Genomic DNA, 115,343 nt, shown 5'->3' with positions numbered 1-115,343 from the left:
GAGTATCACATTCAAGCCGGCTCTCACGGTATTGTTTCGGTGGGCACAACAGGTGAGTCTACAACTTTAAGCATTGATGAAAATGTCAAAGTAATTCAAAAGACCGTTGAATTTGCAGATGGTCGCATTCCTGTTATTGCAGGTACAGGCTCAAATGCGACCAGTGAAGCAATTACAATGACCAAACTATTGGCAAACAGCGGTGTAGCCGGTTGTTTGAGCGTTGTGCCTTATTACAATAAGCCAACCCAAGAAGGAATGTATTTACACTATAAGGCGATTGCTGAGAGTACAGATCTTCCACAAATCCTTTACAATGTGCCGGGTCGCACAGGGAGTGATTTAAAACCTGAAACCATCGGTCGTTTAGCGAAAATTGAAAACATCGTAGCAGTAAAAGAAGCCACCGGAGATTTAAGTCGTTTACCGTTAATCAAACAATTAGCTGGCGATGATTTTATTTTCTTAAGTGGTGATGATGCAACAGGCTTTGAATCAATGAAGCAAGGCGGTCAAGGTGTGATTTCCGTAACAAATAATGTTGCTGCGGCAGATATGGCGAAAATGTGTGAGTTAGCCTTAGCAGGTAAATTTGATGAAGCAGAAGAAATCAATAACCGCTTAATGGCTTTGCACCGTGATTTATTCGTAGAATCTAACCCGATTCCGGTAAAATGGGCTACTTATAAATTAGGTTTAATTAGCGAGCCAAACTTACGCTTACCATTAACTACCTTATCTGAATCAGCACAACCTACAGTATTAAAAGCGTTACAACAAGCGGGCTTAATTTAATTATTTTTTGCAAATATATTAAAACCAGTTAATTTGATTAACTGGTTTTTTTATTTTGATAAATAGTATATTCTAAAATATAAAAACACCAACTTCCTTGATTTAGATAAATTTTTATCCTGCTTGCTTAATTATTCTCCATATAAAAAACTATTTTTTCTGCTTTTGATAGTTATATCAAAAAATGAATAAAAAGCCATTGTTTTCCCTATTTATAGAGCTAGTATAGCCCTGTTTTTTAACTTTATAAAAGGAGATTATATTATGGCTACGCCATCTCAACGTTTTTCTCTCACTTGGGTACTTAATTTATTTGGTACTGCGGTGGGAGCAGGTGTTCTATTTTTGCCTATCAATGCAGGTATGGGAGGGTTTTACCCATTAGTTGTAATGACATTATTAGTTGGTCCTATGACTTATTTAGCTCATCGTGGCTTAACTCGTTTTGTGCTTTCTTCAAAACATAAAGGAAGTGATATTACTGCCGTTGTGCGAGAGCATTTTGGTGAACAAGCAGGTAAATTGATTACACTGCTTTATTTTTTTGCTATTTTTCCAATTTTACTGATTTATGGTGTTGGAATTACAAATACCGTTAGTTCTTTTATGGAAAATCAGCTCCACATAATGCCACCGTCTAGAGCAGTATTATCCTTTATTTTAATTGCTGCTATGATTGGGGTTATGCTACTTAACGAAGAAGTAATGCTAAAAATTACAACTTGGTTAGTATATCCTTTAGTGCTAATTTTATTTGGTTTATCTATTTATCTTATTCCACAATGGAATACTGCGGCGTTACAACAAATGCCAACCACCAGCGATTTCTTAACTACACTTTGGCTAACCATTCCGGTTTTAGTGTTTGCCTTCAACCATTCACCAGCGATTTCCTCATTTGCACTCTCTCAACAAAAACATTACCAAGATGAGCATAAAACAGAAACTGAAGCAGCTAAAGTGCTACGCTCTACAGCATTTATCTTAGTATTATTTGTAATGTTTTTTGTGTTTAGCTGTGTACTTACGCTAACACCAGCAGAATTAGCCGAAGCAAAAGTGCAGAACATCTCGATTTTGTCTTACTTAGCAAATAAATTCGATAATCCGATTATTTCCTATTTCGGACCATTAGTGGCGTTTTTGGCGATTGGTAGCTCATTCTTCGGGCATTATTTAGGAGCTCGTGAGGGATTAGAAGGTTTAGTGAATCAAATGCGTGAAGAACCGATTGAACCGAACAAATTCCGCAAAATTACCGCTGTTACGTTCTTAGTCATTTTATGGATTGTAGCAACTATTAACCCAAGTATCTTAGGTTTTATTGAGAGCTTAGGTGGTCCAATTATTGCGATGATTTTATTCATTATGCCGGTGTATGCAGTTTACAAAGTGCCAGCCCTTGCTCGCTTTAAAAATGAATTTGGACAGATTTTTGTATTCGTTATGGGCTGTATTGCGATTTCAGCCATTGTGTACGGATTACTCTAATCCGAGTAAAATACACTTTTGATTTTATTGTGGATGCGTATTTATGATTAGCGTATTTGATATGTTTAAAGTGGGAATTGGACCTTCCAGTTCCCACACTGTTGGACCAATGAAAGCGGCAAAAGAATTTGTTGATGAATTACAAAGTCGCAAATTTTTGGCAAAAATTGACCGCTTGAAGGTTGATGTTTATGGTTCGCTATCCTTAACAGGGCGTGGACATAATACCGATATCGCCATTATTATGGGGCTAATGGGTTATTTGCCACATAATGTGGATATTGAGCGTATTGATAACACCATTGAAAGTTTAAAACAAAATAAGCAACTGGTGGTTGCAGAAAGCAGTGATGAACCTAAGCAGATTCGATTTGATTTTTTTGAGGATATGCCATTTCATAATGATTTCTTACCGCTACACGAAAATGGCGTGAAGTTCACGGCTTTAAGTGGCGAAGAAATCTTATTTGAAAATACCTATTACTCAATTGGTGGCGGATTTATTGTTGATGAGGCAAATTTTGAAAAGGTCAAGGAGAGTGATGTCTCTGTGCCTTTTCCTTATCGTAATGCGGCTGATTTGCTACGTCATTGTAAAGAGAATGGATTACCTATTTCCTCACTTGTGTGGAAAAATGAGTTAGCATTACGCTCAAAAGAAGAAATTTCTGATTATCTCGCAATGATTTGGCAGACAATGGAAGCCTGTATTGAACGGGGTGTACATACAGAAGGATTGCTACCCGGTCCACTTAAAGTAGCTCGCCGAGCTTGTTCATTACGCAGGATGTTAGAGGCTAACAGTAAGTTTAATACAGATCCTATGCAAATTATCGACTGGGTCAATATGTTTGCCCTTGCCGTTAATGAGGAAAATGCAGCAGGCGGACGAGTAGTAACAGCTCCAACTAATGGTGCTTGCGGTATTGTGCCAGCGGTGTTAGCTTATTACCAAAAATTTATCGCCCAACTTAACCAAGAAACGATTGAGCGTTATTTACTCACAACCAGTGTGATAGGTTCACTTTACAAAATGAATGCTTCGATTTCTGGGGCAGAAGTAGGTTGTCAAGGTGAGGTAGGTGTCGCTTGTTCAATGGCTGCAGCAGGTTTAACAGAAATTATGGGCGGTAGTGCAGAACAAGTTTGTATGGCAGCAGAAATTGCGATGGAACATAATCTCGGTTTAACTTGTGATCCTGTTGGTGGACAAGTACAAGTACCTTGTATTGAGCGAAATGCGATAGCTTCGGTCAAAGCGATTAATGCAAGTCGAATGGCATTACGCCGTACCTCTTCGCCACAAGTGAGTTTAGATAAAGTGATCGAAACGATGTATGAAACAGGTCGGGATATGAACGCAAAATACCGTGAAACTTCAACAGGCGGTCTAGCGATTAAAGTCTTACCCTGTGATTAAATAAGCAAAGGCTATCTTTTAACAAGATAGCCTTTTAGTTTAACTAAATATTAATGACGGAAATGTCTCATTCCTGTTAATACCATCGCCATACCGTGTTCGTTTGCCGCATCAATTACTTCTTGATCACGCATTGAACCGCCTGGGTGGATAACACAAGTAATACCGACTTTCGCTGCTGCATCAATACCGTCACGGAATGGGAAGAAAGCATCAGATGCCATCACGCAACCAGCCACTTGTAAGCCTTCATCTTCTGCTTTAATGCCCGCAATTTTCGCCGAATAGACACGGCTCATTTGCCCTGCACCAATGCCGATAGTCTGACCATCTTTCGCATACACAATCGCATTTGATTTCACATATTTCGCCACTTTCCAGCAGAACAGTAAATCTTTCAATTCCGCTTCTGTTGGTTTGCGTTCAGACACCACTTGTAAATCTTCGATTGAAACTGAACCTTGATCCGCATCTTGTACCAATAAGCCGCCGTTCACACGTTTGTAGTCCAAACGTTTTTCAGCTTGGCTGAATTCACCGCACTCTAACACACGCACATTTTTCTTTTTCGCCAATGCTTCTTTTGCCGCTTCAGAAATCGTTGGAGCGATAATTACTTCCACAAATTGACGGTCTGCAATCGTTTGTGCCGTTTCGCCGTCTAGCTCACGGTTAAAGGCGATAATGCCGCCGAAAGCAGAGGTTGGGTCGGTTTGGTAAGCACGGTTGTAGGCTTCTAAAATATCTTTGCCTAACGCCACGCCACAAGGGTTAGCGTGTTTTACAATCACACAAGCTGGCTCTGCGAACTCTTTTACGCACTCAAGGGCAGCATCGGTGTCGGCAATATTGTTGTAAGACAATGCTTTGCCTTGAAGCTGTTTTGCGGTAGAAACTGAAGCTTCTTTCACTTCATTTTCTACGTAGAAAGCCGCATTTTGGTGAGCATTTTCACCGTAACGCATAGTTTGTTTACGCACAAAATTCAAGTTTAATGTACGTGGGAATTGACCGCAAATTTGGGTTAAATCTTCTTCCTCAGCCCCTTGATATGGAGGTACTTTTTGCCCGAAGTAGTTAGCGATCATTGAATCGTATTGTGCAGTATGCTCAAAGGCTTTGATTGCCAAGTTGAAACGGGTTTCTAAGGTTAAACCGTTTTGGTTTTGATCCATTTCTGCAAGAATTGCATCAAAATCGTTATTATTCACCACGATAGCCACATCTTTATGGTTTTTCGCCGCAGAACGCACCATTGTTGGACCGCCGATGTCGATATTTTCCACCGCATCTTCCAAAGTACAATTCGGTTTTGCCACCGTTGCCGCAAACGGATACAGATTTACCACCACCATATCAATACGCTCAATGCCGTGTTGGTTCATAATTTCATCATCAGTACCACGGCGACCTAAAATCCCACCGTGTACTTTCGGGTGAAGGGTTTTTACACGACCGTCCATCATTTCAGGGAAGCCTGTGTAGTCAGATACTTCCGTTACAGCTAAGCCGGCTTCTGCTAATAATTTTGCCGTACCACCTGTAGAAAGTAATTTTACACCACGAGCGGCAAGCCCTTGTGCAAATTCGACAATGCCTTTTTTATCAGACACACTTAATAACGCTTGTTGAATCGCCATTTTTTCTAAGTTCCTTAAAATGAGTGTTAAAATGTGAAATAAACGGCGGATATTATAAAGCAAACGTTTGCTTTTTTCATCTGCAAGCGGTCGAATTTGCAAAGTTTTTTGCGAAAATAACCGCTTGCAGTGAGCCTCAAACAGCGTAGAATGTGTGAAAAAACGGAGGAATTATGATTAAACACAATCTTGATAATTTTGAGTTTGCGTATATTGATGAAAGTGGGGTAAAAGCCGGCACATTGCGTTACCGCTACATCAAAGAAAATGTGATTGATGCCTACACCACAAGGGTTGATGAAGTCTTTCAAGGCAAGGGAATTGCCGGTGAGCTTTATAATGCCTTAATAGCTTTTGCCCAAGAAAAAGCATTAAAAATCAAGCCGAGCTGCAGCTATATTGATGTCAAAATGCAGCGAAGCCATCGAGATTTAATTGCTTAATGAAGATACAAGCGGTCGTAAAATATGAAAAATTTACGACCGCTTGTATTTACCCCCAATGGAAGGTGATCTTTAGCCCGATACTATCCGCAAAAGATTGAATTGATTTACGGCGTTGAGCCGTTGATGAATGTGTATAGAGATAAATACCGTCTTCAAGTTTTGTTGTATATGCCATACCATTTGGTCGGTAGCAAGGCTCTGAACCAACACAATGTGTTAATGTCGGTTTTCCTTTTCTGATGTAGTTTTCGACCAGCTCTCGATAATGAGAATTTAATAGATGCTTGAAGAAGTTTTTTTGATTATCTCTAAAATTTCTCCCCGAAATTTTAGTACCATCAGTAAGTTCAATCCAACAATATGAGGCTTCTTCTGATAATTGCTCCTCGTTGTTCAATTCACTCTCAAAAATATTGATATGAGCCACTTCTTCCATAATCTCTTGTACAATATCAAATACATTTTTTGCTTTGATTTTACTGGTTTTGTCAATATAAGAGGTGTTTCCGATAGTGCCATTTTCAAGAATTAAATCGGTATTCTTAAATTCATTGATGAGTATTTTTTCAAGATAATCAGTTTGTGATTTATCTAAATGTCCATCTTCTCGACCAAAGAAAATAATTTTATTCCACCAAGTTTTGGTATCATCTTTAATATGCTTGGCGATACGATCATAAATCTTACCTGAAGCTTGTCCGATATATCGTTTATTTTCGCCCAATAAAATATAAATGCCTGCTTTATTTGCCTCTTCTAAATGCTTGAGAGCATTAAAATCTGTACGGTCTGCAATCACAAAGAATGCAGGTTCTTTCGTGTAAACCGTAATATTATCTCGCCCTCTATCGGTAACAATAACAGTATGAGTAACCATAAATATAGTCTTCCTTATTCATTAAACAACGCCATATAAAATCGATTTTCAAAGGTGTTCAGTGGAGCTCGTTTGGTTTTACTTTCCAGCTCGCCTGTGGAATAACCACTAATAAATTGCACGAAGGCAATTCGCTCACCGCGTGCATTTTTCATAAAGCCGGCAAGGTTATAAACACCCTTTAATGCCCCTGTTTTGGCAATCAGATTTTTCGCCAGCGGTTCGGTGGAAATTGAACCTCTACCTGAAATAGTGCCATCTACGCCTGCAATCGGGAAGGTTTCAAATAAGCGTAATGTTTCTTCATTTTGTGCAATATATTCAAGAGTGTCTAGCATTGTATTCGCACTTATTTGATTATGGCGGGAAAGCCCTGAACCATCGGCAACAACACTATTTTTAAAATCAATATTGGCTTTTGATTTTAACAGTTGGCGAATTACATAACTACCTAACTGAAAAGAAGCAGGACGGTTATGTTGTTTATTGGCAACGGTTCTAAACAAGGCATCAGCAATTTGGTTATCCGATTTTTTCATCATTTTTTTAAGTAATACAGTCAATGGCTCTGAATAGTGTTCGGCTAATACTGTGCCTGCTTGTGGCGTTAAAGGCTCTTTTAGCTGTCCGTTAAACTCAATGCCTAGACTTTTCAAATGTTTATTGATGATATTTGCCCCATAGTTGGTAGGAGCTTGCACTGAGAAACTTAACCCAAACGGTTTGGATTGGCGAGCCATACAGCCTTTAATTTGATAGCGATTGTTATCGTGAACCACCACATCAAGTTGGCAAAAAGGGGCTTCTTTGCTATCTACAACATAAGCAGCACTGAATACCTGTACAGGATAGGCAGAAGGCACATCCACTTTGGCAAATTCGCCTATTGGTTGATCGGCATTTAGCGTAACATAAAAGCAGTTTCTATCAATATTAATCGCTGCCGGTGGGGCGTTAAAGCACATTGTTAAATCATTCCAAATCCAGCCGGAAGCTTTGTCGTGGCTGGCAAAAACGGACGTATCTAAAATTAAATCCCCTTCAATTTTGTTGATACCTTGTTGCTTTAATTTGCTAATTAATTGATAAATTTGACCGCTTGTGAGCTCCGGATCACCGGTAAAACGGGCAATTAAGTTACCTTTTAACACGCCGTTTTCAACCGTGCCATTCGTTAAAAGAGCGGTTTGAAAGCGAAATTCATCACTTAAGGTTAATTTTGCTGCTAATGCCGTAAACACTTTCTGAGTGCTTGCCGGTAGCATAAAAACATCACTTTGATGCTGAGTGATAATCTGATTAGTGTCTAAGTTTTTAGCAATAAAACTCACTGAAGTGCCAGCTGGCAAGGTTTGAATGAGTTCTTCAGCATTAATTTCTGCTTGTACAAGGCTTGGAATAAGTAATGTGGATAAGATAAATTTCTGAAAAAAAGTGCGAGTGGCGTTTTTAAAAATCATAATAAAAGGGGAGTTGAAATTTTTAGTTAGAAATTGAATAATAGCCCTTTCAATTTCATTCGTAAACCGATAATTTTTAGTAAGGAAACAGACTTAATGAAACAAATTCCTATGACTGTGCGTGGTGCAGAGCAACTGCGTGAAGAATTGGATTTTTTGAAAAATGTGCGTCGCCCGCAGATTATTGATGCCATTGCCGAAGCCCGAGAACACGGCGATTTAAAAGAGAATGCGGAATATCACGCCGCTCGTGAGCAGCAAGGTTTCTGCGAAGGTCGTATTCAAGAAATTGAGGGTAAATTAGGTAACGCTCAAATTATTGATGTAACAAAAATGACCAATAATGGCAAAGTGATTTTTGGTGCAACAGTGCAATTAGTTAATGCAGAAACAGATGAAGAAGTTACCTACCGCATTGTAGGTGATGATGAAGCGAACATCAAAGAGGGCTTAATTTCTGTTAATTCACCGATTGCTCGTGGCTTAGTTGGCAAAGAAGTTGATGATTCTGTGAGTATTACCACGCCTGGCGGTAAAGTGGAATTTGACATTGTCGGCGTAGAGTATATTTAATCTTGTAGGGGCTAATTGCAATTAGCCCCTACGTTTTTCAATTAGCCCCTAGTTAAAATCATACAATTTCACTCGGCACGAAGAAATAAGCAATTTCACGTTTTGCCGATTCTTCCGAATCAGAACCGTGAACGGAATTTTCACGGTAGCTTAATGCAAATTTATCACGGATTGTGCCTTTTTCACGTTTTGTTGGATCAGTCGCCCCCATTAACGCTCGGTAGTGCTGAACGGCATTTTCGCCTTCTAATACGGCAACCACTATCGGCTCGCTCGTCATAAATGCCACTAACGGCTCGAAAAATTCTTTGCCTTGATGTTCTGCATAGAACCCACCTGCTTGTTCTGCGGTTAAATGCAACATTTTCAGTGCTTTGACTTTTAGTCCGCCTTTTTCAATTTCAGCCAACACTTGCCCTATTAAATTACGACGTGTGGCATCCGGTTTAATAATAGAAAGAGTTTGTTGAATCATACTGTTCTCCTATTTTACCTGCATACCAGGCTGTACACCGCTGTCTGCATCTAACAAGAATAAATTTGCACCGCCTGTGCCGGCTGATAAGATCATTCCCTCAGACAATCCAAACGACATTTTACGAGGTGCGAGGTTTGCAATCACGATCACAAAACGTCCGATTAACTCTTCCGGGTTTGGATAAGCCGCTTTAATGCCTGAGAATACTTGGCGTTTGTGGTCGCCTAAGTCTAGCTCAAAACGCAACATTTTGTCTGATTTTGGCACAGCTTCGCAGTGTAAGACTTTAGCCGCACGTAAATCTAATTTTGCAAAATCATCAATGGTGATTTCTGGAGCAATCGGCTCGATTGCAGAATTTTTTTGGTTTTCCACCGCTTGTTTTCCTTTTTTCTCTTCTGATTTTTTCGTTTCTTTTTGAGCATCTGCAAATAACGCTTTGGTTTCGTCAATGACCGCATCAATCTGTTTTTTCTCAAGACGTGAGAAGAGTGATTTAAACGGTGCAACGGTGTGCCCTAATAATGGGGTAGCGATGTTATCCCACGTTAATGTGGTTTGTAAAAACGCCTCTGAACGAGCTGCCAGTTGCGGTAGTACCGGTTTTAAGTAGCTCATTAAAATGCGGAATAATTCAATACCCATTGAGCAAACCGCTTGTAATTCCGCATCTTTGCCTTCTTCTTTTGCGATCACCCAAGGAGCTTTGTCGTCAATATATTTATTCGCTTTATCGGTTAACTCCATAATTACACGAATTGCCTTGTTAAATTCACGGCTTTCATAGTAATTGGCAATGGTTTCCGCCTGTGCGATGAAATCATTGAATAGGGCTTCATCGTCCAATTTATCCGCTAATTTGCCTTCAAAACGTTTGGTGATAAAGCCGGCATTACGAGAGGCAAGGTTCACTAATTTATTAACGATATCGCTATTTACACGTTGTACGAAATCATCAAGGCTGAAGTCTAAATCTTCAATGCGGTCGTTTAATTTAGCCGCATAGTAATAACGTAAACATTCAGGGTCGATATGTTTCAAATAGGTGCTGGCTTGAATGAATGTACCACGAGATTTCGACATCTTCGCTCCGTCTACCGTTACATAACCGTGAGCAAAAACATTAGTAGGCTTGCGATAGCCGCTACCTTCTAACATCGCCGGCCAGAACAGACTGTGGAAATAGACAATATCTTTTCCGATAAAGTGATAAAGCTCGGTTTGCGAATCTTTTTGCCAAAATTCATCGAAATTGATGCCTTGACGGTCGCATAAATTTTTAAACGATGCCATATAGCCGATAGGGGCATCAAGCCACACATAGAAGAATTTGCCCGGTGCATCGGGAATTTCAAAGCCGAAATAAGGGGCATCACGGCTGATGTCCCATTGCTGCAAGCCACTTTCAAACCACTCTTGCATTTTGTTGGCAATTTCAGATTGTAGCGAGCCGGAGCGTGTCCACTCTTTTAACATTCCCTCAAAACTTGGTAAATCAAAGAAGAAATGCTCAGATTCTTTCACCACAGGTGTTGAGCCGGAAACTGCCGAACGTGGATTAATCAAATCCATCGGGCTATAAGTAGAGGCACACACTTCGCAGTTATCGCCATATTGATCTTCCGCTTTACATTTCGGGCAAGTACCTTTCACAAAACGATCTGGCAGGAACATATTTTTTTCAGGGTCGAAAAGCTGAGAAATCACTTTGCTTTTGATAAAACCATTCGCACGCAATTTTTTATAGATTTCACTCGTGATTTCACGGTTTTCTTCGCTGTGGGTTGAGTGATAATTATCAAAGCTGATATTAAAGCCTTCAAAATCGGCAATATGATCGGCTTTGGCTTTTTCGATAAGTTGCTCAGGGGTAATGCCTAATTTATTGGCGTTAAGCATAATTGGCGTGCCGTGTGCATCATCGGCACACACAAAATGCACCTCGTTGCCACGCATACGTTGAAAACGCACCCAAATATCCGCTTGAATATGCTCAAGCATATGACCTAAATGAATTGCACCGTTAGCGTAAGGCAAGGCACAAGTAACAAGCATTTTTCGTTTTTGGTTAGACATTCTTTTTCTCGTTAATTTTCTGTAAAAATTTGCCGCATATTTTAGCCCAAAACCGTGAAATTTACTAGCTCGCTTGAATTTATTAGGGCTTTACGCCAACAAGCGGTAGAATAATCATTAAATTTTGCAAATAATTGGGGATAATCGATGCGACAAGTTCAGCTTTATCGCTACCGCTTACCGATTCAAACAGGCGTGGTATTACGCAAACAGACTTTAACCGAGCGGGAAGGTTTAATCGTCAAACTCCAGCAAAACGAGCAAATCGGCTGGGGGGAAATTGCACCACTTCCGACTTTTAGTGAAGAATCGTTAGAACAAGCGGAACATCAAGCCAAAGCGTGGCTGAAAGCGTGGCAAATCGGGCAAGAAACAGAATTGGGTTCCTTATTTCCCTCCGTTGCCTTTGGATTAAGTTGTGCGTTGGCAGAATTAAATGGCGAATTAGGCGAGCAGGGCAATTACCAATCTGCCGTTTTATGCTATGGTGATTTTGCGAAATTTCAGCCTACGGTTAGGCTCGGTAAATTAAAAATCGGCGTAAATCCTGAAAGCGAGGGCGAACAAGCGGATCTATTGTTAAGTACTTTCCCAAATTTACAACTCAGGCTTGATGCCAACCGCCTATGGAGTTTAGAACAAGCGGTTAAATTTGCCGAAAAAATTGCAAATGCTAAGAAGCCAAGAATCCAATTTATCGAAGAACCCTGCCAAACTCCGGAACTCTCCCGACAATTTGCCAAGCAAACCCACATTGCGATCGCGTGGGATGAAACGGTGCGAGAGCCGAATTTTTTGGTAAAAAAAGAGCAAAATTTGACCGCTATTGTGCTAAAACCGACTCTTATTGGCTCAATCGAAAAATGTAAAAGCTTGATTGAACAAGCTCATAATTTAGGAATTACTGTGGTTATCAGCTCCAGCCTTGAAAGCAGTTTAGGGCTAACCCAACTTGCTCGTGTTGCTTTTCAATACACGCCAAATAGTACGCCGGGGTTAGATACGTTGAATTTAATGCAACATCAATTATTGCGAGAATGGCAGGGATCTGCGTTGCCGTTGGTGGACGAACAGAGCCAATTTGTGTGGGAAGTTGTGCTATAATTGAGATTAATTTTTAAAAGAATATAGCTCCCCTCTTTAGCAAAGAGGGGGAGGGGGAGATTTGGCAGAAGTAATAAACGGAGAAAATAGCTTTTGAAATTATCAATATTGTTGATTTTTGCATTATTTGTTTATTCTCTTCGCTAATCTCTCCTGCCAAATCTCCCCTAGCCCCTCACGGCTCAAAGAGGGAACGTGTCCAAATGTAAATTATAAAGAAAAGAGAAACTATGCGTTTAGATAAATTCATTGCCGAAAACACCGGCTTAACCCGTTCCCAAGCAGCGAAAGTATTGAAAATCGGTGAAGTGACCGTTAATGGTAAAATTGAAAAAAGCGGAGCGGCTAAAATCAGCCAAGACGATGAAATTTGCTACCAAGGTGAGCCTCTTAAATGGGTGGAAGAGGGGCAATATTTTATGCTCTATAAGCCGCAAGGCTATATTTGTTCACACGATGACGGAGAATATCCAACCGTGTTCCAATTTTTTGACTATCCGCTGATGACTAAACTACATACGGCAGGGCGGTTAGATGTTGATACCACAGGGCTGGTGCTATTAACCGATGACGGCAAATGGTCGCACCGTATTACCTCGCCAAAGCACCATTGCGAAAAAACTTATTTGGTAACGTTGGCAGATCCTGTCGAAGATTTTTATGCTGAAAAACTTGCGGAGGGTATTTTACTGCGTGGCGAAAAAGATCCGACTTTACCGGCTCAGCTTGAAATCTTAGATGATTACAATGTGAATCTGACCATCAGCGAGGGGCGTTACCACCAAGTCAAGCGAATGTTTGCAGCCTTAGGCAATAAAGTGGAAGCCTTGCACCGTTGGCGAATTGGCGATGTGGTGTTAGACGAAACCTTAGCCGAAGGCGAATTCCGCCCGCTCACACAAGCCGAAATTGAGAGTTTCTAATGGAAAATAAAAGACCTGCCGCCAGTTTTTTTATCATTTTGGGAATGATGGCGATGATGCCACCTTTGGCGATTGATATGTACTTGCCATCGTTTTTGGATATCGCCAAAGATTTAGCCGTCTCGCAAGAAAAGGTGCAAACCACCTTAGCCTTATTTACATTAGGTTTCGGCTGCGGGCAGCTTTTCTGGGGGCCGATAGCAGATAGTTTCGGAAGAAAGGTCATTATTTTAATCGGGCTGATTGGTTCGGCAATCGCTGCCTATTTCCTCACGCAAGTGGAAAATATCAACACTTTCTATATATTGCGTTTAATTCAAGGATTATGTGCCTCTGCCCCTGCGGTGGTGCTTGGGGCATTGGTGCGGGATCTGTTCGAGAAAAATCAATTTGCCCGTTTAATGTCGATCATTATGATTATTTCAATGCTCGCTCCGCTGCTTGCCCCAATTATTGGCGGTTATGTGGCGAAATATTTCCACTGGCATTCGATTTTTTATGTGTTGATGGCAATGGGGCTGCTTTGCGTGGCGTTAATCAGCTGGAAAATCCCCGAAACCTTGCCCAAAGAAAAACGTTTACCGCTGAGTTTTGGCAAAAGCCTGAAAAACTTCTCTGAACTTTTATTGCATAAGCCTACCTTAGGTTATGTATTAATTGGCGGTTTAACTTTTGCCGGTATTTTCTGTTTTCTTACCTCAGGCTCGATTGTTTACATCGGCATTTACGGCATTTCGCAGGAATATTTTGGCTACTTCTTCGGCTTAAATATGGTGGTAATGGTGATTATGACCGCCATCAACAGCAAAATGGTGGTTAAAGTCGGCTCGGAAAGAATGCTGCAAATTGCCTTAGCCTTACAAGTGCTAGCTGGAATTTGGCTAGCCTTAACTGCGATGTTTGAACTTGGTTTCTGGGCGATGGCATTAGGCGTACCGTTTTATATCGGAATGCTTTCCACCATCGGCAGCAATGCCTCCGCCGCCATTTTAGACCGCTACCCACAAATGGCAGGCACCGCAAACGGCGTTGCCGGTACGGCACGATTTGGCATTGCCTCGCTTGTCGGGGCAGGGCTTTCCCATATTGCAATTACCAGCGAAGCCCCAATGTTGTATGCAATGGCGTTATGTACGATTACGGCTGGAATAGTTTATTATTTACTATGCTATCAGAAACATTAGTAATGTTTCGTAGGGCGGGTTTTAACCCACCAACGCAATCCCATAACAAGCGGTTATTTTTAAACGGAATTTTGCAAAAAGGAATTGGGCATTATTTCCTAAACAACGAAATCGACTCCAAATGCCCTGTATGAGGGAACATATCAATCATCGCCACTTTTTCTAGGCGATAGCCAAATTGCAATAGCTTTTCTGCATCACGCACGAGCGTTGCCGGGTTGCAAGAAACATAAACAATTCGCTCAGGGTTGAGAGCAGCAAGGTGGTCTAAACAAAATAACGCTCCGTTGCGAGCCGGGTCGAGCAGGACTTTATCAAAAGGGACTTTCGCCCAAGGCTTATCGGCAAAAGGCTCATCTAAGTTAGTTTGGTAAAATTCCACGTTTTTTAGACCGCTTGCAGCCGCATTTAAGCGAGCTTGTTCCACCATTGGCTCAACGCCTTCAATGCCGACCACCGATTTTACGGTTTTGGCAATCGGAAGAGTAAAATTCCCCATTCCGCAGAATAAGTCTAGCACCCGGTCATTGTCAGTCAGCTCAAGCCACTCAAGGGCTTTTTCTACCATTTTTTCATTTAACTTGCCGTTTACTTGAATAAAATCTCGAATGGAAAATTGCAGTTTTAAGCCTTGAATTTCATAATAAGGCAGCTCGCCGCACAGGTGTTCGAGCTGATTTTCTTCACACATTAGAAACACAGACAGGGCATTTTGTGCAGCAAACTGAAGTAAATTTTCACGATCTTGTGCCGATAATGACCCTAAATGGCGTAAAAATAGGGCAGTTGTGTTATCTGCTTGCACTAACTCAATATGCCCTAGTTTTTTCTTATTCTGCCAATTTGCTACAAGATTTTGTAATTTAGGTAAAAGATTAGAAAGTGGTTCTACTAACACTTCGCATTGTGCAAGCGGTATGATTTGGTTGGAATTTTGCAAACGAAAGCCCATCACTAATTGCTGATTTTGAATGGCAATGCTGAGTTTGGCTCGGCGGCGGTAGGCTTTATCATTGCCGACAATCATCGGTTGGAAAGCAATTTCTTCACGTTGCAATTTTTGCAGACGTTGAAATAGGGCGTTTTGTTTCGCCTCACGTTGTAATTCAAGCGAAATATGTTGCATTTGGCAACCGCCGCATTTGCCGTAAAGTTCACAGCTCGGCATTGTACGATTTGCCGATTTTTTCAAAATTTTGACCGCTTGTCCGCGTCCGTATTGGCGTTTTTCTTCAATCGTTTTAAATTCTACCTGCTCATCGGGTAAAGCGTTTTCAATAAACCAAGTTTTGCCGTTAATTTTGGCGATGCCTAAGCCTTGATAATCCAATGATTGAATTTGCACAATTTGGCGAGCGGTCGGTTTTTGCGGTTTTTTTGCAGATTTTTCAGAGTAAAAAATAGCCATTAGTATAATATACAGAATAAAAAATGGGTGTATTATATAAGAAAAGCATTTTGTGGAAAATGGAGGCAATATGATTTCAGCGGTTTGGACTGAACGTTACTTGGTAGATAAAAATCGAGAGCAAGATCATCGCTCACCCTTTCAGCGTGATAGAGCAAGACTTCTGCACTCCGAAGCCTTTCGCTGCTTACAAGCGAAAACGCAAATTCACGCCGTAGGGGAGGACGATTTTTACCGTACCCGCTTAACCCATTCATTGGAAGTGGCTCAAATCGGCAGTAGCTTGCGTGAAAAATTATTAGACGATAAAGCAGGCTTTCAAGCGGTCTGTTCTGATTCAAAATTTGCAAAAAATGAAGAAAATTTGACCGCTTTATTACCTTCTCGTAGCCTGATTGAATCGCTCTGTTTTGCACACGATCTCGGACATCCACCTTTCGGACACGGTGGCGAGATGGCATTAAATTACAAAATGCGTGAATTTGGCGGTTTTGAAGGGAATGCTCAATCATTTCGCATTATGACCCAGCTCGAACCTTACACCGAAAAGGCAGGAATGAATTTAACTCGTCGCACCTTGCTTGGTGTGATGAAATATCCGTCATTATTATCCGTAAGTTTCCCCCTTGAGCCGGCAGAAATAGAGAATACTCACCACATCAATCTGCACTATTTCCCTCAAAGTAAAGGCATTTTTGATGATGATGAGCACTTTTTCGATTGGGTTTTAGTTCCTTTAAGTGAAAAAGATAAGCAACAATTCTGCTCGGTTGAGCAAAATAAAGATCCTAAAAAGCCGAACAAAACCCGCTATAAGTCTCTTGATTGTAGCATTATGGAACTGGCAGACGATATTGCCTACGGCGTTCACGATTTGGAGGACGCGATTGTTGGAGGAATGGTTACGCCACAATCTTGGCAAAATGCGGAAAAATTACTGAAAGAAAGTGGATCAGATTGGATAAAAGAGCGTTTGTCTGAAATGAGTAAAAATTTATTTTCACAACATCGTTATGAACGTAAAGATGTGATTGGGGCTTTAGTCAATCACTTTATTACCAACGTGCGTTGGAAAGAACTCCCTGAATTTGATGAGCCGTTGCTACGTTACAACGCCTACTTGCCTGATAATGTTGCTTGCGTGCTGAAAATTCTGAAAGATTTTGTGTATCAATATGTCATTTGTGATGCTAAAACCCAGCGAGTAGAACGCAAAGGGCAACGCATTTTAATGGAGTTATTTGATATTTTAAGTAGCGATCCGATGCGATTATTACCGAATAATGTACGTGAACGTTGGAAAAATTCGGAAGAAAATAAACGAGCAAGGGTAATCTGCGACTATTTAGCCGGTATGTCAGACGGGCAGGCATTCAAACTTTTTAAAAATTTTTAACATTTTTTTAAAATTAAATGAACTAACTGAAATTCGCTTAGTCATAAAATATAGTTGAGTAATAAGCTCAACTTTTGACCAAAGAATAGGAGATTCTTATGAAAAACTTAAATAAAGCATTATTAATTCTTACAACATTTGCTTCTGCAACTGCATTTGCTCAAGCGGTAGCTGTACCTGAGGAAATTTATCAACCACAAGGCGAATTAATTAAATCAGAGCTTCAAGGTAAGAATGAATTTGAGGTTGAATACCACGTTAAAGGAACAGATGTGCGTGGTTTAGCAGAAAAAGCTATTGAACACGCTAAAAGCAAAGGTTTTGATTTAGTTAAATCAGAAATTAAAGATAAAGATGCCGATTTAAAATTCAAACGTAATCAGCAAGAATTGGATGTTGATATTGAATTGGAAGGCAAAGATCGCATCGAATATAAAGCAGAGCTAGATTTAGATAATAAATAATTTGTAAAATCTAAAATAAAAACGACCGCTTGTGTGTTTTAACCGCACAAGCGGTTTTTTTGTTGAGCTTTTTTGCAAAAATAGTAAAGCATAGCAGGAGTAGAATTTGCTAAAATAGCCACCTAGAAAAATAAGTAAATCGTCTTTAGAGGAAAAGAATGTTTTTAGTCGGTCAGCGTTGGCTAAGTGAATCGGAAAATAATTTAGGCTTAGGTATTGTGAAAGCGGTGGATCATCGCACTGTTACCATTAATTTCCCCGCAGCGGAAGAAGAGCGAGTGTATGCTATTTCTGTTGCCCCTTTAACCCGTGTGCAGTTTCAAGCAGGCGATAGAATTAATAGCCTTGAAGGTTGGCAGCTTGATATTGTAGATGTAGTTGAAAATCAAGGTGTTGCGATTTATTTGGGGAAAAGGGTCGATAATGGAGAAGAGGCTGTTTTGCCTGAAATGCAACTCGATCACAAAATTAGCTTTAGCAAGCCGCAGGATAGACTTTTCTCGGCACAAATTGATCGTAGTGATCGATTTGCGTTACGTTTTCGTGCGTTAGAGCATCAACAAGCTCAGTATCAATCGCCTTTGAGAGGCTTGCGTGGTATTCGAGCCAGCCTAATTCCCCATCAATTACACATTGCTAAAGAAGTTGGTCAGCGTTTATCGCCTCGTGTTTTACTTGCTGATGAAGTGGGTTTAGGAAAAACCATTGAAGCGGGAATGATTTTACAACAGCAGCTTTTTAGTGGCAGAGTAGAGCGTGTGCTGGTGCTCGTGCCGGAAAGCCTGCAACACCAATGGCTGGTGGAAATGCTCCGCCGTTTTAATCTGAAATTTTCGCTATTTGATGAAGAGCGTTGTAGTGATTTTGATAAGGAAGATGAAAACGGTGAGAATGCCAGCGAGAATCCATTTGAAAGTGAATCTTTAGTGATTACTTCACTGAACTGGTTGGAAACCGCACCACAGCGAGCAAAACAGGTGCTTGATGCCGGGTGGGATTTGATGATTGTTGATGAAGCTCATCATTTAGAATGGTCGGAAGAACAACCTTCAGTGGGTTATCAATTTGTCGAAAATTTAGCGAAAAGTATTCCTTCGGTCTTACTTTTAACCGCAACGCCTGAGCAACTCGGGCAAGAGAGCCATTTTGCTCGCCTAGCTCTGCTCGATTCCGATCGTTTTTATGATTACAACAGCTTTGTGGCGGAGCAAACGCAATATCAGCCCGTTGCGGATGCGGTGGCGACATTATTAAATGATAAGCCTCTCACAAATGACGAGCAGAATACCATTGCAGAATTGCTAAGCGAGCAGGATACCGAGCCGATGTTCCGAGCGATCAATAGCAAAAAATCGGACGAAAATGACCGCTTGCAAGCCAGACAAGAGTTGATTAGTGAGCTGATTGACCGACACGGAACAAGCCGCGTATTGTTTAGAAATACCCGTCAAGGCGTGAAAGGTTTCCCTCATCGTGAATATCACCAAATCAGCTTGGAAATGCCGAAACAATACCAAAATGCGTTAAAAGTGATGGCTATGATGGGGAGTGTGAGCCAAACGGATTTACTTTATCCGGAATACTTGTTCCAGCGAATGAACCCAAATGCTAAATGGGCGGATTTTGACCCTCGTATTGAGTGGCTAATTACCTTCTTGAAAAATCATCGTGAAGAAAAAGTGTTGGTTATCTGTAAACAAGCGGATACGGCGATTGCGTTAGAGCAAGTTCTGCGTGAGCGTGAGGCGATCCGCTCGGCGGTATTCCACGAGAAAATGTCGATTGTTGAGCGTGATAAAGCAGCGGCTTATTTTGCGCAACAAGAAGAAGGTGCTCAAGTACTGATTAGCTCAAGCATTGGTTCAGAAGGGCGTAACTTCCAATTTGCTAAAGATTTGGTACTGTTTAGCCTGCCGGATAATCCTGATTTACTCGAACAAAGTATTGGGCGTTTAGATCGTATCGGGCAGAAAAACGATATCCAAATTTATGTGCCGTGCTTTAATTTGTCAGCTCAGCAAATGTTGGCACAGTGGTATCACAAAGGCTTAAATGCGTTTGAAGAAACCTGTCCGATGGGAACGGCAATTTTCCGTGAATTTAATGAAGAATTACAAGTTTTCTTGAAAAAACCTGAATTTTCAGAGCAATTTGATGACTTTTTAGCGAAAACACATAAACGCCAGCAACAATTGAAAACAGAATTAGAAAAAGGGCGAGATAGATTATTAGAACTCAATTCTAATGGTGGAGAAACAGCTCAACAGATTGCAGTAGATATCGCTAAAGAAGATAATAATCCGCACCTCGTAAATTTTGCCCTGAATTTATTTGATGTGATTGGCGTGGAGCAAGAAGATTTAGGCGAGCAGAGCATTGTGATTAGCCCAACAGGGCATATGTTAGTACCAGATTTTCCGGGGCTGTCGGAAGAGGGGACAACCATTACCTTTGATCGTGAATTAGCCCTAATGCGTGAAGATGTGGAGTTTCTCACTTGGGATCACCCTATGATCCGCAACGGCATTGATTTAATTACTTCTGGCGATATGGGGAAATCAGCAGTTTCATTGTTGGTGAATAATAAATTACCTGCCGGTACATTATTACTTGAAGCCATTTATATTGTGGAAACACAAGCCCCAAAAGGCTTAAATTTAACGCGTTTCTTGCCACCAACACCAATTCGCATTTTAGTGGATAACAAAGGTAATAACATTGCTCCACAGGTTTCCTTTGCAGGGCTTGAACGCCAGTTAAAACCTGTGAATAAGCAGATGGCAAATAAAATTGCGAAAATGGCACGGGCAGATATTGAGAAACTGATTAAAGCAAGTGAAAAAGCCGTGCTACCTCAAGTGCAAGAAGTGATTGAAACCGCCACATTTGAGGCAAATAGTAAATTAAAAGCAGAATTACACCGCTTGGAATCCCTCAAAATGGTAAATAAAAATATTCGAGCCGATGAAGTTGAGGCATTAGAGCAACAACTCAACGAAACATTAGCACAAATCGCCCTTGCAAATTACCGTTTGGATTGCTTGCGTGTGATTGTGAGTAATAAAGAGTAGCTTAAAAATATGGCATTAATTGAATATAACCCACCGCTTGAGCCTTTTTTGAACGAGGTTTATCGGGATAATCATATTTTAGTTTTAAACAAACCAAGTGGTTTGCTTTCTGTACCGGGTAGCCAACCTGAATATTATGATAGTGCGATGACCCGAGTGCAGAAAAAATATGGTTTTACCGAACCGGCTCATCGCCTTGATATGGCAACAAGCGGTATTATTTTGTTTGCTCTGAGCAAAGCAGCGGAAAAGGAATTGAAACGTCAATTTCGTGATCGTGAGCCGAAAAAGCACTATATTGCGTTACTTTGGGGAAAATTAGGCGAGAAAGTGGGCGATAAAGGCGAAATGAATTTTCCGTTAATTTGTGATTGGGAAAATCGTCCCCGTCAAAAAATTTGTTATGAGCGAGGTAAAAAAGCGATTACCCATTATGAAATTTTGGCTCATAACGCCAATAATACCACTCGTGTAAAACTCACGCCGATTACAGGGCGTTCGCACCAATTGCGGGTGCATAGTTTGGCACTGGGGCATCCGATTATCGGCGATAAATTTTATGCTAATCCACTAGCGAAAAGCCTCTCGCCTCGCTTATGTTTACACGCTGAATCGCTGACCATTACTCACCCGATTACGGGGGAGCCGATGACCTTTACCGCCAAGCCGGATTTTTAACTATTTCAGCAAGCTACGGTAATATTGCCAATCAAAATATTGCCCTGGGTCAATTTTGCGTTCCGGGGCAATATTGCTATGGCCGGTAATCCGCTCATCAGTAATCTGTGGATAGTTTTTCTGAATAGCTTGTGTGAGCTTTGCTAAAGTACGGTATTGTGCTTTGGTAAAGGGTTGATTATTACTCCCTTCTAGTTCAATACCAATCGAGTATTCATTACATTTTTCCCGCCCCTCAAAGCAAGACACTCCGGCGTGCCACGCCATATCATTAAAATTGACATATTGAGTAATTTCGCCTTTACGATTAATTAAACAATGGGCAGATACTCGAAGATCTTTAATTTCTTCAAAATAAGGGTGAAGAGTTGGGTCAAGTTTGCCTTGAAAAAAAAGATCGATAAAATTCCCACCAAATTCTTCGGGGGGAAGGCTAATATAGTGAATAACCAATAATGAAATATCATTTTCACTCGGGCGTTGGCTAAAATGGGGAGAGGGAACTTGTTTTTGATGAACTAAACAGCCGTTCTGAATTTTCAATTTTTGCATAGTTTAAATAGGGTAAATACGGTAAAATTACGTCTAACTATATTTTACAAGAAAAGAGAAAATTATGCTCAGTTATCGCCACAGTTTCCACGCAGGCAACCACGCAGATGTGTTAAAACATATCGTTCAACTTTTGATTTTACGTTCATTAAAAGAGAAAGAGAAAGGCTTTTTTTATCTTGATACTCACTCGGGTGTTGGGCGTTACAGTTTGCTGAGCTTTGAATCCGAAAAAACAGGGGAATATTTAGAAGGTATTGCCCGCCTGTGGGAACGTAATGATTTGCCTGAAGAAATCGCTTTATACATTGATGAACTGAAGAAAATTAATCGTGGCGGAAAACTCAAATATTACGCAGGTTCGCCACTTTTAGCGGTTCAGCAGCTGCGTGAGCAAGATCGAGCGATTTTAACCGAGCTACACCCGAACGATTTCCCACTTCTTCGCCAAGAATTTGCCAAAATGAAAAATGTGCAAACTAAGCGTGAAAATGGTTTTCAGCAGTTAAAATCAGCATTACCGCCGAAAGAACGCAGAGGCTTTGTGCTAATCGATCCACCGTATGAATTAAAAGAGGATTATGAATTGGTGGTAAAAGCGATTGAAGAAGGCTATAAACGTTTTGCGACAGGCGTGTATGCAATTTGGTATCCGGTGGTGTTACGCCAACACACTAAACGCATTGTGCGTGGTTTGCAGGAAACCGGAATCCGTAAAATTTTGCAAATTGAACTTGCGGTTCGTCCTGACAGTGATCAACGAGGTATGACCGCAAGTGGAATGATTGTAATCAACCCACCTTGGCAGCTTGAACAACAGATGAAAAATATTCTGCCTTATTTAACCGAAGTGCTTGTGCCGGAAGGAACAGGCTCTTGGACGGTAGAATGGATTACGCCTGAGTAATTTATACAAAGTAAAATTTTTGAGAAAAATAACCGCTTGTCAGAACAGGAAAAAACGATGCAACAATATAAACACGACTTTATCGAATTTGCCCTCAGCCGCAATGTTTTAAAATTTGGCGAATTTACCCTAAAATCAGGCAGAATCAGCCCTTATTTCTTCAATGCAGGGCTTTTCAACACTGGGCGTGATTTAGCCAAATTAGGGGAATATTACGCACAAGCAATTCAAGCTTCAAACATCGAGTATGATGTGCTATTTGGTCCTGCCTACAAAGGCATTCCGATTGCAACTACTGTGGCAGTTGCCCTTGCTAATCAATTCGATGTGGATAAGCCTTGCTGCTTTAACCGCAAAGAGGTGAAAGATCACGGTGAAGGTGGTAACTTAATCGGTTCACCGCTGAAAGGTAAAATTTTATTGGTGGATGATGTGATTACCGCAGGTACAGCAATTCGCGAATCAATGGAAATTATCAACGCCAACAATGCCGAATTAGCCGGTGTGTTAATTGCGTTAAACCGTAAAGAAAAAGGCAAAGGCGAGCTTTCAGCGATTCAAGAAGTTGAACGTGATTATGACTGCCAAGTGTTCTCGATTGTAGATTTTGATGATTTGGTTGCCTTTATTGAAAAATCGCCACAATATGCCCCTTATTTGCCGAAGATGTGTGAATATCGTGAAAAATATGGTGTGTAAATTTTTGCGAAAATAAGACCGCTTGTATCATTATATTATGAATAATTTTCATATTTGGCTGAGATTTTTTCAGCGAAAAAATGGATAAATTCATTGTGAGTAGATCACAATTGGCTTAGGATATTACTCAATATTAATGAGTTTGGAGAAACACAATGACGGACAAAAAATTACCTTTTCACGCAGATACTGTGGGTTCATATTTACGTTCAGAGGCTTGGAAAAAAGCTCACGCAGACTATAAAGAAGGCAAAATTTCACTTGAAGAGCGTGATGAAATTGTAGACACAGAAGTAAAAAAATTAGTGCAAGCTCAGTTAGATGCAGGCATTCAAGTGGTTACAGATGGTGAGTATCATCGTTCTTGGTGGCATATCGACTTCTTGGAAAATCTAAATGGTATTGAGGGCTATGTGCCGGAAAAAGCCTATGCGTTTAAAGGCGTTGAGGTTCGTCCTTACAATACTCGTTGTTGTGGCAAAGTGTCGTGGAATCCAAACCACCCGTTTATTGAACATTTCAAAAAATTTAATGCCATTGTAGATGGGCGTGCGGTAGCGAAATTTACTATTCCAAGCCCGAACCAGTTGATGTATCCGGTTCAATGGGATCACGGTATTTATCCAAATCGTGAAGCATTTGCGAAAGATGTGCAACAAGCCTATAAAGAAGCGATTAAAGCTTTTTATGATGCAGGTTGTCGCTATTTACAAATTGATGATGTGTATTGGGGATCGCTGTGTAACAACTTTGAGCAACCTACTTTTGAAGCGGATAAAGCTCAAGCGGTTGCCAATATTCAAGCGATTTTAGCCGATAAACCAGAGGATATGACTATCACCACACACGTTTGTCGTGGTAACTATAAATCATCTTATTTATTAACCGGGGCTTATGATCCAATCGCTGATGGTTTATTTGCTCAAACCAACTATGATGGTTATTTCTTAGAATATGATGATGAGCGTTCAGGCGGTTTTGAGCCGTTAAAACATTTCGCTAACAATAAAGGGCGTGTGGTGTTAGGCTTAATCAGCTCGAAATTCCCTGAATTAGAAGATAAAGAAGCTATCAAAGCTCGCATTGCCGAAGCTGCACAATATGTGCCGTTAGAGCAACTTTGCCTAAGTCCACAATGTGGTTTTGCTTCGACAGAGGAAGGCAATATTATGTCTGAAGCTCAGCAATGGGCAAAAGTTCGCTTTGTGGAGGAAATCGCCAAAGAAGTTTGGGGAGAGGATTAATCTCCCCAATATATAAAATTACCTGCTTGCTATTTTATTGGGTGAGCGGGTAATTTTTCGGCAATCCACATCTTAATTAATGCTTGTCTAGGTACACCTAAATGACGAGCTTGTTTATCTAATGCTTCAACCATCCAATGAGGAAAATCTACATTCACTCGTTTTATCATTCCCGGTCGTTGGGCGGTGGAAAGATCAAAATATTGAAGAACGTCCTCTTTTCCTTCATCAAAAATACGTTCTAGTTCTTCTGCACTAATGGTGTTTTTCATAGCAAGATATTTCCTTTTTGCGTGAGCGTCTAACAGAAATTAGACGAATAGTGTCATTTCTCATAGTGAAAAATGCACTCCAATGTTTACCATTTAATTTTCCGATAGTTAAGTAGCGAAGTTCTATATCTGAACGAGATACAAGAGTTACTCTTTGATCATCTTCCCAAAGTAACTTAGCTTGCTCAAAATCAATACCGTGTTTGTTAAGATTGCTAATACTTTTATTGGGGTCATACTCAAATAAAAGTGGCTCTGTATATTTTAATTCGATATACATAGTATTCCTTTTTTATACCTTTTACAATATGGAGTACTAGCATAAATAAAATGGAGATGCGGTTCAAAATGGAAAAGTGATTTTTTCGACAGAGATCGAGAAAATCACTTTTAATCATTGACATAGTCTAATTGGAGGAGTCGCTACTTAATACGCTCAAAACCTTGTTCAAGATCGGCAATTAAATCTTCTACGGCTTCTAAACCAACGTGAATACGAATTAATGTGCCAGTTAGTTTCCGCTCAATAGCCGGGCGAATTCGAGCGATTTCTTCAGGCTGGTTGGCAAGAATGAGGGACTCAAACCCACCCCAAGAGTAAGCCATCGAAAATAATTCAAAATGTTCTAAGAAATTGGCTAATTTTTCTTGTGAGAGCTTTTCGCAAAGTTCAAATGAAAATAGACCGCTTGATCCTAAAAAATCTCGTTTGAAAAACTCGTTACCCGGACAACTTTCAAGAGCAGGGTGGTAAACCGCTTTCACTTCAGGGCGTTGTGCTAACCAATTTGCAATTTCAATACTGCTTTTCTCGTGCTGGCTCAAGCGAATGCCTAAGGTACGTAAGCCGCGAGCGGTGGTGTAGGCAGAATCGGCATCAACCATTTGTCCCATTAAGTAAGAACCTTCACGTAATTGATCCCAGCAGCGAGCGTTAGAAACCGCTGTACCGATCATCACATCAGAGTGTCCGACTAAATATTTCGTACCGGCTTGAATAGAAATATCAATGCCGTGTTCAAGTGCAGGGAAAAGTACACCGGCAGACCAAGTGTTATCAATCATAATCACGATTTCAGGGTTCACTTCACGAGCTACTTTCACCAAAGTTGGGATATCAGGCACTTCCATTGTAAGCGAACTTGGCGACTCTAAAAAAAGCACCTTAGTGTTAGGTTGAACAAGGGCTTTCAAGTCTTCTCCAATCATAGGGTCGTAATAGGTAGTGGAAATTCCCATTCGTTTTAACAGCACATCGCAGAATTCTTGAGTTGGCTCATAAGCTGCTCCTGTCATTAAAACGTGATCGCCCTGTTCCACAAAGGCTAAGATGGAATTTGTTACCGCTGCGGCTCCGCAAGGGTAGAGGTAGCAACCCGCCCCACCTTCTAATTCACACATTGCTTCCTGGAGTGAAAAATGGGTCAGTGTGCCACGTCGTCCATAAAATAAAGCTCCTTTATAACGGTTTTGGGTAGCATATTTTTTTTCTTCCAATGATCCAAAAACTAAGGATGAAGCACGCTGGATAACAGGATTAACCGCCCCTTGTGTGTAGCGTTTTTTACGCCCTGTATGAACAAGTTTAGTGGATAGATTTTTATAGTTAGACATTCTTTTCTCCTAATAAATAAACAAGCGGTAAGATTTTACAAATTTTTTGCAAAATCTTACCGCTTGTAATCCGTATTAACGGAAAATAAAACTGTTTTTTTGTCGGCTGCGTTTAAATTGACTGATTAACACAATCACAGCAAAAATCAGATAAACTGCAAAGGTGAAGATTAACCATTGTGCCATAGAAAAACCAAACATTTCCCATTGGCTTTGACTACAATTTACAGGACCGGGTGCGAAAACATCCGGTAACCATTTATCAAGCGGCAATGTTTGCGGAAAATCGACCTTAAACTCGCATTGATTCCAAGGCGACGGATTAACTTGATAATCGTGATGTTTAAGTGCCAACATTAAGCCTTTAAAGGCACTCCCCAGCCATATTAGAATCGCTAACCATCGTAGAACGGTGTATCGATTACCAAGAAAACCTAATACACCTGCAAATAAAATACCAAATAAAGCGACACGTTCATAAATGCACATTACGCAAGGCACTAAGCCCATTCCGTGTTGAAAGTATAGAGCGATACCTTCTAGCACAATACAACTTAATACCAGAAAAAACCACGCACCACGAGAGAGTGATAGATTTTTAAAATAATGGAGCATAATGATTCCTCATATTTATGAAACGCTTCCATTCTACCTTATTTGGTATAGCTTATCTATATTAGATTAACGTGTAATAATCCAGCCCCAATTCAACATCACTTCAGTCATTGATGGCAGTAAAAATTCCAATGCCAAGAAGCCAACAATTGAAAGTACAATGGTATAAGGCAGAGCCATATATACCATTCTGCCGTAAGAGAGTTTGATTAACGGAGCAAACGAAGAAGTTAATAAGAATAAGAACGCTGCTTGCCCGTTTGGTGTTGCTACAGACGGTAAATTTGTACCGGTATTGATGGCAACTGAAATTAAGTCAAACTGTTCACGATTAATCACACCGGAGGTGAGAGCCGCTTTTGCTTCATTAATATATACTGTACCGACAAACACGTTATCTGAAATCATTGATAATAAACCGTTGAAGATGTAGAACAACGCAAGTTGTGAGTGCTCTTCAGCTGATAAAACGAAGCTGATAATCGGCTCGAATAATTTTAAGTCGATAATCACTGCTACAACGGAGAAAAATACAATTAACAATGCAGTAAACGGCATTGATTCTTGGAATGCTTTACCTAAAGCGTGTTCGTCGGTAATGCCACAGAATGCCGTACAAATAATGATAATAGTTAAACCGATGATGCCTACATCAGCAAGGTGTAATGCTAAACCAATAATCAACCAAACACCGGCAATGGCTTGTACGATCATTTTTAGCTTATCTTGCTTAGTCATTTTTTGCTCTTTTAATTGATTATAACGAGCAAGCACAACCCAAACACGGCGAGGTAATCTATCTCCATAACCGAATAATTTGTACTTTTCAACAATAAAACACGTTACAACACCGCAAATTAACACGGGTAAGCTAACAGGTAGAACACGTAATAAAAACTCAATAAATCCCCATTCAGCTTGTGAAGCAATAATTAAGTTTTGCGGCTCGCCCACCATTGTCATAACACCACCTAGAGCAGAACCGACACCGGCGTGCATTAATAAACTTCTTAAAAAACCACGAAATTGTTCTAAAATTTCTTTACGAGTGAGAATTTTCTCATCATTGGTAATATCGGTTGAGTCTTCAAAACTATTGCCCGATGCAACTTTATGGTATACCCCATAGAAACCTGTTCCTACGCTGATAATCACTGCGATTACGGTTAGAGCATCAAGGAAGGCAGATAAGAAAGCAGCACTTAAACAGAAAGCTAGAGAGAGAATTTTTTTTGAGTGGATAGCAATAAGCAATTTGGTAAAAATATACAGCAGAAGTTGCTTCATAAAATAGATACCCGCTACCATAAACATCAGAAGTAAAATAACATCAAAATTTGCCATAATTTCGTGTTTAATGTGGTGAGGGCTAGTCATACCGATAACTACAGCCTCAATGGCAAGTAATCCACCTGGTTGCAAAGGGTAACATTTTAACGCCATTGCCAAGGTAAAAATAAATTCTGCAACCAGACACCAACCTGCCACGAAAGGACTAATGAAGAAATAAATGAGAGGGTTAATAATTAGAAATGCTAAAATACAGAGTTTGTACCACTCAGGGCTTTTCCCTAAGAAACTCTTAAAAAGAGCGTCAATGTTACTCATAAGAACCTCCAAAAGTGAAATAATATTGCAATTGTAATATAGTTTAGATTAAAGGATAATAGGATAACTCATTTTTTATTTACAATAATTGATCATAAATAAAAACAGTGTATTTAAACATAATATTTTGGGGGAGCTAATGGAAAACACTAGCATTTTGAAAGCACAGAGCCCGGCAGCATTAGCGGAAGAATATATTGTAAAAAGTATTTGGAATAATCATTTTCCTCCGGGATCTGACCTTCCTGCTGAACGTGAATTGGCTGAACGTATTGGGGTAACAAGAACTACACTAAGAGAAGTATTACAACGCTTAGCTCGTGAAGGCTGGTTGAGCATTCAGCACGGCAAACCCACCAGAGTAAATTATATCTGGGAAACCGCAGGTCCGAATATTATTGGCACTATTATTAAGTTAGATAAAAACTATCTGCCTGTCGTGATTTCAAATGTCGTTTCATTACGAACCCGTATGGCAGAAGCCTATATTCCCGAAGCGGTTAAACTTGCACCCGAAGAAAGTGCAAAACTCTTTGATGGTTTAGATAATTTGGAAAATACTGCGGTAGCTTATGCAGAATTTGATTATAAATTGTTCAGGCAGTTTACCTTTTTAGCGAATAAACCTGTTTATGCCTTGATTTTAAACAGTTTCAAATCTATGTATCATCAAGTGGCGAAAATATTTTTTAATGACCCGAACAACCGTCAATTAACCTTAAATTTTTACCGCTCGCTACTAGCAGCCTGTATTGCAAAAGATAGCGAAAAAGCGACCGCTTGTATGGCGAAAAGCCGCCAATCAAGCGGTGAAATTTGGAAGAAATTATCCGCAAATATTCCCGAAAATTTCGGCGAACTTTAACAGCGAACTTTAACAGAAGGCAACGCTTTGAACGAAATTATTTTTAGTTTAGAACCTCAAGACAACGCACGTCTGCAATCCCTTTGCGGTGCATTTGACGAGCATTTAGCTCTTATTGAAAAAAGTTTTAATTTAGTTATTTCCCGTCAAGGATTTAACTTTACTATTCAATCCGTAGACGAAAATCATTATTCTGCAAGTCTTATTCAAAATAGTGTAAAGCTCATCAAACAGCTCTACAACGAAACTGCTCCAATTAAAGGCAAGATCAAAGAGCTAGACTTAGAAGAGGTGCATATTGCCATTCAAGAAAGCCGAATGTTGCTGCAGAACCAGTGGCAGGCTAGCACACAAGGCGAGATAGCAATCAAAACCAAACGTGGGGTAATTAAGCCTCGAGGAGAGCATCAACAAGCTTACCTTCGCAATATTTTAAGCCACGATATCAGCTTTGGTATTGGACCGGCAGGTACAGGAAAAACCTTTTTAGCGGTAGCAGCTGCGGTGGAATCTTTAGAACGCCAAGAAATCCGCCGTATTTTGCTGACCCGCCCGGCGGTTGAAGCTGGGGAGAAGCTAGGTTTTTTACCCGGTGATTTAGGACAGAAAATCGAACCTTATTTACGTCCATTATATGACGCTCTTTTTGAAATGCTTGGTTTTGAAAAAGCTCAAAAATTGATGGAAAGAGGTGTGATTGAAATTGCTCCGCTTGCTTATATGCGTGGGCGAACGCTAAATGATGCCTTTATCATTTTAGATGAAAGCCAAAACACCACCACCGAACAGATGAAAATGTTCTTAACCCGTATTGGCTTTAATTCTAAAGCAGTAATTACGGGTGATGTTACCCAAGTGGATTTGCCCCGTAGCCAAAAATCAGGCTTAAAGCACGCAATGGAAGTGCTAAAAGATGTACCTGATCTCAGCTTTAACTTCTTTGACAGCAAAGATATTGTCCGCCATCCGGTGGTTGCGAAAATTGTTCAAGCCTATGATGTTTGGGAAGCCGTTGATGAAGAAAGACGAGAGCAACGTAAGTTGGAAAAACTCGCCCTAGAGCAAGAAAAAATTCTGGCACAAGCGGAATTATTATAATGAAAGCGGTCAAATTTGTGATATTTTTTGCAAATTTGACCGCTTGTATTTTGTGCTATTCCTATATCGGAACTGAAGTGGAATTACCAGCTTCCACCGGCACCACCACCGCCTGATGAGCCACCACCGAAGCTATCGCCACTGCCGAAACTACCGCCAAAGCCGCCGGAGTCTCTGCCAAACCCACCACCTAGACCGCCGCCGAAGCCACCACCAAATCCACCTGAGTGTCTGCCGAAACCGCCACTTCTGCGTTGGCTTTCCCTTAACACTTTCCCTAATTGATCCATTGAACTTGGGCTAATGTAGGTATTATCGCGTGGGCGGAATATGAGGAGGATCACCATTCCTGCAAAGAGGAAAAAGAGTAATCCGTCAATATCATCAAATGCTTCTTGAGCTTCTTCGCCATAACTTGCATAAGGGGCATATTCGCCGTTAATGGCTGCCATAATAGCTGATAATCCACGAGCAATCCCTGCTGCATATTGATCTTGTTTGAAGAATGGGGTGATGTCATTTCGAATGATGCTTGATGCAATGGCATCCGGCAATGCTCCTTCTAACCCTCGCCCAGTTGCAATAAAGAGTTTGCGATCATTTTTGGCGATCAGTAATAAAACCCCGTTGTTTTCGTTGTTTTTGCTACGCCCAATACCCCATTTGTTAAATAGGGTGTGAGCATAGGTAGAAATCGCTTCGCCTTCCGTACTAGGTACAATTACGACGGCAATTTGCGAGCTTGTTTTAGCACGGTTAGCAATTAACGCATCTTCTAAGGTTCGCCATTCTTGTTGGCTTAGCGTGTTTTTAGTGTAGTCCGTGATGTAATAAAACGGCTTTGGCGGCTCGGGATAAGTTACCGCTACTGCATTTACACTAAATATTGCCAGTAGAACGAATAACAAGCGGTCAAAAAAGTGAGAAATTTTGCAAATAGATTTCATCATTTTATTACCACCTCATTAGACAACTCGTTTTGATCATTTTCTTGATAAGGGAAATAGTGGGCTAATGGCTCTTCCACAATTTTAATGGCATCACAAATTGCTTGAGTATAATTACCGTTTTGGCAATCAATACACATTGTTTGATAGATTTTTTGCCAAAAATCATCGCCTACTTTTTGATGAATACCTTCATCGCCAATTACAGCAACATAGTGAGGTTTAAATGAGAGATAAATCAACACGCCGTTACGTTGTGCGGTTTCTCGCATTTTGAGTTCATCAAATAGTTGATTTGCACGCACCATAGCCGCATTTTGCATTTCCTCGATCTTGGCTTTTCGCTCTACTACCACACGCAATTCCGCAGAAGTACGCTGCTCTAAATGGGCGATAGCTTGTTCGATAAGTTTAGTATCAATAGGTAATTGATTAGAAAGAAAAGAAAATAATCCCATTTGATCCCCTTAAAAATAAAGCAATAAGCACCGAATTTGAAAGAGCTTATTGCTTTAAAATATAGATAATTTAATACAACTTAGTTAAAGTTTACTTGTGGTGCTTTATCCGAGCCTGCTTCAGATTTGAACTGTGGTTTTGCTTTAAAGCCCATAATCATTGCTGCTAATTTAGTTGGGAATTCACGCACTTGCTTGTTGTATTCTTTCACTTTTTCGTTGAAGTTATTGCGTTCAACGTTAATGCGGTTTTCTGTACCTTCTAACTGTGCTTGTAAGTTTAAAAACGCATCGTGTGCTTTTAACTCAGGGTATTTCTCAACTGAAACCAATAAGCGTGAAAGGGCAGAGTTTACACCTTGTTGGGCTTCTTGGAATTTCGCCATTTGCTCTTCGGTTGCATTGCTTGGGTCAATGGTTACGGCAGTTGCTTTCGCACGAGCTTCAATCACAGAAGTTAAGGTTTCTTTCTCAAAGTTAGCTTGACCTTTTACGGTGTTTACTAGGTTTGGAATTAAATCCGCACGGCGTTGATACGCAGATTCTACATTACCCCACACGGAATTGATGTCTTCTTCCGCACGCATTAAATCGTTATATTTTGTTAATGAATAACCGCCAACAGCAAGAACAGCGATCAATAAAATCCAAAAAATCTTTTTCATTATTAGGTCCTATAAATAAAAGAGAGTGAAAAATTACGTTTATTGTATAGGTAAAATGCCGATATAGCTAGATTACTTACAAATTTTTGCATACCATATTAAAAGACAGAGAATTATTTACAAATTTTAATGGTAAAGCCAAATGCTTAAAGGAATTTTAGCCTCACTTTCGGCAAATTTATTGTTTGGAATCGTTTATTATTTTGCGGTTTTACTTCGCCCGTTAGATGGCGAGGCGATGTTTGGCTTTCGGATAGTTGTTGTTATTCCATTTATCCTGCTCGCCATTATATTGTTTAAGCAACATAAGCATTTTTATGGGCTTTTGCAAAAAATTCGTGAAAATCCACCGCTTGTAGCGATTATTTTACTGCTTGCGTTTAATACAGGTGTACAACTTTGGTTATTTTTATGGGCTCCTAATCACGGGCAGGCGTTGCAAGTTTCGATTGGTTATCTTTTGTTACCGATTGTGGCAGTCGCACTCGGTAAAATTGTGTTTAAGGAGCAGTTCACTCCGTTAAAATGGTTTTCGCTGGGTTTTGCAATGATTGGCGTTGGTAGCAGTTTGATTGTTTCAGGCTCAATTTCTTGGGCAACTTGGGTAGCTGGGTTGGGCTATCCGATTTATATTACTCTTCGCCGCTATTTTCAAATCAATAACTTAGCCACATTTTTTGTGGAATTATTGCTGGTGCTTCCTTTTGCATTGTATTACCTCAGTCAAGTAGAAATGAGCCAAGTTGTAATTGAAAACCCAAATATCTATTTTTACCTCGCCTTACTTGGTTTAGTGAGTGGTAGTGCTTTTATTCTTTACATCGCCTCCAGTAATTTACTGCCAATTAATGTATTGGGATTACTAGGCTATGTTGAACCGCTGGTAATGTTACTGATTTCATTTGCTATCGGAGAAACGCTGGATTCCAGCTCCTATATTTTAATGGTCTGCTTGCTGGTTTCGATTGGATTATTGAGTTGGGATAGTTTTCGTGAAAGAAAGTGAATTTCTATTACGTAAAAGTAAAAACGGAGCATTAGCTCCGTTTTTTGTTCGTAAATTATTCCGCTTTTTGTTTGATTGTAGCGTAAACCACACCTGTTACTACTGAACCAATTGCGATTGCAGCTAAATACATTAATGGTTGTGATACAAATGGAATGACGAATAAACCACCGTGAGGGGCTTGTAAGGTAATGCCTAAAGCCATTGAAATCGCACCTGCGGTTGCACCACCTAAGATTGAGCTTAGGATTACACGAATAGGATCTGCTGCTACGAAAGGTAATGCACCTTCTGAAATAAAGCATAAACCTAGCACAAATGAGGCTTTACCCGCATCACGTTGGTTGGTGTTGAACTTGTTGCGAGCAATTAAAGTGGCAATAGCCATACCAATTGGTGGCACCATACCTGCTGCCATTACCGCTGCCATTGGCATATATTGTTGTGAAGCAATTAAGCCAACGCCGAAGGTATAAGCCGCTTTATTCACCGGACCACCCATATCGGTACACATCATAGTGCCTAGTACAATACCTAAAATGATTGCATTGGTTTGCCCCATTGTGTTTAACCATTCTACTAATGCGTCCATTAATGCTTTCACCGGTGGATTAATGAAGTAAATCATTAATAATCCAACAATGGCTGAACCTAATAGCGGTAAAATTAAAATTGGTTTAAGTGAAGTTAAACTTGGTGGAAGTTGGATTGCACTGTTTAAGAATTTCACTGTATAGCCGGCAAGGAAACCTGCTACGATACCGCCTAAAATCCCAGCTCCGGCTGTGGTTGCCAGCATACCGCCAATTAAACCTACCGCTAAACCCGGGCGGTCAGCAATAGAGAAGGCTACATAGCCTGCGAATACGGCAATCATTAAGTGGAATGCCGCACCGCCGCCGATGTCCATTAATGCTTTCGGTAATCCGCCTGCGATGGTTTCATCTTTAAATGCTTCAATACCAAACATAAATGAGATAGCAATTAACAAACCACCTGCGACAACAAGCGGTAACATATGCGAAACGCCTGTCATTAAGTGTTTGTACAAGCCTTTTTTCTCGCCTGTTGCAGCTTCTGCATTATCGGCTTTTGCTACACCACCTTCGTAAACTTTAGCTTGTGCAAAGGCTTTTTCAAACTCTTGGGCGGTTTTCTTTAAAGCTAAACCTGTTGATGTGCGATACATCGGTTTACCTTTGAATTTCTCTAAATCCACATCAATATCAGCGGCAACGAAAACCAAGTCAGCAGCGGCAATTTCTTCCGCAGAAATCGGGTTGCCTGCACCCACTTGTCCACGAGTTTCAACTTTCACATTCCAGCCTTGAGCTTTCGCATAGTTTTCAATCGCTTCGGCAGACATAAAGGTATGAGCCACACCTGTTGGGCAAGCAGTAACGGCAACGATGTTCTTCACGCCTGAAGTAGAAATTGTTGGTGTAGTAGGGGCATTTGCAAAAATTTGTGCATTTTCGACCGCTTGTTTAAGGCTGGTTTCAGGTTGAGCAAAGGCTTGCTCTAAATCTAAAATTGCTCCTTTCTTACCTGCTGCTTCTGCGGTGATATTATTATCAAATAACACGACAAAATCAGCTTGGTTGGCAGGTACAACATTGTAGCCTTGCTGTTTAGCGGCTGTGCTTAATACTTCATTCACTAAGAAACGGCGAGCGTTACCAAGTGTTTGAGGGAAGACAAAAGAAATATTCATTTGGAGTTCCTATATGTAAATAAAATTCGTTGTAGGACGCACGAAGTACGTCCCTATATTTTATAATTCTGTAATTTTTACTTGTTCTGCAAGTGCATCAATCACTTTACGATCTTCCACGCCCACGTTGCTTTGAGCAACTGCATTTGCAGAAGTTGCCGAAGCAAATTTAAGGATTTGGCTTTTATTCCAATCTTGAGAAAAACCGTAAATCAAACCAGCTACCATTGAATCGCCTGCACCTACGGTACTCACCACATTTTCACAACGAGGTGGTTGAGCTTGTAACACGCCTTCATTATTGAGCCAGAGCGAACCTTTTTCACCCATTGAAATAATGACATTTTCAATACCTTGACTGCGTAACTGTTGGGCTGCTTCAATAATCTCTTCGGTTGAATTTAATGAGCGACCCACTAATACTTCAAGCTCTCGGCGGTTTGGTTTGATTAGCCAAGGGTGAGCGGTTAAACCAGAGGTTAGAGCCGCATTACTTGTATCTAACACCACTTTTAACCCTTGCTGATGTAAAGATTCCAACCACTCGGCAAATTGCTCTGGGCTTACGCCACGAGGGAGAGAGCCACAAACTACGATTAAGTCAAATTTATCTTTCCATTGGGAAGATTGTGCGACAAAGTTTTCCCAGTTTTGAGCTGAAATTTCAAAGCCTAAGAAGTTAAGATCGGTTACATCTGCTTCGGTTTCAGTAATTTTTACGTTGATGCGGGTTTTACCCTGAATACGATAAAATTCGTCATTTAAACCATTCTGTTTAAACGCATTAACGAAATCGCCTTGATTTTCTTCGCCTAAAAAACCTGTTACAGCAAGGTTTGTGCCTAAATCCGCAAGCACTTTTGCCACATTAATACCTTTACCGGCAGGGTATAAGCCTAAAGTTTCAACGGTATTTACTTCGCCAATTTCAATGCGTTTTAGTCGTCCGACTAAGTCAAAGGCAGGGTTTAGAGTTACAGTTGCAATACGCATAATTTTTCCTTATTCGCCTAAACCTGCTTCAATTGCTGCACCGATGGCAGTAAGAGCCGCTTCAGCATCATCGCCTGTTGCCACAAAACGCAGCGTTGTGCCTTTAGTTACACCTAAGGCAACAATTTTCATTAGGCTTTTAGCACTGACAAGCGGTGAATTTTTATCAACATTTTGCACTTCAATTTTTGCATTGAATTTTTTCACTTCGTTTACTAATACGGCACTTGGACGAGCGTGTAAGCCGTGTTCGTTTTTAATCACGAATGTCGCTTCTTTTTGGTTTTCTACAGGAGCAGATACAGTAGCTGCTTCAGCTTGAACCGGTGTAGAAACAGAAGCACTTTCAATCGTATCTTCAATTTCCGGCACAAAAGAAACACTTTCGCCTAAACCTTCGGTAATTGCTTTTTGTAATGCTTCAATCGCTTGTTGTGCATCATCACCTTCAGCTACAAAACGTAAACGGTGTCCTTTACTTGCTCCTAAAGCAACCACTTTCATCGCACTTTTTGCACTTGCCGGTGGTGTGCTACGGTCTAAGTTTTCAACCGTGATTTTTGATGTGAATGGTTTAACTGTTTGCACTAGAAGTGCTGCCGGGCGAGCGTGTAAGCCGTTGTCGTTACGAATGGTAAATGTACCAATAACTTGGTTACTTGCAGAAGCTTGGGTGTTTAATTCTGCTGTTTCGCCTTTTAATAAAGCGATAATTTGAGCGGCATTCGCATTAGCAAATTGAGTACGAACGTCTGCTTTTAATAATTGAGCTAATAGAGATTGTAAGCTGCTATCTGTTTGAGCAACGGTAACTAGCGTTTGACCTTGTGTATTACGAGCAACAGCTAAACCGTTGGCTTGGTTGCCTTTGGCTGAATCTGTAATAAATAGATTGTTACCTAAATTTAAAGCATTATTTGCAATAACATCACTCATAAATACTTGGGAAACATAGCCTTTTTCTTGTAGTTTTGCTGCGTTAATTGCAGAGAGAGTAATGAGGCTTGAAGATTCAACGTTTAAGGAGACAAGCTCTTCACAAAGAGTAGGGAGATTTTTCTTACCGCTTAAAACCGCAATAAATTCATCAAGATTTTGTGTTTTTGCAAGTTGGTTTGCGGCGTCTTCATCACTTAAAACGGTAGTAAGTTGGCGAAGTAAGGTTAGATGCTCATCTGATTTTGCTGCAATACCGATAACGACATAAGCCTTATTGCCTTCTCCCCATTCAACACCTTCTGGTAATTGGATAATTTGCACGCCTGTTTCTTTTACTAAATCACGGGTATCTAATGTGCCGTGTGGAATGGCAATGCCATTACCTAAAAAAGTTGAGGTTTGGGTTTCACGGGCAAGCATTCCGCTTTCATAGCCTTCAGCGACATTGCCATTTGCGACTAATTCAGCTGCAACAAGGCGGATAACCTCTTCTTTGCTATTTGCCGAGCCATTTAAACGGATGTTTTTTGCCGATAAATTAAGCATTTTAACTCCTTATTTTAAGGTTGATTTTTAAACTATAAATTTGAGCGTTAGTTTACTCTATTTTTGCTAAACCGTTATAGCTAAATAAAATTAAAATTTATGAAAATGTGATCTAGCTCACAAATTTGGTGGTTAATTCTTTATTCACGAACTAAATCGATTTAGTCATAAAAATTATTTTGTGATTTGCATCAAAAAACAGAATAAATCTACTTCTTTTATTTTTATTTAGTGGTAGAGTAGAACTACTAAAATATGAGTATTAAACGTTTAAGCAAGGAGTGCCTATGCAAGATTATACTTACTCCGACAGAGATTTAACATTTATCGATCAACTATCTCTCGGTTATTGTAAAGATCCTTTTTCCTATTTAGGCATTCATTCTATTGATAACGGTATTGTCATCAGAGCTTTCCTCCCTTCCGCTACTTCTTGTCGAGTTATTGATTTAAAAGGAAAACCTGTGTCGTCGATGTTAAAAATTGATGATAGAGGTTTTTTTATTGCCGAAATCATTGGTAAAAAAATTGATTTTTCTTACCGCTTGTTAGTGGAATATGAGGGAGAAACTTTAGATATTGAAGATCCTTACCGTTTCAAAACTCACATTCAAGAGCTGGATAATTGGTTATTTGCCGAAGGTAAACAGCTTCGTCCTTATGAAAAATTAGGGGCTCATTTAGTTACTCAAAATGAAGTTGGTGGCGTGCATTTTAGTATTTGGGCACCTAATGCTTTGCGTGTTTCGGTTGTGGGCGATTTTAATCATTGGAATGGATTAGTCCATTCAATGCGTTTTCACCCGGATTCAGGAATATGGGATATTTTTTTGCCGAACGTTAAAAAGGGAGCGTGCTATAAATTTGAAGTGTTGGATAGCAACGGCGTGTTACGTTTAAAATCTGACCCTTACGCTTTTGCCTCTCAGTTCCGTCCGGATACGGCATCAATTGTGTCGGGTTTACCAAGCATCGTGCCGTTAGAGAAAACGTGTCGTGCGGCAAACGCTGAAAACAAACCGATTTCCATTTATGAAGTGCATTTAGGTTCTTGGCGGCGAAATATTGAAAATAACTATTGGCTAAGCTACGAAGAGTTAGCTGATGAACTTATTCCTTATGTCAAAGATATGGGCTTTACCCATATTGAACTCCTTCCGATTTCCGAATTCCCGTTTGATGGCTCTTGGGGTTATCAAACTACAGGGATTTATTCACCAACCAGTCGTTTTGGCAGCCCTGAAGGCTTACGTTATTTTATTCAAAAAGCACACGATAAAGGCATTGGCGTGATTTTAGACTGGGTGGTGGGGCATTTCCCGGTTGATGAACACGGTTTGGTCTATTTTGATGGCACACATCTTTATGAACACGCTGATCCGAAAGAGGGCTATCACAAAGATTGGAATACCTTGATTTTTAATTACGGCAGAAATGAAGTGAATAATTATCTGTCGGGTAATGCGTTGTATTGGATCGAACGTTTCGGCATTGATGCGTTACGGGTGGATGCTGTAGCTTCAATGATTTACCGTGATTATTCCCGCTCAGACGGAGAGTGGATTCCAAACAAATACGGCGGACGTGAAAATTTAGAAGCGATTGATTTCTTACGCCACACTAACAATATTTTACGCAATGAAAGTCAAGGTGGTGCGGCGATTGCGGAAGAATCCACCTCATTTGCCGGCGTTTCGCACCCAACGGAACACGGAGGCTTGGGCTTTAATTACAAGTGGAATATGGGCTGGATGAACGACACTTTACGCTATATGCAAAAAGATCCGATTTATCGCCGTTATCACCACAATTTAATGACCTTTGGGATGACTTACCAATATAGTGAGAAATTTGTACTGCCGCTTTCCCACGATGAAGTGGTACATGGCAAAGGCTCGCTATTAAATAAAATGCCAGGCGATTGCTGGCAAAAATTTGCGAATTTGCGGGCTTATTACGGCTATATGTGGGGCTATCCGGGCAAAAAATTACTCTTTATGGGCAATGAATTTGGGCAAGGCAAAGAGTGGAATTTTGAAGAGAGTTTGGATTGGTATCTGCTCGGCGAAGATGGCGGTGAATGGCATAAAGGTGTACTAGGTTGGGTGAAAGCCTTGAACCGTTTATACACCGAAACACCGGCACTTTTCGAGCAAGATTATGACCCAGCAGGTTTTGAATGGCTTGTGGTGGACGATCACGATAATTCTGTATTTGCCTTTGAGCGTAAAGCAAAAAATGGTGAGAGCGTGATTGTGGTAAGTAATTTCACTCCTGTAGTGCGTAAAGATTACCGCATCGGTGTGAACGAAGCCGGCGAATATCAAGAAATATTAAACTCTGATTTAGCTTGCTATTGTGGAAGTAATGTAAGTAATGAGGATAAATTTGCGACTGAAGAAGTAGAATCACACGGCAGAAGTCATTCTATTAATATTACATTACCACCGTTATCAACTATTTTTATTACAAAAACGAAAAAGCAAAAAGCTGTGCAGAAAAAAGTAACTAAAAAAGCAAAGTAGTAAATATAAATGAAGTTTTTTAGAGGTAAACCATTCCCTCTTGGCAGTTCGCTCTGCATACAAGCGGGTAAATTTGGCACAAATTTTGCAATTTTTTCACAAAATGCGACCGCTATTGAATTGTGCCTTTTTGATGAAAGTAATCAAGAAACCCGCATTCCAATGAGTGCAAGTGAACATACTTGGCATATTTTTGTTGAAGGTGTAAAAGCCGGCACTAAATATGGTTATCGAGTTAAGGGAGAACAAAACGAGCAAGCAGGCTTGCTGTTTAATGCAAATAAGTTGTTGATCGACCCTTATACCAAAGCCATTGAGGGAATGCCTGATCTGAGCAGTGAAGAGGCTGTAAAGTGGTATGCTTGGAATGATGAGCGAGATAATGGACAGATTGCCCCAAAATCTGTAGTAGTTGATGAACACTTTGATTGGGAAGGGGATAGTCAGCTTTTCACCCCTTGGACAGAAACCATTATTTATGAAGTGCACGTTAAAGGGTTCAGTCAGTTAAATCCTGCTATACCACAAGAAATTAGAGGAACTTTTGCAGGATTAGCTCATAAAAATTCCATTGAGTATTTGAAAAAACTGGGTATCACAGCGGTAGAATTATTACCAATTACTTACCATATTGATGAACCTCATTTACAAAAGCAAGGCTTAGTAAATTATTGGGGATACAATGTTTTAGGTAATTTTGCGGTTGATCCGAAATTGGCTTCAGATAATAAAAATCCGCTTAAAGAGTTTAAGCAATTAGTGAAAACACTACACAAAGCCAACATTGAAGTGATTATGGACGTAGTATTTAACCACACTGCTGAAGGTGGTAAAGACGGTGCAATGCTCAGTTTTAGAGGGCTTGATAACCACGCATATTGGCTAAACGAGCAAGGCGAATATGAAAATTGGACAGGTTGTGGCAATACACTTAATTTAACCAATCTTAATATTCTCCGTTGGGCAATCGATTGCTTATGTTATTGGGTGGACGAGTGCCACGTGGACGGATTCCGTTTTGACTTAGCATCGGTGTTAGGCAGAACCCCAAGTTTTTCCGAAAAAGCGGACTTTTTTAAGGCAATCCAAAGTTGCTCGAAACTCGCTCATATCAAATTAATTGCCGAGCCTTGGGATATTGGTGGTGAGGGCTATCAACTTGGTAAATTCCCCGAGCCGTTTTACCAATGGAATGATCGTTATCGTGATGATATGCGTGCTTTCTGGCTGCATAATCAAGGCGATCTAGGCTTATTTGCCTGCCGTTTTGCCGGCAGTGATGATATTTTTTCCAAACATTCCGCCTCGAAAAGTATTAATTTTATTACTGCTCACGATGGTTTTAATCTGCAAGATTTAGTCAGCTATAACCAAAAACATAACTTGGCGAATGGCGAACAAAATCGTGATGGGCATAATGAAAACTTCAGCCATAATCACGGTGTGGAAGGTGAAACAGATGATGAATCGGTAAAAAAACAGCGAGAAATGACCGCTTATGGCTTATTGGCAACCTTACTTCTTTCGGGGGGAGTGCCAATGTTATTTGCCGGCGATGAAATGGGACATACTCAACAAGGCAATAATAATGGCTACTGTCAAGACAATGAAACCACTTGGTTAGATTGGGAAAATGCTAACCAAGCTCGGATAGGTTATGTTGCCGAACTCATTGCATTACGAAAAAAAATCCCACTGCTTTCAGCCCAAAATCAATGGTGGGACAGTCAATCGGCTCGTTGGCTCAATGCATTAGCAGAACCGTTGCAAATTGAAGATTGGCATAATAATAGCTTAAAAGAAATAGCAATTTTATTACAGGATAACTGGTTGATTTTGGTTAATGCCAAACGCCAGAAACAGCAATTTTTATTGCCTAAAGGCTACTGGAAAGTGGTTATCGGGCAAAAAAACGGTACTTTGATGACAGAAACGCAATCAGTTACGCTCAATAATATGGGAGTATGCGTACTTCAAAAAAGTGATGGAATTCACACAAAAATATTGGAGACACAACATGCTTAACCAAGAATCAACCTCTCTTGTTGCAAGACAAGATTTGACGAATGAAACGTTGGTTTTAATTTTAGCCGGTGGACGAGGTTCTCGTCTTTATGAATTAACAGATAAACGTGCAAAACCTGCTGTTTATTTTGGGGGAAGCCGCCGTATTATTGACTTTGCGTTATCTAACTGCATTAACTCAAATTTATTAAAAATTGGCGTTATTACGCAATATGCCGCTCACTCACTATTGCGTCATTTACAGCGTGGTTGGTCGTTCTTGCCTTATGAGCGTAACCAATATATTGATATGTTACCTGCTCGTCAGCAATTAGATGAAAACACTTGGTATCGTGGTACAGCTGATGCGGTTTATCAAAATATGGCGATGATGAAATCACATTATCGTCCAAAATATGTCATTATTTTGGCAGGCGACCATATCTATAAAATGGATTACACTCAAATGCTAAAAGATCACGTTGATCAAGGTGCTAAATGTACGGTGGGCTGTATTGAAGTGCCACGTTCTCAAGCCTCAGAATTTGGGGTAATGGCGGTAAATGAAAAACTAAAAGTGAAAGAGTTCGTGGAAAAACCGGCTGATCCACCGTCAATGCCGGGCAAACCTGATTCGTCTTTAGCCTCAATGGGAATTTATGTATTCAATGCAGATTATCTCTATGAAATGCTAGAAAAAGAGGCTTCAACACCGGGAACATCGCACGATTTCGGTAAAGACATTATTCCAAAAGCAGTAGAGCAAGGCGTGTTATACGCTCATCCATTCGAGCGTTCTTGCAAAGGACGTAATGCAAGTGGTGCAATTTACTGGCGTGATGTAGGAACAATTGATAGCTATTGGTCTGCTCATATGGATTTAGTTTCTGAAGATCCTGAATTGGATTTATATGATGAGTCTTGGCCGATTCACGGTCGCCCTCAGCAAACTGCACCGGCACGTTTCTTCTATAATCATACGCGTGCAAGAACCTTAGATAACTCATTAATTGCAGGTGGCTGTGTGATTACCGATGCTGAAATCAGTAACTCGGTGTTATTTAACCGTGTTCACGTTGAATCAGAATCTGTTATTGAGCATACTGTTATTCTTCCACAAGTTACTATCGGCAAAAACTGTGTGATTAAACGAGCGGTGATTGACCGACATTGCGTAATCCCGGACGGTTTGCAAATTGGGGTTAATTCGGAAGAAGATGCTAAAAATTTCCGAGTCAGTAAAAATGGAATTGTATTGGTTACGCGTTCAATGCTAGATAAGCTGGCAGGTAAAGAAGTTAATACGGATATTAAATATACAATTTAAATATTGATGCTATAATACTTCGGGTTTAAATACCCGAAGTATTATTTTCAAGCGGTCTAAATTTAATAAAAATTTGCAACACAATTAAATGGTAAAAAATGAAAATTTTACATATATGCTCGGAAATGTATCCGCTGATTAAAACAGGTGGACTGGCTGATGTTATGGGGGCTCTGCCTTTTGCTCAACAACAAGCAGGTAATGATGTCAGAGTATTAATTCCTTATTATCCTAAAGTTGCCCAAACCTTAGGTGAAACCGTAGAAGTGGCAACAATAGGTACTTTTGCCGGTTTAGTTACGGTTCGATTTGCCTATTTCAACGGATTAGGCATTTATGTAATTGATGCACCACATCTGTTTATGCGTGATGGTAATCCTTATCACGATGCGAATTATCAAGATTATATCGATAACTACAAACGTTTTGCGTTATTAGGCTATATAGGTGCTCAACTTGCTCAAGGCTTGGATCACTGGTGGGGTTCAGCCCAAGTGTTACACGCTCACGACTGGCAGGCAGGTCTTTCTTGTGCTTATCTGAAAAGCTGGGGTAGCAACGTCAAAACCGTATTTACTATTCATAATATTGCCTATATAGGGCGTTTTAATGCGTTCCATCTGGCTGAGCTTGGTTTACCTTGGGAGTTTTTTCAGGCTGAAGGCTTAGAGTTTTATGGTGAAATTTCTTACCTTAAAGCAGGTTTATATTTTGCTGATCGTATTACGACAGTAAGCCCAACTTACGCACGTGAAATTACTGAAGAGATTGCAGGGGCAGGTTTACACGGCTTACTTGCCACTCGCCAATATCAAGGCAGATTGAGAGGGATTTTAAACGGTGTTGATAATGATGTTTGGAATCCTGAAACCGACACCTACATTGTTGCCAATTACCGTCCTAACTATATGCACGGTAAAGCGAAAAATAAAGTGGAGTTGCAACGTATTTTTGGTTTACCGGAACAAAAAGAAGCCCTATTAATGGTAATGGTTACTCGTTTAACCGAGCAGAAAGGGGCAGATTTCTTATTAGCGAATATTGATACGCTAATGCAGCACAATGTACAGCTTATCGTGCTAGGCAGTGGTTCGCCGGATTTGGAAAATGCATTACGTTATTTCCAACATAAATATCCGAACCAAATCGGTATTAAGATTGGTTATGATGAAGCACTTTCTCATCAAATTATAGCCGGTGGCGATGTGATTCTTGTACCAAGCCGTTTCGAGCCTTGTGGATTAACTCAACTTTACGGCTTGAAATATGGCACATTGCCACTTGTTCGCCGCACAGGCGGATTAGCCGATACGGTATTTGATAGCCACAAAGAGAGTATTGAAAACCGCACCGCAACAGGTTTTGTGTTTGATTATCCTGATGCACCGGCGTTTTTAGAGGCGGCAATAAGAGCGATTAATTTGTGGCAAAAACAGAAGCTTTGGTCAAGTGTTCGCCAAAATGCGCTGGCTCAAGATTTTGGTTGGGCGAAAGTGGCTGAACAATATCAAAATTTATATCACGAAATTATTTAATATATTCAAAATATTATTACAAGCGGTTAAATTTGCAAAAAAATTTGTAAATTCAACCGCTTGTAATATCCATAAAAATTAGGAGATTTTACTCAATGAGCAGGCAGTCGTTAAGCCCCGAAATGATTAAAAGCGTAAAAGACGCAATTTTACATAAAATGGTATTTGCATTAGGTGTTGAGCCTCGAGATGCGAGCAAACGTAACTGGTTAAATGCCGCACTTCGTGTAGTGCGTGATTTATCTACCGAAGAGTGGCTACAAACTCGTCGCAGCCAAGTTGCAAATGGAAGTCGCCGTGTTTATTACCTATCAATGGAATTTTTGATGGGACGTACTTTCAGTAATGCGATGATCTCGGAAGGCGTTTATGAGCTTATTGGTGCTGCGTTAAAAGAGTTAGGGCAAGATCTTGAAGATATCATTAATGAAGAAGGCGATCCGGGCTTAGGTAACGGTGGTTTAGGTCGATTAGCTGCTTGCTATTTAGATAGCCTTGCGACAATGAAAATCCCTGCTATCGGTTACGGCATTCAATATGAATATGGTATGTTCCGCCAAGAAATCCGTAATGGTGAGCAAGTAGAGCAGCCTGATGAATGGTTGGAAAACGAATTTGTATGGCCATATCTACGTTCAAGTAAACGTTTCCCTGTCCGTTTTGGTGGAAAAACCTGGCGTGAAGGTAAAAAAGTAGTGTGGCAGCCGGAAGAAGAGATCACCGCTCAAGCACACGATCAGCTGATCCCAGGCTTTGAAACTACCTCAACGAATAGCTTACGTTTATGGTCTGCTCACGCTTCAGGTAAAGGCTTTGCGTTATCAGAGTTTAATCGTGGTGATTATTTTGCTGCAATGGTTAAACAGAATAGCTCAGAAAACGTTTCTCGTGTGCTTTATCCGGACGACTCTACTTATAACGGTCGAGAGTTACGTTTACGTCAAGAATATTTCCTCTGTTCGGCATCTGTGCAAGATATCATCCGCCGCCACGAAGCGGAATTTGGCTCTTGTGTAAATTTAGCAGATAAAGTGGCAATTCACTTAAATGATACCCACCCAACCCTTGCTGTTCCTGAGTTAATGCGTATTTTAATTGACGAAAAAGGTTATTCTTGGGAACAAGCGTGGGCAACCACCAGCAAAACATTCTTCTATACTAACCATACCTTAATGAGTGAAGCGTTAGAAACCTGGCCGGTAGAGATGTTAGCCCGAGTGTTACCACGTCATTTAGAAATTATTTTTGATATTAATGAACATTTCTTAGAAGAAGTTCGTAGCCAATTCCCAGACGATAATGACTTGATTTCTCGTGTGTCGTTAATTGACGAACAAGGCGACCGCCGTGTGCGTATGGCATGGCTTGCAGTAGTGGCTTCAAGCAAAGTAAACGGTGTGGCAAAAATCCACTCTGATTTAATGGTGGAGTCGATTTTTGCGGATTTCGCTCGCATTTTCCCGAATCGTTTCACTAATGTGACTAACGGGGTAACACCTCGCCGTTGGATCAAGATCGCCAACCCAGGCTTGGCTAATATTTTAGATAAATATATCGGCGATAAATGGCTAACCGATTTAAGCGAATTAGAAAAATTCAATGATTTTGCTGATGACGCTGATGTACAAGCTCAAGTTGCTGCGGTGAAATTTGAAAATAAACGCCGTTTAGCAAACTATATTAAGGAAACGCAAGGTATTGCACTTAATCCGGAAGCGATTTTTGACGTACAAATCAAACGTATTCATAAATACAAACGTCAGCAAATGAATGTGCTTCACATCATTACACTTTATAACCGCATTTTACGCAATCCAACTGCGGATTGGACACCTCGTGTGTTCATCTTTGCAGGTAAAGCGGCGAGTGCGTATTATGCGGCGAAGAAAGTGATTCGTTTAATTAATGATGTGGCAAGTGTGGTGAATAACGACCCTCGCATTAATGATTTAATCAAAGTGGTGTTTATTCCGAACTACAGCGTGTCGTTAGCTCAAATGATCATTCCAGCGGCAGACGTTTCAGAGCAAATTTCATTAGCAGGTACAGAGGCCTCTGGTACATCGAATATGAAATTTGCCCTTAATGGTGCTTTAACCATTGGTACGCTAGATGGTGCGAACGTGGAAATTTTAGACCGCGTTGGCAAAGATAATATCTTTATTTTCGGTAACGAAGTAGAACAAGTGGAAGAGCTTCGCCGTAACGGCTACTCGCCATATCACTACTTCGAAAAAGACAGTGAGTTGAATGAAGCGATTTCACAAATTCTAAACGGCAAATTCTCGCCAGAAGATCCATATCGCTACCAAGATTTGATCTTAAACTCAGGCGACTACTACCAAGCCTGTGCAGATTACCGCAGCTATGTGGAAGCTCAAGAGAAAGTGGCTCAAGCCTATCGCAATAAGAAAGCGTGGATTCGTTCAGCAATCATCAATATTGCCAATATGGGTTACTTCTCGTCAGACCGTTCGGTAATGGATTATGCTAATAACATTTGGAAAATCGAACCAATGAGCGAAGAGCAATTAAAAGGCGATTCAACGATGGATAGCATTATTGAAAGTTCAAACAAATTGTTGAATTTGAAATAATAATTGAGATAAAACGGTAAGAGAAATCTTACCGTTTTTGTTTTAGAGGGATTTGCAAAATATAGCAGAAAAATGACCGCTTGTTAGTTTGATTTCTCAACCGCAGTTAGCATTCCCCTTAGTAAATTCAGCTCATTAGTTTCTAATTCCGCTCGTTGATAAAGCCGGCGGAGCTTCAACATTACGGCATCATTGCGGATAAAGCCCAACTCTTTATATAAACGTTCGGTGTGAGCGAAAAAATGTTCTAGGGCTTCTGCGGTTGGGTACTCTTTTTCTTCTACAAGCGGTCGTTGTTGTTCGGAATTTTGCAAATATGCCATACGGATTTCATAGCTTGCCAGTTGCACCGCCATTGCTAAATTGAGCGAGCCATAATCAGGATTGGTTGGGAAATTGAGATGATAGTGGCATTTTAGTAGCTCTTCATTTGTTAGCCCCACTCGTTCACGACCAAACACAATTGCGACTTTGCCAAGATTTGCACGGTTTATGACTAACTCCCCACAATCTCTGGGTTCAATTAAACTGTTTTGCAAATGGCGAAGTCTGGCACTAGTGCCAATAACCAGTTGGCAATCGGCTATGGCTTCATCAAAAGTAGCGTAAATTTGAGTGTTATCTAGTACATCTTTTGCCCCTGCTGCAAGGGCTTCAGCTTGTTCATCAATCGGTTGCTTAGGAGCCACTAAACGCAAATGGGTTAATCCCATTGTTTTCATTGCCCGTGCGGTTGAGCCGATATTAGCAGGGAGGGAGGCTTCAACCAAAATAATTTGGATTTGATCTAAAATATTCATTGAATTGTTTCTTTTTTGTTAAATTTTTTACGCCAATAGTGTAGCAAATTTTTTGATAGCTTAAAATTTGAAAAAATACGAAATAATCCCGAAAAATAGTCAGATTTTTTTACAAATTTAGTTTATTTAATGGTACATTTAGACAGTTTTTTAACTTGAGTGAGGCTAATTATTTAGCCTTGAATAATAACAACCATACAGGAGTCTTTATGCTTATTGGTGTACCAAGAGAGCTGTTAGACGGTGAAACTCGTGTGGCGGCAACGCCTAAAACCGTTGAGCAGATTAAAAAGCTTGGCTTTGATGTCCTTATTGAAAGTGGGGCAGGTTTTAAAGCCAGTTTTGAAGACAATGCATTTTTAAATGCAGGTGCAAATATTAGCACGCAACAAGAAGTTTGGAATGCAGACATTATTTTTAAAGTGAATGCCCCAACAGAAACTGAAATTGATTTAATCAAAGAAGGTGCGACTTTGGTTAGCTTTATTTGGCCTGCACAAAATCCGGAATTGATGGAAAAATTGCAGTCTAAAAAAATTAATGTGTTGGCAATGGATGCAGTACCTCGTATCTCTAGGGCACAAGCCTTAGATGCGTTAAGCTCAATGGCGAATATTTCGGGCTATCGTGCCGTAATTGAAGCGGCTAATTCATTCGGCAGTTTCTTCACCGGTCAAATTACCGCAGCAGGTAAAGTCCCACCGGCGAAAGTGTTAGTGATTGGTGCAGGTGTTGCAGGCTTGGCAGCAATCGGTGCAGCAAACAGTCTTGGTGCAATCGTGCGTGCATTTGACTCTCGTCCTGAAGTAAAAGAGCAAGTGAAATCAATGGGTGCAGACTTCTTAGAAATTGATTTTGAAGAAGAAGGCGGCTCAGGTGACGGCTATGCGAAAGTGATGTCGGAAGAATTTAACCGCCGTGCGATGGAGCTTTATGCGGCTCAAGCGAAAGAAGTGGATATTATCATCACGACAGCTGCAATTCCGGGTAAACCGGCTCCTCGTTTAATCACTAAAGAGATGGTCGATTCAATGAAACCGGGTTCGGTGATTGTCGATTTAGCAGCAGCGACCGGTGGTAACTGTGAATACACCAAAGCAGGCGAAGTATTTGTAACCGACAACCAAGTGAAAGTGATTGGCTATACCGACTTCCCGGCACGTTTACCAACGCAATCTTCTCAACTTTACGGTACAAACTTAGTAAATTTATTAAAACTGTTAGCACCGAATAAAGATGGTCAAATCGACATTAATTTTGAAGATGTTGTGTTACGTGGCGTAACTGTCGTACGTGATGGTGAATTAACTTGGCCGGCTCCGCCAATTCAGGTTTCAGCTCAACCACAAAAACAAGCGGCTGCACCACAAGCGGTCAAAAAAGAAGAAAAACCTGCAAATCCAAAAGTGAAATATGGCGTAATGGCTGGCGTAGGGGCATTATTCTTATGGATTGCTTCGGTTGCTCCGGCAGCATTTTTATCGCACTTTACCGTATTCGTGCTGGCTTGTGTGGTTGGTTACTATGTGGTTTGGAATGTCAGCCACGCATTACACACCCCGTTAATGGCGGTAACTAATGCGATTTCAGGTATTATCATCGTAGGGGCAGTACTGCAAATTGCACAACCTGTTGGTAATTTCTTTATTGATATTTTAGCCTTTATTGCGATTTTAGTTGCCAGCATTAATATTTTTGGTGGCTTTAAAGTAACGCAACGAATGCTGGCAATGTTTAGAAAAGGTTAAGGAGAACGAAGATGTCTTTTGGATTTGTTACCGCTGCCTATATTATTGCAGCACTTCTCTTCATTATGAGCTTAGCCGGTCTTTCTAAACACGAAACCGCAAAAGCCGGTTGTTGGTATGGTATTGTGGGTATGGGCATTGCCTTAGTCGCAACCATTTTTGGTCCACAATCTCACGGCACGATTTGGATTTTAATTGCTATGGCAATCGGTGGATTTATCGGCGTTAAAAAAGCGATTAAAGTTGAAATGACAGAAATGCCGGAACTTGTGGCAATTCTACATAGTTTTGTAGGTTTAGCAGCGGTATTAGTTGGTTTTAATAGCTATGGTTTACATATTGAAGCTCCAATGCCGGCTTATTTAGTTAGTGAAGCGGAAAAAGCGGCATTCTTAGCAGAACAAGCAACACTTGCTAACATTCACAATGTTGAAGTGTTCTTAGGGATCTTCATCGGGGCAGTTACTTTCTCTGGCTCATTAGTCGCATTCGGGAAATTAAGTGGCAAATTATTTGGTCGTAAAGTCTCTTCTGCGGCATTAAATATTCCTCACAAACACAAATGGAATTTGGCAGCGATTGTTGTCTCAATCTTCCTAATGACTGTTTTCTTAAATCATCCGGAAAATATTTTCCCTGTGTTGATTATGACTGCAATCGCTTTAGTGTTCGGTTGGCACTTAGTTGCTTCTATCGGTGGTGCGGATATGCCGGTGGTAGTATCAATGCTTAACTCTTATTCAGGTTGGGCTGCGGCAGCGGCAGGCTTTATGCTAAGCAACGATTTATTAATCGTAACCGGTGCGTTGGTAGGGTCTTCAGGTGCAATCCTTTCATATATTATGTGTAAAGCGATGAACCGCTCATTTATCAGCGTAATTGCAGGCGGCTTTGGTAATGAAGTGCAGTCTAGCAAAGGCGATGAAGAATATGGTGAACACCGTGAAACCAATGCAGAAGAAGTGGCAGAAATGTTGAAAAATGCAAGCTCTGTTATCATCACTCCGGGCTACGGTATGGCGGTAGCACAAGCTCAATATCCAGTAGCGGAAATCACGGCTAAATTACGCGAAAAAGGTGTGAACGTGCGTTTTGGTATCCACCCTGTGGCTGGTCGTTTACCGGGTCATATGAACGTATTATTAGCTGAAGCTAAAGTACCTTACGATGTAGTATTAGAGATGGATGAAATCAACGATGATTTTGAAGAAACGGATGTGGTGCTGGTTATCGGTGCAAACGACACCGTAAACCCAGCCGCATTAGACGACCCATCAAGCCCAATTGCAGGTATGCCTGTGCTTGAGGTATGGAAAGCACAAAATGTGATCGTATTCAAACGTTCAATGGCAGTAGGCTACGCAGGTGTGCAAAATCCACTCTTCTTTAAAGAAAATACCCAAATGTTATTTGGTGATGCGAAAGAAAGGGTAGATGATATTCTAAGAGCATTGAATGCCTAAATAGTTATAAGCGATCTAAATGCTCAAAAAGTTAGACTAATTTAAGGACTGAGTGCTGTATTTCACAGTGCTTAGTCCTTTTAACTTCATTTGAATACTCTAATATATGAAAGCCCTCATTATAAAATAATACGCTGTTCTTAATATACTTTGTACTATTCTGTCTATTTCAGAATAGTTTGATAATACCAACAACCTTAGTCGAATATAAAATCAACTCCTTAATCGGTTGGCTGTTTAGCCTAATTTTGTGGATATAGTAATATTTGCTTTTTGCTATTTAATATTAATTCTTAATTACTTCTATTTTATATATTGTAAAGAGATAGTAGTTATTATTGTAATATTTTGTAAATTCAGTAAAATTAGACGCTAACCTATTGTTTTTTAGACTATTAGGCTCTAACATTAATGCGAATTTAATTTATTATTTAAGGGTTTAATATGAAGAATGTATTTAAATTAGCTGCGGTATCAGCAACTGCATTAATGTTGGCTGGTTGTTTTAACGCATCAAGTATTAATCGTGCAATGGATGCTCCAACTCCGGTTGCACAGCCAGCTTCTGAGCCTGTTGCTCCTGCTCCGGCAAAAGAATATGTGTTAAGTGGTGATTTCTTATTTGATTTTGATAAATCAACTTTGACTGCAAAAGGTAAATCAACTTTAAATAATATTGCTCGTGAAATTAAGGCAAATGGTGTAAAACGCTTAACAGTTACTGGTTATACAGACCGTTTAGGTGATGCAGCCTATAACCAAAAATTATCTGAACAGCGTGCAAATACCGCAAAATCATATTTACAAGCACAAGGTGTTAAAGCAAACATTAAAGCTATTGGTAAAGGTAAAGCAAACCAAGTTAAAGCATGTAAAGGTGAAACCGGTCAAGCACTAAAAGACTGCTTAAAACCAAATCGTCGTGTTGTTATTCGTGCAAACTAATAATCTACTAACACTATAAATAAATAGAAGCCCTTCGTATACGAAGGGCTTCTATTATTATAGCCAAAAAAGTTTAGCTATAATAAAAAACACAGCGAAATGCTGTGTTCTATAAATTCAATAACTTACTTTTCTATTTTTTTCGTTTGAATAGGAAAGAAATAACGGTAAGAACCAAAAATACGAAAAATAAAATTTTTGCAATTTCAGTTGCACTTCCGGCTATACCTCCAAACCCCAAAAATGCTGCCACGATGGCGATAATAAAAAATACTACAGCATAATGTAACATAGTGATCTCCTTATATATGTTTTTGATTAATGCATTTTGAATGTAACATAACTAAATAGCTTTTCGCAAGCAGTAGTATTTAATTAAAAAATTTAAATTAATCCTGATTAATTCGGCTTGAAATCGCACTTTGTTGATTTTTATATTTTGCATCTTCTCGTGCATTATAAGGTTTAGCGGCATCACCACTTAGAATTTCAAAACTTAATGCACCTATTGCCATATTTGGGCGGAGGGCAAGGGGTAATTTCCCGGCATTGAAAAATTCCAAAACAATTTTGCCTTCCCAACCCGGATCGATACGGTGGGCGGTAACGTGAACCATCAATCCAAGTCTGGCAAGTGAGGAGCGTCCATCTAACCAACCAACAATATTGGCAGGTAAACTGACCGATTCAAGAGTTGTCGCAAGGGCAAGATCACCTGGGTGTAGGAAAAAGGCTTCGTCATCGCCAATAATAATTTCATCGCTCATTACTTTGTTTAATTGAGCGGTAACCTCTTCACGAGGACCACTTAAATCAATATAAGGCGTGTTATGCTCACGAAAAACACGGAATGAATTACCTAAACGTACATCTGCTGTTGCACCGGAAATTTTATCATCAGAAGGACGAGGCGTAATACTGATAATGCCTTCATCTAAGTAACGTTTAATATCGGTGTCGCATAAACGCATATTTTGCTCCTATTTGAGTAACTGTTTGATTTGGGCTTTGAGAATATCGATCGCAATACGGTTTTTGCCGCCTTTTGGCACAATGATATCGGCATATTGTTTTGATGGCTCAATAAATTGTAAGAACATTGGGCGAACCGTTTTGCGATATTGGGTAATTACCGATTCCATTGAACGACCACGTTCCACCATATCACGTTGTAAGCGGCGGATAAAGCAAATATCTAATGGAGCATCAACGAAAATAGAAACATTCAGTTCATTACGGATATGTTCATCGGTCAGAAGCAAAATACCTTCTAAAATAATAATTTTTTTCGGCTCGAAGTGTTTGGTGGTCGTTTTACGATTATGCTCGGTGTAATCGTACTCGGGAATTTCAATCGCTTTGCCTTGTTTTAGTTGGCGTAGATGATCAACCAGTAAATGATGATCCATTGAGTTAGGGTGGTCGTAGTTGGTTTTAATGCGTTCGTCCATTGTTAAATGAGATTGATCTCGGTAATAAGCATCTTCAGAAATAATGCCAATATTATCTGTTCCCAATTCATTTTTCAGCTCTTTATAAATGGTCGAGGCAATCAGGCTTTTCCCCGATGCAGAAGCTCCGGCAATGGCAATAACAACACAAGATGGTTGTTGAGCAGTATCAGTCATAAAAATTTCCTATTCATTTAAAAAGTATCCTGTAAATTATACCCAATTTTTGCAAAATTTTCTGTATAATCGACCGCTTGTAATTGATTTTGAGGAAAAAATGAATACTTTTATTCAAGGATTTGTTGTTTGTTTTGGTTTAATTGTGTCAATTGGGGCACAAAATGCCTTTTTGTTAAAGCAGGGCATTTTAAAACAACACGTTTTTTGGGTTGCATTAATCTGTTTTTTAGGTGATGTATTTTTAATGACGATTGGCGTGCTAGGACTTGGGACAGTCATTTCAGAATTACCTGTTCTCAGTTTAATTATTTCGCTCTTAGGTGCAATTTTTCTATTTACTTACGGTAGTCGTTCATTTATTAGCGTATTTAAAAGCGGAGATTCTCTTGTTGCAAGTGGAGAGAATGCCTCAAGTCTTAAAAAAGCTTTAATGATTACTTTTGCCATTACCTTTTTAAATCCTCATGTTTATATTGATACTGTTGTAATTGTTGGCAGTATTGGCGGGAAATTAGACTTTGAAGGTAAGATGTATTTCTTAGTAGGTGCGTTACTTTGTTCGTTTTTATGGTTTTTTGGGCTAGGGTATGGAGCAAGATTACTTTCACCTTATTTTGCTAAGCGTAGAACTTGGCAAATTTTAGATGCAATTACAGGCTTGATTATGTATTTTATCGCTTTTAGCTTACTGATTTATGCATATCAACTTATGCAGCAAATTTTATAATGGGTTAAATTTTTCATTGCTGAATACCGCTATTTTTTGCTATATTAGTAGCAATGTTTGCACGATATAGTGCCTGATTTATTTAATAATTTTATTTGACGGATTCTTTATATGTTTAAAAAATTTTTAGGATTATTTTCAAACGATCTTTCTATCGATCTCGGAACAGCCAATACATTAGTTTATGTGAAAGGGCAAGGTATCGTTTTAGATGAGCCATCGGTAGTTGCGGTTAGACAAGATCGTATGGGATCGCTAAAAAGCATTGCCGCAGTAGGCTCACACGCAAAATTGATGTTGGGTCGTACCCCAAAAAGCATTATGGCAATCCGTCCAATGAAAGATGGTGTTATTGCAGATTTTTTTGTAACGGAAAAAATGTTACAACACTTTATCAAACAAGTGCATAGTAATAATTTTATGCGTCCAAGTCCTCGTGTGTTGGTTTGTGTGCCGGCAGGAGCAACCCAAGTAGAACGTCGTGCTATTAAAGAATCAGCAATTGGTGCGGGTGCACGTGAAGTGTATTTAATTGAAGAACCAATGGCTGCTGCTATCGGTGCAGGTTTGCCTGTACACGAAGCAATGGGGTCGATGGTGATTGATATCGGTGGAGGTACAACTGAAGTTGCTGTACTTTCTTTAAACGGCATTGTTTATTCAACCTCTGTTCGCATTGGTGGTGATAAATTAGATGAAGCTATTATTGCCTATGTTCGCCGTCATTTTGGTTCAGCTATTGGTGAAGCAACTGCTGAACGTATCAAGCAAGAAATTGCAACAGCTAAAATTGAATCTGATGATGATATTAAAACAATGGAAGTACACGGTCATAACTTGGCAGAAGGTGCACCTCGTACTTTTGAATTGAATTCAAAACACGTTTTAGAAGCCATTGAACAACCATTAAACGGTATTGTTGAAGCGGTTAAATCAGTATTAGAGCAATGTCCGCCAGAATTAGCAGCTGATATTTTTGAGCGAGGAATGGTTCTAACAGGCGGCGGAGCATTACTACATAATCTAGATCGCCTGCTTTCGGATTCAACTGGTGTTCAAGTTGTTGTGGCGGAAGACCCACTTACTTGTGTAGCACGTGGTGGCGGTAAAGCACTAGAAATGATCGATATGCATGGTGGAGATGTATTTAGCTCTGATGAATAATCATTTTTTCTAGTTAGATAATAAATTGAAAGTTGGCAATGGATATGATCTATTGTCAATTTTCGTTATATATTCCCAATAAATTTCACATTATATTTTCTAATGAAACCAATTTTTGCTAAAGCTCCTTCTCTAGGAATGCGTCTAATTATTGCAGTAATCTTATCTATTATACTGATTATTTCTGATGGTCGAAGTTCGTTGATGATTCAAGCTCGTAATATCTTAGAAACAACGGTTAGTGGATTATATTACTTTGCAAATACGCCTCGCTCAATCTTAGACGGTGTGAGTGGCAATTTTATTGATAACAATAAATTACAGTTGGAAAATAATTTACTAAAAGAGCAATTAAGAGAAAAAAGTGCAGACTTACTACTCCTTGATCAATTAAAGGTAGAAAATCAACGCTTAAGATTGTTATTAAGTTCGCCACTCCGTCAAGATGAATATAAAAAGATTGGAGAGGTTTTGGCTGCTGAGATGGATGCTTACCGCCAGCAAGTTATTATTAATCAAGGTCGTTTAGATGGGGCTTTTGTCGGACAGCCTATAATTGATGAAAGAGGTGTTGTAGGGCAAATTATTTCCGTAGGCGAAAAATCCAGTCGTGTGTTACTTTTAACTGACATTACCCACGCCACTCCGGTGCAAGTATTACGCAATGATGTGCGTGGTATTGTGAATGGCACAGGGTTAAATAATGAATTAGTTGTTGATAATTTACCTCGCTCTATTGATGTAGTAAAAGGTGATGTATTAGTTACCTCCGGCTTAGGCGGACGCTTTCCAGAAGGGTATCCCGTTGCAATTGTCGAAACTGTCGAAAATGATACAAAAAGCCAATTTGCCAGAATTGTTGCCAGACCATTAGCTTCATTTGATCGTTTACGTTATCTATTATTACTTTGGCCCACGGCGGAAGAGAAAAATTACAGCCGAAGTTTATCGCCTGAACAAGTACGTGAAGCTGTGGAAGAAAGACGAAACAGTGTCAATCCGTTTGAACGATTAAAGAAGATGTCAAATAAGAAAACAGAAGTTCAGTTGGATTCCAAAGAAGAGCAAATTGAAACAGAAGAAATAAACGAAAATCCGGCATCACAGTCTGAGCAGGAAGGTGATGAAGGTCATCATATAGAACAAGGAGCTGAATAATGAGAACAAACCCGATTTTTCAGATCCTGGTTATTCTCGCAATTTTTGTGATTGCTTTTGTGTTGGAAATTATGCCTTGGCCGGTTGGTTTTCAAGGATTACGCCCCACGTGGGTAGTATTGGTGTTAATCTACTGGGCATTAGCTCTGCCTGATAAAATTAGCGTTGGCACAGCTTTTTTAGCCGGTATTGTATGGGATCTAATTTTAGGTTCAATTTTAGGTATTCACGCATTAATATTGTCTATTGCTATTTATTTTGTTGCGAAATATCACCTTATTTTGCGTAACTTATCACTTTGGCTACAAAGTTTACTGGTTATGGCATATATTGTTCTGATCCGTTTCGCTATTTTTGTCGTTGAATTCATTTTACATAGTGCTGAATTTAATTCACAAGAGATATTCGGAGCAATAATCAGCGGTGTACTTTGGCCTTGGATTTTCCTACTGATGCGTCATATTCGCCGCCAACTTCGCTTACGCTAAGGGAGAGAGATGAGTAGCTTGTCTTTTGATTTTGCAGAAGATTTTCGACCGCTTGCAGCAAGAATGCGTCCTCAAAATTTAGCTGAATATATGGGGCAATCTCATCTGATCGGCGAAGGCAAACCACTGCGTAGAGCGATTGAAGCAGGACATAGTCATTCTATGATTTTCTGGGGTCCTCCGGGAACAGGGAAAACGACATTAGCCGAAATTATTGCTCATCATTTTGACGCTGAAGTGGAACGTATTTCAGCAGTAACCAGCGGTGTAAAAGAGATTCGAGAAGCAATTGAGCGAGCAAAATTAAATCGACAAGCAGGCAGACGAACATTACTCTTTGTTGATGAAGTTCATCGTTTCAACAAAAGTCAGCAAGATGCATTTTTACCCCATATTGAAGATGGCACGATCATCTTTATTGGTGCAACAACGGAGAACCCTTCGTTTGAGCTTAATAATGCGTTACTTTCACGGGCGAGAATTTACATCTTAAAGCCACTACAAGCGGTCGAAATTTTAAAAATTTTGCAAATAGCAGTAGCAGATGTAGAACGTGGGTTAGGTAATGAAAAATTACTGCTTGAAGATGATGTACTGACATTACTTGCCGATTATGTAAATGGCGATGCTCGTTTTGCCTTAAATTGCCTAGAGTTAATGGCAGATATGGCAGAAAGCACTTCTCAAGGTAAAGTGTTAAACAAAGCATTACTTACCGAAGTATTGGGCGAGCGACAAGCCCGTTTTGATAAAGGGGGAGATCGTTATTACGATCTAATTTCTGCTCTCCATAAATCCATTCGTGGTTCATCACCGGATGGGGCATTATATTGGTATGCTCGCATTTTAACTGCGGGTGGCGATCCGCTTTATGTAGCAAGACGATTACTGGCAATTGCTTCAGAAGATATTGGTAATGCAGACCCCAGAGCAATGCAAATTGCCATAGCGGCGTGGGATTGTTTTACCAGAGTTGGGGCTTATGAAGGGGAAAGAGCTATCGCCCAAGCGATTATTTATCTTGCCGTTGCCCCTAAAAGTAATGCGGTTTATCAAGCTTTCAATGAAGCTAAACGCTTAGCAAAAGAAGCAAAAGATTATGATGTACCGGAACATTTACGTAATGCTCCGACAAATTTAATGAAATCATTAGGCTACGGTGAAGAGTACCGTTATGCTCATAATGAACCGAATGCTTATGCTGCGGGGGAAAATTATTTTCCGCCTGAACTTCAAAACACGCAATTCTATTTTCCTTCAGAACGAGGAATGGAAAAGCAGATTAAAGAAAAAATGGCTTGGCTGAAAACACAAGATGAATTAAGCGAGATCAAGCGGTATAAATAATCCATAAATTTACGAAATGTGATGAAAAAGCGACCGCTTGTTGTTATTTGGAAGAGATATGTTTGATATTTTATTACCTGCGTGGCTTGCAGGTGTTTGTTTAGCCTTTATTACAGCACCGCTCGGTGCTTTTGTTGTTTGGCGGAAAATGGCGTATTTTGGCGATACGCTTTCCCATTCGGCATTATTAGGTGTAGCTCTTGGTATTTTTCTGCAAATTGATCCTTACATTGCTGTCATTGTAATGACAATTATCTTAGCAATTTTATTAGTTTGGCTTGAACAGAAAACTAATTATTCAGTTGATACTGTTTTAGGCATTATCGCCCATACCAGCCTTTCTCTCGGTGTGATTACCATTAGTTTGCTGGATAACGTGAGAGTAGATTTAATGTCTTACTTGTTTGGCGATTTGTTGGCAATTAATTTTTCTGATGTGATTTTTATTGGGGCAGGTGCAATTCTGATCTTATCGGTGCTGATGATATTCTGGAAACGTTTATTATCCATCACAATTAGCCCGGAACTTGCTCAAATTGAAGGTTTAAATGTTGCTCGCTTGCGTTTGTTATTGATGATTTTAACCGCATTAACCATTGCATTAAGTATGAAATTTGTGGGGGCATTAATCATTACCTCGTTGCTAATTATTCCGTCTGCAACAGCAAGGCGTTTTGCTAAAACGCCTGAAAAAATGGTCTTTATTGCTATTTTATTTAGCATTATTGCAGTAACAGGGGGATTGCTGCTATCGGGTTGGAAGGATACTCCGGCAGGTCCATCGGTAGTAATTTGTGCCGGAATGCTCTTTTTAATTTCACTATTTAAAAAAGAATACAATTAAATGGCATAAAAAAGGTATATATTATAATAATAAGGCATAATATTTTGCGGAAATGGCATTGAAATTTTCTATCAATCTGCTTAAATATCATCATTAGTTTTATAGTAACTCATTGAGAATTAAAGAATTAAATTATGTGTCAATTACTTGGAATGAATTGTAATACGCCGACGGATATTACCTTTTCTTTTGATGGCTTTCGTCGGCGTGGGGGATTAACCGACCATCATACTGATGGATTCGGCATCGCATTTTTTGAAGGAAAAGGTGTACGAGTTTTTCGTGATAATCGACCGGGAGCTTCATCGCCAATGGCGGAATCTATTAGTCAATATCAAATCAAATCGCTGAATGTGATTGCTCATATCCGAAAAGCTACACGAGGTGATGTGAATTTAGAAAATACCCACCCTTTTATTCGTGAATTATGGGGAGAAAATTGGGTTTTTGCTCATAATGGTACAGTAGAGGGAGTTGGTGTTTGTGAAGAGTGCCACTATCAACCGATTGGTACAACAGACTCCGAAGCCGCATTTTGCCGAATTGTATCGGAATTAAAAGAGATGTATCCGGCAAAACCAAGCGAAAAAGAGATTTTTGATGCAGTGGTGAAGGTAACAGAAAGAATTGCGGAACACGGTGTATTTAATTTTATTTTATCGAATGGGCATTGGATGATTGCTCGTTGTACAACTAATCTTCATTATGTATGTCGTAAAGCCCCATTTGGTAAAGCATTACGTGATGATGATGTTTCAATTGATTTCAGCCAATATACCAAAATTACCGATAAAGTAACAATTATCACAACTCAGCCTCTGACAAAAAATGAAAATTGGATAAAAATGAAAAATGGTGGTTACGTATTTTTTAAAGATGGTGATGTGCTTTATGAAATTGAAGGTACGCTACCGGAAGCTAAACCTCACGTTTAATCTCTAAAAAAACCTAGCATCTGCTAGGTTTTTTCTTAGTTTTCACGCTTAACAATAAAATCCGCCAACTCTTTTAACGCAGTAGTATCAAAAGGTAGTTGTTCAAGAGAGGAGAGAGCGGTTTGGTAAAGTGTTTCGGCTTTTTGCTTTGCTCCATCTAATCCCAGTAATTTAGGGTAAGTACTTTTATTTAAATTTTCATCAGAGCCTACCGTTTTACCAATTTTATCAGTTTCGCCAATCACATCTAAAATATCGTCTTGCACTTGAAAAGCTAAGCCAATCGCTTTTGCATAATTTACAAGCGGTTGTTTTATCGCTAAATTTTGCGAATGTTCGGAAAGATTAAAACCCATCATTACAGAGGAAAGAATTAATGCCCCTGTTTTATTACGGTGAATTAATTCTAACTCTTTTAAATTGACCGATTTATTTTCCGCAATCAAATCTAAACTTTGCCCTAAGCACATTCCTTTTGCACCTGAGGCGGTTGATAATTCTCTGATTTGAGCGACTTTCTCTTTGTCAGAAAGTTTAGGGTCGGTTGCGATCAATTCAAAAGCAAAGCTTTGTAATGCATCACCTGCTAAAATAGCAGTTGCTTCATCAAAGGCAATATGACAAGTTGGCTTGCCTCGACGTAATTTATCGTCATCCATTGCAGGTAAATCATCGTGAACCAATGAATAAGCGTGGATAGATTCCATTGCCGCTGCACTATGATCTAATTTTTCAAGTGGCACGCCAAGCATTCTACCTGTGGCATAAATTAAAAACGGGCGAACACGCTTTCCGCCTAATAAAACCGCATATTCCATTGCGTTAATTAATGGGGAATGAAAGGCTTCGTAATGATTTAATTTTTCTGCTAGAAAATCGTTAATCCGTTTTTGTTGAGTGGTGAGGTCGGTTGCTAAGGAATAGCTCATTTTATTACTCTTTGTATTATTCTTTTGTATAGTCGCTAAGTTCTGCGGTATCATTTTTATTTAATAGAATTTGAATTCGTTGCTCCGCTTTTTGTAAGCGTTCTTGCCCTTGCTGTACCAGTTTAATTGCGGCTTCAAATTCATTAAGGGCATCTTCAAGCGGTAAATCGCCTGCTTCTAAATGGGTAACAATTGCTTCTAATTCTTTGAGAGTAGTTTCGAAATCTTGAGTTGGTTTTTTTGCCATTTTATTTGACCTATAGAGCGTTGAAGTCTTGCAAGTTTACCGTTCTCATAAGGGATTTGCAAATTCCTTTTACTTTTCGACCGCTTGTAGTATGGTATCTCAACTTTCTAAACAGAGGATTTTCTATGCAAGTAACAGAACTGAATATTTACCCGATAAAATCCACGCAATCAACCCAAGTTTCTCAAGCTTTTGTAGAACCTAAGGGGTTAAATTTTGATCGTGAATTTATGATAACGGAATCTGACGGTAAATTTATTACTGCCCGTAAAGATGTAGAACTATATCGCCTAACGGCTTTTTCGATTGCAACAGGGCTTGTGATTAGCCATACAAGCGGTCAAAAATGTGTTGCACTTTACCAAGATCTCATTGAGGAGCAATCAAGTGAAGTATGGGGAACGCATTTTTATTCTAAAGTGGCAGACAAGCGTGTTAATCAATGGCTAAGCGAAATTTTAGGAAGAGAAGTGCAACTTCGTTGGTTGGGTAGTCAAAGCCAACGTAAGATTGAAAACTTTGCAGATAATCCATTGAGTTTTGCAGATAGTCATCCTGTTACTTTGATGTCGCTCAAATCCCTTGAGCAAGTGCAAGAATGGTCGCCAATTCCAATCGAAATGGCTCGTTTTCGCCCAAATATTGTGATTGATGGCAATATTGCTTTTGAAGAAGAGAGTTGGGAACAAATTCAAATTGGTGAAGTCTTATTTCGCAAGTCAGCCCTTTGTACTCGATGTGTGCTGATTACCCGCAATTTATCTACGTTAGAATTAGACCCTCAAGCAGAGCCTTTCCGAACGTTGAAACAAAAGCATACAAATGATAAGGGAAAGCCTGTTTTCGGCATTCACCTTGTGCCACAAAATAGTGGTATTATTAGAGTAGGCGACACTATCACTATTCAATTATAAAAATTTTAAATTTTTAAAAGGAGATTCAAATGTATCAACGCAGTCAATCCAGAACTGTGCTATTCCCGATCCTGCTATTTGTTGGGATTAATCTATTTATTTTAACATTATCCCGCCTGGCTTTAGGTATTTGGCAAGCTGATCGAATATCAGCAGTTGATGGCTGGATACCATTAATGTTACAAGGCATTCGTATTGATGTATCCGCATTATGTTGGCTTTTTGGTTTACCTGCATTATTGAGCGTATTTTTCTTTCATAAAAATGCACTCGGCTCAATTTGGCGGATTATTTTAAGAATTTGGCTAACTGCAGGTAGTGTGTTTATTCTTTTTATGGAAGTTGCTACACCAAATTTTATTGAGACCTTTGATCTCCGCCCTAATCGTCTTTTCATTGAGTATTTAGTTCATCCAAAAGAAGTATTCACAATGTTGATTAATGGTCATTTATGGGCTGTTATTTGTGGCGTTGCTGTATTTATTATCTCATTAATGATTTATTGGAAATTATCAGGTTGGGCAACAAAAAATTTACGTTTGCCGAGTTGGAAAATACGCCCATTACTGGCTTTATTGGTTGCTGTTGCAGTGTTTGTTGGTGGACGTTCTAGTTTTGCTCATCGAGGTATAAACCCGGCAATGGTCGCATTCTCAAGTGATCCTCTTGTAAATTCACTGGTGTTAAACTCAGGCTATTCTGTACTTTATGCAGTACAACAGTTGAAAGATGAAGATAAATCCTCGGAGCAATATGGCAAAATGTCTGTTGAAGAAATGCTAAGTATTGTTAAACAGGCTCGAAATCGTCCAAATTCTGATTATATACTAGATGAAATTCCAACCTTGACTGAAAATAAAGCCACTTATCAAGGTAAACCTAAAAATATTGTAATTGTTTTAGAGGAAAGCTTAGGGGCTCAGTTTGTTGGCTCATTAGGCGGTAAAAATCTGACGCCAAATTTAGACAAGCTTTCAGAACAAGGGTGGTATTTTACCAATCTTTACGCTACAGGTACTCGCTCAGTGAGGGGGATTGAGGCAGTAACAACCGGTTTTACCCCAACGCCTGCAAGAGCAGTGGTCAAACTGACGAAAAGCCAAAATAACTTTTTCAGTATTGCGGAGTTATTAAAGCGTCAAGGCTACCATACTTCTTTTATTTATGGTGGGGAAAAGCATTTTGATAATATGGCTAGTTTCTTCTACGGCAATGGTTTCCAACAAATTATTGACGAAAAAGATTACCAGAACCCTAAATTTACAGCAACTTGGGGTGTAAGCGATGAAGATCTTTTTGATAAGGCGAATGAAACCTTTACGCAGCTCTATAAAGAGGAAAAACCATTCTTTAGCTTGGTATTTAGCTCAAGTAATCACGACCCTTTTGAGTTTCCGGACGGTAAAATTGAATTATACGAGCAACCAAAACAAACTCGTAACAATGCAGCAAAATACGCCGATTATGCTATCGGGCATTTTTTTGAGTTAGCGAAAAAATCAGATTATTGGAAAGATACGGTGTTCTTAGTGATTGCAGATCACGATTCACGAGCTGTTGGTGAGCATTTAGTGCCAATTCAACATTTTCACATACCGGCGTTATTACTGGGTGAAAATATAGAACCAAGATTGGATAATCGTTTAGTTAGCCAATTAGATATGCCTACAACATTACTTTCTGTTGCAGGTGTGAGCGGGCAATATCCAATGCTAGGCTATGATTTAACGCAAAATGTTGATCCAAATCGAGCCTTTATGCAATATGATGCAACACAAGCGATGATGAAAGGTAATGATGTGGTTGTAATGCGACCAAACTTACCGATTGAAGGCTTTGTGTATGATAAAGCAACTTTTAATCTAACGCCTAAAGAGCAACCGGAGGCTTTTAAGAAAGAAGCATTGGCTCACGCATTACTTGGCAGCTATTTATATAAAAATCAGTTATATAAATTACCACCCGAAAGTAAAGAGTAAAGAAAACTAAAAGAGAGAGGGTTGCAATATTTTTATCAAAAATGACCGCTTGCCCTCTCTCAAAAGAGTAGATTATTTTAAAACTAAATTATTTTAAAAATAGTGCTGCTGCACCACGTGTGCCACCTGAATCGCCGTGAATGGCTTTTTTAATAACAGGCACTTTAGCTGAACGCATTAAATGTTTCGGTAGGGCTTTTGGTAAAGCTTCATAAATATAGTCGAAGTTAGATAAACCGCCACCAAATACAATCATATCAGGGTCTAAAACGGTAATGAGATTACCAATGCTGATTGCCATTAACTCAATATACTTCTCAACAAATTCCACAACTTTCTGCTCGTTATTGTAGAAACGCTCTATAATCTCTTTAGCCGATATTTGCTCGCCAACTAAATCGTTAAAGAGTAATTCAAAACCACGACCGGAAATATAAGTATCTAAGCAAGCCTGATTACCACAACCACATTCATAAATTGGCGTTTTATCCCAACCCAATAATTTTAACGCGTGATAATTTAACTGCATATGCCCAACTTCGCCAGCCATACCAATTCTGCCTGAATGGACTTTGCCGTCAAAAACAATTCCGCCACCAAAACCTGTGCCGATAATTAAGCCAAGCACGGTTGAAAAAGATTGATTACTTTCGTCCCAAGCTTCGGAAAGAGCGAAACAGTTTGCATCGTTTTCTGCACGTACTTCACGCCCTAAGCGCTCGCTCAAATCTTTAATAATAGCTTTACCGTCTGCAACACGGATATTCGTAATTTCCGCAATCCCTGTTTCACGGTTTACAAAACCGGGTAAGCCTAATCCTACAGAGCCTTTTTCACCAAATTTTACATCGGCATTATTGACTAAGTTCTCAATGGTATTGAGCCAATCCTCGTAATGAGTTTGTGGGGTTGGCACACGTTCACTGTGCAGTTTTTCTAATTTTTCATTGAAAGCGGCAAGCTCAATTTTTGTGCCGCCGACATCTAAGCCGTAATAAATTGCCATAATTATGCTCTCTTATGAAATAAGTTAAATGGATTTGTCTTTTGCAACCAAGGCACAAACCACACAAAAAGTGCTAAGTTTGTTAAAAATGCGAGTAAGCTACTAATAAATAAATCAATCGGGTAGTGCATACCTAATCTTAAACGACTAATTAACATTAATGCAGCCCAAATAATTGCAAAAATATGAGCAAAAACGACCGCTTGTCCACGCATATTGAGGCAGAATCCGACTACTAAGAGCAGCCAAGAAACCGCAAAGATCGTATGACCAGACGGAAAAGAGTAGCCAACTTCTTTCGCTTGATGAGCTGTTACAAAATTTTGTTGCGGACCGATTTTTTCAGTAACCGCTAAGCCTCGTTGCTCGCGTGTTAATTTGTAGAAATCAACAGATTTGTCTTCAAACAGTGCAGAAACAAAGGGTCTAGGTTCTTGGAAGGTTGATTTCATCGCAGTCTTGAGACCTTGGGTTGCTACCATTGAGGCAACACAAACCGCAATCACAAAAAACAACGAATAACGCTTTCTCACAACCCAAGCTAATAATAAGGTAAAAATCACGCAAGTAGCGATGGCATAAGGCACAGAACCTGTTTCAGTGATTAAAAATAAAAAGTAGTCAAAACCATATTCAGGGTATTGAATAGCCAAAGACCATTGCCAGTTTGCCAGCCAAGTAACAACAGGGATCAACAGCATCGCCAGCGTATAAAGAGAGAATTTTTTAAACATAGATATTCTGTTAAAAAACCGCTTGAAAAATACAAGCGGTTATATTTGTGAAAAATTTTGCAAATTTAGATAGCTTTAGTGGCTTTCGGTAAAGTGATTTTTTTCTCTTCACTTTGGCGGTAAAGAACCAAAATATGCCCGATGGTTTGTACTTCAGATGCCTTAGTTTCACGCAAAATCGCATCAATGATCAGTTGCTTCGTTTCACGATCTGCACCTGCCACTTTCACTTTAATCAGCTCGTGGTGGTTTAATGCGTTGTCGATTTCAGCTAAAACACCTTCGGTTAAGCCGTTACCGCCTAGCATTACAACAGGGCTTAAATGGTGTGCTAAACCTTTTAAATATTGCTTTTGTTTGGTTGTTAATTTAATTGACATTCTTGTATCCGTTCATTTGTTTGTAAAATAAAATTCGGCGTAGAAAATAGCACAAAAACACTCATTTTTAAAGTAAAATGAATGAATTGCAGAAAGTAAGAAAAAGGACAGACTATGCCAACATTAAGTGTTGCAATGATTGTAAAAAACGAAGCCCAAGATTTAGCAGCCTGTTTAGAAACAGTGAAAGGCTGGGTTGATGAAATTATAATTTTAGATAGCGGCAGTACAGATGAAACACCACAAATTGCCGCAGAGTATCACGCCAAATTTTACACCAATACTGATTGGCAAGGTTTTGGCAAACAACGCCAGCTTGCTCAACAATATGTAACAAGCGATTATGTACTTTGGCTTGATGCAGATGAGCGAGTAACCGAAGAACTAAAACACTCAATTTTACAAGCGGTCAAAAAAGACGAAAAAAATGCCGTTTATAAAATCAGCCGCCTAAGCGAAGTATTTGGCAAGCAAATTCGCCATTCAGGCTGGTATCCGGATTATGTGGTGAGGTTATATAGAACAGATTTTGCAAAGTATGGTGATGAATTAGTTCACGAAAAAGTCCATTATCCAAAAGAAGCAATCGTCAAGAAGCTACAAGGCGATTTATTGCATTTTACCTACAAAGATATTCATCACTATTTAGTAAAATCTGCAAGTTATGCTAAAGCGTGGGCAATTCAGCGAGCGAACGCAGGAAAAACCGCTTCATTGTTTGATGGCGTAACACACGCTATTGGCTGTTTTGTAAAAATGTATTTCTTAAAAGCCGGTTTTTTAGATGGAAAACAGGGCTTTTTATTAGCCGTACTTTCCGCACATTCTACCTTTGTAAAATATGCGGATTTATGGAATCGCACAAGAAAATAAGTTGATTTTTAAGAAATGTCCCTCTTTAGCGAAGAATTAAAGAGGGGATTTATTTATACCCAGATTTTCCTGATAAACGGAATAATAGTTTCTAATGAATTAGAAATTGATATTAAGGTTAAATTCATCTGTGATGCTTTGTCAGATGGCGGGCAGAATGCAATATGTTTATCGGCATCATTAATCGGTTTCCAACGGCGAGGAATCGCAGAAAGCCGGCTTGGATAAAATCCAATCGTTGGAATATTCAATGCTCCGCTAATATGTAATGGACCGGTTGAGCCGGCGATAAACAAATCAGCACAGGCAAGCGAGCGTGAAAAATCTTGCAGCCCTTCGTTTTTGTCATACACTACTACATTTTTATGATTTACTTTTTCAGCTAAGGCGTTTGCTTTTTCACTTTCGTCTTTTCCTGCCGTCAAAATCACATAACAGTCAAATTCTGCCACAATGCCTTGAATCAAATCCGCATATTGCTCAAGAGATAAATTATTCGCAGAACCACCTGTTGAACTATGCACAAACAGCCACTTTTTATCGGGAGTAATATTCAGCAGCTCACATAATTTTGCTTTTTGTATTTGGACAGTTTTCTCATCAAACGCTAAATAAGGTGTGCTAGGCTCTACAATTTTAACGTGATGTTTGACTAAAAACGCACGGGCTAAATCCAAATTATATTCCGATTCTGCTTTTGCCGATTGAGAGCGACGTTGGGTTAAACGATGGTTATAGAGAAATTGAAATAACTTTGTTGCCGGAGCTAGGCGATATTTAATACCGCTTTTCCAAGTTAGCTTTGCATTGTACCAATCCGATACAAAACAAATTACCGCATCAAATTGTTCATTTTTAACCGCTTGTAAAATACGGTTAAACTCATTTTTATCTTTCTTGTTTGGCGTATCAATAATGACCTTATCAATAGAAGGGCAAAGTTCTGCAAGTGGAGCGGTATAGCTTGGCACAAGTGCGGTAATTTCCACCTCGGGTAATGATTGCTTCAACATCGCAAAAGCGGGAAAGCAGACCATAAAATCGCCGATTTTATCATTTCGGATCACAAGTAGTTTTTTCATTGTATATCTCTATTTAAAATTTACATCTAGCTCATTTAAAGTATTTGGGTAAGCGGTCAAATTCTACCGAAAACTTTGCAATTCGGGTCAGTAAATTTTAGATGAATTTTTAACGCTTTTCAGCTAGAATATTTTCCTTGAATGCATACGCAAGCGTTTGCGTTTAATTGTTTTTTACTTTCAAAATTTATAGGAATTCGTATGTCAGCAACAATTTTAGAAGCTTTACCTTTAGGTCAGAAAGTCGGTATCGCATTTTCAGGCGGTTTAGATACCTCAGCAGCACTTTTATGGATGCGTAAAAAAGGGGCAGTGCCTTATGCCTATACCGCAAATTTAGGTCAGCCGGATGAAGATGATTACAACGCAATTCCGAAAAAAGCAATGGAATATGGTGCGGAGAATGCTCGTTTAATCGACTGCCGTCAGCAATTAGCCCACGAGGGGATTGCGGCAATTCAATGCGGTGCGTTCCATATTTCAACAGGCGGTATTCCTTATTTCAATACTACACCTCTAGGTCGTGCGGTAACCGGTACAATGCTTGTAGCCGCAATGAAAGAAGATGATGTAAACATTTGGGGCGATGGTTCAACTTTTAAAGGTAATGATATTGAGCGTTTCTACCGCTATGGCTTATTAACTAACCCAAAATTAAAAATCTATAAACCGTGGTTAGATCAACTTTTCATTGATGAGCTTGGCGGTCGTTTAGAGATGTCAAAATTCTTAATCGAAAACGGTTTTGATTACAAAATGTCAGTTGAAAAAGCCTACTCAACCGACTCAAATATGCTAGGTGCAACCCACGAAGCGAAAGATCTGGAAGAATTAAGCACAGGTATGAAGATTGTAAAACCGATTATGGGCGTGGCGTTTTGGGACGAATCGGTTGAAATCAAACCGGAAACCGTTTCAGTAACCTTTGAAGAAGGTGTGCCTGTTGCATTAAACGGTAAACGTATTGATGATGCGGTGGAATTAATTATGGAAGCGAACCGCATTGGTGGTCGCCACGGTTTAGGAATGTCAGACCAAATCGAAAACCGTATCATCGAAGCGAAATCTCGTGGTATTTACGAAGCTCCGGGAATGGCGTTATTACACATTGCCTACGAGCGTTTAGTTACGGGTATTCACAACGAAGATACGATTGAACAATACCGCATTAACGGTTTACGCTTAGGTCGTTTATTATATCAAGGTCGTTGGTTTGATCCACAAGCGTTAATGCTACGTGAAACGGCTCAACGTTGGGTAGCGAAAGCGATTACCGGTACAGTAACGCTTGAGCTACGTCGTGGTAACGACTTCACGATTCTAAACACAGAATCACCAAACTTAACCTACGAAGCAGAACGTTTAAGTATGGAAAAAGTGGAAGATGCACCGTTCACACCGGCGGATCGTATCGGTCAATTAACAATGCGTAACTTAGACATTGTAGACACTCGCGGTAAATTAGCGGTTTACACCGATGCAGGCTTATTATCAGCGAACAACAGTGTGATTCCGCAACTAGGCAAAAAATAATAAGTTGATCCAAATTCTGATAACTTTTAGAATCTAACAAAAGCTGCCCCAAAGTTAATGCTTTGGGGCTTTTGTTTGTAAAGTGAATATGATGAAATTAGTTGAAATTTTTACAGATGGTTCGTGTTTGGGGAACCCCGGCAAAGGGGGAATTGGCATTCTGCTTCGCTATAATGGGCACGAGAAAACTGTCAGCAAAGGTTATTTTCAAACCACCAATAACCGAATGGAATTGCGTGCAGTGATTGAAGCATTGTCAATGCTAAAAGAGCCTTGCAAAGTCCAATTGAATAGCGATAGCCAATATATGAAAAACGGCATTCAGAAATGGATTTTTAACTGGAAGAAAAACGACTGGAAAACCAGTGATAAGAAACCCGTTAAAAATAAAGATTTGTGGATTGCATTAGATAAAGAAATTCAACACCATCAAATTGAGTGGGCGTGGGTGAAGGGGCATTCAGGTCATCGTGAAAATGAAATTTGTGATGAGCTGGCAAAAAATGGGGCAAACAATCCGACTTTAGATGATGTCGGCTATGTTGTAGAATAAGTATTTTTACAAGCGGTTATATTTACTCGCTACGCTCGCTCCTTCGGAGCCGTTGGCAAAGCCAACGTTCAAACGCAAAGCGTTTGTTACGAAAAATTTGCAATCTGCAAAATTTTCAAAAAATCTTACCGCTTGTTAATTTGTGTAGATGAGTAATTTTTAGCAAAATAGGGCTACGCAAACGTTTTCTTTTTTTGTAAAATAGGAGAGCTTTAAGCTTTTAAGGGTTTTTATGGTTGATTTAATTATTATCGGGATCATTGCGTTTTCTGTACTGGTAAGTTTATGGCGAGGGTTTACGAATGAGGCGTTATCGCTCCTTGGTTGGGTAATTGCTTTTTTTGTAGCAAGTTCATTTTACCCTTATCTAAGTGGTTATTTTACTCAGATAAATTCAGTTTATCTGCAAAATTCAGAATTTTTACGCAATGGTTTAGCAGCAGCCATTTTATTTATTTTAACGTTAATTGTATGTGGCGTAATTAACGGTTTATTAGGCAAGGTGATTGATTTAAGCGGTTTGTCTATTACCGACCGCATTTTAGGCGGTGCTTTTGGAGCGTTACGCGGCATTCTAATTGTTTCGGCAATTTTATTTTTCTTAGATACTTTCACGCAAGCAAGCCAAACGGAATTATGGAAATCATCATTATTAATTCCACATTTTGACTTTATTGTGAAATGGTTCTTTGAACAGTTACAAACAAATTCTACTTTTCTAAACTCGACTAAATAAAGAGGTTTTTCTATATGTGCGGCATTGTCGGTATTATTGGGAACTCACCTGTCAATCAGGCGATTTATGATGGCTTAACATTATTACAACACCGAGGACAAGATGCCGCAGGTATCGTTACCATAGACGACGAAAATCGTTTCCGCTTACGCAAAGCGAACGGTTTAGTGAGTGATGTGTTCCAGCAAGAACATATGCTACGCTTACAAGGCAATGTGGGGATTGGACACGTTCGTTATCCAACGGCTGGGAGTTCAAGTGTATCAGAGGCTCAACCTTTCTATGTAAATTCACCGTTTGGGATTACGCTTGTACATAATGGTAACTTAACGAATAACGCGGAGTTAAAAGAGCGTTTATTTAACGAAGCTCGTCGCCACGTTAATACCAATTCAGATTCAGAATCTCTTCTTAATATTTTTGCTTATTTTCTCGATCTGTATTCTACCCGGCATTTAAGCCCGGAGAATATTTTTGAAACAGTACGCAAAACCAATGATAGCATTCGTGGAGCTTATGCTTGTATCGCAATGATTATCGGGCACGGTATGGTGGCATTTCGTGATCCGTTCGGTATCCGCCCGCTAGTTTTAGGCAAGCGTGAAGTTGAAGGCAAAACAGAATATATGTTTGCTTCAGAAAGTGTTGCACTAGATGTGGTGGGTTTTGAGTTTGTACGAGATGTATTACCGGGAGAAGCTATCTATATTACCTTTGAGGGCGAATTACATTCCCAAATTTGTGCGGATAATCCGAAACTCAACCCTTGTATTTTTGAATACGTTTACTTCGCTCGCCCCGACTCTGTTATTGATGGTGTTTCTGTTTATGCAGCTCGTGTGCATATGGGCGAATTACTCGGTGAGAAGATCAAACGTGAATGGGGGCGTATTGTTGATGATATTGATGTCGTTATTCCGATTCCGGAAACCTCAAACGATATTGCCGTGCGTATTGCTAACGTATTGTACAAACCTTATCGTCAAGGTTTTGTGAAAAACCGCTATGTGGCTCGTACCTTTATTATGCCTGGGCAAGCTCAGCGTAAAAGCTCGGTTCGCCGTAAGCTGAATGCGATTGCCTCAGAATTTAAAGGCAAAAGTGTACTATTAGTTGATGATTCTATTGTGCGAGGCACAACTTCTGAGCAGATTGTGGAAATGGCAAGAGCTGCTGGTGCAAAACGTGTTTATTTTGCCTCAGCTGCACCGGAAATTCGTTATCCAAATGTTTATGGTATTGATATGCCGACCTGTGAAGAATTGGTTGCTTATGACCGCTCAGTAGAAGAAGTCGCGGATATGATTGGTGTAGATAAACTGATTTTCCAAGATTTAGATGCACTTTATAAATCAATTCAAATAGAAAATCCAAATATTCACAACTTCGATGATTCGGTCTTTACCGGTGAATATATCACAGGCGATATTGATAAATGTTATTTAGATGCCATTGCGAAATCCCGCAATGATAAAGCTAAGGCAAAAGCGGCAAAGCAAGCCACAAACTTAGAAATTCATAACGAAAGCTAAAAAGAAAACTCGCAGCTAAAACTGCGAGTTTTTTGCTATTGCTTTTTCTTCTGTTCTGCTAAAGCATTTTGCATACGCTGATGCATTTCTTGATAAGTAGGTTTAAAAGCATCACATTTTTCTTGATCTACATTTGCCTTTTGGTGATTGAACCTATTATGTTGCTGATGAAAATATTCCATTGATGCTTTGTCATTTTGCATAGTAAGAAAATTTTCTCGCCCCAATAAGTCATTTAACACCCTTTGCTCAAAATATTGCATCGTTAAATGTTCAGCTACATTCCAATTATCATAAATTTTCTGATAATCAGATTTAGCTAGATCAGGATAAATACATTGCTCAATATTATTTAGCTGACGAATTAAAATTTTTACGTCCAGTTCGGAAATTTTGTATTTCGGCTCATTGTAAGCGATCGAATTTTCCAAATTATTTGCAAATGCAAAAGATGAACTAAATAAGAGAACTATTAATGCTTTTTTTAACATACTACCAACTTAAATTAGTTTAGTACCCAAACACGACCGTAGTGCTTCATTAAGCCTGCAACGTGTCCTGCTTTATCGCCAATACCTTGATATAAATCGAAGTGATGACCTTTCACCGCACCTCCCACATCAAGGGCAACCATTAAACGCATTTCGTGTTTGCCTGTCCAATTTCCGTTATTATCAATCAGTGGCATTTCAACCAATAACACACTACCGGAAGGCACAATGCTGCGATCTGATGCAACAGAAGCTAATGGCACTAACGGCACACCTGCTGAGCCTTTCACTTTGCCGTAAGGATCATTTTGGAAGAATACATAAGATGGATTACGCTCTAGCAAGCCCTGAACGCGGCTAGGATTACGAGCTCCCCACTCACGAATAGCTTGAACTGACATTTTCTCTTTCGGAATTTCGCCATCTTCCACTAATAAACGCCCAACGCTTGCATATTTGAACCCATTTTGTCCTGCATAAGCGAAATAATTTAAACGACCATCGCCAAAATCAACATAGCCACTACCTTGAACCCCTAACAGGAAGTTATCAAGCATTGAATTACTATAAGCTAATTCTAAGCCTTGACCTTGCAATGCTCCTGCATAAATTTCAGCTCGAGAAAAACGCTTATTCGATGGCATTGCATAAATTGGGTGCTGATATTGCCCTTGTGGAGTGCGACGAGCTTTAATTACAGGCGAGTAATAACCTGTCATTAATACATTTTGATAACCATCTTCGCCACGCATTAAACGTGTACTAATACCATATTTCGCCAGATCATTAATATTTGCCCCCGATGAAATCCAACGGCTCACTTTACCATAAGCTAACGAATGGATATTGGCTAAGCTGCTATAAGTGCGAACATTAGAAAGCTGTTGTAAAAAATCGTTCTGATTAACAGGGGTAGCATTTAAACTTAAACGACCGCTTTGAAAATGCGTACCATAAGGCATAAACTGACGACCGTTATATTTCGCCCCAAATTTTGCTTTATCGGCATCATAAGAGGTTGAACCACTTTTTTTACTTGGTGTGGAAGAACAACCCACTAAAATACCGGCAACTAAAGCTACAGTTGTCGAAGCAATTGACTTTTTATATGCTTTCCAATTCATCGAAAATCCTTTCATCGTTAATAAAATGTGAAAAATGAAGCATAGCAAAAATGCTATTAAAATAAAACAAGAATATGGCTTGTTTATATTTAAATCAATAAACGGATTTTTATACTATTTCTGTTTTAAATTAAATCACTTAGAGTGATTTTTTATAATTTCGCTTGTCATTATGACAAATTGATATATTATGTACCCATCAGACGCGGGGTGGAGCAGCTTGGTAGCTCGTCGGGCTCATAACCCGAAGGTCGTTGGTTCAAATCCAGCCCCCGCAACCAAATTTTCAGCCCTTGATTTTATCAAGGGCTTTTCTTTTGCAAAAAATAAGTGAAAATCCACCGCTTGTTTCCATTAAATACTTCCTCTCTTTCTTATTTCTCGCTACACTGAAGTCATCTTCCCTAAAATTTTTTTGGATTATGAGCAATATTTTAACTGTTACCCAACTTAACTATTCTGTCCGTCATTTGCTTGAAATGGAACTCAACCAAGTTTGGCTGACCGGCGAAATTTCTAATTTCAGCCAACCGGTTTCAGGGCATTGGTATCTCACCTTAAAAGATGATAAAGCCCAAGTACGTGCAGCAATGTTTAAGATGAAAAATGCGAGAGTAAATTTTCGTCCGCAAAATGGTATGCAAGTGCTGGTAAGAGCAAGTGTAACTCTGTATGAACCAAGAGGCGATTACCAGATCATTCTTGAAAGTATGCAATTAGCAGGGGAAGGACTATTACAGCAACAGTTTGAGCAGCTTAAAACAAAATTAGCGGCTCAAGGTTTATTTGCTCAAGAACATAAGAAACCTATTCCACAATTTGTAAAAAAGGTTGGAGTTATTACTTCATCAAGCGGAGCTGCGTTGCAAGATATTCTCCATATTTTACAACGCCGAGATCCAAGCCTAGAAGTGGTGATTTACCCAACGTTAGTTCAAGGTAAGGAAGCCACACAAGATATTGTCAATACAATAGAACTTGCCAATTGCCGTAATGAATGTGATGTGCTGATTGTTGGACGGGGCGGTGGTTCGTTAGAGGATTTATGGTGTTTTAACGAAGAAGCCGTTGCTTATGCCATTTATCATTCCAACATTCCGATCATCAGTGCAGTAGGACACGAGACAGATGTAACTATTGCTGATTTTGTTGCTGACTTGCGAGCTCCAACCCCTTCAGCAGCGGCGGAATTGGTAAGTCGTGATCAAAACGAGCTAAAACGCCAATTACAACACCAATTTGATAAAGTCAATTTAGCCTTTGACCGACTTTGGACAGCCAAAATGACTCGCTTCCAACAACTTCATTTACGCCTAAATGCTCAACACCCAATGAAGCATATTCAAGCACGCCAACAACAATTTGACTATATTGAATATAGGCTTGAACAGGCGGTTTATAAATTGCTCTCAGAGAAAACACAGCAAACGAAAGAACTCAATTTACGTTTAATCAATCAGCACCCACAAAAGCAGATAGAACGTCAAAGCCAGCGATTAGCTCAAATCGAACAAAGACTACACTGGCAAATAATGCAAAAACTAAACAAAAAACAGCAACAGTGGAAAAATGTGATTCAGCGTTTTGAGCGAAATCCGCTACCTTACGCAGTTAATCAACAACAAACGGTACTGGCAAAATTTTCTCAACGCTTGAATTATGCAATGGAAAAAACGATGCTCAAAGAGCAACAACATTTCCAAGAACTTTGTACTAAATTGGAAGGGCTAAGCCCATTGAAAATTCTCACTCGTGGTTACTCAATTACGCAAACAGAGGCGGGAAAAATGCTCACTTCAAGCAGTGATATCAAGCCTGGAGAGATGATCATTACACAGCTAAAAACAGGAAAAATAAGAAGTCAAGTAGTGGATTTTTTGTAGGGGAATTTTTGAACGCCATCTATTTTGAAAATTAATTATATGAAAATCAGTAGGTTAAATATTTATAAACAGGGTTGTACACTTACTTATCCACAGATGATGTGCATAACTATTTTTGTAAAGATGACTTGAATGCTGAATTTTAAATCAACCGATTTTAAAGGTGTTTTTTACGCTTGCACAAGCGGTCATATTTTTCTATAATCTCGCAAAATTTAAGCCAGTGTGGCGAAATCGGTAGACGCAGCGGATTCAAAATCCGCCGCCCATAAAGCGTGTCGGTTCGAGTCCGACCACTGGCACCATTTCCAAATATCCTATTACCTAAATAGTTTTCTAACTATACTATTGCTCAAATCTACCCCGATAATTCTCATTTGCAAATATAAAGTAAATTTTATAAACTTTCGAAATTGAATTCACAATTTGTTATGACTTTATGAAAAGTTATCAAAACCTTGTATTTAGTTTGGGTGTAGTGGGATTTTCTGTTGTGTCTTATGCAGAGAAACCGGATTCTACTCAACAAAAAATTGATGTTGCAGAGCAACAACGCCAACAACAATATCAACAACATCAAGCTGAAAAATTAAATACAAAACCGGATGTGCGGCTTGACACTCGCATTTCTGAAAAACTCACTCTTTCTAACCAAGAATATCCTTGCTATCCCATCCATCAAATCACTTTAACCGATTATTTCTCCAGTTCTCCAGTGAGCCAATTCCAATGGGCATTTGATAAAGCAGCTAAAAGTCTCAAATTGAGCTTACCGCATTGTTTCGGTGGCGAAGGTTTAGGCATTTTAATGAAACAAGTTCAAAATGAAATTATCGGCAAAGGTTATGTAACTACTCGAGTTGTGGTTGAAGAGCAAGATTTACGCTCAGGTAAATTAATGCTAACCGTGATTAAAGGTAAAGTACGTAATACGATAGTGGTTGATAATGGCAATATTCCACGTTTTACCCCATTACACGCTTTCACCGGATTAACCTTTGCTTCAGGCGATATGTTGAATATTCGAGATATTGAACAATCTCTGGAAAATTTAAAACGTGTGCCTACTGTTGAGGCAAATATTGAAATTCTCCCGAGCGAAAGTGGAAAAGCTGAAGTTTATAGCATGTCTGAGCCATTTAAGCCTAGCTATATTCCTTCTGTTACTGGAAATGCATTGGATAATTCATCCTCTAAAATGCTAGAAGTGTATTTGTTACCAGCAGAAGGAAATAAAAATGAGAAAGAATAGAGCTGTTACTTTTATTTATGTTTACCTATCTTTCTTTTGTGGTCTCAGTATTGGCTTACTAAGTCTGTCTGTAATTGGCATGGTTCTACATTTTATTTTATATGATAGCTGGAAGTTTAAATTGCCTGAATTAAGATACTTTATAAGTCAATTGATTCTTTCATTTTTTTTAAGTGTATATTACATATGGAGCAGAAGGATTCATTGATAATATAAGCTGTAGGTCGGGTTGAGTTTACATCCCCCCGATAGGGCTATTTAATATAATTTACAAGCGGTTAATTATGTTGAATATTTTGCAAATTTTAGCGGTAAATCAACCGCTTGTTTGGTACGAGCGAGGACGCTCGCACCATCCGAAGATACCGATAACTACTACCGCTTAGACCAAAGTGCTGAAGTGGGGAATGTCATTTCTGCGAAAGGGGGGATTAGAGCGGTGAGTGGCAACAACCTCACAGTTCGTCAATCGGATATCAGCAGTGAATCAGAGGAAGTGTTATTAGGCTCACGCAAAGGCGATGTGCGAATTGAGGCAGGCAGAGCGGAAGAAACATTAGAAACGGGTCGAAAATCAACCGGTCGAGGGCTACTCAGTAAAACGACGTCAGTCCACCGTTACGAACACGATATCAGTGAAGCGGTGGGCAGTAATATAGACGGACGAACGGTAAAAGTAGTTTCGTCATCAGGCGATGTTGTGGTTAAGAGCTCCTCGGTGGTGGGCGATGAAGCATTGACTATTTATGGTAAGAATGATGTATCTATTGTATCTGATGTGAATACGCATTACCAAGACGAACTGAGTATGAGTAAAAAATCGGGCTTACTGGGTAGTGGTTTTGGTTTTACGATAGGGTCTAAGAAAGAGCAGGTAGAGCAAGACCGCAGGCAACAAAGTGCGGCACGCAGCCAGGTAGGGAGTTTAAGTGGCGACACCGCTATTTATGCAGGCAACCATTACCAACAAACGGGGAGTGTGGTAACTTCGAGAGATGGCGATGTTGATATTTTGGCTAAAACAGCGACAGTAACGGCGGCTCGTTCCGATTATGAAAGCAACTATAAACGTACGGTACAACAGAAAGGGTTCACGTTTGCGGTGAGTTCACTGGTAACGAATGCGATACAAGCGGTCGAAAAAAGCGTAAATTCTGCAAAATCGGTGGGTAGCAGTAAAAACGACCGTATTAATGCGTTAGGAGCGGTGAATGCTGGTGTTGAGGGGTGGAGAACGGCGGAGCAGGTGGGTAAACTAGCGGAAGCGATAAGCGAAAACCCGATGCAAGCGATGAGTCAAGATATAGGCTTATCCGTTAGTTACGGTAGTCAAAAAAGCACGCAGAGAGAACACCGGCAAGGCAATAACGTGGAGAAAAGCCAAGTGAATGCAGGTGGAAAAGTGAGTATTAGAACAGAGGGTGCAGGAAAAGATTCTGTACTTACTGTTATCGGTTCCGATGTAGGAGGCAAAGGTGGGACAAAACTGTCTTCAGAAGGAGATGTAAATATACTTGCGATAGATGAAAACCACTTAGAGCGAAGTCAAAACAAATCCGGTGGCTTTAATGCAGGTGTTGCTGTTCAGTTTGGTGGAGCAGGTAGTCCAACGCTAGGGGTAACGGCAGGAGGAAACACCTCAAAAGGTTATGGCAATGGTGAAAGTCGAGCTTGGGTAGGTAGCCGAGTGGGTAGTCAATTGAGCAAAACCGAGATTGACAGCGGTAATACTGCGAACATTATCGGCTCACAGGTACAGGGCAAACGGGTTGAAGTGAAAGCAAAAGACCTCAACATTCAAAGCCTACAAGACACAATGAGCTATAAGGGAAAACAAGAGAGCGTACAAGGGCAACTCACCGTCGGCTACGGAGCTTCGGGCAGTGTGGGTTATAGCAACTCCAAAATGAACGCGAATTATGCAAGCGTGAAGCAACAGGCAGGGATATTTGCGGGGGATGAGGGGTATGGTTTAGATATTGAAAATAAAGTCCAACTTACAGGTGGGGCTATTCTTTCTACAGCAGAGAAAGATAAAAACCAGTTGTCAGCTCGTACATTCAGCTTTACAGATATAGAAAACCATTCAAATGCTAAAGCCAGCTCCAATGGTTTTGGTATGGGATTCTCAGTTGGTAGAGACCAGAAATCTAAGGAAGACAAAGAGAAAAATGATATTTACCGTGAAGAAAGGAAAAGAAATGGAGAAACCTTTGAGCAGGCAAATCCTAATCAGGCTAACAGTAGCCCAATTAAATTTGGATTAGGGGAGAATGATGTGCATAGTGCTGATTTTTATGCATTAGCGAAAATTGGGGCGGTTAATTTAGTAAGCAATACGAAGAGATCGGAAAGTGCGTCTAGTATTACTTCATCTGTGATTAGTGATGGAATATTTAATATTCGGGATGTAGAAGGGCAAGAAAATCTTAACCGCATTACAAAATCAACAGTAGAGCAAAAAAATCATTTAGATAAACCTGATTATCAATCATTGAGAAAAGAAGTGGAAACAGATTCATCTATTAAACGACAATTCTTTTCTAATATGGCAGGGTTCACTGATGAAGCTTGTCGGACGATGTTTATTGCTGAACATAGAATGATGACTGCGGAAGTTGATGAAATGGGGAACCCTATTGAAGACCCTAAATTACTTGATGACATACATAAAGAAGCTGATAAAAAAGGAGTGGAACGCAAAGAATATTTAGACGAGCAAATAGATAAAGGTCGCAATATCTATCAATTAAGAGAGGTCTCCGATCAAGAACGTAACAACTTACAAAAAGTCACCTATACTGATCCGCTGACAGGTAAATCGGAAACAAGGTATGTGGTGGCATTCAACGGTATTTTTAATGACGAAAATGCAGCAGCTAAATTTGCGTGGCAAAACTATGTGGCTAAAGAAAGTAAATCAGGAAACATAGACAGCCCTATTCATAAAGATGTCTATTTTATTCATCACCCACAGGCAAATAATTCTGTTTCTGAATTATTAGTTGCAGGTTATGAAAAAATGTTTGAAGGTTCTTTTGGTAACTTATTGGGAATGGATAATTCCAGTTTACAAGCAAAAGATATTATGACTAAGTATGGTAAAGATAATCTGTTTATTGGCTCACATAGTCGTGGTACTTTAACCGTTGCTAATGCATTGAGTGCATTGAATAACAAAGAAAATCGTGAGGCTAAATTGCTCTCTGATACAAAGGTTAAAATGGTTGGTCCAGCAGCGAATGTAACCAATTCGGATAATACATTAAGCCAATTACAAACAGGCTCTTCAAGAAATGAGGCGAATAAAGCGGGTTCTATTCGTATTGAAAATCATAAATTAGATCCTGTCGGTAGCTTGCCTATTGTATTGGGCGGAAACCCATCCACAATGAATGATAACCACGAAAATAGAGGAGTAATACAACGAATGATTGATATGTTCGGAGATAACTCATCTATGCATAATTGCTATGGTCTAGGTCAGGTACAATGTATCAAAGATGGATACCGACAAAAAGGAGATTTAATGATGAATAAAGAACAAACAATTTATGATTTAAATAGAAATCAAAACGGTAAATAAAAGGAGAAATAGTGATGAAAATATTTAGTATTATTGTTGGTGTTTTCTGTCTGATTGGATGCTCATTCGGTGGATTTAAACCACCTCAGCCGTATTACAAATGGCGTCTTCATGACTCAATAAAATTATATCCGCCTTCACAAGAAGGTAGCTTTTTTGAATTATTAACTCATCGTGAGAATGACATGAGATCTTGTGGTATGGATCCTGTATTAGGCGAAAGCGATAAACTTAAAGTTAATTTGTGTATGGAAAAAAAAGGATGGTATCTAGAACAGGGTCCGGTGTGTGAGGAAAAAGATGTATGGAATGAGCCAGAATGTATTAAATGGCGTGCAAAACATAGTAAACCCAATGCGAAGCCGTGGGGGTAACTCATCTGCGTATACCTCCGATGGTATTAATAAAAAGTAAGGAATGAAACTATGAAAAAATTTTTTATTTTGCTAAGCCCATTGCTTCTCAGTGGATGTCTGTTAGCTACAATCTTTCCAAATGATTACTATAAATGTGCTTCATTAAGTGGATGGTGTAAAGAGAAACCAGAACGACAAAATTATGTTTGGAATTTGCGTTCTAGTGAAAATCATAGATTGCCTGCAGCTACTGATAACAACTTTATCTCTGCCTATCTAACAGTACGTAAGGAGGATATGAGATCTTGTGGAATGGATCCAGTATCAGGTTATAGTAATGATATAGAACCTAGCTTATGTTTAGAGAAAAAAGGATGGTATTTGAAAGGTGGTCCTGTTTGTGAAAGCAGAACAAGATGGGATAATCCTAAGTGTGTATCATGGCGTTCGAAATATAGTAAAGCAGATGCAAAGCCTTGGGGATAAGGAATTAAATAATAAGTAAGAAGCGGTTAGATTCTCTCAAATTTTTTGCAATAAATTGTAAAACTTTTAAGAAATTTGACCGCTTGTTATATGAAATAGTATATATGTTATTAATGTGATTTTAATCATAAGAATTTAATAATGCTTAACCTTTTACAAATTCTAATATTAAATTTAGCTATTATTTTTAATGAAAATAGCCTTGCTTTTATAAGAGTTGCCAACCGCACAGATGTAAAAGGTGTATTGGTAACTTCAACGGACAAAGCGGAAAGTGAAGGTAAAAACCAATTTAGCACAGGGACACTGAGTTATAGCCATATTGAAAACCAATCCAGCCATAAGGGCAGTGCGGTAGGTGTAAGTACAGCAGGCGATTATAAAGGTGGTTGGAACGGTCAGAAAGTAGATAAAGAAGGCAACCCAACCCACAGCCTAAGTAATACGATTGGTTATGGCAAAGACCAAGACAGCCAAGCAGGTACAACGTATTCAGGCATTAACACCCAAAACCTGATTATTCGAGACGAGCAAGCTCAACTAGAGAAAACAGGTAAAACGACTACTCAAATTAAGCAAGAAGTTAAAACTGACATCACAACTGAAACAGCCGAAAGCCGTTCAGGCAAACTTGAGAATAACTTTGATAAAACTAAGCTACAAAGCGAGCTAGATTATCAAGTAAAAGCCCTAAGCGATTTCCAAACCACAACGGTTTCTACCATCAATGAAAAAGTTGCCACTCACGCTGAAAGCAAACGAGCAGAGGCTGAACAGGCGAAAGCCGCAGGCAATACAACCAAAGCGAGAGAGCTAGAACAAGAAGCGGAGAAATGGGAAACAGGTGGAGTTTACCGACAAGGGGTGGATGCAGTTACCAATGCAGTAGGCTTAGCCTTAGGCGGTAGCCCAACAGCGGGGGTAATCGCAGGGGCAGTTTCGCCTTATATCAATACAGGAATCAAACAAGCAACAGAGGGGAATACAGAAGCGAACCTGATAGCTCACGCCCTTTGGGGAGCTGTAGAGGCTTACACGCAAGGCGGCAAAGCTGGAGCTGGTGCGGCAGCAGCGGTAACGAGTGAAATGGGCGCAAACATCATCTCTCAAAACCTCTTCGGCAAAGAGCCTGAAAACCTGACGGAAGCGGAAAAACGGACGGTATCGGAGCTAAGCCAAGTAGCGGCTGGGTTGGCGAGTGGTTTAGCCTCTGGTTCAGGTAGTTCGTTATCTACAGCTCAAGCAGTAAAAACCGGACAAGGAGTTGGAAAGAATGCGGTGGAGAATAATACTTTTGGTGATATTCATCCTTCAGATGATAGAGAGCAAAGTATTAAATCTATTGCAAAGGCAATGTTTAAGGGGGATGAAGAAAAAGCCGAAGCTTATTATGACGGACTGAAACAAGGTGAAGCGAAAGCCTTAATTGAAGGTATCGAAGGTACGGTAGAGGCAGTTCAACACTTTGATGAAACAATAGTAACGATTGCCGAAGCATTGGGTAATCCAAAAGAAACTGTTCAAAAAGTAGTGATTTCTCTCGAAGAGTTAAATGCCCGTATCAATTCAGCATTAGAGACTAATCCGGCAGAGGCTGGTGAATTGATGGGATATTTACAATCTCAAGGGAAAGCAATACAAGCTCCGACTATAATTTTAACAGGAGAAATTGCACAAAAAGCAGTTAGCTTGTTTAAGAAATCTCCTCAGATGGATTATAAGTCTGATGTAAATAATTTGGGAGGGAATAATCCTAAGTATAATAAAGAGCTTAATGAAGCTATAAATAATAGAAGTTCTGAGCATTATATCAATGAGCAGGCAAGCAAAAGAGTTAATACGGTTACAGTACCGATTGATTTTGATGGGCATATTATTAACGGGGAAGTTAAGGGGAGAAGAATTACAGGAGGACATTCTACGTTAGGTAATGTGCGAGTGGATGAAATTTTAGAAACATATCCCAATGGTGTTTATCAAGCAAAAATATCAGTGTTAAATCCTAATACCGGAGAATATAAAGCAAAAACAAATGGAAGAGGAGAATCAACAATGTTTCCTAGCAATTGGACTGCTGATAGAATTAAAGTAGAAGTTCAGCATGCCTACGATAATAGATATGAATTTATAAATACACATGGACAACGTCAATGGCGTGGAGAAACAAGATCGGGGGTAAAAGTTGAAGGCTTTTTAGATGGAAAAGTGACAGTTTATCCTTTAAAAGGACAATAATCGGGATGTTATATGAAAACTATAGAATTAAAATTTAGTTATTATGATTTTAAGATACATAAACCTAGAAAGTTAGTACCAGTCTGCTCTAGTCTTAGTGATGAACTAATAAGTTACTTATGTGCTGTTTATTTATCTCAAGCCGATCTTGAACAGTCAGAGTATGTTTTGGAAAATCTCAAAAATCTTGAAATAATAGAAAAAGATCTAGGGGCAGAATCTTGGGGGGCATACTTATTAGATGGGAGTATTATTGAAATGAGATCATTATTTGATTTTGATAATATTGAACGTATTGATTATATTACTCGGGTTGATTTTACAAAAGTTATTGAAAAATGGAGAGAATTCTTAGAGCGTGAACCGGATGAGAATTATGAAGAAATCGTTACTTTTGAAATTGAAGAACTTGATCGAGAAAAATTATTAGCGTTGTGGAATTAAATAAAAACTATACAAGTGAGGGAATGAAATGACAGTTGCAGTTGGTGGACATACTACTTTAGGGAATATCCGAGTAGATCGAGTATTACATAAATTTAGGAATGGAGTGTATATTGCCAAAATATCTTTATTTGATGCTGAAAGTAATCAATATATTGCAAAATCCAATAATAATGGTGAAGCAATTATGTTTCCTGAAACTTGGACTGCGGATCGAGTTAAAGTGGAGATTAATTCTGCCTATTATAATCAGGTTGAGATTTTAAATAGAGCAAGAAAAGTTGAAGGAATGTGGATGGGAATTTCTCAATCAGGTATAAAAATTGAAGGTTATACTTATCCGAAAGTGACAGCTTTTCCAAGTTTAGAACAGGATTAAATGATGAAATTATTATTTTATTATTTTAATGATAGAAATAACCTCTATCCAATGTGTGAGTTAGCTGAAAATCATCGATTAAATCCGCTTACAGGTTATTTGAATGATCCTATGGGGGGAATGAACTATTTTACATTTTTAGATTCATCATTATCTATTTTAAGAGATATAACAATAAACAATGCAGATATTTCTTCAAATTCTTGGGGAGTGGAGGTTAAAAATGAAAATGTATATTTTCATTTTTTATTTGCACCAGAAGAAAAGGGACTAAAATTAGTTTTACCGAGAAACATTTTTATTGATATTTTAGTTTTGTGGTTAATTTTTTGTAGTAAGGAAAAGATAATAGGATACCAAGAATATTTAGAATTTGAAGTATAGTTATTCAAAGTGAAAGAATTATTGTTATCTGAACTCAATAGCGTTAGCGTCCATATATACTATCGCCATTTAATATAAGTTATAAGCGGTAATTATGCCAAATATTTTGCAAATTTTAGCAGTTAATCTACCACTTATATTAACTGTAAGTAGTTTTTCATTTGATCGTATTTCCATAAACAAGGAATATGAAATCCGCAGCATTCAGCCGGCTTGCCCTTCCGCAAAATACGTAGTATCGGCTCAATCCAAGCCCGAACAGCCACGTTCTGATCGAAACCGATCCGGATTTCACCGATAAAAAACGCTGGTTAAGCAGCGATTATATGTTCAATGCCCTACGTCACAACCATAACAATGTGCATAAACGCTTGGGCGACGGATTTTATGAACAGCGTTTAATTAACGAACAAATTAATCAACTGACTGGTCGCCGCTATATTGAAGGTTATACCAATGATTTAGCGCAATATAAAGCGTTAATGCATAGCGGGGTAAAATACGCCCAACAACTTAACCTGAGCGTAGGTATCGGCTTAACGGCGAAGCAGATGTCCGAACTGACAACGGATATGGTGTGGTTGGTCAATAAAGAAATCACACTGGCTGATGGGCGAAAAGTAACAGCCCTTGTGCCACAAGTGTATTTGGTTGCTCGTAATAGTGACATTACTTCCCGAGGTGCAGTGATTTCAGCCAATCAAATTATCGGTAATGTTGATAATCTACAAAACAGTGGAGTGATTGCCGGCTTAGATTTAACCCGCTTACACAGTAATGAACTGGAAAATAGAGGCACGATTTTGGGTGATACGGTGGATTTATCGGCTAAACAAAACCTGGTTAACTTAGGTGGTAAGATTGAAGCGGTGAAAGATTTATCCCTTTATGCAGGGAAAAACCTTGAAATCAGCTCTACCCTCTCATCAAGTCAAAGTGCTGACGGCAATTTTGCCCGCACGGTGTTAGACCAACTCGCTTCGGTAAAAGTCACTGGTGAAGGCGGACGTTTAACTTTACATAGTGACGATAACCTTACGATAAAAGCCGCTAATATTGAAAGCCAAGGCAGCTTAAAAGCAACCTCAGATAAGGCGTTGAGTATTACTACGCTGAATGTATTCTGCTTCAGCAATACATACACATTTTTGTTTTATTTGAATAACTTTCTCTGTTCTGCGAAAATATTGGTATAGATAGCTTATATTTGAATTGGATACCTTGAGTGGTAGGCTGAAAAAATCTTTTTTTGATAAATTTCTTTTTGCATCTAAATATGCTTCAACTAATCTCATTAATTGATTTGTTTTTATATATCTTTTATGGGGCTGGTTGTGTTGATTTGAAATTATGTTATTTACCTTAGATTGATGTGTTGATGAGGATTTTGTTACCTCGCTTTGTTGTTCAATATCATCTTCTGGTAATTGAAATTCATCTATAAAATCGTGTAATTTACTACGCACTTTTCTGAGTTTATATTCTTCATTACTTTCTCCTGCAATAGGTACAATTTTTGTTTGGCACCATTGACAATCTGCTGAGTGTGCAATATTGTTTTTAGTTATATATTTGAAATGGGGAGATTGCTTTATTTCATCTGGAAAATGATCATAATTTACCCCGGTAATTTTAACCCCTTTGGCACGGCAAGATTCTGTTGAACATAAAAATTGAAATCTTTTGCGAGGATAAAGATTTAAAAATTCAGTTCTTGCTTCTGTAATGGATACAACTCTGTTAAGCTGAACACAATAAGCTTCATATATAGACATAATTTAAATCTCCATATTGTTATGAATTAAAAGGGATTTTATTTATTATAATAAACAAGCGGTTGATTTTTATCAATAATTTGCAATTAGTTATGTTAGTTTTCCTCTAATAATAAATTACACCCATAATAAACTCCAAAAAGTGTATCCATTCCCGAAGAATGTCCAATATTTTCAAAGAGTTCACTCAATTTTTCTATTTCTATATTTTGTGTATCAAGATTTTTAAGGAAAGTCAGTACAGGGAGAGAAAATTGTTGTTGCAATGCACAGTCTAAAAATCGGCTGCTAATGGCATTAGTGTTCGCTAAGTTTTGTTTAATTTGTTGTGCGAGTTTTTGATAAAAAGAGGTTTGCGTTGCATTAAAATATTGAAGTGTGGCAAGCAAGCCGCAGAGAAAATCATCGCCACTTGGGGTAAGCCCAATGCCTAATCCAATTAATTTAGTCAAAATATTGCAAATGTTTTCCTCATCATTTGTTGTGTAAGAATGTTCTGCTTGGGCTAAATATTGTTTGAAAGCGGATAATATGAGGTCATCATTTTGTGCTTGAAGTAGGCGATTTAACCCTTTTTTATCTGAATTTTGCAGTATTTGTTTAGCAAGTTCAGCACAGATGTTGAGTTTATCATTTGGATGAGCATTACAAGCGGTCAATTTTGTGCAAAAAATTGCACAATTTTGGTAATTTAAATGAAGTTGGTAGTTTTGATTAAGTTTTAATCCTAGCTGTTGAAATTGCGTTTGCGTAAGATTCGTAATTAAGCTGATGGGAGAGAGTTTACTCTCTATAGGTTGCAGAGAGAAAATTTCCTTGTTAATTAATAAGTTAATGGTTTTGTTATACATTGAATGAATGGTTGCAATAGGGCAATCACCTAGTGTATTTTGAGCATAGTTTGTTGTTTTTGAAATAGTAATGTTTATTATTTGCTCTTTTATACTCATTCTGTAAAATACCTATTGCTTTTTCATTGCTATTGATTAGTATAAATATAAATCGAAATGCGATTTCATATTTTGTATTTTCCTTTCAAACCGTTAAAAGTCAATAAAAAAGAAGGTCTATTATGTATGATTTAATCGTTAAAAATGGGAAGTTAGTTACGCCTGATCGTATTTATCCGGCAACAGTTGCGGTAAAAGACGGTAAGTTTGTCGGTTTTTTTGCTCCTGAAACAGAGGTTGAGGCGAAAGAAGTGGTCGATGCGAAAGGCAACTTGGTTTATCCGGGCATTATTGACTGCCACGCACACTTAAACGAACCAGGTTTTGATTATCGTGAAGATTTTGAAACAGGTTCTCGTGCCGCCGTTGCAGCCGGTTGTACAACCCTCATTGATATGCCCCTCAATAATGATCCTTCTCTTATCAATAAAGACGTCTTTAAATTAAAACACGCCAACGTAAGTAAACATTCCTTTATCGACTTTGCTCTTTGGGGCGGTATTGTCGGTGATTATGATGATAGTCCAAATTCCATTAAAAGTAATTCTGCCGATTTAGTTGATCTTGAAGCCTGTGGTGTGGCTGCTTTCAAAGGCTTTACTTGCCCGAATGGTGATTTATTCCCAACTGTAAACTTAGGTAACGTGCGTAAAGCGTTGGAAATTTTAAAGCCGTTTAATGCGTTATCAGGTTTCCATTGCGAAGAATTTGGTCAGGTAAAAGAGCGTGTGAAAGAAGCGAAAGCGAAAACAGGTTTAACTAATCAAGAAAAAATCCGTGAATTTTTAGATGCTCACGATGTGTGGGTGGAATATGTGGCAACCAAAAACGTGATTGATATGTCAAGAGCGACAGGCGGTCGAGTGCATATTTGCCACGTAACACACCCAATGGTGGCTCAGTTAGTGAAAGATGCAATTTATGAGGGCTTGCCAGTATCGGGCGAAACTTGCCCACACTATTTAGGTTTTACCGAAGATTTTGTATTTGAAAAAGGTGGTCCGGCAAAATGTACGCCACCGTTACGTAAACGTGAAGATATGGAAAAACTTTGGGATTATGTGATTGATGGCACGCTTTCTTGCGTAGGTAGCGATCACTCGCCGGCAGCCGATGAAGAAAAAAATAACGATACTCACGATATTTGGGAAGCGTGGGGTGGCTTAAACGGTATTCAATTCTTCTTACCAATGATGTTTGATATGGTGGTGCATCAACGTAAACTCAGCCCAAGCTTAATTGCGAAAGTGATGGGTGTGAACCCTGCAAAATTATTCGGTTTATACGGACGTAAAGGGGCATTTGAAATAGGGTTCGATGCAGATATCGTGATTGTCGATCCGGAAAAACCGTGGAAAGTGGAGCAAGAGAAACTCTTTACCAAAGGTCACGTCACTTGCTTTAACGGTTTAGAAGGGAAAGGTGCGGCAACCCATACCTTTATCCGTGGTCGTTTAGTGGCAGAAAACGGTATGTACAAACAAGATGCTATGGGTTACGGAGAGTTTATTCGTCCGGTTAAGCGATAAATTTAAATGCGGTTAGTTTTTATTAGTTTAAAAATTGACCGCATTTTTATTATGATAAATATAAATGCAAATTACAGGAGCAGAAAATGTCTGAAAAAACCAACTTACAACCCATTCCGGAAAATAAACGGATAATGGATTTATTGTCTTACCTTTTCTTATGGCTGGGCGGCTGTGTCTCTATTGGTACATTTGCACTAGGTTCGGGGCAATTGGAGAAAGGTTTAAATTTAACTCAAGCCTTTGTCGCAATGTTGATAGGTTCATTATTGCTGATAGTGTGTTTATGTTTAAATGACCAAATGAGCTATAAAAGCGGTGTACCTTATGCGGTACAACTAAAAAGTGCCTTTGGTACAAAAGGTGGGATTTTACCGGCAATGTTGCGTGGTGTGCCTGCAATCGTATGGTATGGCGTACAAAGCTGGTTAGGTGGTTCGGCAATTAACCAAATCTCTATTTTATTATTTGGTTATGATAACTTAGTGCTTTACTTCTTATTATTCCAAGCCTTACAAATTTGGATTTCAACCACCGGTTTCCACGGTTTGAAATGGTTAGAAAATATCGGTGCGGTGGTGATTATTGCCTCTCTTGCTTATATGTTCTATGTTTGTATGACCAAATTCGGTGGCCGTATTGAAGAAAACTTGATCAATAAAGAAGGCACTTGGGGCTTACCGTTTGTAAGTGCAATCGTAGCATTCTTTGGTGTGAACGTATTGGTAATGTTAAATGTGGGGGACTATGTTCGTGAATTAAAACCAGGCTATTCAACAGCCAAACGTGGTGTGGTGTATTTCTTAGCGATGGTACCAACAACGGTATTTATGGGCGTTATCGGTTTAATGATTTCTTCTGCAACCGGAATTGCGAACCCAATCAATGCTTTTGCTCAAGCAGCAGATAATAAATTCTTGGTAATTATTACCTTAGTCTTTATCTTATTTGCTCAAATGACGACAAACTTGGCAAGTAACGTGGTGCCACCGGCTTATGCTTTAATGGATGCATTCAAAATTAAGCATAAAACCTCTGTAATTATCATTGGTTTATTGGCAATAGCAACTTGCCCGTGGTTAATTACTTCTGACGCATCTTCTAAAGGTGTAGATATTTTCGTATTAACCTACACGGTATTCTTCGGCCCGATTTTCTCTGTATTGTTAGTGGATTACTACATTTTACACAAAGGTAAAATTGATATTCAGGAACTCTATGACGAAAACGGCAGCCGTAAAGGTGTAAACTGGGCTGCGATTTTAGCGATCTCTGTTGGTGCGGTAATTGGTCTATTCAATGCAGATATCTCATTCTTAACTGCAACTATCCCAACCGCATTAGTTTACTACTTCGGTATGAAACATATGGCATCAAGTGCCCGTTTCAGAAAAGGGACGATTTTGGAGAAATAATAACAACCCCATACGAGCCGTATGGGGTTCTATAAGCCGAGCCACTTTGTGGCTCTGAGAAAGTCCCGGAGGGACTTGGATTATTTAACCTAGCACGGCTCGTGCTAGGTGTTTTGAATAAAGTTTATCGTTGCCTTCAACAATTCCTGTGTATGTACAGATTGTTCATCACGGTCAAAATCGTGAAGTTCGGCAGCAATCACAAAGCGAATTGGATTGAATTTATCGCATAGAGCTTGGAATTCCGCAAATGGTACATCAGGGTCACCTGTAGAGTGAGCGGCAAAAATCGGTAAATTTAATTCTGCCAAGCGTAAACTGTAATCAAGGTAGAAGAATTTATCTCTACCTTGATAAATTAACGATTTCCACTTGCCTGTTTGGCGAGCGTAAATATAAGCACTGAAGTGTGTCTTTAATTCCGCTTCTTGACGGGGAGTTGCTATCAGTGATTGAAAGGTGCTTTCACTCACTAATGGTAATTTTAAATAATGTGGGCTTGGGCTATCAAACCAACCATCGGTTAAGAAACCATAACCATAAAAGGAGATGACGCCTTTGGGCTGGGGAATCTCAACTTGTTGGCTTAATTTGACAGCAGTTAATAAAGCCAAATAACCACCTGCTGAACGGCCGAATAGGAAATAGGGGAGTTCATCGGCAAAGCGATTTTGCAGGTTTTTTAATGAAGTTAAAATCGACTGCATAATCTCGTCAAGCTGAGCCTGTGGTGCAAGCGGGTAATTTATCGCAATAATTTGCAAACCGGCTTGGGTAAATTGCTCAAGGTGAGTAAGCGGTAAATCTTGGTTAGAACCATACAATAAACCGCCGCCGTGTAGATAAATGATTCTTGCTTTCGGCTTGATATCTTCGTCTTGATAAAGTATTGCCGAGATTTCAAGCGCAGTGTCTTGAATTTGAATAGTATTTAGTGTTATTTGTGTACTTTGTAGCATAAATAGACCTCGTCTGTTTTGTGGTTATTATAGAATTGCTCTGTCTAATCACAAAATAAAAATCAACTTATAAAGTCACCCTAAAGGAGAATATTATGGGATATTTGAATGGTCAAACAGGTTATCGTCAAGGATTGCTGGAAACACGTTCGGTAATTCGTAAGAATAACTTTGTGATTTTGGAAACTGACGGTTTAGTTAAAAACAGTATTCCAAATTACCATAATTGCGATATTAGTATTTTATCTTCACCGGCATTAGGCGCCTCTTTTGCAGATTATATCGCAACGGTTCACCCAACGGGTGGCTGCACACAATTAGGCGGTAACGGTATTGAGGTTTTTGTCTATTGTGTAAGCGGTCAATTATCGGTAAAAAATTGCGATACCGAAACCACATTAGAAACAGGCGGTTATATTTTCTCACCAGCAGATAAAGTATTAAGCTTTGTCAATCATTCTGCCGAATCTACCAAAATTTATATTCACCGCCGCCGTTATACACCACTTGAAGGTCAGCAAGCGAAAAGCTATGTAGGCAATGTGAATAATATCGAATATGTGCAATACGAAGGTATGGCAACCTGCTTAATTAAAGATTTACTTCCGTCTGCTACCGATTTCGGCTTTGATATGAATATGCACATTTTGCTATTCAAACCGGGTGCATCACATGGTTACATTGAAACCCATTTCCAAGAGCACGGAATGTTATTCCTTTCAGGTAAAGGAATGTATCGCTTAGACGATGAGTGGATTCCGGTGAAAAAAGATGATTATGTCTTTATGGATTCTTACTGTCCGCAAGCCTGTTATGCAGTAGGCGATGAAGATTTTGTCTATATCTACTCGAAAGAATGTAACCGTGATGTAGAACTATAAGAGCAATTTACGTTTTATAAAAGGAATCAACTATGAAATTATCTAGAGAAGAATTAAAAGGTTTAATGAAAGCCAAATTAATGAAAGCAGGCTTAAACGACCAACATGCAGATATTACAGCGGAAATCCTGACTTGGTCTGATGAGCGTGGCTACCACTCTCACGGTGCAGTGCGTATGGAATACTACTGTGAGCGTATTTTCAAAGGCGGTATTACACACGATCCTAAATTTGAATGGAAAGAAACCGGCCCGGCATCAGCGATTTTTGAAGGCGATAATGGCTGTGGTTATGTGGCAGCGACTTTCGCGATGGAAAAAGCGATTGAGATGGCGAAAAAATCAGGTATCGCAGTGGTTGGTATTCGCAACATTTCACACAGTGGTGCGATTGGTTACTATACCGAAATGGCAGCAAATGAAGGCTTATTAGCGATTTCATTCTGTCAATCAGACCCAATGGCAGTACCTTACGGCGGTTCTGAACCATACTATGGCACAAACCCAATCTCATTTGCTGCCCCGGCACAAGAAGGCAAAAATGTGGTGTTTGATATGGCAACTACAGTTCAAGCTTGGGGTAAAATTTTAGACAAACGTTCTCGTGGCGAATCTATCCCGGATGATTGGGCGGTAGATGCTGAGGGTAATCCGGTAACCGATCCAAACAAAGTAAACGCGTTAGTACCAATTGCAGGTGCGAAAGGCTATGGCTTAATGATGATGGTCGATATTTTCTCCGGCATTTTATTAGGCGTGCCATTCGGTAAACACGTTTCGTCAATGTATCACAACTTATCTGAAGGTCGTCGTTTAGGTCAAATGCACATTGTAATTGATCCTGCTCGTTTCTGTGGTGCGGAACAATTCCGTGAAAGTATGGAGCAGTCTATCAATGAGCTTAATGAAATGACTCCGGCTCCAGGTAATGATAAAGTTTATTATCCGGGACAACGTGCCGAGATGCGTCGTGATAAATATTATGCAAATGGAGGTATTGAAATTGTAGATAAAGTGTATGAATACTTAATCAGCGATGATATCCATTTTGACCGTTACGATCACAAAAATCGTTTTGCGGATTAACCAGCGAACCTAGTACGAGCAGTTCTAGGTTATAAACTAAGTTCTTTGGACTTTGTATAGAGCCACAGGGTGGCTCGCGGTAGATTAAACCCCATACGGCTCGTATGGGGTCATACAATTTAGTTAGGAAGAGAAATATGTTAAAAACCGTAGTAAAAAAAGGCAGTTACCACGACTCGGTGGTATTAATGTTGCTGACCAATGCTATTTCAGGCTTAGATGGCGTGAAAAAAGTGTCAGTGATGATGGCAACCCCTGCAAATAAAGATATTTTTGCCCAAAGCGGATTAGACACCCCAGAATTATTAGATGCGACCGCCAATGATATGGTCGTGGTAGCAGACATTGAGCAAGAAGATGTGATCAACGTGGTAATGGAAAAAGTAGAAGCATTTTTAAAACAAAAATCACAAGCCAGCTCCGCTCAAACTGGCACCGAAGTTGTAAAATCTTGGGATAAAGCGACCGCTAAATTACCTGATGCCAACCTTGCGGTAATCTCTATTCCGGGTGCTTATGCCGCTTTAGAAGCGAACCGTGCGTTAGATGAAGGTTTAAACGTCTTTATGTTCAGTGATAACGTGAGTGTGGAAGACGAAAAAGCGTTAAAAGAAAAAGCTCACAGCAAAGGTTTAGTGGTAATGGGGGCAGATTGCGGAACGGGCATTATTCAAGGCGTGCCGGTGGCATTTACCAACAGCGTGACGCCGGGTTTTATCGGCATTATCGGGGCATCGGGTACGGGTATCCAAGAATTAACCACCATTATTGACCGCTTAGGCGAAGGGGTAGAAAACGCTATCGGTACTGGCGGGCGTGATCTTTACGAAGATATCGGCGGTATCACAATGTTAGACACCATCGAAGCGATGGAACAAAACGACAAAGTGAAAGTGCTGATCGTGATTTCTAAACCTCCGGCAAAAGCAGTGCGTGAAAAAATCTCCGCACGTTTAAGCCGTTACACCAAGCCGGTAATTACCTTATTCTTAGGCGAAAAACCAACGTTCCACGAAGAGAATTTCTATCACGCTTATACCTTAGATGAAGCCGCACGTTTAGCGGTGGCATTGGTGCGTAATGAACCAATCCCAACATTTGCAAAAAATAACGTAAATTCGACCGCTTGCGGTAAAACTTTAAAAGCCTACTATTCAGGCGGTACGCTTGCTGGCGAAGCGGCAATGTTGCTGAAAGATGCGTTGAAGATTGAAGGCTCAGGTGCGAAAGCAGACGGCTTTATGTTTAAACAAGACGGTCACATTGTGGTGGATTTGGGCGATGATGTTTATACACAAGGCAAACCACACCCGATGATCGACCCGGCTAAACGTATTGAATCAATGCGTGAAGCGGTAGATGACGCAACCACAGGCGTGATTTTATTTGACATCGTGTTAGGCTACGGCTCACACGAAGATATGGCAACAGCGTTAATTCCAACCATTCAAGAATTACAACAAAAAGCCAAAGCCCAAAACCGTGATGTGGCGTTTGTAGCAACGGTATGTGGCACGCGCAGTGACTATCAAGGCTACGATGAAACCGTGCGTAAATTAAAAGATGCCGGTGTTGAAGTGTGCGAAACCAACAAAATTGCTGTGGAAAAATCATTAGCATTATTAGGTTTACAATTTGATGAGCCGGAAAAACCAATTAAAGCGAAAACCGTAGTTCAAGGCGAAAATAACCCTGCCTCCGAGCAGTTATTACGCTTATTATCTGAAAAACCGAAAATCATCAACATTGGTCTGAAAAGTTTTGCTGATGTGGCAGAAAAATTTGGCTGCCAAGTGGTGCAATTCAACTGGCAACCACCGGCGGGCGGTAATATCCAATTAATCAAAGCCTTAAACTTCTTAAATGAATATGAAGGATTAGATATTGATGAGGCTAACCGTAAAGTGATTGCTAAAGTGGTTGCTGCCGCTCCGATTATCCGTGATAACGTGTTAGCGAAAACAGTCATCAAAGAGTTAAACGAAGGCAAAGTGATTTTACACGCCGGTCCACCAATTCAATACAAAGATATGCCAAATACAGTGCAAGGTTCTTGTGTTGGTGCGGTGTTATTTGAAAAATGGGCAACGGACGAAGCCTCTGCTCGAGCATTATTAGAAAGTGGCGAAATCAAATTTATGCCTTGTCACCACGTCAATGCAGTTGGCCCGATGGGCGGTATTACAACAGCTAATATGCCGGTTTGGGTAGTGGAAAATGCCACAGATGGCAACTCTGCGTACTGTACGATGAACGAAGGTATCGGTAAGGTATTACGTTTCGGAGCATATTCTGATGAAGTGGTAAAACGCTTAGAGTGGATGCGTGATATTTTAGGTCCAACTTTAGGTAAAGCAATTCGTTCAATGGAAAACGGCTTGGCGGTGAATCCATTAGTGGCGAAAGCGATTGCGATGGGCGATGAGTTCCACCAACGTAATATCGCAGCATCAATGTCGTTCTTCAAAGAAGTGGCTCCACGCATTACTGCAATGAGCGATTTAGCGGACAACGACAAATATGACGTAATCAAATTCTTAGCTGATACCGATCAATTCTTCTTGAACATTATGATGGCAGCAAGTAAAGCTATTATGGATGGTGCGAGAACTATTACTGATGGTACGGTCGTGACAGCAATGTGCCGTAACGGCGTGCATTTTGGTATTCGTATTGCTGGTATGGGCGATGAATGGTTCGTAGGGCCGGTAAATACGCCACAAGGCTTATACTTCACCGGTTATGATGGTGAAGATGCGTGTCCGGATATCGGTGACTCCGCGATTACTGAAACCTTAGGTGTTGGCGGTATGGCAATGATCGCAGCACCGGCAGTAACCCGTTTCGTGGGAGCGGGTGGCTATGAAGATGCCCTTCGCACCAGTAACGATATGATGGAAATCTGTATCGACCGTAACCCGAACTACGTTGTACCAAACTGGAACTTCCAAGGCGCTTGCTTGGGTGTGGATGCACGATTAGTGGTTGAAAAAGGCATTACGCCTGTGATCAACACCGGTATCGCACACAAAATTGCTGGTTTCGGTCAAATCGGTGCAGGTACAGTTCGCCCACCGCTAGCTTGCTTTGAGAAAGCGGTGTTAGCGTATGCAAGAAAATTAGGTTTTAAAGAATAATCACTGTAGGGGCAAATTGCAATTTGCCCCATATTGATAAAAGGATAGTAAATGTCAAAACAAACCATCGTATTAGCTTTAGGCGGTAACGCTTTAGGCAATAATTTGAAAGAACAACGTGAAGCTGTGGCAAAAACGGCGACTGTTATTGTGGATATTTTGCAACAAGGCAAAAATATTGTGATTACTCATGGTAATGGGCCACAAGTGGGTATGATTCAACGTGCAATGGACGATTTCTCAAAAATTTCAGGTGATGAAATTCCACTTCCAACCAGTGTGGCAATGAGCCAAGGTTATATCGGTATTGATTTACAAAATGCGATTAAATATGAGTTAGTCAAACGTGGTATTGACCAAAAAGTTAGTACCATTTTGTCGCAAATTGAAGTGGATGCAAAAGATCCTGCATTTGAAAATCCGGATAAACCAATCGGCCGTTTCTTAACTGAAGCTGAAGCTCAAGAGTTAGAGGCTAAAGGTATTCGCACAATGGAAGATGCCGGCCGTGGTTACCGTATTGTCGTGCCTTCTCCAAAACCACAACGTATTTGTGAGTTAGATACGATTAAAACGTTAGTGAATGCAGGTCACATCGTGATCACTTGCGGTGGCGGCGGTATTCCGGTGGTGGCTGATGAGCAAGGTCGTTTAAACGGCGTAAATGCGGTGATCGACAAAGATAATGCAAGCTCGTTATTAGCTGAAAAACTCAATGCAGATTATTTAGTGATCTTAACAGCGGTGGAAAAAGTGGCAATTAACTGGGGCAAACCAAATCAAGAATGGTTGGCAGAGTTAAGCACAGCACAGGCTCGTCAATACATCGCAGAAGAGCAATTTGCGAAAGGTTCAATGTTACCGAAAGTTGAGGCTGCGTTGAAATTTGCCGAAAGTGGTGCAAACCGTAGAGCATTAATCACTTTATTGGATAAAGCAGCAGAAGGCATTGCTGGTGAAACCGGTACGGTGATTTATTCATAAATTTTACCGAGCCTGTAGGGGTAAATTGCAATTTGCCCCTACAAAATATAATGACAAGCGGTCATTTTTCTACATTTTCTTGCAATAAGCTTGTTTAAGAACCCAAATATAGGAGTTCAGGTATGAAATTAGCTAAATTAGTGGTAATCGCATTATTAGCGACCTCTCTATCAGGCTGTGGAACACTTTTATCATTCGGTGTTGGCGATTGCTCTCCTTATTCAGGTGTTAGAGCAAATGCTGATCTGATGTCTGAACCTGGCCCAGACGGTGCAGCTCTTACAGCATTAGGTATAGTTGATATGCCTTTTAGCTTGGTTGCGGATACTGTGCTGTTACCTGTTACAGCAATTTGTGCTATTTCAAATTAACAAGCGGTCATATTTTTAAAATTTTTTACAATTAGGTTTTTCAATAACAAATGGATATTCCAGTTAATTTTTTTATGTGGTTTATGGCGTTATTGCCAATTATCACATTAGTGATTTTGATGGTGAAATTCCAATGGGGAGCAACTGAAGCGGCACCCGTTGGCTTGTTAATCACCATTTTTAGCGGTCTTTTCTTATATCAAGCAGATGTTTCGCTGATTGCGATTGAATCTGCTAAAGGCATTTGGAATGCGTTAGTCATCTTGCTGATTGTTTGGACTGCTGTCTTGATGTATCAAGTCAGTGATGCGGCAAAAGCCTTTTTAGTGATCCGCACAGGCATGAGTAAATTATTCCCAAATGAACTTTTGCTCGTGATGACAATGGGCTGGATCTTTGAAAGTTTCTTACAAGGGATTACAGGCTTTGGTGTGCCGGTAGCAGTAGGCGCTCCATTACTGATTGGTATTGGCGTTCGTCCATTATGGGCGGTGGTGTTGCCGTTGCTTGGTCAGGCGTGGGGGAATACGTTCGGTACTTTAGCGGCAGCTTGGGATGCCTTGGCGGTGTCGGCAGGGTTAGAAGTGGGCAGCGATGATTATTTCTTAACCGCACTTTGGTCTGCTGCATTTTTATGGTTCTGGATTGTGGTGACAGGCTTAGCGATTTCTTGGTTCTACGGGCGTGGTAAAGCGTTGAAAAAAGGCTTATTGGCAACTGTGATTATTGCGACCATTCAAGGCGGTGGCGAGTTAATTCTAAGCCAAGTGAACACTACAATCTCAGCATTTATTCCTGCCTGTTTGTCAATTTTAGCCATCGTATTCATCAGTAAAATGAGTATGTATAAAGATAACTGGCGTGTGGAAGATAGCCCGATTATGGATAGAACCAAAACCACCGAAACGGAAGAAGCATTGCCGAATATGAACCTGTTGCAAGCTTTTATTCCGTATATTGTGCTGTCGGTTATGACGCTCGCAATCCTTGTGATTACACCAATCAACCAATTCTTATCGCAATTTAAGTTCGGCTTTGCTTTCCCTGAAACCGTAACCGGCTACGGCTTTGTGAATAAGGCTTATAGCTCTTACTCGCCGATTGCGATTTTCACCCACGCCAGTATGTTCTTGTTCGCCTCTTCGATTATCGGCTTGATCTACTACCAACGCAAAGGTTGGATTGCTAAAGGCGGCACGAAAACCATTTTTGCGAAATCGATCTCAATGACAATGCCGTCAGGTATTGCAGTGGTAGGTCTCGTGATTATGTCGAAAATTATGGGCGGTACGGGGCAAACTGCCGTGTTGGCTCAAGGAATGGCAGCAGTATTGGGTAAATCTTATGTGATTTTATCGCCATTTATCGGTTTTTTAGGGACTTTTATGACCGGTAGTAATATGAGTTCAAATATTTTATTTGGCGATTTTCAAATGACGACCTCAAAATTACTCAATGCCAACTCAGCGGCAATTTTAGGAGCTCAAACGACAGGTGGGGCGATTGGTAGTGCGATCAGCCCAAGTAAAATTATTTTAGGCACAACCACCGCCAATATTTTAGGTAAAGAAGGGGATGTAATGAAAGCGATTATCTGGATCACTTTATTACCGACTTTATTAATTGGTATTGTGGCTTACTTTGCCTCGCTTTAGTAATAAGGAGTAAAAAATGGGAAATGCGTTTTTTAAAACCAAAGCGGGCAAAATGACCTTGGCTTTTATTGTGATTATGCTCGCCTTTGCCTTAATTATGTTAGGCATTGCACAAACCAATAATACCTTTACCCATATCGGATTTGTATTAATGGTTGCGGCGATGGTATATTCGCCAATAGATGTGTTTATTCTAAACCGCAAGAAATAAATGTAGGGGTGAATTGCAATTCGCCCACCTAAAATAAAAAAGGAATAAAAAAATGGAACAAATCACCCAGCGTATTACGCAAAACTTAGAACACTTAAAACAATTTACTGCTACACCAGGCAATGGTTGTACTCGTTTGCCTTTCTCTCAAGAGGCAAGAAGTGCCGTTAATTATTTAAGAGATTTAATGGTAGAGGCCGGTCTTTCTGTGAAAGAGGATGAGGCAGGCAATATTTTTGGTATTTTAGAAGGTGAGCAACCTGATTTACCTTGCGTGATGTCCGGCTCACACTATGACAGCGTATTGCATGGTGGTAACTATGACGGCATTGCCGGGGTAGTAACTGCATTAGAAACTGCGCGTTTATTAAAAGCCTCCGGCAAAAAATTCAAACGCAATTTCGTTGTTGTGGGTTTCAACGATGAAGAAGGAATGCGTTTTGGTACCGGTTACTTCGGTTCAGGAGCGATGCTCGGCTTACGTAATCCGGAATATTGCCGTAAGTACAAAGACAAAGATGGCATTTCTTACTACGATGCAATGAAAAGCTACGGTTTAGATCCTGAAAAAATCGAAAACGCCAAATGGGCAGATGGTTCAATCGGGCATTTTATCGAAACCCATATCGAACAAGGGCCTGTGTTAGATACGCACGGCATTGAAATCGGTTTAGTAACGGGGATTGTTGGCTTACATCGCCATATGTTTACCGTTCACGGACGTGCAGACCACGCAGGTACTACGCCAATGGATATGCGTTTAGATGCGGTAGATGCTGCAACCAAAGTGATTTCTAAAATTGCGGATTGGGCAAGAGAGAAAAATGACGGCACGGTTGCAACCGTTGGTTATATGAATGTGCTACCGGGCGGTATTAATATCGTGGCGGAAAAAGTGGTATTCAGCGTAGATATTCGTTCGTTAAATATGGCGAATATTGAAGATATTACGGCGAAAATCGAGCAGGAATTAGCAGAAGAAACCGCAAAAATCGGATCAACCTTTGAAAAAGATACTAAGTTGATTATTCAGCCGGTTAAACTTTCTGAAAAAATGTTAGGCATTTTAGAAGAATCTACCAAAGCCCACGGTTTTAGCTACAAACGCTTACCAAGCGGAGCAGGGCACGATTCATTAGAAATCGGGCAAAAAATCCCAACCGTGATGATCTTCGTGCCAAGTAAAGAGGGCAGAAGTCATACGCCGGTGGAGTTTACTGAATATCACTATTTTGCTAAAGCAGCAGTGTTGCAGCAAGAGTTAGCAGAGAAGTTGTTGGACGAATAGTATTCAAGTAAGGGGAATTTGCAAATTTTTTCGGAAAATTAACCGCTTGTAAGTTCCCTAATACAAAATTTTATACAAACATAACTATAAGGAGTATTTGGCTATGTACGATCTCGTCATAAAAAATGGGAAAATAGTCTTATCCGATGCCGTTTTTGACGGTAATATCGCAGTCAAAGCAGGTAAAATTGCGGCGATTTTGGAAGATGGTTCTGTACCTGAAGCGAAGGAAGTGATTGATGTAAAAGGGAATTATGTTTTACCGGGGGCGATTGATACCCACGCTCACTTAAATGATCCGGGCTATGAATGGCGTGAGGATTATGCACACGGTACGGCGGCTGCGGCAGTTGGTGGTTATACAACCATTATTGATATGCCGTTACAAAATGAGCCGGCTTTAACCGATGGCAAAATTTTTGATGCCAAAATTGCCAAAGTGTCGCCAAATGCGTATGTTGATTACTGTTTCTGGGGGGGCTTAGTACCAAGTAATTTTGAACATTTAAGCGAATTAAACGATAAAGGTTGTGTGGCATTAAAATCTTTTATCGGCCCTGTTTCTCCTGATTATGCCTCTCTAAACTACGGTCAAACCTATGAGGCAATGGAAATCATCCAAAAATTCGGCGGTCGTGCAGGTTTCCATTGTGAAGACTTCTCAGCCATTAAATGGCAAGAGCAACGAATGAAAAAAGAAGGTCGTTTAGACTGGAGAGCTTTCCTCGATTCCCGCCCGCTTATCGCAGAAATGTTAGCGACCATCAATATTATCGAAATTGCCAAAGCTACCGGTTGTAAAGCCCATATCTGCCACGTTAGCCACCCGGATGTTGCACAAAAAATTAAAGAGGCACAACAAGAAGGCTATGATATTACTGCAGAAACCTGCGCCCATTACCTCTGCTTTAGCGAAGATGATGTGATTGAAAAAGGCCCGCTCTTCAAATGCGCGCCGCCGTTACGTTCTAAATCAGATGTAGATCGTTTATGGGATTATGTCGTCGATGGCACATTTAGCGGCATCGGTAGTGACCATTCCCCTTGCTCTTATGATGAAAAACACAACGAAATTTTAGGTCAAAAAATCGAAAATGTGTTTGATGTTTGGGGTGGTATCAGCGGTATTCAAAGCTGTGTACAGGTGGCATTCTACGAAGGCTGTGTAAAACGTGGTGTTTCACCAACGGTATTAGCCAATGCAATGGCAAAATTACCGGCAAAAGCCTTTGGTATTTACGGTCAAAAAGGCGATATCCAAATTGGTTTTGATGCAGATTTCACTATTATTGATCCAAATAAAGAGTGGGAAATCAAAGCAGAAGATCTACAGTATGTGAATAAAATGTCTGCTTATGTGGGCAAAAAAGGTAAAGGCTTACCGGTATGTACAATCGTGCGTGGCAAAGTGATTGCACAAGACGGCAAGCTTACCGATAGCAAAGGTTTCGGTAAATTCATTCGCAAAACACAAGGAGTATAACTATGTTGGACAATAAAGAACTCAACCCTGAGTTAGCCAAAGGGGTCAATGTTGATCTACAACCAACAAAAGAACGTATTATGGATAACTTCTCCTATTGGGCTAGTTTCTTAGGGGGCTGTGTTTCTATCGGTACATTCTCAATGGGGGCAAGCCTGATTGGTGCTTTAACCGTCACTCAGGCCATTTTAGCAATGGCAATTGGCTGTATCGTTATTGCTATTGGTTTAGTGGTGATCGGTAAAGGCGGCCATAAATATGGTATTCCATTCCCGGTTCAATTACGCAGCTCTTTTGGTACTACTGGGGTGAAAATTCCGGGTATCTTACGTGGCGTGCCTGCTATCGTTTGGTTCGGTTTCCAAAGCTGGGTCGGTGCCGGTGCAATCAATATGTGTTTAAAACTCCTATTTGGTTTTGACAATTTACCGATTGTTTATGTGCTATTTACTGCATTACAAGTGGCTTTATCAATCAACGGCTTTAAAGGCATTAAATGGTTAGAAAACGTTTCTTGCGTGTTCTTAATCGGTATTCTTGCTTATATGCTTTATGTGGTTCAAACCCAATTCTCGGTAGAAATCGGTAACCGTTTTGCTAATATCGAAGGCTCTTGGGGCATGCCATTCTGGGCAGCAACAACCGCATTCTTGGGTATTTACTCAACAATGATCTTAAATGCTTCAGACTACTCCCGTCACGTTAAAGAAGGCACTGGCCCTGTAACCACAGGGGTTATCTATGTGCTTTCTATTTTACCTGTTACCCTATTTATGGGCTTAATCGGTTTATTAGTGACTGCAGCAACCGGCAATAGTGACCCAATCCAAGTATTTGCTACCGCAATGGATAACAAATTCTTAACCGTTATTACCTTATTATTCATTGCTTTTGCTCAAGTTACCACAAACGTATTGAACAACATCGTGCCACCATCATACATTTTAATGGACTCATTCAAAATGAAGTGGTCACACGCGACTATTTTAGTGGGTGTGTTATCAATGTGTGTAATGCCGTGGAAATTAGTAACTGCAGAATCCGCTGACGGCTTATCGCTATTCATCAAAATCTACTCAGCATTCTTAGGCCCAATTTTTGCAGTAATGGTAGTTGATTACTACATCTTGAGAAAAGAAAAACTCAATGTAAACGATCTATACAACAAAGAAGGTATCTTCAAAGGCATCAACTGGGCAGCAATTATTGCGATTGCAATCGGCTCACTCTGCTCACTTATCGTGGTTGATCTTTCTTGGTATGTAAGTTTGATCCCATCAGGTTTAAGTTACTACATCTTGATGAAAACCTTGAAAAGCTCAGAATCTTTCCGTAAAGGCACGATTTTAGAGCATAAATAACAGATACAAGCGGTAAAATTTGGTAAAAATTTTACCGCTTGTTTGCCTTAAAACAGGAGAAAGTTATGCAACTAAGAAACAATACTACATTACAAATATTTCTAGCGATGATGTTAGGAATTGTGGCAGGTTTAGTTCTTCCGGAATTAATGGTGGAGCTGAAATTTATTGGCGATATCTTTCTTCGTCTGATTCAGATGGGGATCATTTTACTTGTCATGGGATCCGTCATTGAGGCGATAGGTTCCCTACATCGAAAAGAGATTGGTAATTTAGGTCTAAAAGCATTATTTGGTTTTGCTTTAACCACAATTAGTGCAGCTGTAGTTGGTATTGTTATTGCTAATGTTATCCAGCCAGGAGCAGGGATTGTTTATAATGAAGAACTAACAACCTCAATTAAGGCAACAGATAAAACCATTGCACAAATTATTACAGATTTTTTCCCAAGTAATATTATCTCGTCTATTGGTTCTGGTAGCACAATTCAAGTTATTGTTTTTGCAATTCTAGCTGGTCTTGCTTCAAGCATTATTTCAGAGAGTAATCCGAATAATACATTTTTGAATAATATCAAAAGCTTAAATGAGATTTTGCTGCAAGTCATCAAACTTGTAATGAAAATTGCACCGTTAGGGATTTTCTGTTTATTAGGCTGGGTAATTGGTTACTATGGTATTCAAGTCATTTTACCACTGTTTAAATTCTTGTTAGCCTTTGCAATAGGAATGACCTTAATTTTGGCGGTATTTATCTTTATTACTGCTACTGTAGTAAAAGTTAGTCCGTTAAAACTTAGTAAAAAGCTGTTACGTATGGGAGTTATGGCATTTACGACAACTTCATCTGCAATTACACTGCCGACAAAAATGGCTGATGCAGAGGAGAGAATTGGGGTGAGTAAACGTGTTTCTCGATTAATTAACCCACTAGGTATGTCATTAAATAGTGATGGGTTAGCTATCTATTTAGCACTATCTTGTTTGACAATTGCTCAATTTTTCAATATCGAAATGTCAATTCAGCAACAATTTATAGTCGTGATTATGTCTACGCTGGCAACATTAGGTACAGTAACTGTACCAGGTGGCGGTTTAGTTGCACTAGCTATCGTACTGCCAACAGTGGGTTTACCTATAGAAGGGGTTGCGCTATTGGCTGGTATTGATTGGTTCTCCGGAATGTTTAGAACGGTGCTTAATGTTATTGATGATGTATTAGTTGCATTACTTGTAGCACATTCTGAAAATGAGTTTGATAGAGAAATTTTTGAAAATACCCCTTAATTTGGGCTAACTGAAAACGGGTTAAATTCCGATGAAGAATTTAACCCGTTTTGATTTTTAAAACTCGCGAAAATTGATCAATTAAGCGGTTTTCTCAGCGTCTTTATACACCGCTAATGCTGCAGCCACAGCATCACCAGAAGGCACTTTCACTTTGTGGCTTAATAATACTGCTTCTAACGCACCTAAGGTTAATAACACGTTGCGTTTTTGACTTGAGAAACCCATATTACCGATACGGATGATTTTGCCGTCTAACGGGCCGAATGAAGTGGCTAATTCAATCCCGAAGTGGTTTAAAATATCGCTACGCAATGCCGGGCCGGTGATGCCTTCCGGAATATGGAATGCAGTTACCACAGGTGCTTTGTGTTTGCGATCACCAAAGATTTTTAAGCCCATCGCTTCTAAACCGGCACATAGTGCTTTGTCGTTTAAGATGTGGCGGGCAAAACGGTTCTCTAAACCTTCTTGTAAAATAATACGCAATGCCTCGTGAATACCGTATTGAGCGCTGGTTGCCTCAGTGTGGTGATTTAAACGGCGTGGGCTCCAGTAATCTTGTAACTGAGCTAGGTCTAAGTAGTTACTTGGAATTTGCGGTAGAGTACCGTCCACATCAGAATCGGCACGAATCCCTTTTTCTACACGTTTACGTTTCGCAATAATCTCTTCAATGCGTTTGTTATAAGTGATTAACGCTGTACCTGATGGTGCAGAAATACATTTTTGCGTACCGCCGATACAAGCATCAATATTCCATTCATCAACACGAATATCCACACCACCTAGGGTTGCAACGGTATCCACAATTAACATTGCATCATATTGCTTACAGATTTTACCGATCTCTTCTAACGGTTGCATCATTGAGGTTGAGGTTTCGCCGTGAATAATTGCAACAGCTTTATAACCGCCTTTTTTCAATTCAGCCTCAATTTCTTCAGGCTCGAACACCGTACCCCATTCTCTTTCGATAATGGTGATGTCTGCACCGCTACGAGATAAAATTTCATTTAATAAATAGCCAAAACGACCAAATGCAGGAATTAACACTTTATCGCCCGGGCAGATTGCCGCCGTTAAAACGGTTTCTAAACCACCACGAGAAGTTGAGTTCACCACATAAGTTTGCTCATTTTTCGTTTGGAAAAGGTGACGTTCCATTTCCATGGTTTCATTCATTAATGAGGTAAATTCTGGGTCAAATTGGCCTAAAATCGGGGCAGACATGGCACGCAATACACGCGGGTCTGCGTCTGTCGGGCCAGGGCACATTAATAAACGCGGGGAAGGGTTAATTTCTCTGAATTGCATAATAGTTCCTATTTGTTATATGAATTAAAAAAACTTATGGATTCTACAATAAAAATTTGTGATTACCCAATATTTTTTTCGATATAGAAAAACTTTCGAACATCGAATAATCAAGCGGTCATATTTTCGAAAAAGTTTGCAAATGAAATGAAAAGCCCTGATAGTCATCAGGGCTTTGGAAGTTAGGCAAGGAGTTTTTGAATCAGAGAGGTATAGATATTTACGCCAGTTAAGAGTTGCTCTTCATCAAAATCAAATTCGGCTTGATGATGCTCGGCGGTTCTATCTGCTCCGATGATAAAGTAAATGGCTTTACCACCGTTTTCCTGCACTCTTCGGCCGAGAATCGTGGCATCTTCGCTGGCGTTGAATGAATATTCCTTATCACTGCTATGCACTTGCGGTTGTGCCATGGCAATTTCTTTAATGAGTGAAACCAATTCGGCATCATTATTCATATCTACCGCCTCGCCCATAATTTCAGTTTCATATTCCACATCAAAGCTGATTGCAATCCCTTTGGCAATTTGCATCACTTGATCCACCATATATTGATTGATCTCCTTATTTTCGCCCCGGACTTCAAGTTTAATTTCCGCATCAGCAGGGATCACATTTCGCCCAGAACCGGCTTTAAAAACACCCACATTAATCCTCGTCATACCGTTACCGTGGCGGGAAATCCCGTGCAGTTGGGTTACGGCGTGAGCAGCAGCCAGTAAGGCGTTATGCCCTAAGTGTGGAGCTGCCCCTGCATGTGCTGGTTTGCCTTTATAGCGAATATCAATTTTGGTGGTGGAAAGAAAGTTTTTCGGATCTGCCAATACAGTGCCGGAATCAGCACAAAAACTGATATGTGAACCGGCAAAGTAATTGGCATCGTCAATCACACCGCTTGCAGCAATCGCAGCTGCACCACGTACGCCCTCTTCGGCAGGTTGGAAGACGATTTTCACTTTGCCAGTGAGCTTGTCTTTATTTTCCATTAACCAGCGAGCCACGCCTAAGCCGATCGTAATATGCCCATCGTGGCCGCAAGCGTGCATTTCGCCTTCGTTTACAGAGGCGAAACCAAGTTGATTGGCTCGGTGTTCGGGCGATTTTGTTTCGCTCACATCTACACAGTCAATATCAAAACGCAGAGCTACGGTCTTGCCCGGTTTGCCTGAATCAAACACTGCGACACAGCCTGTGTAGCCGTCCATTTTGTCTAACCATTTATGGTTTGCCCCATAGTTAATGGCTCGTTGAATGCCTTTTTCGACAATGGCTTTATTACGACCACGCACAAAATCCGGGTGGATGATCTCTTTACCTAATAAAATTTGAAAGCCGATTGCCTCTAAATAATCGGCAATTTTGCTGGTTGTCCAAAATTCACTCCAGCCGGTTTCCGGGAATTTGTGAAATTCACGGCGTAGTTCAATCAGTTTGTCTAATGAAAGGCTCATACTGTTCTCCTTATAAAAAAGCCCTTTACGCAGGGTAAAGGGCAATTCGGTTATAACATAAATAAGGCGAGGAATAGGGTCGCAAGGATCATTCCCGGTGCGGTTCGTTTAATCATTTCAACCGGGTTCACACCTGCGATACCGGCACACACAATAACCACACCTGCAATTGGCGAGGCGGTTCGACCAATTGCACCGGCAATCGCTGCTGCCATACCTAAATTAACGTGGGTATAGCCTAATTCGGTTGCGTGTGGCGTAACGGCGGTGTTAAAGGCAATCGCAGCGGCATCGCCAGAGCCTGTTACCACACCCATTAGGAATGGACCGATAGTTGAACCCCAACGCACAAATTCGTTTGAGTGTTTTAAGAATTCAATCGCAGAATCAATCGCCCCTGTTGCTTTTAAGCCGGCTACGAAAACGCCGGCGGCAATAATAATCCCTAATACATTCGCATAGGCATTACCCATACCGTTAAAGAATTCATTAGTGATTTTAGCTGGTGATGTGCGAGTAACAATTAAGCCGTAAATTGCACCGATTAACATCGCTTGAGGAACGCCCATTTTGGTCCAGTTCAACCAAGAGATTTGTTGTAAAGAAGTACCGCCAATCACCAAAATAACCAGTGGAATTAATGGAGCAATCGCAAATAAAAGGTTGGTTTTGGTTTCTGTGGTATGAGTGTGAGTTGCTTCAGCTAAATAAGCATCACGATGTTCTTTGCCATAATCTTTTAAGATTAATGCAATGATAGTGAGCGTAACTGCACCAATCGCCCCTGCAATCATCGTATAAGGTGCGTGAGAAAGGTTTACCTCAGTAATGGTTAAGCCAGACATTTCACTAATCATTGCTGAGTGAGAAGAACCAGGGCTCATCATTGAACCAAAAGTACCGGCAAGAATGGCTGCACCGGCGGTAGCTGGGCGAACACCGGCAGATTTTAACACCGGAATTAAGGTTGCCCCCACGGCAGCTGCACAACCAGCCGCTGATGGAATAGCAATGTTAATAAAGAAAGTGATGATGGTCGCAAACGGAATTAAGAAGAATTTTAATCCGGCTAACGGTTTGGTTAATAACTGAACCAAGTGAGAATCGCACTCTGTGTATTTCATCACATAAGCAAACCCCATACTTGAACAGATTGCCATAATCAAGCCGCCTGAAGTCATACTTTTTGCAAAGGCATCAAGGGCAGCCATCGGTTGGAGGGTTAAAAGTGCCATACCTAAACCTATTGCAATGAGCACCGTTCGTGTTTCGTACTTTTTGATGAGCAAATAGACGGTGGCAATAATTCCGACTATTGCAATAATAAGGTTGAACGTTTGCATAAATATCTCCTTAGTAAGTAAAAATTGAATTTGGCTCAAAGGTTTTGAGTTGCATATCTCGGCTAAATTGTAATGCAGAATTTTCGCCTAAAACGACCGCTTGAGAGCCTTCGATCTGCAAGGCTGTGCCTTCTGGTAATCCATAAACTAATGCGGTTGGGTTCACAATCAGAAATTCGGCTAATCGTTCTTCACGGCTTTCGCCGTTATGCCCCGGTATTTTGCCGGAAATAAAATGCGGATTAATTTGATGAGGGAATAAATTTAATGCTTGGAAAGACGGTGGATAAGTAATCGGCATATCGTTAGTCGTCATAATTGAACTGCCCGCCACGTTTGCTCCGGCACTCCAACCAAAATAGGGCGTACCGTTTTCTACTTTTCGACGAATGCACTCTAGGACATTGTTTTCATACATCTGTTTAAGCAAACAGAACGTATTACCGCCCCCGACCGCAATCACATCTGCTTGCTCAATAATATCGGTATGTTTTGCACCACGATGAACGGAAATAATCTCTAATTCTAAATCTGCCAAGGCGGCTTTTACGGTGTTTTCGTATTCATCATAGCTACGTCTTACACCGGCATAGGGCAGAAAGGCGACTTTTTTGCCTCGATAATCGGCTAAAAAGGTTTTCAGCCAAGGAATACAATGCACTAAATACTCGGTGTTTTTATATTTAGAGCCACTCATTAATAACATTTTCTTCATCATTATCTCCTTTTATCTCATTTGAAATATGTGAATAAATTTTGATACAGATAAATATTTTTATACCTCAGTGTGGTTATAATTATAGCGAGATTACATTCAAAAAGGGGTGATTTATGTCAATTAATATGCAAAGAATCCAACAAATTTTTGCTGGTTTAGCCAGTTTCACATCGGTAGAAAATGAAATTACCCGTTTGGCATTTACTCAAGAAGATATTGCCGCCCGAGATTATGTGATTGAGCTATGCAAAAAGTATGATTTAACTGTAAAAATTGACCCAATCGGTAATGTGTTTATTCGCCGAAAAAGTGTTGAAGACAATCTCCCTGCTGTCGCCTTTGGCTCGCATATTGATACAGTAGTAAATGCCGGTAAATTTGACGGTACCTTAGGCACTATCGCTGGGCTGGAAACCCTTTTTCAACTTTGCGAAAAGAATATCCAAACACGCTATCCTCTCGAATTGATTATTTTTACCTGTGAAGAATCCAGCCGCTTTAATTACGCTACGCTTGGCAGCAAAGTGATGTGTGGAATAGCGGATCAAGTTGCTCTCAGCAAATTAAAAGACAAACAGGGTTTTGGCGTAGAACAAGCCTTAAAAGATATTGGCTTAGATTTTAACAAAGTGAATCAAGCCAAACGCAATGGCTCGGAATTTAAATGCTTTTTAGAACTGCATATCGAGCAAGGCCCAAGATTGGAAAATGAACAGAAAACTATTGGTATTGTAACAGGTATTGCCGCCCCAATTCGAGCTATTGTGAAAATTAAAGGGCAAGCCGATCATTCAGGGGCAACGGCAATGCACTACCGCCATGATGCCTTACTTGGAGCAGCTGAACTTGCTCTCGAATTAGAACAAGCAGCGATTCAAGCAGGGCATTCAACGGTGGCGACAGCAGGTAATTTAACCGCCAAACCCGGGGTAATGAATGTAGTGCCGGGCTATGCTGAACTGTTGGTGGATATTCGCGGCATTCATACAGAAGCCAGAGAATCGGTATTTACCGCCCTACAAAATAAAATTAAAGAAGTTGAAGAAAAACGCGGCTTAGAGATTGAATTACAACTTATCTCAAAAGATCAACCTATCGTGCTACCGACAGAAATGGTGGAGCATTTGACGCAAGTTACCGAAAATTTAGGTTACAGCTATGAAATTATGCCAAGTGGAGCAGGACACGATGCAATGCATATGGCAACCCTTTGCCCTACGGGAATGCTGTTTGTGCCGTCACATTTAGGCATCAGCCACAACCCGCTTGAGTTTACCGAATGGAAAGATATTGAAGCCGGTATTCGGGTATTACAACAAGCGGTACTTTCCCAAGCCGAAATTATCTAACTCTCACTCTACAAGCGGTTGTTTTTTGCAAAAATTTTACCAAAAACAACCGCTTGTTCTCTCTTGTTTCGCTTTGCAAAACCTTGTATTTCAAGTACAATTCTCCGATTAATTTTTCGATAAACAAACAACAAAACAGGACATTAACTGCCCGATGAAAATGCAAAATATTCGTAACTTTTCGATTATCGCCCATATTGACCACGGTAAATCGACTTTATCAGACCGCCTAATTCAAACTTGTGGCGGCTTATCAGACCGTGAGATGGAAGCTCAGGTGTTAGATTCAATGGATCTTGAGCGTGAACGTGGAATTACCATTAAAGCACAAAGTGTAACTTTAAATTATAAAGCAAAAGACGGTGAAACTTATCAGCTAAACTTTATCGACACACCAGGGCACGTAGATTTCTCGTACGAAGTTTCTCGCTCACTTGCCGCTTGTGAAGGGGCGTTATTGGTAGTCGATGCAGGGCAGGGTGTTGAGGCTCAAACCTTGGCGAACTGTTATACGGCGATTGAAATGGATTTAGAGGTTGTGCCGATTTTAAACAAAATCGACTTACCGGCTGCTGAACCTGAGCGTGTGGCAGAAGAGATCGAAGATATTGTTGGGATCGATGCGATTGATGCAGTACGTTGTTCGGCTAAAACCGGTTTAGGGATTGAAGATGTTTTAGAAGAAATCGTGAAGAAAATCCCTGCACCGGAAGGCGAGCCTGAAGCACCACTACAAGCCTTGATTATCGACTCTTGGTTTGATAACTATTTAGGTGTGGTGTCTTTGGTGCGTGTGAAAAACGGCGTACTGAAAAAAGGCGACAAAATCAAAGTGATGAGTACAGGGCAATCTTATAACGTAGATCGTCTTGGTATTTTTACCCCGAAACAAGTGGATACAACTGAACTGAAAACCGGAGAAGTAGGTTGGGTAGTTTGTGCGATTAAAGATATTTTAGGTGCACCGGTGGGCGATACTTTAACCCATCATCATAATTCCGCCACCGAAGTATTACCGGGCTTTAAGAAAGTAAAACCACAGGTTTACGCAGGTTTGTTCCCGATTTCATCAGACGATTATGAAGCTTTCCGTGATGCGTTAGGTAAATTAAGCCTAAATGATGCCTCATTATTCTACGAGCCGGAAACCTCAAGTGCGTTAGGTTTTGGTTTCCGTTGTGGTTTCTTGGGTTTGTTGCATATGGAGATTATCCAAGAGCGTTTAGAGCGTGAATACGACTTGGATTTAATCACCACCGCTCCAACGGTAGTCTATGAAGTAGTGCAAACAGACGGCGAAACCATTTATGTGGATAGCCCGTCTAAACTCCCGGCAATCAACAATATTGCAGAAATTCGTGAGCCGATTGCAGAGTGTAATATGCTTGTGCCGCAAGAGTTCTTAGGCAATGTGATTACCCTTTGTGTGGAAAAACGAGGCGTGCAAACCAATATGGTGTATCACGGCAACCAAATTGCCTTAACTTATGAGATCCCGATGGGCGAAGTGGTGTTAGATTTCTTCGACCGCTTAAAATCGACTTCTCGTGGTTATGCCTCATTAGATTATGGATTCAAACGTTTCCAAACTGCCGATATGGTGCGTGTGGATATTATGATTAACGGCGAGCGTGTGGATGCGTTGGCGATTATCGTTCACCGTGCCAATGCGGCTTATCGTGGACGTGAGTTAGTGGAAAAAATGCGTGAATTGATTCCACGCCAACAATTTGATATTGCGATTCAAGCCGCAATCGGTAACCACGTGATTGCCCGTTCAACGGTTAAACAGTTGCGTAAAAACGTATTGGCAAAATGTTACGGTGGTGATGTAAGCCGTAAGAAAAAACTTCTACAAAAACAAAAAGAGGGTAAAAAACGAATGAAATCCCTCGGTAACGTAGAAGTGCCGCAAGAAGCGTTCTTAGCGATTTTACACGTTGGCAAAGAGTAATTTGCAAAATTAATGCGGAATTAAACCGCTTGTAAGCGGTCATATTTTCAGGATTTTTTGCAAAAACAAAACGTAGGGGCGAATCATTATTCGCCCCCACAAAACAGAGAGGAAATCAAATGGCACAATTTATGCCGATTATTTTTCTAGGCATTATTTACGGTATTTGGAAATGGTTGGATTCAATGCAACTGCCGAATACTATTTCGATCATTTTAGTGGCGTTGGTATTGATTTGCGGCGGCTTTTGGGCATTTTA

Annotated in this window: 101 protein-coding genes, 2 tRNA genes and 2 pseudogenes (2 of these 105 cut by a window edge); 68 read left to right on the top strand and 37 right to left on the bottom strand. The window is 39.9% G+C overall.

Going from position 1 to position 115,343, the window contains the following annotated elements; genetic code table 11:
• The 3 genes from dapA to V6W77_RS04040 all read left to right on the top strand — a co-directional run.
• Positions 1-795: the 3' portion of a 4-hydroxy-tetrahydrodipicolinate synthase gene (dapA, locus tag V6W77_RS04050; RefSeq protein ID WP_025235729.1), read on the top strand. 99 nt of this gene lie to the left of the window's left edge; only the last 795 of its 894 coding nucleotides appear in the window; its start codon lies off the left edge, out of view; its stop codon occupies positions 793-795.
• Positions 796-1,059: 264 nt separating this feature from the next.
• Positions 1,060-2,286: a serine/threonine transporter gene (locus tag V6W77_RS04045; protein ID WP_334253863.1), complete on the top strand. Its 1,227-nt coding sequence runs from the start codon at positions 1,060-1,062 to the stop codon at positions 2,284-2,286.
• A gap of 43 nt (positions 2,287-2,329) precedes the next feature.
• Positions 2,330-3,706, top strand: a complete 1,377-nt coding sequence (locus V6W77_RS04040; RefSeq protein ID WP_334233039.1) for an L-serine ammonia-lyase — start codon at positions 2,330-2,332, stop codon at positions 3,704-3,706.
• Between the two features lie 50 nt (positions 3,707-3,756).
• Here V6W77_RS04040 and purH read toward each other — a convergent pair whose 3' ends face one another.
• Positions 3,757-5,346, bottom strand: coding sequence for a bifunctional phosphoribosylaminoimidazolecarboxamide formyltransferase/IMP cyclohydrolase (gene purH, locus V6W77_RS04035; RefSeq protein WP_334253862.1), 1,590 nt, complete (start codon positions 5,344-5,346; stop codon positions 3,757-3,759).
• Positions 5,347-5,519: 173 nt separating this feature from the next.
• Here purH and V6W77_RS04030 point away from each other — a divergent pair, with 173 nt between their 5' ends.
• Entirely contained in the window at positions 5,520-5,789 is a 270-nt protein-coding gene (locus V6W77_RS04030; RefSeq protein ID WP_334253861.1) for a GNAT family N-acetyltransferase, read from the top strand.
• 49 nt (positions 5,790-5,838) lie between these two features.
• Here the strand turns inward: V6W77_RS04030 and V6W77_RS04025 are convergent, their stop codons facing one another.
• Positions 5,839-6,669 carry a GIY-YIG nuclease family protein gene (locus V6W77_RS04025; RefSeq protein ID WP_334253860.1) on the bottom strand — a complete coding sequence of 277 codons (831 nt, stop codon included), beginning with the start codon at positions 6,667-6,669 and terminating at the stop codon, positions 5,839-5,841.
• Between the two features lie 14 nt (positions 6,670-6,683).
• A complete protein-coding gene (dacB, locus tag V6W77_RS04020) occupies positions 6,684-8,129 on the bottom strand; it encodes a serine-type D-Ala-D-Ala carboxypeptidase (RefSeq protein ID WP_334253859.1) in 1,446 nt (481 codons plus the stop codon).
• A 96-nt stretch (positions 8,130-8,225) separates the two neighbouring features.
• Between dacB and greA the strand changes: the two genes are divergently transcribed.
• Positions 8,226-8,702, top strand: coding sequence for a transcription elongation factor GreA (gene greA, locus V6W77_RS04015; RefSeq protein ID WP_025217005.1), 477 nt, complete (start codon positions 8,226-8,228; stop codon positions 8,700-8,702).
• Positions 8,703-8,760: 58 nt separating this feature from the next.
• Here greA and ndk read toward each other — a convergent pair whose 3' ends face one another.
• The gene (gene ndk, locus V6W77_RS04010) at positions 8,761-9,177 is read right to left on the bottom strand and encodes a nucleoside-diphosphate kinase (RefSeq protein WP_112110781.1); all 417 of its coding nucleotides are present in this window, start codon (positions 9,175-9,177) and stop codon (positions 8,761-8,763) included.
• 9 nt (positions 9,178-9,186) lie between these two features.
• Positions 9,187-11,274: pseudogene (metG, locus tag V6W77_RS04005) on the bottom strand (methionine--tRNA ligase); the annotation flags it as partial.
• A 129-nt stretch (positions 11,275-11,403) separates the two neighbouring features.
• Here metG and menC point away from each other — a divergent pair.
• From menC to V6W77_RS03990, 3 genes are all read left to right on the top strand, one after another.
• Positions 11,404-12,360, top strand: a complete 957-nt coding sequence (gene menC / locus V6W77_RS04000) for an o-succinylbenzoate synthase (protein ID WP_334253858.1) — start codon at positions 11,404-11,406, stop codon at positions 12,358-12,360.
• 230 nt (positions 12,361-12,590) lie between these two features.
• A complete protein-coding gene (rsuA, locus tag V6W77_RS03995) occupies positions 12,591-13,283 on the top strand; it encodes a 16S rRNA pseudouridine(516) synthase RsuA (RefSeq protein WP_334253857.1) in 693 nt (230 codons plus the stop codon).
• Positions 13,283-14,467 (top strand): Bcr/CflA family multidrug efflux MFS transporter, encoded by a 1,185-nt coding sequence (locus V6W77_RS03990; RefSeq protein ID WP_334253856.1) that lies wholly within the window; start codon positions 13,283-13,285, stop codon positions 14,465-14,467. The genes rsuA and V6W77_RS03990 overlap by 1 nt, the downstream gene beginning before the upstream one ends.
• Positions 14,468-14,558: 91 nt before the next feature.
• On the opposite strand, the gene rlmD is transcribed toward V6W77_RS03990, so the two are convergent.
• Positions 14,559-15,875, bottom strand: a complete 1,317-nt coding sequence (rlmD, locus tag V6W77_RS03985; protein WP_334253855.1) for a 23S rRNA (uracil(1939)-C(5))-methyltransferase RlmD — start codon at positions 15,873-15,875, stop codon at positions 14,559-14,561.
• A gap of 70 nt (positions 15,876-15,945) precedes the next feature.
• Between rlmD and V6W77_RS03980 the strand changes: the two genes are divergently transcribed.
• The 4 genes from V6W77_RS03980 (at position 15,946) to rluA (ending at position 21,484) form a co-directional block, all read left to right on the top strand.
• Complete coding sequence (locus V6W77_RS03980; protein WP_334253854.1) at positions 15,946-17,271, top strand: anti-phage deoxyguanosine triphosphatase; 1,326 nt, start codon at positions 15,946-15,948, stop codon at positions 17,269-17,271.
• Between the two features lie 98 nt (positions 17,272-17,369).
• Complete coding sequence (locus V6W77_RS03975) at positions 17,370-17,735, top strand: hypothetical protein (protein ID WP_025235743.1); 366 nt, start codon at positions 17,370-17,372, stop codon at positions 17,733-17,735.
• 158 nt (positions 17,736-17,893) lie between these two features.
• Positions 17,894-20,806 carry an RNA polymerase-associated protein RapA gene (gene rapA, locus V6W77_RS03970; protein WP_334253853.1) on the top strand — a complete coding sequence of 971 codons (2,913 nt, stop codon included), beginning with the start codon at positions 17,894-17,896 and terminating at the stop codon, positions 20,804-20,806.
• 9 nt (positions 20,807-20,815) lie between these two features.
• Entirely contained in the window at positions 20,816-21,484 is a 669-nt protein-coding gene (gene rluA / locus V6W77_RS03965; protein WP_334253852.1) for a bifunctional tRNA pseudouridine(32) synthase/23S rRNA pseudouridine(746) synthase RluA, read from the top strand.
• Here the strand turns inward: rluA and ampD are convergent, their stop codons facing one another.
• A complete protein-coding gene (gene ampD, locus V6W77_RS03960) occupies positions 21,485-22,036 on the bottom strand; it encodes a 1,6-anhydro-N-acetylmuramyl-L-alanine amidase AmpD (RefSeq protein WP_334253851.1) in 552 nt (183 codons plus the stop codon). It abuts the gene before it with no gap.
• A 64-nt stretch (positions 22,037-22,100) separates the two neighbouring features.
• On the opposite strand from ampD, the gene V6W77_RS03955 reads away from it, so the two are divergent.
• From V6W77_RS03955 to V6W77_RS03945, 3 genes are all read left to right on the top strand, one after another.
• Positions 22,101-22,943 carry a 23S rRNA (adenine(2030)-N(6))-methyltransferase RlmJ gene (locus V6W77_RS03955; protein WP_334253850.1) on the top strand — a complete coding sequence of 281 codons (843 nt, stop codon included), beginning with the start codon at positions 22,101-22,103 and terminating at the stop codon, positions 22,941-22,943.
• A gap of 57 nt (positions 22,944-23,000) precedes the next feature.
• Positions 23,001-23,642, top strand: a complete 642-nt coding sequence (gene pyrE / locus V6W77_RS03950) for an orotate phosphoribosyltransferase (protein WP_334253849.1) — start codon at positions 23,001-23,003, stop codon at positions 23,640-23,642.
• A 155-nt stretch (positions 23,643-23,797) separates the two neighbouring features.
• Positions 23,798-24,886 (top strand): 5-methyltetrahydropteroyltriglutamate--homocysteine S-methyltransferase, encoded by a 1,089-nt coding sequence (locus tag V6W77_RS03945; protein ID WP_334253848.1) that lies wholly within the window; start codon positions 23,798-23,800, stop codon positions 24,884-24,886.
• A gap of 29 nt (positions 24,887-24,915) precedes the next feature.
• Here V6W77_RS03945 and brnA read toward each other — a convergent pair whose 3' ends face one another.
• From brnA to nhaB, 5 genes are all read right to left on the bottom strand, one after another.
• Positions 24,916-25,158: a type II toxin-antitoxin system BrnA family antitoxin gene (gene brnA, locus V6W77_RS03940; RefSeq protein WP_025235749.1), complete on the bottom strand. Its 243-nt coding sequence runs from the start codon at positions 25,156-25,158 to the stop codon at positions 24,916-24,918.
• Entirely contained in the window at positions 25,142-25,438 is a 297-nt protein-coding gene (locus V6W77_RS03935) for a BrnT family toxin (protein ID WP_334248269.1), read from the bottom strand. Before V6W77_RS03935 ends, brnA begins: the two co-directional genes overlap by 17 nt.
• Positions 25,439-25,581: 143 nt before the next feature.
• Positions 25,582-26,772, bottom strand: a complete 1,191-nt coding sequence (gene metC, locus V6W77_RS03930; protein ID WP_334253847.1) for a cystathionine beta-lyase — start codon at positions 26,770-26,772, stop codon at positions 25,582-25,584.
• Positions 26,773-26,847: 75 nt separating this feature from the next.
• On the bottom strand, positions 26,848-27,387 hold the full coding sequence (gene dsbB / locus V6W77_RS03925; RefSeq protein WP_283386059.1) for a disulfide bond formation protein DsbB: 540 nt from the start codon (positions 27,385-27,387) through the stop codon (positions 26,848-26,850).
• A gap of 66 nt (positions 27,388-27,453) precedes the next feature.
• Entirely contained in the window at positions 27,454-28,995 is a 1,542-nt protein-coding gene (gene nhaB / locus V6W77_RS03920) for a sodium/proton antiporter NhaB (RefSeq protein ID WP_334253846.1), read from the bottom strand.
• A 139-nt stretch (positions 28,996-29,134) separates the two neighbouring features.
• On the opposite strand from nhaB, the gene fadR reads away from it, so the two are divergent.
• Both fadR and V6W77_RS03910 read left to right on the top strand, forming a co-directional pair.
• Positions 29,135-29,860, top strand: coding sequence for a fatty acid metabolism transcriptional regulator FadR (fadR, locus tag V6W77_RS03915; RefSeq protein WP_025235754.1), 726 nt, complete (start codon positions 29,135-29,137; stop codon positions 29,858-29,860).
• A gap of 27 nt (positions 29,861-29,887) precedes the next feature.
• On the top strand, positions 29,888-30,958 hold the full coding sequence (locus V6W77_RS03910) for a PhoH family protein (protein WP_334253845.1): 1,071 nt from the start codon (positions 29,888-29,890) through the stop codon (positions 30,956-30,958).
• 83 nt (positions 30,959-31,041) lie between these two features.
• Here the strand turns inward: V6W77_RS03910 and V6W77_RS03905 are convergent, their stop codons facing one another.
• The 3 genes from V6W77_RS03905 to V6W77_RS03895 form a co-directional block, all read right to left on the bottom strand.
• Entirely contained in the window at positions 31,042-31,908 is an 867-nt protein-coding gene (locus V6W77_RS03905) for a TPM domain-containing protein (protein ID WP_334253844.1), read from the bottom strand.
• On the bottom strand, positions 31,905-32,363 hold the full coding sequence (locus V6W77_RS03900; RefSeq protein ID WP_334253843.1) for a TPM domain-containing protein: 459 nt from the start codon (positions 32,361-32,363) through the stop codon (positions 31,905-31,907). The genes V6W77_RS03905 and V6W77_RS03900 overlap by 4 nt, the downstream gene beginning before the upstream one ends.
• An 80-nt stretch (positions 32,364-32,443) precedes the next feature.
• Positions 32,444-33,028, bottom strand: a complete 585-nt coding sequence (locus V6W77_RS03895; RefSeq protein ID WP_025217026.1) for a LemA family protein — start codon at positions 33,026-33,028, stop codon at positions 32,444-32,446.
• 142 nt (positions 33,029-33,170) lie between these two features.
• On the opposite strand from V6W77_RS03895, the gene rarD reads away from it, so the two are divergent.
• The gene (gene rarD / locus V6W77_RS03890; RefSeq protein WP_334253842.1) at positions 33,171-34,034 is read left to right on the top strand and encodes an EamA family transporter RarD; all 864 of its coding nucleotides are present in this window, start codon (positions 33,171-33,173) and stop codon (positions 34,032-34,034) included.
• 55 nt (positions 34,035-34,089) lie between these two features.
• Here rarD and V6W77_RS03885 read toward each other — a convergent pair whose 3' ends face one another.
• The 3 genes from V6W77_RS03885 to fruB are packed head-to-tail and all read right to left on the bottom strand — an operon-like array spanning position 34,090 to position 38,226.
• Positions 34,090-35,748, bottom strand: coding sequence for a fructose-specific PTS transporter subunit EIIC (locus V6W77_RS03885; RefSeq protein ID WP_334253841.1), 1,659 nt, complete (start codon positions 35,746-35,748; stop codon positions 34,090-34,092).
• Positions 35,749-35,808: 60 nt separating this feature from the next.
• Complete coding sequence (gene fruK, locus V6W77_RS03880; RefSeq protein WP_334253840.1) at positions 35,809-36,741, bottom strand: 1-phosphofructokinase; 933 nt, start codon at positions 36,739-36,741, stop codon at positions 35,809-35,811.
• A 9-nt stretch (positions 36,742-36,750) separates the two neighbouring features.
• Positions 36,751-38,226, bottom strand: coding sequence for a fused PTS fructose transporter subunit IIA/HPr protein (gene fruB / locus V6W77_RS03875; protein WP_334253839.1), 1,476 nt, complete (start codon positions 38,224-38,226; stop codon positions 36,751-36,753).
• Positions 38,227-38,513: 287 nt separating this feature from the next.
• Here fruB and glgB point away from each other — a divergent pair, with 287 nt between their 5' ends.
• The 5 genes from glgB to V6W77_RS03850 all read left to right on the top strand — a co-directional run bounded on the left by glgB (position 38,514) and on the right by V6W77_RS03850 (position 48,214).
• Positions 38,514-40,751 carry a 1,4-alpha-glucan branching protein GlgB gene (gene glgB / locus V6W77_RS03870; protein WP_334253838.1) on the top strand — a complete coding sequence of 746 codons (2,238 nt, stop codon included), beginning with the start codon at positions 38,514-38,516 and terminating at the stop codon, positions 40,749-40,751.
• A gap of 9 nt (positions 40,752-40,760) precedes the next feature.
• On the top strand, positions 40,761-42,776 hold the full coding sequence (gene glgX / locus V6W77_RS03865; RefSeq protein ID WP_334253837.1) for a glycogen debranching protein GlgX: 2,016 nt from the start codon (positions 40,761-40,763) through the stop codon (positions 42,774-42,776).
• Complete coding sequence (gene glgC / locus V6W77_RS03860; protein ID WP_334253836.1) at positions 42,769-44,082, top strand: glucose-1-phosphate adenylyltransferase; 1,314 nt, start codon at positions 42,769-42,771, stop codon at positions 44,080-44,082. Before glgX ends, glgC begins: the two co-directional genes overlap by 8 nt.
• A gap of 98 nt (positions 44,083-44,180) precedes the next feature.
• On the top strand, positions 44,181-45,617 hold the full coding sequence (gene glgA, locus V6W77_RS03855; protein WP_334253835.1) for a glycogen synthase GlgA: 1,437 nt from the start codon (positions 44,181-44,183) through the stop codon (positions 45,615-45,617).
• Positions 45,618-45,712: 95 nt separating this feature from the next.
• Positions 45,713-48,214, top strand: a complete 2,502-nt coding sequence (locus tag V6W77_RS03850; RefSeq protein WP_334253834.1) for a glycogen/starch/alpha-glucan phosphorylase — start codon at positions 45,713-45,715, stop codon at positions 48,212-48,214.
• A gap of 83 nt (positions 48,215-48,297) precedes the next feature.
• Here V6W77_RS03850 and trmJ read toward each other — a convergent pair whose 3' ends face one another.
• Positions 48,298-49,014 carry a tRNA (cytosine(32)/uridine(32)-2'-O)-methyltransferase TrmJ gene (gene trmJ / locus V6W77_RS03845; protein WP_334248678.1) on the bottom strand — a complete coding sequence of 239 codons (717 nt, stop codon included), beginning with the start codon at positions 49,012-49,014 and terminating at the stop codon, positions 48,298-48,300.
• A gap of 209 nt (positions 49,015-49,223) precedes the next feature.
• Between trmJ and pntA the strand changes: the two genes are divergently transcribed.
• The 3 genes from pntA (at position 49,224) to V6W77_RS03830 (ending at position 53,170) form a co-directional block, all read left to right on the top strand.
• Entirely contained in the window at positions 49,224-50,762 is a 1,539-nt protein-coding gene (gene pntA / locus V6W77_RS03840) for a Re/Si-specific NAD(P)(+) transhydrogenase subunit alpha (protein ID WP_334253833.1), read from the top strand.
• 11 nt (positions 50,763-50,773) lie between these two features.
• Complete coding sequence (gene pntB, locus V6W77_RS03835; RefSeq protein ID WP_025235771.1) at positions 50,774-52,225, top strand: Re/Si-specific NAD(P)(+) transhydrogenase subunit beta; 1,452 nt, start codon at positions 50,774-50,776, stop codon at positions 52,223-52,225.
• Between the two features lie 444 nt (positions 52,226-52,669).
• Positions 52,670-53,170: an OmpA family protein gene (locus V6W77_RS03830; protein WP_334253832.1), complete on the top strand. Its 501-nt coding sequence runs from the start codon at positions 52,670-52,672 to the stop codon at positions 53,168-53,170.
• Positions 53,171-53,303: 133 nt separating this feature from the next.
• Here the strand turns inward: V6W77_RS03830 and V6W77_RS03825 are convergent, their stop codons facing one another.
• The 3 genes from V6W77_RS03825 to udk form a co-directional block, all read right to left on the bottom strand.
• A complete protein-coding gene (locus V6W77_RS03825; protein WP_025235773.1) occupies positions 53,304-53,462 on the bottom strand; it encodes a DUF1328 domain-containing protein in 159 nt (52 codons plus the stop codon).
• 97 nt (positions 53,463-53,559) lie between these two features.
• Entirely contained in the window at positions 53,560-54,141 is a 582-nt protein-coding gene (gene dcd, locus V6W77_RS03820) for a dCTP deaminase (RefSeq protein WP_283386044.1), read from the bottom strand.
• 9 nt (positions 54,142-54,150) lie between these two features.
• Complete coding sequence (udk, locus tag V6W77_RS03815) at positions 54,151-54,798, bottom strand: uridine kinase (protein WP_025235775.1); 648 nt, start codon at positions 54,796-54,798, stop codon at positions 54,151-54,153.
• Between the two features lie 100 nt (positions 54,799-54,898).
• Here udk and V6W77_RS03810 point away from each other — a divergent pair, with 100 nt between their 5' ends.
• The 7 genes from V6W77_RS03810 to V6W77_RS03780 all read left to right on the top strand — a co-directional run bounded on the left by V6W77_RS03810 (position 54,899) and on the right by V6W77_RS03780 (position 61,464).
• Positions 54,899-55,528 carry a LysE/ArgO family amino acid transporter gene (locus V6W77_RS03810; protein ID WP_025235776.1) on the top strand — a complete coding sequence of 210 codons (630 nt, stop codon included), beginning with the start codon at positions 54,899-54,901 and terminating at the stop codon, positions 55,526-55,528.
• Positions 55,529-55,639: 111 nt separating this feature from the next.
• Positions 55,640-56,692 carry a rod shape-determining protein gene (locus tag V6W77_RS03805; protein ID WP_025235777.1) on the top strand — a complete coding sequence of 351 codons (1,053 nt, stop codon included), beginning with the start codon at positions 55,640-55,642 and terminating at the stop codon, positions 56,690-56,692.
• A 102-nt stretch (positions 56,693-56,794) separates the two neighbouring features.
• Positions 56,795-57,850 carry a rod shape-determining protein MreC gene (gene mreC, locus V6W77_RS03800; RefSeq protein WP_334233090.1) on the top strand — a complete coding sequence of 352 codons (1,056 nt, stop codon included), beginning with the start codon at positions 56,795-56,797 and terminating at the stop codon, positions 57,848-57,850.
• Positions 57,850-58,338, top strand: coding sequence for a rod shape-determining protein MreD (gene mreD / locus V6W77_RS03795; protein ID WP_283386041.1), 489 nt, complete (start codon positions 57,850-57,852; stop codon positions 58,336-58,338). The genes mreC and mreD overlap by 1 nt, the downstream gene beginning before the upstream one ends.
• 9 nt (positions 58,339-58,347) lie before the next feature.
• A complete protein-coding gene (locus V6W77_RS03790) occupies positions 58,348-59,685 on the top strand; it encodes a replication-associated recombination protein A (RefSeq protein ID WP_334253831.1) in 1,338 nt (445 codons plus the stop codon).
• Between the two features lie 58 nt (positions 59,686-59,743).
• Positions 59,744-60,529 carry a zinc ABC transporter permease subunit ZnuB gene (gene znuB, locus V6W77_RS03785; protein ID WP_176671458.1) on the top strand — a complete coding sequence of 262 codons (786 nt, stop codon included), beginning with the start codon at positions 59,744-59,746 and terminating at the stop codon, positions 60,527-60,529.
• 134 nt (positions 60,530-60,663) lie between these two features.
• Positions 60,664-61,464, top strand: a complete 801-nt coding sequence (locus V6W77_RS03780; protein WP_283386039.1) for a class II glutamine amidotransferase — start codon at positions 60,664-60,666, stop codon at positions 61,462-61,464.
• A 35-nt stretch (positions 61,465-61,499) separates the two neighbouring features.
• Here the strand turns inward: V6W77_RS03780 and ispA are convergent, their stop codons facing one another.
• Both ispA and xseB read right to left on the bottom strand, forming a co-directional pair.
• The gene (ispA, locus tag V6W77_RS03775; RefSeq protein ID WP_334253830.1) at positions 61,500-62,393 is read right to left on the bottom strand and encodes a (2E,6E)-farnesyl diphosphate synthase; all 894 of its coding nucleotides are present in this window, start codon (positions 62,391-62,393) and stop codon (positions 61,500-61,502) included.
• Positions 62,394-62,409: 16 nt separating this feature from the next.
• Complete coding sequence (gene xseB / locus V6W77_RS03770) at positions 62,410-62,640, bottom strand: exodeoxyribonuclease VII small subunit (protein ID WP_188156033.1); 231 nt, start codon at positions 62,638-62,640, stop codon at positions 62,410-62,412.
• Between the two features lie 125 nt (positions 62,641-62,765).
• Here xseB and V6W77_RS03765 point away from each other — a divergent pair, with 125 nt between their 5' ends.
• Positions 62,766-63,554 carry an MOSC domain-containing protein gene (locus V6W77_RS03765; protein WP_334253829.1) on the top strand — a complete coding sequence of 263 codons (789 nt, stop codon included), beginning with the start codon at positions 62,766-62,768 and terminating at the stop codon, positions 63,552-63,554.
• Between the two features lie 29 nt (positions 63,555-63,583).
• Positions 63,584-65,533, top strand: coding sequence for an LTA synthase family protein (locus V6W77_RS03760; protein WP_334233096.1), 1,950 nt, complete (start codon positions 63,584-63,586; stop codon positions 65,531-65,533).
• 88 nt (positions 65,534-65,621) lie between these two features.
• On the opposite strand, the gene nagK is transcribed toward V6W77_RS03760, so the two are convergent.
• From nagK to yhbY, 3 genes are all read right to left on the bottom strand, one after another.
• A complete protein-coding gene (gene nagK, locus V6W77_RS03755) occupies positions 65,622-66,539 on the bottom strand; it encodes an N-acetylglucosamine kinase (protein ID WP_334253828.1) in 918 nt (305 codons plus the stop codon).
• A 2-nt stretch (positions 66,540-66,541) separates the two neighbouring features.
• Positions 66,542-67,273, bottom strand: a complete 732-nt coding sequence (locus V6W77_RS03750) for a phosphatase PAP2 family protein (RefSeq protein ID WP_025235788.1) — start codon at positions 67,271-67,273, stop codon at positions 66,542-66,544.
• Between the two features lie 65 nt (positions 67,274-67,338).
• Complete coding sequence (gene yhbY, locus V6W77_RS03745; RefSeq protein WP_081732099.1) at positions 67,339-67,653, bottom strand: ribosome assembly RNA-binding protein YhbY; 315 nt, start codon at positions 67,651-67,653, stop codon at positions 67,339-67,341.
• Positions 67,654-67,767: 114 nt separating this feature from the next.
• Between yhbY and V6W77_RS03740 the strand changes: the two genes are divergently transcribed.
• Positions 67,768-68,526, top strand: a complete 759-nt coding sequence (locus V6W77_RS03740) for a glycosyltransferase family 2 protein (RefSeq protein ID WP_334233102.1) — start codon at positions 67,768-67,770, stop codon at positions 68,524-68,526.
• Between the two features lie 53 nt (positions 68,527-68,579).
• On the opposite strand, the gene V6W77_RS03735 is transcribed toward V6W77_RS03740, so the two are convergent.
• On the bottom strand, positions 68,580-69,608 hold the full coding sequence (locus tag V6W77_RS03735; protein ID WP_334253827.1) for a glycosyltransferase family 9 protein: 1,029 nt from the start codon (positions 69,606-69,608) through the stop codon (positions 68,580-68,582).
• Between the two features lie 201 nt (positions 69,609-69,809).
• Here V6W77_RS03735 and argG point away from each other — a divergent pair, with 201 nt between their 5' ends.
• The 4 genes from argG (at position 69,810) to purF (ending at position 73,962) form a co-directional block, all read left to right on the top strand.
• A complete protein-coding gene (gene argG / locus V6W77_RS03730) occupies positions 69,810-71,141 on the top strand; it encodes an argininosuccinate synthase (protein ID WP_025235792.1) in 1,332 nt (443 codons plus the stop codon).
• Positions 71,142-71,232: 91 nt separating this feature from the next.
• Positions 71,233-71,694: a ribonuclease HI gene (gene rnhA / locus V6W77_RS03725; RefSeq protein ID WP_334253880.1), complete on the top strand. Its 462-nt coding sequence runs from the start codon at positions 71,233-71,235 to the stop codon at positions 71,692-71,694.
• A 232-nt stretch (positions 71,695-71,926) separates the two neighbouring features.
• On the top strand, positions 71,927-72,430 hold the full coding sequence (locus tag V6W77_RS03720; protein ID WP_025235794.1) for a CvpA family protein: 504 nt from the start codon (positions 71,927-71,929) through the stop codon (positions 72,428-72,430).
• A 14-nt stretch (positions 72,431-72,444) separates the two neighbouring features.
• Complete coding sequence (purF, locus tag V6W77_RS03715; RefSeq protein WP_334229427.1) at positions 72,445-73,962, top strand: amidophosphoribosyltransferase; 1,518 nt, start codon at positions 72,445-72,447, stop codon at positions 73,960-73,962.
• Positions 73,963-73,997: 35 nt separating this feature from the next.
• Here purF and V6W77_RS03710 read toward each other — a convergent pair whose 3' ends face one another.
• Together V6W77_RS03710 and mltA are read right to left on the bottom strand one after the other, a co-directional pair.
• Positions 73,998-74,453, bottom strand: a complete 456-nt coding sequence (locus tag V6W77_RS03710) for a DUF5358 family protein (RefSeq protein WP_334253826.1) — start codon at positions 74,451-74,453, stop codon at positions 73,998-74,000.
• Between the two features lie 14 nt (positions 74,454-74,467).
• On the bottom strand, positions 74,468-75,577 hold the full coding sequence (gene mltA / locus V6W77_RS03705) for a murein transglycosylase A (RefSeq protein ID WP_334253825.1): 1,110 nt from the start codon (positions 75,575-75,577) through the stop codon (positions 74,468-74,470).
• Positions 75,578-75,781: 204 nt separating this feature from the next.
• Here mltA and V6W77_RS03700 point away from each other — a divergent pair.
• From V6W77_RS03700 to V6W77_RS03645, 12 genes and pseudogenes are all read left to right on the top strand, one after another.
• A tRNA-Met gene (locus V6W77_RS03700) sits at positions 75,782-75,858 on the top strand.
• A gap of 141 nt (positions 75,859-75,999) precedes the next feature.
• On the top strand, positions 76,000-77,460 hold the full coding sequence (xseA, locus tag V6W77_RS03695; protein WP_334253824.1) for an exodeoxyribonuclease VII large subunit: 1,461 nt from the start codon (positions 76,000-76,002) through the stop codon (positions 77,458-77,460).
• A 219-nt stretch (positions 77,461-77,679) separates the two neighbouring features.
• A tRNA-Leu gene (locus V6W77_RS03690) sits at positions 77,680-77,765 on the top strand.
• 134 nt (positions 77,766-77,899) lie between these two features.
• A pseudogene (locus V6W77_RS03685) lies at positions 77,900-78,604 on the top strand (POTRA domain-containing protein); the annotation flags it as partial.
• Between the two features lie 436 nt (positions 78,605-79,040).
• Positions 79,041-82,298: a hemagglutinin repeat-containing protein gene (locus tag V6W77_RS03680; protein WP_334253823.1), complete on the top strand. Its 3,258-nt coding sequence runs from the start codon at positions 79,041-79,043 to the stop codon at positions 82,296-82,298.
• Positions 82,299-82,312: 14 nt separating this feature from the next.
• The gene (locus V6W77_RS03675) at positions 82,313-82,672 is read left to right on the top strand and encodes a hypothetical protein (RefSeq protein WP_064318009.1); all 360 of its coding nucleotides are present in this window, start codon (positions 82,313-82,315) and stop codon (positions 82,670-82,672) included.
• 51 nt (positions 82,673-82,723) lie between these two features.
• Positions 82,724-83,140 (top strand): hypothetical protein, encoded by a 417-nt coding sequence (locus V6W77_RS03670; protein WP_334253822.1) that lies wholly within the window; start codon positions 82,724-82,726, stop codon positions 83,138-83,140.
• Between the two features lie 141 nt (positions 83,141-83,281).
• Positions 83,282-85,375, top strand: a complete 2,094-nt coding sequence (locus V6W77_RS03665; RefSeq protein WP_334253821.1) for an EndoU domain-containing protein — start codon at positions 83,282-83,284, stop codon at positions 85,373-85,375.
• Between the two features lie 12 nt (positions 85,376-85,387).
• A complete protein-coding gene (locus V6W77_RS03660; RefSeq protein ID WP_138316853.1) occupies positions 85,388-85,819 on the top strand; it encodes a DUF5376 family protein in 432 nt (143 codons plus the stop codon).
• 28 nt (positions 85,820-85,847) lie between these two features.
• Positions 85,848-86,198: an EndoU domain-containing protein gene (locus tag V6W77_RS03655; protein ID WP_138316854.1), complete on the top strand. Its 351-nt coding sequence runs from the start codon at positions 85,848-85,850 to the stop codon at positions 86,196-86,198.
• Positions 86,199-86,582 (top strand): DUF5376 family protein, encoded by a 384-nt coding sequence (locus tag V6W77_RS03650; RefSeq protein ID WP_334253820.1) that lies wholly within the window; start codon positions 86,199-86,201, stop codon positions 86,580-86,582.
• A gap of 326 nt (positions 86,583-86,908) precedes the next feature.
• Complete coding sequence (locus V6W77_RS03645; RefSeq protein ID WP_428981770.1) at positions 86,909-87,778, top strand: hypothetical protein; 870 nt, start codon at positions 86,909-86,911, stop codon at positions 87,776-87,778.
• On the opposite strand, the gene V6W77_RS03640 is transcribed toward V6W77_RS03645, so the two are convergent.
• Entirely contained in the window at positions 87,668-88,357 is a 690-nt protein-coding gene (locus tag V6W77_RS03640; RefSeq protein ID WP_334253819.1) for a hypothetical protein, read from the bottom strand. The genes V6W77_RS03645 and V6W77_RS03640 overlap by 111 nt on opposite strands.
• A gap of 95 nt (positions 88,358-88,452) precedes the next feature.
• Positions 88,453-89,307, bottom strand: coding sequence for an oxamate carbamoyltransferase subunit AllH family protein (locus tag V6W77_RS03635; RefSeq protein WP_334253818.1), 855 nt, complete (start codon positions 89,305-89,307; stop codon positions 88,453-88,455).
• 122 nt (positions 89,308-89,429) lie between these two features.
• Here V6W77_RS03635 and allB (V6W77_RS03630) point away from each other — a divergent pair, with 122 nt between their 5' ends.
• Both allB (V6W77_RS03630) and V6W77_RS03625 read left to right on the top strand, forming a co-directional pair.
• Complete coding sequence (gene allB, locus V6W77_RS03630; protein WP_334253817.1) at positions 89,430-90,836, top strand: allantoinase AllB; 1,407 nt, start codon at positions 89,430-89,432, stop codon at positions 90,834-90,836.
• Positions 90,837-90,922: 86 nt separating this feature from the next.
• Positions 90,923-92,251 (top strand): NCS1 family transporter, encoded by a 1,329-nt coding sequence (locus tag V6W77_RS03625; protein WP_334253816.1) that lies wholly within the window; start codon positions 90,923-90,925, stop codon positions 92,249-92,251.
• Between the two features lie 104 nt (positions 92,252-92,355).
• Here the strand turns inward: V6W77_RS03625 and V6W77_RS03620 are convergent, their stop codons facing one another.
• Entirely contained in the window at positions 92,356-93,210 is an 855-nt protein-coding gene (locus tag V6W77_RS03620) for an alpha/beta hydrolase (protein ID WP_334253815.1), read from the bottom strand.
• Between the two features lie 95 nt (positions 93,211-93,305).
• Here V6W77_RS03620 and allE point away from each other — a divergent pair, with 95 nt between their 5' ends.
• From allE to V6W77_RS03565, 11 genes are all read left to right on the top strand, one after another.
• Complete coding sequence (allE, locus tag V6W77_RS03615) at positions 93,306-94,091, top strand: (S)-ureidoglycine aminohydrolase (RefSeq protein ID WP_334253814.1); 786 nt, start codon at positions 93,306-93,308, stop codon at positions 94,089-94,091.
• 32 nt (positions 94,092-94,123) lie between these two features.
• On the top strand, positions 94,124-95,176 hold the full coding sequence (gene allD / locus V6W77_RS03610; RefSeq protein ID WP_334236072.1) for an ureidoglycolate dehydrogenase: 1,053 nt from the start codon (positions 94,124-94,126) through the stop codon (positions 95,174-95,176).
• A gap of 137 nt (positions 95,177-95,313) precedes the next feature.
• The gene (locus V6W77_RS03605; protein ID WP_334253813.1) at positions 95,314-98,313 is read left to right on the top strand and encodes a bifunctional FdrA/YlbE family protein; all 3,000 of its coding nucleotides are present in this window, start codon (positions 95,314-95,316) and stop codon (positions 98,311-98,313) included.
• A gap of 51 nt (positions 98,314-98,364) precedes the next feature.
• Positions 98,365-99,297, top strand: coding sequence for a carbamate kinase (arcC, locus tag V6W77_RS03600; RefSeq protein WP_334253812.1), 933 nt, complete (start codon positions 98,365-98,367; stop codon positions 99,295-99,297).
• Positions 99,298-99,419: 122 nt separating this feature from the next.
• On the top strand, positions 99,420-99,668 hold the full coding sequence (locus V6W77_RS03595) for a YceK/YidQ family lipoprotein (RefSeq protein WP_025342490.1): 249 nt from the start codon (positions 99,420-99,422) through the stop codon (positions 99,666-99,668).
• Positions 99,669-99,718: 50 nt separating this feature from the next.
• The gene (locus tag V6W77_RS03590) at positions 99,719-101,323 is read left to right on the top strand and encodes an L-lactate permease (RefSeq protein WP_334253811.1); all 1,605 of its coding nucleotides are present in this window, start codon (positions 99,719-99,721) and stop codon (positions 101,321-101,323) included.
• Between the two features lie 16 nt (positions 101,324-101,339).
• Entirely contained in the window at positions 101,340-101,534 is a 195-nt protein-coding gene (locus tag V6W77_RS03585; protein ID WP_334237749.1) for a hypothetical protein, read from the top strand.
• A 52-nt stretch (positions 101,535-101,586) separates the two neighbouring features.
• A complete protein-coding gene (locus V6W77_RS03580; RefSeq protein ID WP_334253810.1) occupies positions 101,587-102,822 on the top strand; it encodes a M20 family metallo-hydrolase in 1,236 nt (411 codons plus the stop codon).
• Positions 102,823-102,925: 103 nt separating this feature from the next.
• Complete coding sequence (gene allB / locus V6W77_RS03575) at positions 102,926-104,305, top strand: allantoinase AllB (RefSeq protein ID WP_334253809.1); 1,380 nt, start codon at positions 102,926-102,928, stop codon at positions 104,303-104,305.
• Between the two features lie 2 nt (positions 104,306-104,307).
• Complete coding sequence (locus V6W77_RS03570; protein ID WP_334253808.1) at positions 104,308-105,666, top strand: NCS1 family transporter; 1,359 nt, start codon at positions 104,308-104,310, stop codon at positions 105,664-105,666.
• Between the two features lie 65 nt (positions 105,667-105,731).
• Positions 105,732-106,952, top strand: a complete 1,221-nt coding sequence (locus V6W77_RS03565) for a dicarboxylate/amino acid:cation symporter (RefSeq protein ID WP_334253807.1) — start codon at positions 105,732-105,734, stop codon at positions 106,950-106,952.
• Positions 106,953-107,033: 81 nt separating this feature from the next.
• Here V6W77_RS03565 and V6W77_RS03560 read toward each other — a convergent pair whose 3' ends face one another.
• The 4 genes from V6W77_RS03560 to pepE form a co-directional block, all read right to left on the bottom strand.
• Positions 107,034-108,269, bottom strand: coding sequence for a pyridoxal-phosphate-dependent aminotransferase family protein (locus V6W77_RS03560; protein ID WP_334253806.1), 1,236 nt, complete (start codon positions 108,267-108,269; stop codon positions 107,034-107,036).
• A 182-nt stretch (positions 108,270-108,451) separates the two neighbouring features.
• Positions 108,452-109,720, bottom strand: a complete 1,269-nt coding sequence (locus tag V6W77_RS03555; protein WP_334253805.1) for a M20 family metallo-hydrolase — start codon at positions 109,718-109,720, stop codon at positions 108,452-108,454.
• 50 nt (positions 109,721-109,770) lie between these two features.
• Positions 109,771-111,063 (bottom strand): C4-dicarboxylate transporter DcuC, encoded by a 1,293-nt coding sequence (gene dcuC, locus V6W77_RS03550; RefSeq protein WP_025235811.1) that lies wholly within the window; start codon positions 111,061-111,063, stop codon positions 109,771-109,773.
• Positions 111,064-111,073: 10 nt separating this feature from the next.
• Positions 111,074-111,778 carry a dipeptidase PepE gene (gene pepE, locus V6W77_RS03545; protein ID WP_334253879.1) on the bottom strand — a complete coding sequence of 235 codons (705 nt, stop codon included), beginning with the start codon at positions 111,776-111,778 and terminating at the stop codon, positions 111,074-111,076.
• A 116-nt stretch (positions 111,779-111,894) separates the two neighbouring features.
• Here pepE and V6W77_RS03540 point away from each other — a divergent pair, with 116 nt between their 5' ends.
• The 3 genes from V6W77_RS03540 to lepB form a co-directional block, all read left to right on the top strand.
• Positions 111,895-113,130 carry a Zn-dependent hydrolase gene (locus tag V6W77_RS03540; protein ID WP_334253804.1) on the top strand — a complete coding sequence of 412 codons (1,236 nt, stop codon included), beginning with the start codon at positions 111,895-111,897 and terminating at the stop codon, positions 113,128-113,130.
• A gap of 160 nt (positions 113,131-113,290) precedes the next feature.
• On the top strand, positions 113,291-115,084 hold the full coding sequence (gene lepA, locus V6W77_RS03535; RefSeq protein ID WP_025235814.1) for a translation elongation factor 4: 1,794 nt from the start codon (positions 113,291-113,293) through the stop codon (positions 115,082-115,084).
• 119 nt (positions 115,085-115,203) lie between these two features.
• On the top strand, positions 115,204-115,343 hold the 5' end (the start) of the coding sequence (gene lepB, locus V6W77_RS03530) for a signal peptidase I (protein WP_334253803.1). 820 nt of this gene lie beyond the right edge of the window; the window shows 140 of its 960 coding nt (coding positions 1-140); its start codon is at positions 115,204-115,206; its stop codon lies off the right edge, out of view.

This window comes from Mannheimia indoligenes (assembly GCF_036880405.1).
Lineage (GTDB): Bacteria > Pseudomonadota > Gammaproteobacteria > Enterobacterales > Pasteurellaceae > Mannheimia > Mannheimia indoligenes.
Note: the sequence above shows the minus strand (reverse complement) of the source record. Positions and strands in the feature narration are given on the sequence as shown.

Excerpts from the sequence above, each read along its gene's own strand:
- V6W77_RS04045 (WP_334253863.1), top strand. The coding sequence starts at position 1,060 with ATGGCTACGCCATCTCAACGTTTTTCTCTCACTTGGGTACTTAATTTA.
- V6W77_RS04040 (WP_334233039.1), top strand. The coding sequence starts at position 2,330 with ATGATTAGCGTATTTGATATGTTTAAAGTGGGAATTGGACCTTCCAGT.
- purH (WP_334253862.1), bottom strand. The coding sequence starts at position 5,346 with ATGGCGATTCAACAAGCGTTATTAAGTGTGTCTGATAAAAAAGGCATT.
- V6W77_RS04030 (WP_334253861.1), top strand. The coding sequence starts at position 5,520 with ATGATTAAACACAATCTTGATAATTTTGAGTTTGCGTATATTGATGAA.
- V6W77_RS04025 (WP_334253860.1), bottom strand. The coding sequence starts at position 6,669 with ATGGTTACTCATACTGTTATTGTTACCGATAGAGGGCGAGATAATATT.
- dacB (WP_334253859.1), bottom strand. The coding sequence starts at position 8,129 with ATGATTTTTAAAAACGCCACTCGCACTTTTTTTCAGAAATTTATCTTA.
- greA (WP_025217005.1), top strand. The coding sequence starts at position 8,226 with ATGAAACAAATTCCTATGACTGTGCGTGGTGCAGAGCAACTGCGTGAA.
- ndk (WP_112110781.1), bottom strand. The coding sequence starts at position 9,177 with ATGATTCAACAAACTCTTTCTATTATTAAACCGGATGCCACACGTCGT.
- menC (WP_334253858.1), top strand. The coding sequence starts at position 11,404 with ATGCGACAAGTTCAGCTTTATCGCTACCGCTTACCGATTCAAACAGGC.
- rsuA (WP_334253857.1), top strand. The coding sequence starts at position 12,591 with ATGCGTTTAGATAAATTCATTGCCGAAAACACCGGCTTAACCCGTTCC.
- V6W77_RS03990 (WP_334253856.1), top strand. The coding sequence starts at position 13,283 with ATGGAAAATAAAAGACCTGCCGCCAGTTTTTTTATCATTTTGGGAATG.
- rlmD (WP_334253855.1), bottom strand. The coding sequence starts at position 15,875 with ATGGCTATTTTTTACTCTGAAAAATCTGCAAAAAAACCGCAAAAACCG.
- V6W77_RS03980 (WP_334253854.1), top strand. The coding sequence starts at position 15,946 with ATGATTTCAGCGGTTTGGACTGAACGTTACTTGGTAGATAAAAATCGA.
- V6W77_RS03975 (WP_025235743.1), top strand. The coding sequence starts at position 17,370 with ATGAAAAACTTAAATAAAGCATTATTAATTCTTACAACATTTGCTTCT.
- rapA (WP_334253853.1), top strand. The coding sequence starts at position 17,894 with ATGTTTTTAGTCGGTCAGCGTTGGCTAAGTGAATCGGAAAATAATTTA.
- rluA (WP_334253852.1), top strand. The coding sequence starts at position 20,816 with ATGGCATTAATTGAATATAACCCACCGCTTGAGCCTTTTTTGAACGAG.
- ampD (WP_334253851.1), bottom strand. The coding sequence starts at position 22,036 with ATGCAAAAATTGAAAATTCAGAACGGCTGTTTAGTTCATCAAAAACAA.
- V6W77_RS03955 (WP_334253850.1), top strand. The coding sequence starts at position 22,101 with ATGCTCAGTTATCGCCACAGTTTCCACGCAGGCAACCACGCAGATGTG.
- pyrE (WP_334253849.1), top strand. The coding sequence starts at position 23,001 with ATGCAACAATATAAACACGACTTTATCGAATTTGCCCTCAGCCGCAAT.
- V6W77_RS03945 (WP_334253848.1), top strand. The coding sequence starts at position 23,798 with ATGACGGACAAAAAATTACCTTTTCACGCAGATACTGTGGGTTCATAT.
- brnA (WP_025235749.1), bottom strand. The coding sequence starts at position 25,158 with ATGAAAAACACCATTAGTGCAGAAGAACTAGAACGTATTTTTGATGAA.
- V6W77_RS03935 (WP_334248269.1), bottom strand. The coding sequence starts at position 25,438 with ATGTATATCGAATTAAAATATACAGAGCCACTTTTATTTGAGTATGAC.
- metC (WP_334253847.1), bottom strand. The coding sequence starts at position 26,772 with ATGTCTAACTATAAAAATCTATCCACTAAACTTGTTCATACAGGGCGT.
- dsbB (WP_283386059.1), bottom strand. The coding sequence starts at position 27,387 with ATGCTCCATTATTTTAAAAATCTATCACTCTCTCGTGGTGCGTGGTTT.
- nhaB (WP_334253846.1), bottom strand. The coding sequence starts at position 28,995 with ATGAGTAACATTGACGCTCTTTTTAAGAGTTTCTTAGGGAAAAGCCCT.
- fadR (WP_025235754.1), top strand. The coding sequence starts at position 29,135 with ATGGAAAACACTAGCATTTTGAAAGCACAGAGCCCGGCAGCATTAGCG.
- V6W77_RS03905 (WP_334253844.1), bottom strand. The coding sequence starts at position 31,908 with ATGATGAAATCTATTTGCAAAATTTCTCACTTTTTTGACCGCTTGTTA.
- V6W77_RS03900 (WP_334253843.1), bottom strand. The coding sequence starts at position 32,363 with ATGGGATTATTTTCTTTTCTTTCTAATCAATTACCTATTGATACTAAA.
- V6W77_RS03895 (WP_025217026.1), bottom strand. The coding sequence starts at position 33,028 with ATGAAAAAGATTTTTTGGATTTTATTGATCGCTGTTCTTGCTGTTGGC.
- rarD (WP_334253842.1), top strand. The coding sequence starts at position 33,171 with ATGCTTAAAGGAATTTTAGCCTCACTTTCGGCAAATTTATTGTTTGGA.
- V6W77_RS03885 (WP_334253841.1), bottom strand. The coding sequence starts at position 35,748 with ATGAATATTTCTTTTGTCTTCCCTCAAACACTTGGTAACGCTCGCCGT.
- fruK (WP_334253840.1), bottom strand. The coding sequence starts at position 36,741 with ATGCGTATTGCAACTGTAACTCTAAACCCTGCCTTTGACTTAGTCGGA.
- fruB (WP_334253839.1), bottom strand. The coding sequence starts at position 38,226 with ATGCTTAATTTATCGGCAAAAAACATCCGTTTAAATGGCTCGGCAAAT.
- glgB (WP_334253838.1), top strand. The coding sequence starts at position 38,514 with ATGCAAGATTATACTTACTCCGACAGAGATTTAACATTTATCGATCAA.
- glgX (WP_334253837.1), top strand. The coding sequence starts at position 40,761 with ATGAAGTTTTTTAGAGGTAAACCATTCCCTCTTGGCAGTTCGCTCTGC.
- glgC (WP_334253836.1), top strand. The coding sequence starts at position 42,769 with ATGCTTAACCAAGAATCAACCTCTCTTGTTGCAAGACAAGATTTGACG.
- glgA (WP_334253835.1), top strand. The coding sequence starts at position 44,181 with ATGAAAATTTTACATATATGCTCGGAAATGTATCCGCTGATTAAAACA.
- V6W77_RS03850 (WP_334253834.1), top strand. The coding sequence starts at position 45,713 with ATGAGCAGGCAGTCGTTAAGCCCCGAAATGATTAAAAGCGTAAAAGAC.
- trmJ (WP_334248678.1), bottom strand. The coding sequence starts at position 49,014 with ATGAATATTTTAGATCAAATCCAAATTATTTTGGTTGAAGCCTCCCTC.
- pntA (WP_334253833.1), top strand. The coding sequence starts at position 49,224 with ATGCTTATTGGTGTACCAAGAGAGCTGTTAGACGGTGAAACTCGTGTG.
- pntB (WP_025235771.1), top strand. The coding sequence starts at position 50,774 with ATGTCTTTTGGATTTGTTACCGCTGCCTATATTATTGCAGCACTTCTC.
- V6W77_RS03830 (WP_334253832.1), top strand. The coding sequence starts at position 52,670 with ATGAAGAATGTATTTAAATTAGCTGCGGTATCAGCAACTGCATTAATG.
- V6W77_RS03825 (WP_025235773.1), bottom strand. The coding sequence starts at position 53,462 with ATGTTACATTATGCTGTAGTATTTTTTATTATCGCCATCGTGGCAGCA.
- dcd (WP_283386044.1), bottom strand. The coding sequence starts at position 54,141 with ATGCGTTTATGCGACACCGATATTAAACGTTACTTAGATGAAGGCATT.
- udk (WP_025235775.1), bottom strand. The coding sequence starts at position 54,798 with ATGACTGATACTGCTCAACAACCATCTTGTGTTGTTATTGCCATTGCC.
- V6W77_RS03810 (WP_025235776.1), top strand. The coding sequence starts at position 54,899 with ATGAATACTTTTATTCAAGGATTTGTTGTTTGTTTTGGTTTAATTGTG.
- V6W77_RS03805 (WP_025235777.1), top strand. The coding sequence starts at position 55,640 with ATGTTTAAAAAATTTTTAGGATTATTTTCAAACGATCTTTCTATCGAT.
- mreC (WP_334233090.1), top strand. The coding sequence starts at position 56,795 with ATGAAACCAATTTTTGCTAAAGCTCCTTCTCTAGGAATGCGTCTAATT.
- mreD (WP_283386041.1), top strand. The coding sequence starts at position 57,850 with ATGAGAACAAACCCGATTTTTCAGATCCTGGTTATTCTCGCAATTTTT.
- V6W77_RS03790 (WP_334253831.1), top strand. The coding sequence starts at position 58,348 with ATGAGTAGCTTGTCTTTTGATTTTGCAGAAGATTTTCGACCGCTTGCA.
- znuB (WP_176671458.1), top strand. The coding sequence starts at position 59,744 with ATGTTTGATATTTTATTACCTGCGTGGCTTGCAGGTGTTTGTTTAGCC.
- V6W77_RS03780 (WP_283386039.1), top strand. The coding sequence starts at position 60,664 with ATGTGTCAATTACTTGGAATGAATTGTAATACGCCGACGGATATTACC.
- ispA (WP_334253830.1), bottom strand. The coding sequence starts at position 62,393 with ATGAGCTATTCCTTAGCAACCGACCTCACCACTCAACAAAAACGGATT.
- xseB (WP_188156033.1), bottom strand. The coding sequence starts at position 62,640 with ATGGCAAAAAAACCAACTCAAGATTTCGAAACTACTCTCAAAGAATTA.
- V6W77_RS03765 (WP_334253829.1), top strand. The coding sequence starts at position 62,766 with ATGCAAGTAACAGAACTGAATATTTACCCGATAAAATCCACGCAATCA.
- V6W77_RS03760 (WP_334233096.1), top strand. The coding sequence starts at position 63,584 with ATGTATCAACGCAGTCAATCCAGAACTGTGCTATTCCCGATCCTGCTA.
- nagK (WP_334253828.1), bottom strand. The coding sequence starts at position 66,539 with ATGGCAATTTATTACGGCTTAGATGTCGGCGGCACAAAAATTGAGCTT.
- V6W77_RS03750 (WP_025235788.1), bottom strand. The coding sequence starts at position 67,273 with ATGTTTAAAAAATTCTCTCTTTATACGCTGGCGATGCTGTTGATCCCT.
- yhbY (WP_081732099.1), bottom strand. The coding sequence starts at position 67,653 with ATGTCAATTAAATTAACAACCAAACAAAAGCAATATTTAAAAGGTTTA.
- V6W77_RS03740 (WP_334233102.1), top strand. The coding sequence starts at position 67,768 with ATGCCAACATTAAGTGTTGCAATGATTGTAAAAAACGAAGCCCAAGAT.
- V6W77_RS03735 (WP_334253827.1), bottom strand. The coding sequence starts at position 69,608 with ATGAAAAAACTACTTGTGATCCGAAATGATAAAATCGGCGATTTTATG.
- argG (WP_025235792.1), top strand. The coding sequence starts at position 69,810 with ATGTCAGCAACAATTTTAGAAGCTTTACCTTTAGGTCAGAAAGTCGGT.
- rnhA (WP_334253880.1), top strand. The coding sequence starts at position 71,233 with ATGAAATTAGTTGAAATTTTTACAGATGGTTCGTGTTTGGGGAACCCC.
- V6W77_RS03720 (WP_025235794.1), top strand. The coding sequence starts at position 71,927 with ATGGTTGATTTAATTATTATCGGGATCATTGCGTTTTCTGTACTGGTA.
- purF (WP_334229427.1), top strand. The coding sequence starts at position 72,445 with ATGTGCGGCATTGTCGGTATTATTGGGAACTCACCTGTCAATCAGGCG.
- V6W77_RS03710 (WP_334253826.1), bottom strand. The coding sequence starts at position 74,453 with ATGTTAAAAAAAGCATTAATAGTTCTCTTATTTAGTTCATCTTTTGCA.
- mltA (WP_334253825.1), bottom strand. The coding sequence starts at position 75,577 with ATGAATTGGAAAGCATATAAAAAGTCAATTGCTTCGACAACTGTAGCT.
- xseA (WP_334253824.1), top strand. The coding sequence starts at position 76,000 with ATGAGCAATATTTTAACTGTTACCCAACTTAACTATTCTGTCCGTCAT.
- V6W77_RS03675 (WP_064318009.1), top strand. The coding sequence starts at position 82,313 with ATGAAAATATTTAGTATTATTGTTGGTGTTTTCTGTCTGATTGGATGC.
- V6W77_RS03670 (WP_334253822.1), top strand. The coding sequence starts at position 82,724 with ATGAAAAAATTTTTTATTTTGCTAAGCCCATTGCTTCTCAGTGGATGT.
- V6W77_RS03665 (WP_334253821.1), top strand. The coding sequence starts at position 83,282 with ATGCTTAACCTTTTACAAATTCTAATATTAAATTTAGCTATTATTTTT.
- V6W77_RS03660 (WP_138316853.1), top strand. The coding sequence starts at position 85,388 with ATGAAAACTATAGAATTAAAATTTAGTTATTATGATTTTAAGATACAT.
- V6W77_RS03655 (WP_138316854.1), top strand. The coding sequence starts at position 85,848 with ATGACAGTTGCAGTTGGTGGACATACTACTTTAGGGAATATCCGAGTA.
- V6W77_RS03650 (WP_334253820.1), top strand. The coding sequence starts at position 86,199 with ATGATGAAATTATTATTTTATTATTTTAATGATAGAAATAACCTCTAT.
- V6W77_RS03645 (WP_428981770.1), top strand. The coding sequence starts at position 86,909 with ATGTTCAATGCCCTACGTCACAACCATAACAATGTGCATAAACGCTTG.
- V6W77_RS03640 (WP_334253819.1), bottom strand. The coding sequence starts at position 88,357 with ATGTCTATATATGAAGCTTATTGTGTTCAGCTTAACAGAGTTGTATCC.
- V6W77_RS03635 (WP_334253818.1), bottom strand. The coding sequence starts at position 89,307 with ATGAGTATAAAAGAGCAAATAATAAACATTACTATTTCAAAAACAACA.
- allB (WP_334253817.1), top strand. The coding sequence starts at position 89,430 with ATGTATGATTTAATCGTTAAAAATGGGAAGTTAGTTACGCCTGATCGT.
- V6W77_RS03625 (WP_334253816.1), top strand. The coding sequence starts at position 90,923 with ATGTCTGAAAAAACCAACTTACAACCCATTCCGGAAAATAAACGGATA.
- V6W77_RS03620 (WP_334253815.1), bottom strand. The coding sequence starts at position 93,210 with ATGCTACAAAGTACACAAATAACACTAAATACTATTCAAATTCAAGAC.
- allE (WP_334253814.1), top strand. The coding sequence starts at position 93,306 with ATGGGATATTTGAATGGTCAAACAGGTTATCGTCAAGGATTGCTGGAA.
- allD (WP_334236072.1), top strand. The coding sequence starts at position 94,124 with ATGAAATTATCTAGAGAAGAATTAAAAGGTTTAATGAAAGCCAAATTA.
- V6W77_RS03605 (WP_334253813.1), top strand. The coding sequence starts at position 95,314 with ATGTTAAAAACCGTAGTAAAAAAAGGCAGTTACCACGACTCGGTGGTA.
- arcC (WP_334253812.1), top strand. The coding sequence starts at position 98,365 with ATGTCAAAACAAACCATCGTATTAGCTTTAGGCGGTAACGCTTTAGGC.
- V6W77_RS03595 (WP_025342490.1), top strand. The coding sequence starts at position 99,420 with ATGAAATTAGCTAAATTAGTGGTAATCGCATTATTAGCGACCTCTCTA.
- V6W77_RS03590 (WP_334253811.1), top strand. The coding sequence starts at position 99,719 with ATGGATATTCCAGTTAATTTTTTTATGTGGTTTATGGCGTTATTGCCA.
- V6W77_RS03585 (WP_334237749.1), top strand. The coding sequence starts at position 101,340 with ATGGGAAATGCGTTTTTTAAAACCAAAGCGGGCAAAATGACCTTGGCT.
- V6W77_RS03580 (WP_334253810.1), top strand. The coding sequence starts at position 101,587 with ATGGAACAAATCACCCAGCGTATTACGCAAAACTTAGAACACTTAAAA.
- allB (WP_334253809.1), top strand. The coding sequence starts at position 102,926 with ATGTACGATCTCGTCATAAAAAATGGGAAAATAGTCTTATCCGATGCC.
- V6W77_RS03570 (WP_334253808.1), top strand. The coding sequence starts at position 104,308 with ATGTTGGACAATAAAGAACTCAACCCTGAGTTAGCCAAAGGGGTCAAT.
- V6W77_RS03565 (WP_334253807.1), top strand. The coding sequence starts at position 105,732 with ATGCAACTAAGAAACAATACTACATTACAAATATTTCTAGCGATGATG.
- V6W77_RS03560 (WP_334253806.1), bottom strand. The coding sequence starts at position 108,269 with ATGCAATTCAGAGAAATTAACCCTTCCCCGCGTTTATTAATGTGCCCT.
- V6W77_RS03555 (WP_334253805.1), bottom strand. The coding sequence starts at position 109,720 with ATGAGCCTTTCATTAGACAAACTGATTGAACTACGCCGTGAATTTCAC.
- dcuC (WP_025235811.1), bottom strand. The coding sequence starts at position 111,063 with ATGCAAACGTTCAACCTTATTATTGCAATAGTCGGAATTATTGCCACC.
- pepE (WP_334253879.1), bottom strand. The coding sequence starts at position 111,778 with ATGAAGAAAATGTTATTAATGAGTGGCTCTAAATATAAAAACACCGAG.
- V6W77_RS03540 (WP_334253804.1), top strand. The coding sequence starts at position 111,895 with ATGTCAATTAATATGCAAAGAATCCAACAAATTTTTGCTGGTTTAGCC.
- lepA (WP_025235814.1), top strand. The coding sequence starts at position 113,291 with ATGCAAAATATTCGTAACTTTTCGATTATCGCCCATATTGACCACGGT.